Origin of the sequence: Nonomuraea sp. NPDC046570 (assembly GCF_040645915.1) — a bacterium.
Lineage (GTDB): Bacteria > Actinomycetota > Actinomycetes > Streptosporangiales > Streptosporangiaceae > Nonomuraea.
On the sequence record NZ_JBEYZF010000018.1, the window covers coordinates 1 to 111,806 of the forward strand.

Consider the following 111,806-nt stretch of genomic DNA (forward strand, 5'->3'; position numbering starts at 1 on the left):
GAAGCGGCGAGAAGAGGCGAGCACCTGGTGGATGTCTTCGGGGTTGATGTCGGGCAGGCCGAGCCGGTGGCGTGCGGCGGCGGTCAGGCAGAACGTGGCGATCCGCCAGGCCTCGACGAGAGTGGCCTTGCCGGTGTGGTTGATGGACAGCAGCAGGCAGGTCAGCACTGCGGCGATGGGCAGTCCGGGCGGGCCGGGCCTCGGGCCGAGTTCGGCGTTGATCAGCGGCATGATGCCGGAGTCGTCCAGCAGCCGGGCGTAGTGACCGACGACCGCGTCGGGAATCTGTGCCGTCTGCTTGGCGGGTGGCCGGGGTCGGGTGGCTCGGGCTCGGGTGGTGCGCGGCGGCCAAGCGCGTGGCTTCGCCGTACTCAACGGGCCTGTTCGTCGGGCCTGCCGCGCAGCAGCGCGACCGCGGTGGGTTGGTCCAGAGCTGGGACGAAATGTTGGTAGCGGGCCAGCGAGGAGACGCTCATCCCGGCCGCGGCGGCCACCACTCCCAGGTCGATCCGGGCGCTCAGGAGCTCGACGATCCAGGAGGAGCGCAGCCGGCGCACCGACAGGGCGGGCAGGCCGCCGGTCGGCCGGTGGCGGGCCGTCCAGGAGCTGAACAGGTTCTTGGCGTGCCGGGCGGCGCGCCCGGGCCGGAAGACGAAGGCATCGCCGGGCCGGTCGGTGGCGCGGGCCAGGACGTCTTCCCAGGTGGCGCGGCAGACGATCAATCGCTGTGTGTCGGGGACGGTGACCACGATCGCGCCGGAATCCAGGTGGCGCAGATGCATGGCGCGGACGGCGGCGACCTCGCCGGAGGTCAGGCCGCAGCCGAAGGCCAGCGCCATCAACGCCAGCGCGTCGCCTCTGGCCTGGCCGGGCAGACGTTCGGCCCAGCCGCGAAGGCGGTCGAGCTGGGCCGGCGAGTACGGCCGGCTGACACTCTTCGGGGCTTTCATCGGTGGCGGCGTCTGTTCGCCGCGTTCCAGCCAGGCCAGCGTGGCGCGCATGTGCCGCAGCCAGGACCGGTAGGTCTGAGCCGAACTCGGCGCCAGGTCGGTGCAGCCGGTCAGGACGAATGCGTCGATCGTCTCGTGCCGCAGCCATATTTCCGGATCGTCGGGCAGGCCGCGGTGGCGGCACCAGGCGGCGAGCCGGGTGGTGGCGTGCAGCAGCCGTTCCACGTTGTAGGGAGAGCAACCGGCGCTGGCGGCGACCAGCATCCGCACCGTGTCGGCGACCTGCTCCCACTCCGGTGGCGGGACGCGCGGCCGGTAACGGGTGATCTTTGCCGAGGTCTCCGGGTCGAGGGTCACACCCCACTCATAGCGGCAGGACAACCTGCCGTTACGTAGCGCGACGACTTTGACTGATAGGAGAACATTGTCATGGTCGGTGGACGAGCCCGCTCCACCGCGCCCCGGGATCTGGCCGAGGACCCGCAGGCCTGGCCCCACGCGGACCTGGAGGGCCATGTGGCCGCGGCTGTCGTTCAGGCGATCGCCGCCACCCTCGCCGGTGAACTCGCCGCGCGCAAGCTGAGCCGGCGCGTCCTGGCCGCTCTGTCCGGGGTCAACTGGCAATCCATCAACGACCTGCTCGCCGGGACCTCCTGGCCGGACGTGGCCACGATCGCCCTGCTGGAGAGCGCCCTCGGGGGGCCGCTGTGGCCCACCATCCGGTAAGGCAGGTGGTGGCGCGAGTGGTGATCGACCGTCGCGCGGGGGCGGGCCATCGGCAGGGGTGAGACGCATCATCGTCCTCTTTCCGCTCTGCCAGATCTCGGGCAGGGCAGGCGAAATAGGCTCGACGGCCCCCGAGCTCCCGCATCGCGCGTTACGCTCAGAAGCGCGCGAGCCACCGTCAGTTAGACCTGCAGGGCGCTCACGCAACCCGGGTGCCGCCGAGCTGGACTCTCGGCGGCACCCTCTTTGCCGTCGCCCCGGACCACAGGGATGACGGCAAACTCATCAATGGTCAGCGGCGGCCCCGTTCAGCGTGGCGCCGTTGAGGCCCTCGGCGATCGAGAACTGCCCGCGCTGGTGCTCGGCCAGCCACCCTTTGTCGATCAGGCGCTTGAGCCGGGTTCGGACGACTTCCACCCGCTTGTGAACATCCGGCTCGCCCAACGCCAGCGCGACCTCCCTGGCGCGCATCGCCCGACCCGCTGAGGCCAGCATGATGACGACCTGCCGGTTAACGCCGGTCAACGAAGGCCACCCGGAAGCAACGCCGCCGAAAGCCCCTGCGGGCGGCACCGGTTGAAGGTGAGGAGACTCAGCCGGAACTTGACGGTCAGTCTCATCGGTGGCCGGCTCGTGCGAACCCCGGGCGTGGTGATCGAGCACGTCAACCGGATCGCACCCGTCACTCGCCGCGTCCTCCGCCCGGAGATCCTCCACGGGGTTGCGGCCCAACACCTCGTCTTTGGCCTGCAACCTGGCCAAGGTGCGCCGGACCGCCGCCAGTTGCTCCAGCCGCTCCTCGGCCTCGGCGATCTTCTCGCGCCACGCCACGACCTCTTGCCGCGCCTGAGCTTCCTCATCATCCAGCCGCTCGACAAGCTGAGCGACACTCATCTGCTCGAACCGTGATGGCACCATCGCCCCCTCGGGCTCGATGACCCCAGTGTCTTTGCAGTACTCCGGCGTACTCACTCACCGAATAGTTGCAACTCCACACTGTAGGCGCGAAAGCCACGCGAGTGCAGACACATCACAAGATCTTCCTTGCTTTCCAGCCGCAACTTCCGCAACGAAGTCACAGCCATTTGCAAGTTCAGGCCCGAGCCGCCCCATGGCCTTCCGGGCGTGCCGACGGCCGTGGATCAGGTCAGTGACCAGCGTGTGGGACTCGTCCGGAATGCTGTGATCACGGTTAGACCTCCTTCTGCAAAGATCATCGCTTCGGCCCGTGTCGGCGGAAGTATCGGGCCCTTCACCAGGAGAACCCGATGGGGCGATGGACGACGGTCGCGGTCCTCACCCTGGCCGGACCGGCCCTCGTCGGCGCGTCCCCTGCCGACGCGGCCACGGCGCGCGACCCGGCCACGGCGATCCAGCACCAACTTGTCAAAGGGCACGGAGTACGGATCACCCGATAGATGGCGTGCTCCGCGCACGATGGATGCCCTAAACGCCAGCCTTCCTGACTCCCGGCTTCTCCAACGCGGGACATGTTCGCCTACTTGGAATCGGCCACGCTCGCGTTCAGCGGCTTCATCAGATCCAGCGCCTGGCCGTCGCCGATGGCGGCCACCTGGTGAATTACCCGCACAATTAGCTAGGTTGCCCTCACCTCGTCCGATTCTCACAGGGAAAGTGGCAGCCATGCGGCAACAGCACAAGACCTTCCAGGCGATCGAGGTCGGCGACGGCGGCGACGAGCGGTGGGCCGCCCACGCCCGGGCCCTGTGGCAGGACATGGAGGGCCTGCTGACCGAGGAGGGCCGGACTCCGGAGGGCGCGGATCGTGTTCGGGCGCTGTTCCGTGCGCACCTGCCGGAACTGGTCCCGGTTCTGGACCGCCTGGCCGGCCAACTCGACCGGCCCGAGGCGGAAGTCTTCCTCACCCACGCGGCACTGCGGCCGTTCTCCCAGTCCTGCACCCAGATCGGCCAGAACGGCACTCTGCTGCGCAACTATGACCTGCGGCCCGATCAGTGCGAGGGGACCATCGTCTCCTCCTGCTTCCTGCGCCCCGTGATCGGGATGCAGGACATGCTGTGGGGCTTGCTGGACGGGATGAACGACGCCGGTCTCGCGATCTCGCTCACCTGGGGCGGACGTTCTGTCTACGGACGTGGCTTCGCCATTCTCATCCTCGTGCGCTACCTGCTGGAGACGTGCGACACCGTCGATGAGGCGGTCGACAGGCTGCGGTCCCTGCCGGTCGCCGTCCCCCAGAACCTCACCCTTGTCGATCCCAAGAAGGCGATGACGGTGTTCGTGGGACCGGATATGCCGCCGACGGTGGCACCGGACGCCTGCGCCTCCAATCACCAGCACCTGCCGGTGACCGACGATCAGGAGCGGGCCATGCGGACGCAGGAGCGGCTGCGAGCCATCCGCGCCGCGGGCGCGGACGTGGCGGCGATGCTCAAGCCGCCGCTGTATCGATCCGTCGACGAGCAGGGGACGGTAACGCTCTACACCGCCCACTACCGGCCCGCCGAGGGCCTTGTGACGTACTACTGGCCCGGTGAGTCCTGGCAACAGTCCTTCGGCGACTTCACACCCGGAACCCGCACCGTGACCTTGGGCCGGGCCAGCTGAAAAGCTTTCCGGACTCCTGCTCACCCCTGCACGAAGATCTTGCAAGAACATGATTTCACCCACCGCAGACAAGCCCTCCCTCGGCTGGCCCTGCCACGTGGCAATCCCCCTGAACGGTCAGCGCCCGGGCTGCCTACGCGGGAAGCGATCATTCTCTTCTCGGGAAGCGATCTTCTCAACCCCTCTTGAGCCCCAGGCCAGCCCTATTCGTGAACACCCCTCGGCATGCCGTGCCCTGGCCAAAGCTGACACCTTGAACACCCGCCGCAAGTGGAAGGGTCCGCACCGCTCATTCCTACGGGCGCACCTTCGGTATGCACCAATGACAACGGCGCTCACGCGGCCTTGGCCCCCAGCGTGGATCAGTTGGCCCGCTGGACTTCCAGGCCCGGGCCTGGCCCGAGGTCGAGCTGTTTGCTCATGTCGAGCTCGAACCTGCCGTACAGGTTCAGATGGCTCCAGAAGAGGGCCGACAGGCCGCGCCGGTCGGCGTCGGTGAGTTTCTTGCGCCACTGGGGCTCGGCGAGGACGATCTGGATCATCCTGGTGTTGAGGTAGACGATCGCGGCCTGGACCAGGTGCAGGGCCAGGGCGGAGACTTCGACGTGTTCGCGGTCGTCGCCGGTCAGGTCGCCGGCCTTGCCGTAGAAGATGTCCTTGTTGGCGCTGTTCCAGTTCTCCACCACGTTGAGGCCTTCGTGGATTTCCCTGCGAAGTTCTTCATCGGCGAGGTAGTCGCAGATGAAGACGGTACGGATGACACGGCCGAGTTCCTCGATGGCGCGGTAGGTGGGGTGCTTGGGGCCGCCGCGCGTGAAACGGCGCAGCATCTGGTGGGCCTCGGCGGTGCGCAGCCGCAGCGCCGTCGCATATTTGATCATTTGGTCGTACTGGTTGGCGATCAGCTCCCAGTCAATCGTTTTGCCCGACAGCACCTCCTCCAGCCGCGGCCAGGCCTCGCCCTCGGCCAGGCCCGGCCGGTACAGGCGGGCCGAGCCGATGTTCTTGAGCCGGGGCAGCAGCTTGAAGTCCAGCAGATGCGAGAACGCGAACCCGACGATCGAGGCGCCGTGGGTGTCGGTGTACTGGCGGTCGATCTCGGCGGAGGTCAGGTGGCGCAACAGGCCCTCGATCATCGAGGCGACCTCCGAGTCGGTCGTCGATCTCACCTGGGAGTAGATGCAGACGTTCTTGCGCTCCACGTGCCAATACACCATGATCCCGGCGCCGCCGTAGCGCTGGTGCCATTCGGTCATGAAGTTCGCTGACCAGGATCCGAACTTGCGCGAGTCCGACGCGCACGCCGTGCCCGGCCCCCACAGGTCGGTGTCGCGCACCTGGAGTGTCTTGTTGACCACGATGCGGATCGCGGCGCGCAGGTTGTCGCGGTTGACGAACAGCCGGCGGGTCCGGCGCAAAGCGGCCTCGGTGTCGGCCTCCATCCCCGCCGTCGCCGCGGTGCCATCGGCGACCCGTTTGATCCCCATGTTCGTGCCCAGCCCGAACGTGCACAGCAACAGCCTGCGCCGCAGCACCTCAGGGTCGGTGACGGTGCGGGAGGCCACCGAGGTGAACTCGCCGGTGAACGTCGTGGCGTGGTCGACGTTCTTGATCAGGTCCAGCAGGTCGATCACACCCCACCGGCGGGCGATCTCCTCCTTCAGCGCCTCCAGATTCTCCGGCTCGATCTGCTTGGCGACCGGCGGGACGCTGATCCACGGCTCCCCCTTCTTCTTCGTGATCTTCACGCCGCCGGTGGTGTTCTTCTTCACCTCCTTGTTCAGCCGGTCCAGCGCCGCGACGTGCCGCTTTTGCAGGTCGGCGATGAAGTCGGCCGGATCGCGAGGCTTGGACAGCGCCTCGTAGTGCACATCCCGGTTGTCTTCGAAGTCCGCGGGCAGATCCTGGTCCGGATTGCGCCAGGTGTTGCCGCCCTCCACCCAGATCTCGCGGCGCCGGATCGCCTTGCGCAACGACACCAGCACGCACAACTCATACGGGATCCGCTCGACCAGGCCGGTGTCGGGGTCGCAGACCGCCTCTCGCCAGTCCTCGGGCACCACGTGCTCCAACGGCACCACCTCGGCGGACGCGTAGAAGTCGGCCTCAGAATCGGCGTAGCGCTGCAGCAGGGCCAGGGCTTCCATGACCGGCCGAAACACCTCGTTGCTGCACCCGAACGTCACCGCTTTGAGCAGCTTGGGCAGGCCGCGGCGGTAGTGGTGGGAGTAGGAGCCGCGCAACTTGGTCCGCACCCGGGTGTTGAAATCCTTCTCGTTCGCCTTGGCCTCGGCGATGATGTCTTTCAGCGTCCGCTCACCGACCACCGGATACAGGGCTTTGCGGACGATCTCCTCCGGCAGTTCCAGTGCCGCCGTAGCGAGCTTCACCAAGATTCCGTTCTTGCCCTGCACCCGCCGAAACTCGGCGTTGAGTTCCCCTTCGACCTTCTTCTCCGCCCGCACGCTGATCTTGTGCACGAGCTGGATCAGCAACTCCACCAGCCCATCGATCAGCTCCGCCTGCCGAACCTGGCACAACGCGGCCAGCAGCGTGATGCGGATCGGTGCCGGCGCCGCCTCGAAATCGGAGGGATACATCTTCATCGCCCGGGCCCGCCAGCCCGCCACGACCTTCTCCGAGGTCCCCTCGAACAAGGCGGCCGGCAGCCCGATCGCTTTCACCCGCTCCAGTTTCACGATCTCCGCCAGCAGCGTGTCCAGCTGGAAGGACCCCGGATCCTCCTTCAGCTCCTGCAAAAACGCGCGCTTGGCCGAGGCATCGGCCGGAGACTGCCCTTTTGCCCCAGGGGTGGCCTCTGCCTCGACGTCAGGGGCGGCGGCGAGGGCATCGGCGATGACCAGCTCTTCCAGCTTGCCGACCGAATCGGCCGACAAGCGATCTACGGTCGTAGCGGTGAAGTTCCGCTTGAACATCGACTCGGCCGCGCCCAGGACGCGTTCGATCCGGGTCGCCTTCGGCGGCTCGATCCGGTCCTCCCGGCAGCGCGCCAGCAGTGCGCTGCGCAGCCGGTCCCGCGACATCTCCACCGGGCACATTTTGGTGGCCAGCCAGTCCGCGAGTTTGTCCTCATCACCCACCGTCGGCTCACGGAAGTCGTGGAACTTCCTGATCTGCGCCCGGTGGTACTCGATCGTGCGACCCGACCAGTCGTAGGAGGCGAACAACCCCGCCTCGACCTTGACCTGCAACGCCATGAACTCCACCGCGGCCCGCGGCATGTCTTCCCGCCGGGGGAAGCGGGCCTCCAGCTCGAAGAACTTCAGCATCAACGCAAAACCGAGCCGCGTCGCTCCGGACTTGTTCGCCAGCAGGGCGAACTCCTCCTCATCCAGCGTCCAGCACTCGATCAGGTCTTCCAGTTCCCACTCACGCCGCATGCCCGCACCCTTTTCTCCTGATCTCCAACGAAGGTCAGGAGAAACATGGTTTGTAACCACTCGACTACCGATCGGTATGTCAGAGCCGTGATCGCCACGTAGCGAACTTGAAACGCAACCCTCGGTTACTTTGCGGCCAGCTTAAAACGGAGAAGCTGTGGCCACATCACCTAACAGTGGTTACTCAGAGCTACTTTGCGGCTGGTGACACGGACCCGAGTGGGGGGCCTAGGAGTGCCCTCTCTCACGGGTCCGTGCGTGCCGAGGGTGAATCGCACGACTGATGGTCCAAAGACCCGGAGCCAAGAAGGAGTCAGCTACTTCGGCCGATTCCTCCGCCTCCTCTTTACCCGCGACCTGCCGCTCCCAGCGGAGTATCGCCACACAGGGCCGATGACCTTCGCCCCGAGCACGTGTTCGAGCAGCGCAAGCGCTTCGATCTCGGGCGGCGGTCGACCCGCGTCCGCCGGCGGGACCATATCCGAGAGGGGCACCTCTTCTGGCGGCTCGGTGGGCCATGGCACCAGGTCCTGCGCGGCCGGAACATGGTCGGAACGGGCCGTGGCGCCGCCTGAGAGATCATCAGGAGCAGGGGACGACTCCGTGGGCCGGGGACGCCGGTCAGGGTCACGAGACGCGTGCTGGGCGGCGCGGGCGGCCCGGGCGGCGGCGGGCATCTCCCAGGAGGCGAGCACCTCGTGCCAGAGCTTCCGCTCGGCTCGGTGCGCCGCGAGCCGTTCGGCGTGCTCGGCGTCGGCGCCGGTCTCGGCCGCAACGTCGTCCAGGGGGCGGCCGCCGCGTACCCACCCGTCTGGGGTGCGCTCAGCCCGGCCGAGCGCTGCCAGCGTGCGCAGCGCTTCGGTGGTCGCCGAGGAGGACAGCAGGGCCAGGCGGGCGATCTCGGCCGCGCCGGTCGGCGCGCTCGACAGCACCTCGTGCACCAGGGCGACGCAGGCTCCGAGGTGGTGCAGGCCGGGGTGGGTGGCGTCGATCCGGCCGCCACGCCACTGCCTCGCGACCGCCTCGGCGCGGTAGGCGTCGGGCACGATCAGGAGGTAGCGGTCGCCAGCCTTCCCCCGGCCGATGACGATGCGCTCGACCAGCGGGTCGGGCTCCTCCCGCAGCCGCTTGAGGTGCTTGGCGACGGTGGTGTGGTCGAGGCCGGTCATCAGGGCCAGGGCTCGGACGCCGAACGCGGGCGAGGTGCCCTGCAGGAGGCGGGCGGCGACGGCCATGGCGCGCAGCAGGAGCCGTATCCCGGGCGCGGCCCGAGCCGCCGAGCGCGGTGGCCGACCTGATGATCTACATGTACTGGTCGGCGGGTGCCAGGGACGCCCTCGACGGGCGCACGGTCTTCTCCAAGCCGGGCGGCACCGCATCGTCGAGGCCGCTCGCGAGATCTTCGCCACGGCCGGAGTCGACGTGACCATGCGCGAGATCGCCCGCCGCGCCGGCGTCGGGGTCGCCACGCTCTACCGCCGCTTCCCCACGAAGGAATCGCTGATCACCGAGGTGTTCGCCGAGCAGATGGCGATGTGCGCGGCCGCCCTCGACCAGGCTCTCGCCGACCCCGACCCGTGGCATGGGTTCTGCGCGGTCATCGAGAAGGTCTGCGCCATGCAGGCCGTGGACAGGGGATTCACCTCGGCGTTCCTGGCGGCGTTCCCCGGCGCGGTCGCCTTCGGACCCGTACTCGTCCGCAACGAGCGCGGTTTCGCCGAGCTGACGCGGCGCGCCAAGCAGAGCGGGCAGCTACGCGCCGACTTCGTGCCGGACGATCTCAGGCTGCTGATCATGGCCAACGGAGGTATCAGCGCGGAATCCCCCGAGGCGGCCCTGGCCGCGTCCCGCCGTCTGGTGACCCTGCTGCTCCAGTCCCTCCGCGCCCACCCGGCAGACCCCCCCGGCCCCTTGCCGCCGGCCGTCCCCCTCAGACTGCATCATCTGGAGGCGAGCCGAGGACCTGGTGGAATCACGGCATGACTCGCTTCCTTCAAGCAGTGGTGCCGCCCATCCCTGGGACCACAGTCTGCGGAGGTTCGGCAGTGCCTCGGATGTCGGTCGCGGCAGCGGTGACCTGGCCAGGTTATCGGCCGCACGCGGCCAGCAACCGCGGAAGTGGCCCGGCACCAGCGTGCCGACGACGTTGTCCAAGCCACCACTGTGGAAGGAAAACACTCTCGTGAGCCGGAAAGTCATCCTCGACAGCCCGCGGTCTCGCCCGCAGGAGGTGAGCCCGACAGCACGGCCTACGCCTACGACCCCGAACCGACCCGCACCTGTACGGGAAGCAGCGCGAGGCAAGAGGCACCGTGAGCAGCACGATGCCCGGGGGTGCGTACGCGACGAAGTCTCAGGAAGCTATTCGATCCCCCCTAACGACCCGGCATTGACGCTAGCGCGCCTGCGAGGCTGACGGAGGCCCCGGCGGCCATCGACAGCCACACGCCTTCGACCCCGAGCCACGCGCTCAGCAGATACGCGAGGGGCAACTGTACGGCGAAGCCCGCCAGCGTGGCGGCGAGCAGGCGACCGCCCCTCCCGCTCGCCTGGAGCACCCCGCCGACGGCGATCAGGCCGCCGAACGGCACCAGGTAGAGCGTCATCCAGCGCAGGAAGCTCACGGCCGCCGAGCCGCCGGTGAACATCCCGGTGACGGGCACCGCCACTGCGTTCAGCACCAGGGCCACCGCCACGCCCACGCCCAGGCCCAGCCAGAGCGGCGAGCCGGTGGGCTCACCGCGCGCCGTGCGGATCATGGCCGCCTGGCGCAGCGCGTAGAACGCCATCACCCCGGCGAGCATGACCTTCTGCCCGATCCCGTACCCCGCCAGCTCGGCCGTGCCGAACCCGGCCACGAGATCCACCAGGACCAGGCCCACCGCCGAACGGGCCAAGAAGTCTCCGGACATGGGCAGGCCGGTCCTGAGAACGGCCGTGGCCGGGAAGCGAGGGCCCGCGTCACGGATCCGTCCCATGGTCGCGAGGGAGATCGCGAGTGTGACGGCTCGGGCGAGCACGGTGGCCAGCGCGGCGCCGCTGACCCCCAGGCCGAGGCCGTAGATGAGCAGCGGGTCAAGGGCGATCACCAGGGTGTTGCAGATCACCGCGTTGCGCATGGGGGTCCGCGTATTGCCCCTGCCCTTGACGATGCCGTCCACGACGGTCTGGGCGAAGTAGACCGGCAGTCCGGCCAGCGAGATCAGCAGGAAGTCGGCCGTCGGGCCTGGAGACTCGGTGAACAGCGCGGCTATCGGCTCGCGGAGCAGTACGCCGGGCAGCGCGATCGCGACGGAGGACCCCGCCCAGAGCAGCCAGCCGGTCCTGATCACGGGGGAGAGGGGTGCGTGGCCGTCGCGGCGGCCGATCAGCACCGTGAGGCCCGTCGGGACGGCCAGGAACAGGCCGTAGGCGAGGTACTCGACCGTGGTGGCCACGGTGACCGCCGCTACGGCGGGCTCGCCGAGCTCCGAGACCCAGAGCAGGTCGATCACGCCGACCACGACGACGGCGGTGAGCAGTTCCACGTAGATGGGCAGCGCCACCCTGATCATCGATACCTCGTTTCGTTATATATCGATACGAGGTATAGCGTTACGATGCATCCCATGGCAAGTGGCGGCGACCTGACCCTCACCATCCTGGGATTCCTGAACGAGCGGCCGATGCACGGCTACGAGCTCAAGGCCCGGCTCGCCGGGCTCACCGGCCACCTGCGCCCGGTGAGCGACGGCGCGCTCTACCCTGCGATCAGCAGGCTGGAGAAAAGGGGGCTGGTCGAGCGGCATGAGGAGGCGGGCTCGCACGCCGCGCGCAGGCAGGTCCTCACCCTCACCTGGGCAGGCCGCGAGGAACTCCTGAGCCGCCTGCGCGACCCCGCCGACCTGGATATCAGCGACCAGACCAGGTTCTTCGCGCTGCTGACGTTCCTGTCAGCGCTGCCGGACAAGGCGGACCAGGCCCGGGTCCTGCGCCGCCGCCTGGACTTCCTGGAGGCGCCCGCGAGCTTCTTCTACAGGGATGGCAAGCCGGTCAAAGCCCAGGATGAGCCCGACCCCTACCGCCGCGGCATGCTGCTGATCGCCCGAGCATCCGGCAAGGCGGAACGCGACTGGCTCCGCCAACACCTCGACGCCCTTGAGTAGACCCCAGCCAGTACGGCATCGAACGACAAGGGCGACCGGTACGGCCCTCGCGGTGGGCGCGAACCGTCGTACGTCTGTCGCCACGTACATCTGCGTTCACGGAGCCGCCGGTTCCGCCACTCTCCATGTTCCCCTTGTCCGGGTGGCGATCCACCGATCGGTGGGTCGCCACCAGCGCGACGAGCGAGCTGGTCGTACTCCCGCGTACGGACAGTAGCAGTCACCTCACGGCCGCATGCTGTCGGGGAACCCGGTCCAGCGCAGCTCGGGCGGGAGGTGGCTCATGTCGTTGAACATCACGAGCGTGGGTGGCAGGCCGTTGCGGTACTCGATGACCGTCAGTGCGGTGTTGGCGCTGTTCAGTCCGAGCCATCGGGATGGCGGCGCGTCCAGGGCGTGCCGTACCAGCCACGCGATCTGGTAGGCGTGGGTCACCAGGACGTCGTGTGTGTCGGGTGTGGTCGTGTCGGGGGCCTTCGCGAATCGGGCGACCAGGGCCTCGGCGAGCCTCTGCCCCGAGGCTGCCTCGGTGTCGTCGTAGCCGTCGAAGAAGCCGGCCCAGGACGGGGGTGTTTCGGCCGCACTGGGAACGTAGGGCACGTGGTCGACGAGTTCGGCGGCCTCGGTCACGGGGACGTTCGGTAGATGCCGGGCGAGTTCGTGCGCGCTTGCTGCGGCGCGGGGTAACGGAGAGTGCCACACGGCGTCGACCGGTACGCCGGCGAGCCGTTCGCCCAGTAGGGCCGCCTGCCGGCGCCCGATGTCGGTGAGCTCCCCGAACGCGTCGGCCGCGCCGTGGCGTGCTAGGTAGAGGTGTCGCGTAGTCATTGGTAGTAAGGGGCGCGGTGTCCGTGCGGGACCGTTTCCCTTCTCCTTTCGATCGTAGGTGCGGGGTCCGTGCCGCCTGCTGGCACTCTTGCTACGTCGGCGGCGTGCGACGTCTGGGCCAGGGACGGAAGTGATCAGTCACGCGTCTGCCGGCGTGACGGTGCCGGTGGTGCCGTCGATGGTGATGATGGTGTCGTCGTGGAGCCTGCTCGTGGCGTTCGGGATGCCGAGGACGGCGGGGATGGCGTGCTCGCGAGCGACGATCGCGGCATGGGAGAGCACGCCTCCGGTTTCGGTGACGACGCCGGCGGCGATGCGCAGCAGCGGCGTCCAGGCGGGGTCGGTGAAGGGGCAGACGAGGATGTCGCCCGGGTGCACGCGCGCGAAGTCGCCGGGACCGCGGACGATCCTCGCGGTGCCGGTCACGGTCCCGCGGCTGCCTGGTGTTCCGGTGAGTGTGGCGGCTGGGGTGTCCGAGGCGCCGGAAGGCGATGGTGGTGGTGGGGGTGCGGCGGTGACCGGCCGTGCCTGCAGCACCCAGGTACGGCCGTCGACGATCGCCCACTCGATGTCCTGCGGTCCACCGAGTACGGCAGCGATCTCCTTGCCCAGCTTGGCCAGCCGCGTGGCGGTCGCGTCGTCGATCGCCGGTTGGTTTCGGGTACGGGTGGGCACGTCGCGAATGACGAGCTGCGTGCCGCGCCGGTCAAGGCGGGTCCGTTTGTCTGCGACGGTGCGGGTGACCGACCCGCCCTCGGCGACGCGGTAGGCGTCAGGGGTGACCTTGCCCCCGACGATGCTGGGGCCGAGGCCCCAGGACGCCTCGATCTGGGTCGCGTCGTTCGGGTCCGCGGGTGTGAACATGACCCCGGATACCTCGGCATCCAGATGGCGTTGGACGATGACGGCCATCACAAGATCGTCGCGGCCGGACGCACCCCGGTAGTCGATGGCACGTGCGGAGAACAGCGAGGCCCAGCAAGCACGTACGGCATCGGCGACCTCGCTGACTCCGTGCACAGCGAGAAAGCTCTCGTGCTGACCGGCCGCCGACGCCTGACCGGTGTCTTCGTTTGCCGCCGATGATCTCACCGCCACGGGCGGATCGCCGAGCTCGTCGAGTGCGCGTCCCAGCGCATCGATCACGGTGGCGTGGACCGGGCGGGCCTCGATCCGCGTCGCGCCAAGATCGTCCGACTCGAGGTCCAGGTCGCGGACAGCGGCGAGGTAGGCGACGAACGGGACGACGAAGCCGTCAGGAACCGGCAGACCCTCGCGGAGCAACGCGCCGAGTGCGCCTGCCTTGCCCCCGCAGGTATCGGAGACAGCCTCCATGAGGGGTACGAGCATCCACCCCACCCTTCAACGGATTATTGATAATATTTTGTTGATTGTGCATCATGAGTTGCATGCAACGCAAGCAGGACATCGCTCACACCATGCACGCTGACCACGCCCAGGCCCACCGTGAGCAGGACGCGCGTGAGCGTCTTCTCAGCCTGGGCGCAGACATGCTCGACGCCCGCCCGTGGCGACCCTCACCCGCCCCGCCGTCGGCGGTCGACCTCGCGCAGTTCGCCGTCTGGCAGTGCGCAGACCTGGACCCGGAGGACATCCTGAGCGCACTCGCCCTCCTGCCCGCCGCACGCGCCGAAGTCGAAGGACTCGAAGCCGCCCTGCTGTTCACGGCCCGCAGCGCAGGACTGACCTGGGCACAGATGGCGCACGCGATGGGGTTCAACTCCCCGCAGGCGTGCCAGCAGCGGTACACCCGCCTGGCAGCACGACAGGACGCGGATTCATGACGCGGGACTCTCCGCCCGACCTCCTGGTCCTGCACGCCGTGCGCATCACCGGGTTCGCGGACACTCCGGTGATCGCTCATCGGTACGAGCTCGATGCGGCCAAGACGAAAGAGGTGCTGCGCGACGCCGAGGCACGTGGCTGGGTTGGGCACACCGCCTTCGCCGGCACCGGAGGTTGGTCGTTGACCGAACAGGGCCGAGCCGAGAACGAGCGCCAGCTCGCGGCCGAGCTCGCACACGTCGGCGGTGCCGACGAGGTCCGTGACGTCTACCGCGAGTTCCTCCCGCTGAACGCCCTCCTGCTACGAGCCTGCACCGACTGGCAACTCCGGCCCACCGCCGGCGATCGGCTCGCCGCCAACGACCACTCCGATCCCACCTGGGACGCCGGAGTCCTCCACGAACTCGCCGGCATCGACCGCGCGCTCACGCCACTCGCAGACCGGCTCGGGAGCGTCCTCACACGGTTCCGCGGATACGACACACGGTTCACCACAGCCCTGGCGCGCGCCCGAGCCGGGGAGGGCACCTGGGTCGACCGCACCGACGTCGACTCCTGCCATCGTGTCTGGTTCGAGCTCCACGAAGACCTCATCGCCACCCTCGGCCTCGACCGCCACACGGAACCCTGACCTCCACGCTCCGCCGCCCCGCATCCACGACTACGGCACCACGGCGTGTGGGCACGTGACAACGCGCCGGGCGCCTCATGCTCATTGCCTGCGCTCCTGGCTCGCACGTACGACTGAGCATCGCCTCGACTGACGCTCCGCGAGGGGTACGGCGCGGCTGACCGGCCTCGCCGGCCGCGGCCCGGCGTCCTCGACTGGGCGGCGCGGCTGACTGCTGACGAAGCCCCCGTATCTGTCGGGCCACATTTACAGGGCGGCAACGAGCTGCTTTGGCGTGTCTGGGGCCTACAGCTCGTTTCAAATGAGCGGAACCATCGGAGCCAGTGGTGCCCTACCTCCAAGCCCGGTCCTTAAGGCCGGGTCAAGTTGACAACTCCAGTCGGTACATGACGGCCATGCGCCGCATCACGGGAAGCTTCCGGGCTACCCAGACCAGGGCCCGGTAAGCCGCGCGGAGGCGCTCGTAGCCCTGGAGGTCGAAGGCGCTGACGGCGTCGGTGCAGCGCAGGCGGGGATGGATCGAGACCAGCTCGTCCGCGCCGTCGATACCCCAGTACAGGGTCGCCTTGGCGATCTGGACCGGCTTGTTGGCTTTCTGCATCTTGATGCCGCGCTTGCTGAAGGCGTCGAAGACGAACTGACCGGAGGGGAAGTGCTCGACGATGCGCCGCAGCAACTCCCGGCCCTCCTCCTGGCGCAGGTACATGGTCAGCCCCTCGGCCACGACAAGCACCGGCAGGTCGCCGGGCACGTACTCCAGCCAGTCGGGCGGGGTGACCGAGGAGGCGATCAGCTCGTAGCCGTCGCGCTCGGGGAAGAGTTTGCGGCGCAGCTCGACGACATCGGGGTAGTCCACGTCGAACCAGCGCACCGACGGCCCCGGGTCGACCCGGTAGACGCGGGTGTCCATGCCGCAGCCCAGGTGGAGCACGATGGCCTCGCGGTGATCCCGGAGGAACTCCCGCGTCCAGGTGTCGAAGTGCAGGCTGCGGATCGCCACGGTGGCCGCATCGCCGGGCTTGATGCCCACCTTGGTGAAGTCGAAGTCGATCTTGCGGGTCGCGTCCAGGGCCATCGTGTCGTGCAGGACCGAGTCGGGGGACTGGGCGTCGACCGCCTTGCCGTACAGAGTGGCCAGCATGGTGGCGGGCGCGCCGGTGAGATCGATCTTCTCCATGGCTTCACGCTACGCCTGAAGCACGTCAAGACCGCATGAATCGGCGTATGGAATCTGTGCCCGGATAGTCGTGGATGCCTTGGTTGGCGGCTTCATCAACGAGCACTCGGACACCTGCGAGCGAGGCCAGCGGCTTCAGGTCGTGCGCTCTGCGATGAACACGAACTCGCGGCCTGGGCGATCAGGGGCTTGTCGTACGTCCAACACGCGATAGCCGTGGGCGACCAGGCTCGATTCCACCTCGTCGCGGTCGCGGAACCGGAGCGTCGAGTCCGAGGTGACGACGGCGCCGTCCGCCAGGAACCTGTAGGTGTAGCGGAAGGAGACCAACGGCGGGCTCACGTCGGTGACCTCGAAACGCTGCTCCACTGAACCGATCCCTGGGATGTCGAGGGGGACCGGAGCAGTGTCGGCGGCCCATTCTTCCCACGCCCGACGTTCAGGACGCCTGGTCTCGAACACGAGGTGACCACCCGGGCGGAGCGCGGCGTGGATGCCCTGAAGCGTCTGAGTCCAGCCGTCGTCGGTGAGAAAGACCTGCGCCACGTTCCCCGTCATCAGCGCCAGATCGGCACCGAGCGCCGGCACCGTCGTGGCATCGCCGTGAACCCAGGTGATCCTTCCGGTGGGATCCTTCGACTTCGCGACCTCGAGCGATGCCTCGGCCGGGTCCACGCCCACAACCGTACGGCCGCTGTCAGCGAGCAGGATCGCCAGGCATCCTGTCCCGCAACCGACATCGAGCACATGGTCCGCGCCGAACTCGTCGGCGATGCCGAGGTAGGCCGTCAGATCGTCGCGGTCTTGTTGAAAAGCGTCGTAGATGGGTGCGAGGCGAGGGTGGGTGAAGATTGCATCAGGCACCCGACAACCATATTCGCGATCGCATCCCGCCCAACTCGGCGGATCCCCTCGTTCAGCTAGTCGCGCGCCTCCGGGAGCGTGACCTGGAGGGTGTTCGCGACGAAGTCATGGACCAGGTTGGCCATGTGCTCGTAGGACATCCAGTGCCGATGCATGACTGCGGCTTGCCCGAGCCCGTCGACCAGCCCGATGAGCTGCTCGACGATGGTGTTCTTGTCGCGCGTGGGAGCGAACTCTCCCGATCGGATGCCCTCCTCGATCACGTCGAAGAAGTACTGCCGGAACCTGGTGGCCATGGGAAGGTCGGCTCCGGGCAGGCGGCCGCGCATGGCGACCCGGAAGTACTCCAGCCACAGGATGAACTCGTCCCGTTCGGCCCCCTGGGTGGGGATGGCCAGGGCTATCAGGCCGGCGAGTCGCTCTGCGGCGCTCGCCGGTTCCGCCATGATCGCGTCGCGTCGCCGGCAGGCCTCCTCATGGGCCTGTTGCAACGCCTTGAGCAGTATCTGGTCCTTGTTCTCGAAGTAGTAGTGCACGACCCCGGTAGAGACGCCCGCCCGAGACGCCACAGCTCGCACGGTCGTGGCGTCCAGGCCCTCCGCCACGACCACGTCCCGGGCGGCGTCCAGCAGCTGCTGCTCGCGGGTGGGCGCAGGGTCCGCGGCGCCGTACGGCACAGTCTCCGGCGGCGGGTCGCCCGTGTTCCACACCTCGCCCAGCGAGTCCAACTGGTCGCGTTCCTGGCGCACCTTCTTCAGGAGCCGCCAGGCCGTGGCGTACGGCAGGCCGAGGTCACGCGCCAGGTCCGCCGCCCCCAACCGGCCTTGGGTCGTGCGCTCTCTGCGGATCACCGCGCACCAGGTGGTGAGAGGAGTGGAGGAACCGTGGAAGACCGTGCCCGCGGTGGGGCTGACCTGGTATCCACAACTGGCGCAGCTGTAGGTGCGGCGGCCCTGGAGCCGGTGAAACCCTCGGAGGTCGCGGCAGACCGCGCACTCGGCGTGCTTGCCGTCCTGGCTGAAGCGGACACGCCAGAGCCGGTCGAGGATCTCGTCGTGCTCGCTCGCGGACATCGTTCCCCCTGGGGATATGAATGCATCTTGGTTACCCGTTCAGATGGGTGACGTCAAGGCAAGCGCCGGCCGGGCGGTCTCACGTGAGCCGATGACGAACTCCCGGAGTCGTTGAATGAACACCTGAGTGTGTGAATACATATTGCCTGCAGGTCCAGAAAGTAAGGCAGCCGACGCGGATCGTCAACCCCTGGAGCAGCTGAATTTCGCGAATCCTGACCCCATCGACCTGGGGGCGAAACGATCTAGGAGCTCCTTCTTGACAAGCTGAACAGGCAGATTTAAGTTCCTGGACATCTAGCCAAATGAGCTATTCATTCTTCCAGGTAAGACCTGGTGTCACCTGCTTAGGTGAATGATGTGGTCATTCTCCCGCGCTATATCCGCGAATACATGAGCAAGGAAAACGAACTATGGAGAAGGTGAACTGCGCAGTCGTCGGACTGGGCTGGATGGGCAGGATCCGCGTTGCGGCGCTGGGCAACAGCGGCGCGGCACGGCTCGTCGCCGCCTGCGACCTCGACCCCGAGGCCGCGGCGAGCCTGCCGGAGGGCGTCCGCTTCTCGACCGACGCGACGGAGATCGTCACTTCCGGCGATGTGGACGCGGTCTTCGTGAGCACGCCGGACGGCCTGCACAAGGAGCCGGTGATCGCGGCGCTGCGCGCGGGGAAGTACGTGTTCTGCGAGAAACCGGTGGCCACCACGCTCGCCGACGCCGACGAGATGGTGAACGCCGACCCCGGAGGGCGCCTGGTGGTCGGGCATTCCCTGCGGGCTGACAGCCGGTATCTGGCGGTGCACCGCCAGGCGTCCACGGGCGTGCTCGGGCCTGCCGTACACACCATCACCCGGCGGAACTGGCCGGTGTCGGAGGGGCGGCGGCAGCAGCGACAGACGACGCTGGCGCTGTACCTCGCGGTGCACGACTTCGACATGCTGCAGTGGATCGTGGGGTCGCCGATCGTCGAGGTCAGCGGGGTGGCTTCGCGCACTCCTGTCCCCGGCCTGGACGACGGGGCGAACTCCATCGTCGCCACGCTGCGCTTCGCCAACGGCTGCGTCGGAGCCCACGAGACCTCGTGGGCGGTGCCGGATCAGGCCGGCCTGGACCAGGGAGATCACGCCTTCTCCTACGTCGGCGTGAAAGGCAGCGCGTATCTGACCGAGCGCGACCACGGTGTCGTGGTCTACGGGAGCGGTTCCCAGTTCCCTGACGCGTTGAACGGCGAGGTCTTCGGCGTCCAGACCGGGATGTACGTCAACGAGGTCGAGCGTTTCCTGGCCACCGTACGCGAGGGGCTGCCGCCCCTGGTGACCGGCGAGGAGGCGCGCGGCGCGCTGGCAGCGGCGCTCGCCCTGGAGGAATCCATCTGGACGGGCCGTCCGACCGCTGTCGCGGGGGTGCACGCATGAGCGCCGACATCCTGCACTTCATCAACGGGCAGAGCAGGCCCTCGGCCGACGGCTCCACCTTCGGCACTTCCGAGCCGGCCACCGGACGCCCGCTGGCCACAGTCGCGCTCGGCGGCGCGGCCGACGTCGACGCGGCCGTGAGCGCGGCCGCCGCAGCGGGCGAGCGGGACGACTGGCGGCGACTCCCTCCCGCCGAGCGGGCGCGACTGCTGCGCAACCTCGCGGACATCGTCCGAGGCGAGGCGGAGTCCATCGCCGTCACCGAGGCCCGCGACAGCGGTCACCCCATCGAGGACGCGCGCGCGGACGTGGCGATCTGCGCCGAGATCCTCGAGTACTACTCCACCCTGCCGGAGAACATCCGCGGCACCACGTACGCCGAGCAGCCGGGCTTCCTCACCACCTCGCGCCGGGAGCCCTACGGGGTCGTCGCCGCGATCGCGCCGTGGAACTTCCCCTTCTTCTTCGCGGTCACCAAGACCGGACCCGCCCTGGCCACCGGCAACACCGTGGTGCTGAAAATGGCCGAACAGACGCCGCTGACCGCCGTGATGTTCGGCGAGCTGTGCCACCGTGCGGGGTTCCCGCCCGGTGTCGTCAACATCGTCAACGGCGATGCCAAGACCGGCGCCGCGCTGGTCGCCCATCCCGGGATCAGTAAGATCACCTTCACCGGCTCGACCGAGGTCGGCACCGCCATCCAGCGGGCCGGGGTGAACTGCCACCTGGAGCTCGGCGGCAAGACGGCCAACATCGTCACCGCCCACGCCGACCTGGAAACCGCCGCCAGGGCGTCGGTCCACCAGGCGTTCTTCAACGCGGGGCAGGTGTGTACCGCCGGGTCCCGGCTGCTGCTCGCCGAGGAGATCGCCGACGAGTTCCTGGAAATGTTCCTGCGCGCCACGGAGGATGTCGTGGTCGGCGATCCGCTGAACTCCGCCACCCAGATGGGCTCGCTGGTCAGCCACGAGCACCGGGACAGCGTCGAACGGGCGATCGCCACCGCGGTCGCCGAAGGCGCCTCGATCGCCATCGGCGGGCGCCGCCTCGCCCAGCAGCCCGAGGGGGCGTTCCTCGAGCCCACCGTGCTCGACGGGGTGACCCCCGCGATGGCGGCCGCCCAGCAGGAGATCTTCGGACCGGTCGTGTCGGTCCTGAGGTACCGTGACCTGGACGAAGCCGTGCGCATCGCCAACGGCACCGCCTACGGCCTGGCCGCCACCGTGTGGTCGACCCGGCTCGACGAGGCGATCGAGCTCACCGACCGGCTCGAGGCCGGCATCGTGTGGACCAACGCTCCCTTCCGCGACCACGCCCACGTCCCCTACGAGGGGCACAAGGCGTCGGGCCGGGGAGAGGAAGGCGGGCTCGAGACCATCCGCGAGTTCACCAAGCTCAAGGTCAACTACCTGGCCCACCGGGCCCAGCCTTCGCCCTGGGGAACACCATGACGAACGAGCCCTACGTGGAACGGCGCAGCATCGACATCATCCCGCGAGACGAGCGGAGTGGACGCCCGCGCGACCTGTTCAGCATCTGGTTCGCCGCCAACATCGGCCCGCTGACCTTCGTCACCGGTGGCATCGCGCCCCTGGTGTACGGGCTCGACTTCTGGTGGAGCCTGATCGCGCTGCTGGTCGGCTTGCTGCTCGGCGGGCTGGCCATGGCGCTCCACAGCGCCCAGGGGCCGCAACTCGGCGTTCCCCAGATGATCCAGAGTCGCGGGCAGTTCGGGGTCCGCGGATCCCTCCTCGTCCTGGTCATCGTGCTGGTGATGTACGTCGGCATCTACGCGGCCAACATCGTCTCCGGCGCCCAGTCCGTCAGCGCCGTCCTGCCGGCCGTACCCATCTGGCTGCTCTCGATCCTGTTCGCCGTCGTCGGCCTGGTCGTCTGCGTGGTCGGCTATCGGCTGATCCACCTCATCGGGCGCGTCATCACCGCGGTGTCCGTCGCGACCGTGGGCGTCCTGGTCATCGGCATGATCGCGATGGGCAACGTGCCCGCCGAGGTCTTCAGCTTCGGCGAGCCGACCCTGCGCGGCTTCCTCGGAACAACCGCCATCGGCGCGCTGTGGCTGATCGCGTTCGCGCCCTACGTCTCCGACTACTCCCGGTACATGCCCGCGCAGACCGCCAGCCTGCGGTCGACCTTCTGGTGGACCTACGCGGGGTCCGTCCTCGGCGGCATCATCCCGATGGCGGTCGGGATCATCGTGGCCATCGCCGTGCGCGGTGACGTGCTGACCGGAATGCCGCACGTCCTCGGCGGCCCGCTGAGCACCATCGCGCTGCTCAGCTTCGCCGCGGTGATCATGCACTTCAACGCGATGAACCTGTACGGGGCGGTGCTCGCGGTCGTCACCATCGTGCAGACCTTCCGCTCCCGATGGCTGCCGACGACGCGCGAGCGGGTGGCCATCGGCGTGGCGGTGGTCGCCCTGGCCTCCTTCGTCGCCCTGCTGATGTCGGACGACTTCGTCGCCGGCTTCACCAACCTGATCATCCTGCTGCAGTACGTGTTCATCCCGTGGACCGCCGTCAACCTGGTCGACTTCTACTGGGTCCGCAAGGGCCAGTACGCGGTCGAGGACTTCTTCCTCCCCGACGGGGGCCGGTACGGCAGGTACGACAAGCCCGCGCTCATCGCCTACACGGTCGGACTCGTCGTGGAGATCCCGTTCATGAGCACCAGCCTCTACACGGGCCCCGTCGCCGAGGCCCTGTCCGGCGCCGACATCAGCTGGATCGTCAGCCTCGCCGTCACCATCCCGCTCTACATCATGCTCGCCCGCGGCCGCTCGACCGAACTCAGCGGAGGGCAGCCCGTACCCGTGGGGCGATCCACCCCTTAAGCCCCACGATTTCCACCTCTGCCCTTGACGGTGTCGTACGCTCGCGCCATGCGATCGCGCCTTCTCGGACGTCTGCTCCTCCTGGCGGTGCTGCTCGCCGCCGCCGCGCTTCTCGTGGCCAGGCGGCTGCTGGTCGTCGTGCGAGTGCGGGGGAGCAGCATGGTGCCCACGCTCCAGCCGGGTGACCGGGTGCTGTTGCGGCGGGTTCCCGCCGAACGGCTGCGCCGGGGCCAGATCGTCGTCCTCGAGTCGATCGGCCCGGGGCAGCGGTGGGGTACGGGGCCGTTGCCCGACCCGGCGGCGGCCGACTGGCTCGTCAAGCGGATCGCCGCGATGCCGGGTGACCCGGTGCCTGAGGAGGTCGCGGTCCAGCAGGGGCTGCCTGCCGGAACCGTGGTTCCGCCGGGGCAGCTTGTGGTCCTCGGCGACGGCGTCCGCAGCTCTGATTCGAGGGTATGGGGCTATGTCCCTTTCGACAGGGTCTTGGGTGTGATGTTGCGAGCCCTTATCAGGGGGTCCTGACGCGACCATAATCCGAGATGTCGGACAGAGCCTGACAGTGGGGTAGGGCATCTGGAGGTGAGGCGTGCGCCTGGTCTTCACGGCCGCGGGGCTGGCCAGGACCACGTTCACGATCTCTCCGTTGCATCACACGCTGTTCGCCGCGCTCTGTCTGCGTAATCCCGGCTACGCGGCCATCGGGTCATTCTGGCGGGACCTGGCCCAGCGCGTGCCGCCGCGCGCGGCAGCCTTCCTGGAGCGCGTCGACGTTGGAGCCGCGGCCGACACCGGGTTCGTGTGGATGAGCGCGCCCCTGATGGAGAGCTCCCGGCCCACCCTCGGCGACGAGCTGGAAGCCCTGGCGAATCTGGGCGGTGCGGAGCAGCCCACGGAGCCGTACGGCTTCGCCTATCCGGGGCAGCTCGGCGACGCGGGCGGCCTGAGCGAGTCGGCGAAACAGGGCAGGTGCGACGCCTATCTGCGCGGGAACGTGTCCGGACTGCGGGAGGTCGCCGACGCGGTGCGGGCGTTCTATACGAGCTGCATCGCGCCCGAGTGGGCCGGGATCCGGCGGCAGCTCGAGACGCATCTGGCCAGCAGGGCCGAGGCGGTCTGCGTTCACGGGCTCGGGCACACGCTGTCGAAGCTGAGTCCGCGGTTGCGGTGGGAGGACTCGGCCCTGCACATCGACACCTCGGGCGTACCCGCTCCCGAGGTCGTGCTGGGCGCCAGGGGGCTGGCGTTGTCGCCGCTGTTGTCGGCGAACCAGCGGTTCGTGGCGGTCGCCTTCAGTCCTGACGCGCGGCGGCCGGTGCTGGCCTACCCGGTGGCCGATGAGCGGTCGGAGCCCATGGCTCGGGGGACGGCCTCGGTGGACGCGCTGGCCAGGGTGGTGGGTCATGCGCGGGCGCGGGTGCTGCGGTCCATCGGCGCGGGGCGGGCGACGGGGGAGCTTGCCCAGTCGCTGGCGATCAGCGCGTCCACGGTGTCCGAGCACATGACGGCGCTGCGACTGGCCGGGCTGGTAGTCACGTACCGGGAGGGGCGCGCCGTGCGGCACGTGCTCACCGCGCTGGGACACGGGCTACTCGAATCCTCTGTCTGATTTGTCGCAATTCGGTGGGTAGCCGAATAGATTGCGACCCCCTTTGAAGATCGTGATCCTGATCGTGGTACAGCCCACATCTGGGAGGTCGCATGACCCGCTCACTGAAGGCACTCGGAGACAGGATGCTCAACAGCCTGCTCCCCTCCACCACGGCGGACGCCAGCGCGTGCACCGTCTACTGCTGGTGCTACCACTGGCTCGACCACACCGCGTACACCTGCCAGAAGCCCGACTGCTCGACGACGGTCGTCTGCTACGAGTGCTGCTGACGCACTCGTCCGGTAACCCGCCCATGGCCGGATGACACCTCCGGCCATGGGCGGCCATCGGTGAGGAGAAGAGGTGCGCCATGGAGTACGTGGATCTGATCTGCCGGTTCACCACCGGGCTGGTGTTCTTGGCCGCGTTCGTCGGCAAGCTCGCCGGGTGGGCCGACTTCCGTGCCTCGGTGCCCGATCTGGCGCCAGGACTTCCCCCCGCCCCGGTCGCGGTGGCCGTCGTGACCGCGGAGGCGGGCGTCGTCGTGCTGCTGGCCGTACCGACGAGTGTGTCCGCCGGGTACGCGCTCGGGGCCGGGCTGCTCGCCGCCTTCGCCGGGGCCATCTGGCTGGCGCTTCGCCGTGGCACGTCGGGGACGTGCCGGTGCTTCGGAGTCGCGGCCACGCCGCTCGGATTCGCGCAGGTCGTGCGCAACGCCCTCGCGGCCGCCGTCGCGGTGCTCGGCTGGGCCGTGCACGCCGGTGGCGCCGCCCCCGATCTCGCGGGCGTGGTGCTCAGCCTCGCCGCCGCCGCGGCCCTGGCGTCCGTGCTGGTGTTCTTCGACGACCTGGCCGATGTCCTGAAGCCGATGTCATGACCGCCCCACCAGAAAGGCAGGAAACCTGATGCCGTTCCTCATTGCCGCTGTGGTCCTCGTCGGCGTCGTATGCGCTCTCAACCTGGTGCTCACCTTCGCGGTGATCCGCCGCCTGCGTGAACACTCCGCGAAGCTGGCCGACCAGCGGCCTGGCGGCCCCGAACTGCTCGCCAAGGGGTCGAGGATCCCCGAGATCGTGGCGACCGGCCTTGACGGCGAAGACGCCCCCCGGCGTCCGGCGCTGATCGGATTCTTCGACACCGAGTGCAAGGCCTGCCCCGCGCAGGTGCCGCACTTTCTCAGGCTGGTCGAGGACGCCGGTTACGACAGGTCGCAGGTCCTGGCCGTGGTGTCGGGGCCATACGACGACTCCTACGCCCAGGCCATGGGATCCGCCGCGACCGTGGTGGCCGAGCCGTTCAACGGCCCCGTGGTCACAGAGTTCTCCGTCACCGCCTTCCCTTCCTTCTACCTGGTGGGCGAAGACGGCCGGGTCAGGTCCGGCGCGGTGACCGTGCTCGGGCTCGGCGTCCCGGTCATCGCGTGAGTCCCGGCCCAGGGGAGCGGGCGGCGGGCAGCGAGCTGGTACGGCGAGCCGGTGCGGCGTGGCGGCTCGCCTGGGAGACAGGACCGGTCGCGGCGCTCACCTCGGTGGTCGTGGTCATCGGTGCCGGAGTGCTGCCGGTGGTCGTCGCCTGGTTGACCAAGCTGATCCTCGACGCGCTCGCGACGGGCCGCTCAGGGATCGCCGGCGTGCTCGCGCCCGCCGTGGCGCTGGGCGTGGCGGGGCTGGCCGGCGCGCTGCTGCCGCACCTGTCGCAGTACGTGGAGGGCCAGCTCAGGCGCGGGATCGACCTGGCGGCAAGGGACCGGCTGCTCGGGGCGGTCAACAGGTTCGTGGGGCTGGCGCCTTTCGAGGATCCGCACTTCAGGGACCGCCTCCGGCTCGCCGAGCAGGCGGGCGGCGGCGCGTCGAGCCAGATCATCTCGCCGTCGCTGGGCCTGGCGCAGGGCCTCGTCACCGTCTGCGGCTTCGTCGGCACGCTGATCGTGCTGAGTCCGGTGATGACCGGCCTGGTGCTGCTCTCCGTCCTGCCTTCGCTGGCCGTACAGCTGTCGCTCAGCCGTCGCCGCGTGCGGTTCGACTGGAGGGTCAGCCCCGCGATGCGCAGGCAGATCTTCTACGCCGAGCTCCTCACCGAGGTGGCGTCGGCGAAGGAGGTGCGACTGTTCGGGCTCGGGTCGTTCCTGCGGGGACGGTTGCTGACCGAGGTCCGCGCGGTGCACGAGTCGGAGCGGGCCCTTGATCGCAAGGCGCTGACAGGGCACGGCCTGCTCGCCCTGCTCGGCGCGGCGATCGGCTGCGCCGGGCTGGTGTGGGCGGTGGTCGCCGCGGCAGGGGGCCGGCTGACCGTCGGCGACGTGGCGGTGTTCGTCGCCGCTGTGGCCGGGGTGCAGACCTCGCTGTCCGGCGGGGTGGCCCAGTTCTCGCGGCTGCACCAGGCCCTGCTCATCTTCGGCCACTACCTGGACCTGCTGCGGGCGGAGCCCGACCTGCCCGTACGGCCGGCGCCCCTGCCCCTGTCCCCGCTCCGCGCGGGCGTGGAACTGCGCGACGTCTGGTTCCGCTACAGCGACGAGCACCCCTGGGTGTTGCGGGGCGTCGACCTCTTCATTCCGTACGGGACGTCCGTGGCGCTGGTCGGCCTGAACGGTGCGGGCAAGTCCACCCTGGTCAAGCTCCTGTGCCGGTTCTACGACCCGCAGCGCGGCGCGGTGCTCTGGGACGGCGTGGACCTGCGTGACGCCGACCCCGCCGAACTGCGGGTCCGGCTGGCCGCGGTGTTCCAGGACTTCGTCGCCTACGACTTCACCGCAGCCGAGAACATCGCGGTGGGCGACGTCGACACGCTCGGCCAGGACACCCGCATCAAGGCCGCCGCCGCCCGTGCCGGGGTCCACGAGCTGCTCTCGGCGCTGCCGCGAGGCTACGACACCCTGCTCAGCAGGCGTTTCTTCGACAACCTCGACGGCTCGGACAAGGACACCCAAGGGGTGGTGCTGTCGGGCGGACAGTGGCAGCGCCTCGCACTGGCCCGCGCCTTCGTCAGGAACGACCGCGATCTGCTCATCCTCGACGAACCGAGCTCGGGCCTCGACGCCGAGGCCGAACACGCCATCCACCACGACCTCCGCGGGCACCGAGAGGGCAGGACGAGCCTGCTCATCTCCCACCGCCTGAGCGCGGTCAGGGACGCCGACCTCGTCGTGGTCCTGTCCGACGGGAAGATCATCGAGAGCGGGACGCACGAGGCGCTCATGGCGGCGGCGGGGGAGTACGCGAGACTGTTCACCCTGCAGGCCAGCGGTTATCAGGGGGTGTCCTAGAAGAATGCTGGGGGCCGGTTCGCGGGATCAGAACCCCGCCCCGGACATAAACCGTCATCACCCGGCCCGGCCAGTGAGCGAAGGATTCCGGCCCGGCGCATGCCGTTCACATGTCAGGGCTGCCTGCTGGTCGCCGCCCAGTCGAGGAGCGCCTGAGCCGTTTCGAAGCGGCGGCTGGAGCTGGTCTCTCCGAGAATCACGCCGACCAGCCGACGGCCGTCACCATCGGCGGCGAAGGCGAGGGTGTAGCCCGCGGCACGCGTGTAGCCGGTCTTCAGGCCGACGGCGCCCGGGGTGCGGAGAAGGCGATTCGTGTTCCGCCAGGAGTAGGCGCTGTGCTCCGCCGTCGCGGGGACCGAATGGTACTGGGTGGAGCTGACCTTCCTGATCGTCTTGTTGTCCAGCGCAGCCTGGGCGAGCCGCACCTGGTCACGTGCGGTGGAGTAGCCGCCGCCCTTGGCGGGCATCCCGTCGGCGTTGACGTACAGCGTGTCCTTCATGCCGAGCTCGCGGGCGTTGGCGTTCATCTTCGCCGTGAACGCGTCGACGCCGGGGCCGTACGCGCGGGCCAGCGCGTGGGCGGCGTCCGCGCCGGAGGGCAGCAGCAGGGCATGCAGCAGGGTCTCCACAGTCAGCCGGTCGCCGGCGCGCAGGTCCGCCACCGAGGCGCCACCCTTCGAGGCGTAGCGCACATCCGCAGAGGTGACCTCGACCACGTCCGCAGGCTTGGCTTCCTTCAGCACGGTGTAGGCGGTCATCACCTTGGTGATGCTGGCCACGGGGGTGCGGAGGTCGGCCTTCTTGCTGAAGTGGACCTTGCCGGTCTTGGCGTCGATCAGGTGGGCCGCACGGCCGAGCACCGCTGGGGCGTCCGGGGCGACGGCTGGAACGTGGGAACGGGAGTCCGGCGAAACGACGGAGCCTGCTTGGGGGGTGGCCTGTGCGGGAGTGGCGACGGAGGTGACGGCGCCTGCGGTGATGACGACGCCGAGCAGCGCGTGGCTCAGCCGGTTCTTGAGATGCGTGGGCATGAAGGGGTTGCTCCTTGCTTCCATGCCGCCTACCGGGTTAGCTGACGGGTTCGGGCTGGGAAGTGCCCTACGGCGCAGCTGAGCTGCGTCCGATTCACCCCAGGGGAAGTGGGTCCCCGGCTCCGTGGATACGGACTCGGCGGCCGAGTGTCGTCCTGCGGTGGTGGCCTCAGGCGACGCGCGGTCCGGGCAATGAAATGGCAACGAACGTGTCGATGGTTCGCAGCACAATGCCCGAAAAGTACCAAAATGGTATAAATCGTGCAAATGGCGAAGAGTCACTGATGACGGCCTGAGAGCCTGTGAATCAGTCCGAGGGCGCTCCATCCACAGACCATGCTGCCGAGCCGGACTCGCCGGGTTGGAGGACAATCAGATCCGTTCCCGTCGCCAACGCGTTCGGCGGGCAGGTCTGTGGTTCGATCCCGACACCAGTTCGGGTGAGGTGCTTGCTTGGGAGGTCGCCTGAGAACACCTGGATCCAGCGGAATGCTGGGGAGGTGCGGATCGTGAGGGTCAAACCGGCCGGATCGGAGAGTGTGATGTCTCCTGCATCCTCTGTGGGAGCCACCGCGTACGCAACGCTGAACCGATCTGGACCGAGCGCGCGGCCCTCTCGAAAATCGAACCCGGAGTTGTCCACGAGACGCCGCCGGGTGGGGAGAGCCGAGAGCGGGTCGGTCTCGAGGTAGCTTGGCGCGGTGAGCTTCAGGATCCAATCCGTCAGCGGCGACGGTCCCGGTCTGAAGTAGGGGTGGAACCCGATGCCGAACGGAGCGATCTGATCGCCGATGTTGACCCACGCCGCGTCGCAGCGCAAACCCGTGGCCGTGACCGTGTAGGTGACGGTCACGCGCACAAGGAACGGATACCCGTCGACCCCTCCTACGACGCGGCCGAACGAGACGGACGATGCGCTCCGGCGCTCCAGCGCCCACAGCTGGTCGAACGCGAGGCCGTGCAGGGCGTGGCCGTACGCCGGATCGTTGATAGGGAGTTGATAGGCGCGCCCCGCGAACTCGTACCTGCCGTTGGCGAGGCGGTTGGGCCAGGGGGTGAGGACCGCGCCGTGGTGGCCCAATTCCGGCGCGACCCGGCCGGGGCCCGCCAGGATCGACTCGTCGCCGAGCCGGAGCCCGGTGAGGGTGGCGCCGATGGGATCGATGGTGGCGCGAGTGCCGCCCCACGCGATGGTGGCGGGTTCAGTAGCGGTCACCGGCTGTGCTCGCGTGCGCGGATCCCGTATGCCGCGCGTGACATCTTCGCCGCGGTCGCGCGCGCTTCGCGTCCGAGCTCGGTGACGCGGTTCTGCATGCGGTACTTCGGGCCGTAGATGGACACGGCCGCGAGCGGGAGGCCGTTCCGGTCCTGGGCGAGCGCTGCGACGCGTTCTACGTCGTCGGTTCGCGGGATCCAGACGAACCCTCGCGTTCGGGCGAGCTCCAACTCGCGTGCCCAGCTCTCGCGGTCGAGCCGGACTTCGGGATGCTCGACCGGGGCGTCGCGGAGATCGTCGAGGATGCGGTGCTGTTCGACGACCGGAAGGGCGAAGAGGATGGCGCGGCCTGCGGCGGTTGCGTGTAACGGGGCGAGGTTCCCGATGTGCGGGACCATCCGGAACGGTTGCTCCGGATCGATCTGCTCGATGCTGACCGTGTAGTCGCCTTGGCGGATCGTGAGGATCACGGTCTCACCGACCACATCGCAGAGTTCTTGGAGGTACGGCCGGGCGATCTCGCTCAGGTTGTACTGCTTCTGGAACCCTTTCGCGAGGCTCAGAACCCGGCCGGTCAGGACGACGCGCCTGTTGTCGAGGCGGGCGAGGAAGCCCAGGTCGACGAGCGTGGCGACGAGCCGGGAGACGGAGCTCTTGTCCGTTCCTGTGAGCTCGGCAAGTTCGGTCACGGTCAAGCCTCCGCGGCCGTCCGCGACGGCTTCCAGGATCCGCAACCCGCGCGCCAGTGCTCGGTAGCGAGCCTCCTCCGTCACACGATCTCCCTTCGGCGGGTCGAGGATTCGATCTCCTCGCGCATCCCCGACTCCATCGCGCGGTCGGCGACCCCGCCCACCGCGCGGATGGCCTCACGGAACGGGGTCGACAGCTGGAACGAATCGTAGTCGGGCACGTAGCCGAAGTCTTCGCGGGCTTTGTCCATCGGCAGGCGTGTGAAGGTGTTCCCGCTCACCGCGTTGTAGATCTCGAAGCGCAGGGGTTCGGCGTCGATCACGGCGTCGATCAGGCGGTACAGGTCGGTCGGTGCGGTGTAGTCCTGCAGCATCCAACCGGTGCCGGGAGCGTCGATGACCTGCGGATCCTGGAACGCGCCGATGCGGAGCGCGACGAACGACAGTTGTTCGGTGCTGGCGACGAAGCTGCCGAGCGCCTCACCGAAGGCCTTCGTGACACCGTACAGATCCCCTGGGTGGACTGGGTCGTCCTCGGTGACACCCGAGCCCGGCGGGTAGCCGGAGACGGCGTGGACGGAGGATGCGTAGACGACTCTCCGGCAGGCCGATGCCACGGCCGCGGCGATCACGTTGTACGTCCCCATGATGTTCGCCGGCAGCAGGCTGGACCATGTCGCCCAGGGGCGGCGTTCACCGCCGAGATGGAGGACGGTGTCGACGCCGTCGAACGCTTCACGGATCTCGTCCAGTTGCCTGAGGTCGGCTTCGACCAGTCGCCCGAGGTGCGCGTGCCGTTCCTCGAACTGTCCCGGCAGGTCGAGAAGCGTGACCTGATAGCGGTCGCGCGCCCACTCGGCGTAGCCCGAGCCGATGGCGCCGGCCCCGCCCGTGATCAGGAGCTTTCGCATCAGCGGCGCCCCACCCTGAGGACCACGTCGCTCGGATGCACCTGCAGGCCTTCGCCGAGTTCGGCCGGCAGGCTGCCGCGGTTCCAGTAGATGTCGACCTGGTCATCATCGAGCGAGTAGCGCGTGTGCAGGAGCGTACCGTCGTCGATCAGCTCGAACGAACCGTCGTCGAAGATCCGCGCGTGCTCGTGGCGCAGACCGACCAGACGCCTGATCCGGTCCGCGTAGGCGGGCGAGGAGTCGATCGTGCGCCGCGCACGATGGATCGCGACGTCGAAGGCGAGGTTGTACGCGAATGCGTAGTTGAGCTGGTCCTCCCAACCCGGCCGTTCGTCGTGGATGAAGCGGTTCGAGACGACCGGCTCGGGGAAGGCGGCGCGGAACAGGCCAGGGAACGCCTCGTCCTGGTACTGGAACGCGAATCCGCAGCCGTGGTTGAAGTCGAGGAGCGGGATGAGATTGTCGACCATGCCCTCCGAACCGACCTCCGCGCCACCCGCTGCCTCCCGGATCCGTTTGAACGTCTGCGTCCGGTAGGAGGTCTCCAGGTTCGTGCGCTCGCCGTGCTCGTGGCGCTCGTCGTAGCAGGGCCAGGCGGTCAGGTGGAATCCGGTCTGGTCGAAGAACACGGAGCGGGCGCCGAGTGCCGCCTGAGCAGTGGCGACGGATGCCATCTGATCCCGCCACCTCGGCGCGCCGTGGCAGGCGGCGACGAACGACGGCGCCGCGAAGTAGCGCATGGTCAACGACTCACCGGCGAAGTCGTAGCCGGCGACGTAGTCCAGGCCGCGGGAGTCTTTCTTGGTGACCTCGTCGGCGTGGTCTGAGTAGTACTGCGTCGTCCTGTCGATGATGTTGCCGTTGGCGTAGAGCGAGATGAATCCGCCGCGATCGTTGATCGTCTTGATCGCCCGAGCCAGGGCCTCCGCGCCTCCCAGCTCCTCGTCCGCCTCGTAGATCGGGTAGCCGCGATCGAAGCCGGCCTTCCACCACCCGAACAGGAGGATCCCATCCAGTCCGTGTTCGCGGCCGAGCTCGAAGATGGGCACCAGGTCGTCGTAGCGGAACTGCTCGGCGCCGAACTGATGCCGCATGATGATCCGCTGCCACCCCTTGAGCTTGCTCCGCGAAGCCGGCGGGCCGTCGTACCAGCTGTCGGCCCACTCCCGGTATCGCCGTGCTCCCGCACGCCAGCCTCCGGCGAGCAGCGCGACGACGATCTCCCCTGTGTCGATCGAGCTGCGGTCGACCGGGGTCACGACGGACAACCAGAGCTCGCCCTCCGTGCCACGAGTCGGGATCCCGGCGCTGAAGAGGGCCCCACGGAAGTCCGGATCGTGGCGGGCCAGATAGAGGAACTGGTCACCCGACTCCAGTCCCTGCCACGGCATGCTCATCTCGCCGGGGTACGCGGATTGCTCCCAGATGCCGGCCGAGTCGTCGCGCATGTACTCGGAATGCGCACGCGCGAGTCGCGCACGCGGCCTCTCGATCTTCCGGCCGAGTCCCTCTGACCGGTATAGCACCTCGTGCTGCGAGGCGGGGTCGGGTGCGAGCTCGACGATCGGCAGCGACATCTCGCGCAGCGTGATCCCGTTCCCGGCGTGGCCGGTCGCGCGGAACGAGAGCTCGTCCACTCCTGCGGAGACCACGACGGCGAGATCCACGTCGATGGTCACTCCGGCGACCGTGGTCAACGTGTCGTAGGAGATGACGAGCGTGTCGCCGTCCCGGACCACGGTCGAGCGCTGCTGCTCCGAATGCACGGCGACATCGCGTTCGTCGCCGATCATCACGGACAGCGACCAGAACCGCCCACGCGCACCGGTCGTGAAGCGGCCTCCCGCGAGGGAAGCACGAGCGCCGACCGAATCGAGACCGAAGGACAGGGACCCTGCCACGAGTGTGTGTGCTTCTTCGCTGATCATGCCGCGATCATAGGATCGCGGTGCATATGGCTCAATACAGTTGCATATACGGCAACAAAGCCGGGGTGTAGTTGCACCATTGGATCCATCTTTGCCGTATGTGGATTCTCTCCCTAGCGTGGCCCGCACACCTGCCGAAGGGGACATGTGCACGACATCGACCAGCTCAGCGAAGACGCCGCGGACGTCGCCGATCGTCGCCGCATCGCGCCGGCCTATGTGCCGAAGGCCGTGGATCACGCCGTCCCCTGGGTGAACGACGAGGATGCCCGCATCACGTCGGTCGAGGCGATCATCACGGCTCCCGAGGGCGTGAACCTCGTGGTCGTCCGGGTGCGGACGAGTGTCGACGGACTCGAGGGGCTGGGCTGCGCGACGTTCCATCAGCGCGCCGATGCCGTGAAGTGCGCCGTCGACGAGTATCTGGCTCCGCGGCTCGTCGGGCGATCCGCCCAGGAGATCACCGACATCTGGAACAGCAGCCAGGTCGACAGCTACTGGCGGGGCGGGCCGGTGCTGAACAGCGCGCTGGCCGGGGTGGACATGGCTCTGTGGGACATCATGGGCAAGACCGCCGGGCTGCCGGTGTGGCAGCTCCTCGGGGGACGGGTGCGCCGCTCGGTGGCGACGTACGTGCACGCCTCCGGTCGCGATGTCGCGGAGCTCGTCGACGAGGTCGAAGCATGTGCCGCGGCCGGGTATCAGGTCGTTCGCTGTCAGATCACCGTCCCGGGAACCTCGACGTACGGCGCAGCCCAGCAGAGCGACTCGCACATCAGCTGGGATCCGGAGCAGTACGTCCGGTTCATCCCCGGGGTGTTCGAGGAGCTGACCGCACGCTTCGACGGCCGAGTGCGTTTCCTGCACGACATCCACGAGCGCGTCGATCCTGCGGACGCGATCAGACTCCTCCGCGCGCTCGAGCCGTTCGGACTGTTGTTCGCCGAGGATCCCGTCGCGCCCGAGGACCTCGACTGGATGCGCACGATCCGCAAGCAGACGATCACGCCGCTCGCGTTGGGTGAACTCCTGACGGACATGCGCAGCTTCAACGCGCTCGTGACAGAGCGGCTCGTCGATTTCATCCGATGCCACGTCTCAGCGCTCGGCGGCATCACCCCGGCCTGGCGCCTGGCGATGCTCGCGGAGGTCAACGGCGTGCGCACCGCTTGGCACGGCCCTCGCGATGTCTCTCCGATCGGGCACATGGCAAACCTCGCCATGGACCTGGCATCGCCCGCGTTCGGCATCCACGAGCACTTCGAGTTCTCCGACCAGGCCAGATCCGTCTTCCCGGGAACGCCCGTGACCCGGAACGGCGTACTGGAGCCCTCCGGCGCCCCCGGTCTGGGCATCGGTTTCGATGAACGCGAAGCGATGAGGCATCCCCCGGTGTCCCCGATGTCCAACTGGCACTACAGCCGGGTGCGTCGCCCAGACGGCACGATCCAGCGGCCATAGAGCCTCTCAGAACCCCCACAAAGAAGGGAAGTGGCAATGAAGCGCAACGTTGCTCTCGTCGGCGCAATCGTCTTGACTGTCGCGCTCGCCGGCTGCGGAACCGGCGGCAAGTCAGACAAGCCTTCCGAATCTTCGGCGGTGAGCACCGAGCTCACGGACAAGCCGGTCAAGCTCAAGCTGTCCTACGCCAGCGAGCAACCGATCACTCCGCTCGTCGAGGGGTTCACGAAGCTCCACCCGAACATCACCTTCGACCTGATCGAGACACCGTTCGCCGACTACCAGACCAGCCTCAAGCTGGCGATGTCGTCGAACGACTCACCCGACATCGTGCAGTACAGCCCTGCGCCGATGCGCTCCATCGTCCCGGCCGGACTCGTCCTCCCGCTCGACGACTACGCCAAGGCCTACGGCTGGCGCGACCAGGTCTCGCCATCGCTGCTGGGGATCCTCACGTCCAACAAGGACGCGACCCAGTACGGCTCGGGCAGCCTGTACGCGTTGCCCGGTGCGGTGCAGATGGTCGGCGTCTTCTACAACAAGGCCGTCACCAAAGCCGCGGGGATCACCGATGAGCCGAAGACCCTCGCCGAGTTCGAGGACGACCTGGCGACGGTCAAGGCCAAAGGTGTGACTCCGCTCGCGGTGCCCGCCCTGGCCACGGGTGGTTTCCAGCTGTGGGGCGCGCTCTCCAACGTCATGGCCGACCCCAAGGTGTTCAGCTCCTGGGTCTACGGTGAGCCCGGCGCGACGCTCCTGAACGACCCCGGCTTCGAGAAGGCCGCAGCCACCGTCAAGAAGTGGGCCGACTCCGGCTACATGGCCAAGGGTGTCAGCGCTGTCGCGGACCCGGACGCCATCACCGAGCTCACGAGCGGACAGCGCGGCTACTTCCTCTCCGGCAACTGGAACGCCAAGGAGCTCTCCGAGAAGTTGGGCGACGACCTGGGCTTCTTCCCGCTCCCGGGTCAGACTGCCGGCCAGCCCGCCGTGGCGACCGGTTCCGGCTTCCCGTACTCGATCTCGGCGAAGTCCAAGAACAAGGACGTCGCTGCCGCCTTCCTGAACTACATCATCGGCGAGAAGGCCGCGCAGGGGGTGTACGACGGCGGATTCATCCCGATCCAGCCGATCGAGGGCGACCCCGCCAAGGTGAAGGGCGAATTCGTGGGCGCCTACAAGGCGGTGGTCGCCGGCGGCGGTATCAGTCCGTTCGCCAACTGGGCCACCAGCTCGATCATCGACCCGCTCACGGCCGGAATCCAGGGCGTGATCAGCGGCAACAAGACGCCGAGGGCCTTCATCGAGTCGCTGCAGGCCGACTGGGAAAGCAAGCGCTAATGGCTCTGCTCAGTCTCCGAGCGGAAGGGCGTACCACCAAGTGGCGCCCAGCCACCCGATCCCTGTCGCCGCGTCGCTACTTCGGCGCGATCGCGTTCGTCGCACCAGCGCTGCTGATCTATCTGGCCTTCAGCATCTGGCCCGCGTTCAACACGCTGTACTACTCGATGCTCGACTGGGACGGCCTGAACGTCGCCGAATGGGTCGGGTTCGAGAACTACGCGAAGGTGTTCACCGAGCCAGAGCTGTTCAACTCGATCCTGCACAGTCTCGTCCTCGTGTTCTTCTTCGCGGTGCTGCCCATCGCGTTCGGCCTCCTGCTGGCGGGCCTGCTGATGGGATCGGGCACGCGCGGCATGTCCGCGTTCCGCGTGATCTACTTCCTCCCGCAGGTGATCCCGCTCGTCGCGGTCGGCATCGCCTGGCGCTGGCTCTACGCGGAGAACGGCCCCCTGAACGAGTTCCTGGAGACGATCGGCCTGGGTGCTCTCGCAGCCCCCTGGTTGGCAGGCACGGACACCGCCCTGATCGCGCTCGGGCTCGTGGGCACCTGGGGCATGTCCGGTCTGTGCATGATGCTGTTCGTCAGCGGCGCGCAGAAGATCGACTCATCGTTGTACGAGGCCGCGGCGATGGACGGAGCCGGCCCGATCCGCCGATTCGTCAGCGTCACCCTGCCGGGTCTCCGCGGCGAGATCTCGATCGCCGCGGTCATCACGACGATCGCCGCACTGTCCAGCTTCGACCTCGTCTACGTGACCACGAGCGGCGGCCCGGAGAGCGCGACGACCGTTCCAGGCCTGCTCGTCTACCGGCTCGCCTTCACCTACGAGCGGATCGGCCACGCGGCAGCACTCGCGATCGTCCTCACGGTGCTGATCTTGATCTTCGTCTCCGTGATTCGCCGGCTCACCAAGGAGAAGGCATGAAGTCGTCACCAGCGGTGCTCCTGGCCAGGCACATCGTGCTCGTCCTGTTCGCGGTCGCATTCCTGATCCCGTTCGTCGGTATCGTCCTGTCCGCGCTCCGTGGAGATTCGGAGACGGGCGGATTCCAGCTCCCGCACACCTGGACGCTGGAGAACTTCGCGATCGCCTGGGAGCAGGGGAGGTTCTCGGACCTGATGCTCTCGAGCGTCATCGTAGGAGCGATCGTCGTCCCCTCAACCCTCGTCCTGGCGACACTGGCGGGGTACGGCCTGGCCGTGCTTCGGCCCATGGGACACAGCGCGATCATGACAACCTTCGTCATCGGGCTGACCCTGCCGACGGAGCTCGTGATCATCGCCCTGTACTACAACCTCGATTCGGTCGGCTTCACGAACAACTACATGGGCGTCGCCTTGGCGGAGATCGCCCTGTTCCTGCCGTTCAGCGTCTACTGGATGCATACGCACTTCAGCGGGGTGCCGCGGGCGCTGATCGAGTCCGGGAGGATCGATGGTGCCAGCGACTGGCGGATTCTCCGGCAGCTCATGCTGCCGATCTCCAAGCCGGCGTTGACGACGCTGGTCGTCCTGCTGTCCATCTGGGCGTGGAATCAGTTCCTGATCGTTCTGGTCCTGATGCAGAGCCCGACCCGGCGCACTGCTGTGGCCGGCCTGGGGTACTTCGTCGGCGAGTACGGAACCGACATCCCCCTGCTGGCCGCGGCCTCACTCATCGTGGTCGCACCAGTGGTCGTCGTCTACCTGCTCTTCCAGCGCAGCTTCGTCGCCGGAATCACGCAGGGAGCGATCAAGGGCTGACCACCGCTCGAGTCTGCCGTCGAGTGCGCTGCGCCCCTGCTCATGCATGTCCCGTCTCGTTCCACGGCGTCCGCGGGGAGCGCCGTCGATCGAGTGCTCATGAGAGAAGGAAGAGATGAGAAAGCCGGTTTTACGCAAATACGGGCTCGTCCCCGTGCTGTTGGCCTCGATGTTGTTATCGTGCTTCGGCGGCAGCGCCGCGGCATCCGAACGGACGTCGCCGGGCTCGGTCGTCGAGCGACCCGGGACCGTGCGCGGATTCAACACCTACGGCGCGGCCATGACCGAGCAGAACGTCAATGAGCTGCGCAACGAATACGGCGCGAACGTCGTCAGACTGCAGATCCACCCGCAGAACTACGCGCTGCAGCACAACGTCCCCCTCTCCCAGGCGTGGGACGACATGCTGGACGTGACGGAGCAGGGACTGAAGGAGGCGGCGCGGCAAGGGCTCATGACAGTCGTCGACCTCCACTCGCTTCCGATCCCCGGGTCCAAGAACGCGCCGGAGTTCTGGAACGACGACGCCACGCTGGATGTCCTGATCTCGTGCTGGAAGGAGATCGTCCAGCGGCTGGCGCCGTACCGCGACTACATCTGGGGCTACGACCTGCTGAACGAGCCGCACAACACGGCCGAGCTGCCGCTCGGAGCCTCGAAATGGCACGGGTGGGCCCAACAGCTGACGGACACGATTCGGACACTCGATCAGACGACCCCCATCATCTACGAGGCCAGTCCAGGGGCGCTGCCCAGGGGCTTCATCGAGAACGAGTGGATCGACGCCGGCCCCGGATATCCCGTCAAGTACCAGGGCGACTTCCAGCTCCTGGACGACGACAACGTCATCTACAGCGTGCACTGGTACGAGCTCCACAGCTACACGCACCAGGGGATCGGCTACCACAACGGGAGTCCGGTCACCGAGGACTGGCCGGACAAGATGGTCTATCCGGGCACGAACAACGGCGTGTACTGGGACAAGAAGACCTTGCGGAAGCTGATGCGCCCGGTCGTCGAGTTCCAGAAGAAGTACGACGTACCGATCTATGTCGGCGAATTCAGTGCCATCCGGTGGGCACCCGGCGCATCGCAGTACCTCCGCGATTCGATTGAGATGTTCGAGGAATTCGGCTGGAGCTGGACGTATCACTCCTTCCGTGACTGGCACGGCTGGCAGGTCGACTACACGGAGAAGATGACCAGCGACGCGAACAGTGCCTCCGCCATCGCCGCGGAGCCGACTGATCGGGAACTGACGCTGAAGTCGTACTTCAACAGAAACCAGTTCGTGCAGCCGTTGGACAGCCCACGCCCTCCGGCGAACCTGATCAGGAACGGCGACTTCGCGAAGGACGCCGACAGTGACGGCTTGGCGGACAGTTGGCTCAAGGGAGCCAACGCGCAAACCTCCATCATCGAAGCGGAGGGTCGTGCCCAGCAGGTCGCGGTGACGGCGAGCCACCAGCGTGGGATCGACCAGGAGTGGATGACGGTCTCGAGAGAGAACCGCTACCGGTTGCAGGCGAAGATCCGAGTCGACCAGGGACAGGTACGCTTCTGGCACTACGGGGTCACAAGCACCTACGGCTTCGCGGGAAGCGGCATCGTGTCCGATGTCGATCAGACGGACGGCGAGTTCGTCGTGAAGCAGCTGGACTTCGTCCCTGCTCCCGGAACCACCAAGATCAGCGTGCGATTCTGGTCCAACACGCCGGCGCGGTTCGCCGTCGCGGATGTCGAACTGATCGATCTCGGGCCGGAGGTCGTCGTCCTCCCGCCCACCACCTCGGTCACCGTGACGAACGCACCACGCTGCAGGTCAGCTCACCTGGAGTTCGACGCCGTCGCCGACACGGGTAAGTCGATCGACCGGACGGAGTATCGGGTCGTGGGAGCGGCGGAGCAGTGGCAGACCGTCGCACCGGGGGGAGTGACGCTCACGAAGCCGGGCGTCCACCTCATCGGCTATCGCTCGATCGATTCGGCGGGAGTACGGGAGGCGGGCAAGGGGGTCGTCGCGACGGTCCGGCGGGGCCCGCACCGACCTTGCCGGTGACGGTGCGACCTACACAGGCGCGCCGTGACGACCGACTCACGCGTCCCGCACGCCGTGCTCGTCTCGTACGGCTGCAGCGGCTTCTCATCGTGCGCCAGTAAAAAGGGTGATGACCGGGGCGCCGGACCGAAAGGGTCCAGCGCCCCGGTCTCTGCGTAGCTGAAAGCCGATTTACGGAATGACCTCGTCCCCGAGGCGAGATGCGGCTGTGGAGGTGCTTGACCGTCGGACCAGTTCGGGTGCGAGGAGCACCGTCTGAGTGCTCGCTGGATCTGCGGCATCGGCGAGAAGAAGCCTTGCGGCTTCAACCCCGAGCGCGTGGCGAGGCTGTCGCACGGTGGTGAGGGACGCGGCCCCCAGGTCGGCGAGCCTGATGTCGTCGTACCCGACGATCGACAGCTGGTCGGGCAGACGGAGTCCTGCCCCGGTCGCGGCGCGTTGGACGTTCACCGCGATGAGGTCGTTCCCGCAGAACACCGCCGTCGGTCGCTCTTCTGCGGCGATCACCGACGTCGCGGCGCTCCGTCCGTCATCCTCGAAGCACTCGCTCTCGAAGACGCGCAGTCGGGCCTCGACGCCGCGCGACGCGATCTCCGCCTCGGCGCCGGCGAGTCGATCGCGATAGGGCTTGAGCTGCAGCGGACCCGTCACATAGCCGATGTCGCGATGTCCGAGATCGAGCAGGTGACGCATCGCGATGCTCCCGCCGGCGACGTCGTCGCAGGCCGCTGTGGAGATGTCGCGAAGTGCGGAGTCCCGCTCGATCAACACAATCGACATCCCCCGGTCGCGCAACGCACGGATCCGTTCGTGCGACGGATCGAGCACGGGGGCGAGGATCACCCCGCGAAACCGCATCTGCTCGAGCGCATCCAAGTAAGCGCTCTCCTGCACCGGGTTGTTGTCGGCGTTGCAGAGCATGACGAGCAGCCCGTGAAGGGAGAGCTCTTCCTGGATGCCGCGGGCCACGTCGGTGAAGTAGGGGTTGGCGGTGTCGTGGACGACCAGGCCCACCGTTCGACTGTGCCCCGCACGCAGCAGGCGGGCGGACTCGTTGCGGACGTAGCCGAGCTCCTCGATGGCGCGCTGCACCCGTTCGCGGATCTCCGGGGAGACCGACTGCCGCCCTTGGAGGACGTTCGAGACCGTGCTCTTGGACACGCCGGCACGCGCGGCCACATCTATCAGGCTCGGCTTCATCGACCACCTTCCGCGACTTCGACGATTCCCCGGCTCGATCCGAGGGCGTCCGCCGGGGCGGGCCGGCGGCCGGGGCGGAACGCGTGGGGGATCCACTGCGCATCGGGGACGGTCGTCGCGGCGAGCACGATCTCCGCTCGCGACCTCGTCGACGGCGGTCGTTTGATGGCGAGGACGAGGTCGTGCGCACCCTGGCCGATGCCGACGTCGGTGAACTGGCCGGCGGGCGCCATGTGCGGGGCGGGGAAGGCGTACTGCGTGCCTTGGCCGCCGAAGAGGTACTCGCCGTCGAGCCAGACCCTGAAGTGCTCGCTCGAGTGCACCATCAGCTGGATGGTCTCGGCGTCGCCTGCATCGAGCGTGAGCCGGACCAGCAGGATCCGGTCCTCGAACGCGCTGCGCTCCCACGAGAACCACGTGCCAGGAAGGCTGCCGTCCACGAACTCGACAGCGGAGAGGTCGGGGACCGTACCGACCGGTGGCAGCTCCGTCTGGTCGCGGATGTCCCAACGGCCGCTGAGCGTGTTCATCCATCCGATCCGCGCCGGGATGCTGAACGCCGCAGGATCGAACTCGCTCTCCGCGGTCGAGGGCCGCTCGGACGGGAGCCGGTCGCGCAGCGCCAGCACGAGATCGGTGAAGCCCTCGATCGTCGGTGGCGCGTCGACGTCGTAGATGTCGTCGTTGAGGACGAGGTCGTGACCGATCGGCTCGACCCACCTCGCGTCGATCGAGCCGGGGTCGAGGATCCCGAGCAGCGCCCCGAGCGACGCGGTGGAGCTGTCGGTGTCCTCACCGCAGTTGTTGCAGATGAGGATCCGCTCCGAGAAGTCGCGGCCGGCCAGCCAGCCGAGGATGACGAACCCGGTGTTCGGCCGGACATCGGTGAAGTCGGAGCGTCCGTACTTCGCCATGATCCTGCTGCGTACTTCAGTCCAGTGGAGGCCCTCGGCAACCCAGGCGCGGGTGTCCTGAACGACGTCGCGAATGCCGCTGCCGAGGGGAACGCCCTCCAACGCGACGTCCAGCAGTCGGTCGCAGTCGCTCTCGACGAACGCGTACGACTCGAGCCGCGCCAAGAACTGCGCGGCGACGATGCCGTCTCCCGCGTGGTCGAAACAGGCGTCCTCGTAGGCGTACGCCGCGGCTCGGTCCGGATCGCCCGGGGCCAGGCAAGCCCAGAGCTCGCTTCGGATAGCGGCACCCTCACCGCAGGTGAACCAGTTGTCGAACGAGCCCGTGTGCGGCGGATGGATGCCTTCCGCGAGGTTCCTCAGCGCGACTCCGTACTCGTTCCACGGGAAGCCGACATGCTTCCTCCAGGCTTCGGCAAGGAGGTGTCGGTCGACACGCGGCTCATCCATGCCTGACAGGACCGCCGCGAACACGACTTGCAGGTCGAGATCGTCGTTGGGGACCATCTCCGTCGGCACCGGAGTGTAGAAATCGGCCTCGAGCGGACCTTCTAACCCCTCGAACGTCTGACCGAGGGTGCCCCCTACCGCTTTGCCGACCCAGCATCCCAGGACCCGGTCTCGAAGTGTGTACGTCATCGTCGCCCTTTCATTCGTGGAACCTTCCACCGTGGAACCTTCCACAGCATATACCGAGCGGCTGACAGCGTGCTGTGTGCGGTTTGTGAGCGGCGGGTTGGAGGGTGAGGTCGTCCGCATCACCTATTACTTGGAGGAATGGGTCAATGTCCCAACGTGATATTTCGTCGGATCGTACGGTGCGGCCACTTTGGCGGCGCACGGTCACGGTCACGGCTTCGGCGCTGGCCGTGAGTCTGGCCGTGGCCGCGGCGTTCCCGGCTGCCGCCGCGGCCACGCCGTCCGCGGCCTGGAGCGGCAGCGAGGCGCAGCGCGCTCAGCTACAGCAGTTGGCGCGGAAGCTGGTGGAGGCCGGTGCGCCCGGCGTGATCGTGCGGGTCGACGACGGCCGCGGCCGGCCGGTCGAGATCGCCGAGCAGGCTACCTGGACCAGACGGGATCACCTGCTCAAGGCGGGGGACGAGTTCCGGATGGGGTCCAACACCAAGACCATGGTGGCCACGCTGGTGCTGCAACTGGTCGCCGAGGGCAAGCTCGCCCTGACCGACCCGGTGGAGAAATGGCTGCCGGGCAAGGTGCCCAACGGCAAGGCGATCACGTTGCGCATGCTGCTGAACCACACCAGCGGCCTGTTCGACTACACCAAGGACGCCGCGATCCGGCCCTCGATGCTCGGCAAAGACCGGCGGCGTTGGACCCCGGCGAAGCTGCTCGCTGTGGGGGTGAAGCACGATCCACTGTTCGCGCCGGGCACGAAATGGTCGTACAGCAACACCGGCTACGCGGCCATCGGCGCCGTCCTGGAGCGGGTCACCGGGGTGAGCCTGGCCGATCTGGTCCGGGACCGGATCGCCCGACCGCTCAACCTCAAACACACCTACTACGCCACGGACTCCACCTGGCGTGCCTCCCATGCCCACGGCTACGAACTGGATGCCGCCCACATGCCACCGAGTGTGCCGGCCGAGTTCAGGAACTTCGCCGGGCCACGCCACCACGGTCACGTGAACGTCTCCGACCACGACCCCGGGTGGGGCGGGGCGTCCGGGGCGGTGGTGTCCAGCACGCAGGACTGGTCCCGGTTCTACACCGCGTTGCTGTCCGGCAAGCTGCTGCCCGCCGCCCAGATGGCACAGATGCGCACCACGGTGCCGGTGGACTCACGGCAGCCGGACGGGCCCGGCTACGGGCTGGGAATTCAGACCGGTGCCACCCCGTGCGGCACGTTCTGGGGTCACGACGGCGGCATGCCCGGCTACCTGACCACCAACCTTGCCGACCGGACCGGCAGTCGCACGGCGACCGTCCTCATCTCGACGGAGTTCTGGGCCGAGTTCGAGGCCGATCCGAAGATCGCCAAGGCCGCCCACGCGCTCCAGACTGCCGTGACCTGCACGATGTTCGGCAAGCCCGTACCGACCGCGGCTCACGCCGGCTGACCGGTACGGCCGGCCGCGGGTGCGGTGATGATCGCGGACACCAGGGCTTCGGCCTCGGCCCGCGACATCGCCGCACCCGCGGCGTGCGCGGCCGCGAACCCGTCAGCGCCCAGAGCGGCTGTGGCCCGCTGTGTGATCATCCGCACGTCGACGTCGCCGAGATCGTCCCAGCCTCGCAGCAGGGGGACGGTCCCGAGCAGCCGTCCCGCCTGCTCCGGCCGATCGCGGCACAGCTCGATCGCGGCGACCACGGCCGCGATCGAGGCCGCGACCGGCGTATGCCAGGTCAGCGTCAGGTGCACTGCCGGGTGGTCGAGCCGGCGTACCGCCTTGTCCGGGAAACCCTCCGCGACGTCCACTTGGGCGAGCACGCCCAGCAGCAACGCGGCCAGGTGCGGGGTCGACCGGCCGGGTGCCGCCTCGGCCAAGCCGGCCCGCGCATGTTCGCGGGTCGGCCCCAGCCGCCCGGCCCGCCACTCCAGTCGTGCCAAGCCCAGGCGCACCTGAGCTTGCGACTCCGCCGACCCGGTCCGCTCGACCTGGTCCAGCAAGGACTTCAGTTGCCGCCGCCCGCCATCCACGTCGCCGGCTTGGGCCAGATGCAGTGCGGCCGCCACCTCGCTCTCCATCGAGTGCTCGGGCATGCCGAGTTCCTGGAAGTACCGGCTGGCCCGCTCGGCCAGCCCCAGCGCACCGGCCGGGTCGCCGGCCCGCCGCAAGGCCGCATTCAGGGTGCTCAGCGTGGTCCCCAGGCCCCACCGCTCGCCGAGTTCCTCGAAGCCGGTCAGCGCGCGCGACAACAAGTGCGTCGCCTCGGCGGCGTGCCCGGTGTTCATGGCCAGCACGCCTCGAACCAGGAGAGCCAACGATCGGCTCCAGGGATCCGTCTGCTCATCCGGGGTACTGAGCATGTCCGGTGCGGTTCGATCACATCCCGGGCCTACGGCGAGCGCCAACCGGGCCATCTCCAGAATGGGGTGGGTGCCGGGGGCGACGCCCTCCAGCGCCTTCTTGATCCGATCGAAGGCCGCTTCCGACTCGTCCGGTCGGCTGATGGCCTCAGTGGTGGCGAGCGCGTGCGCGGCGACCACCAGCGCGCGTGCCTGCGGCTCGGTCGAGCCGCGAGCCTGGAGCACCCGGCCGAGCAGGTCCAGCGACTCCGGCGGGTGGTCTCGCAGGAACCAGAACCAGCACAGCGCGACACCGAACCGGACCGCCAGGTCGGCGTCGCCTGACTCGACCGCCCAGCGGATCGCGGCCGACAGGTTGTCCCGTTCCGCGGACAGGCGGACCAGCCAGCGCAGCTGGTCGGATGTGCGCAGGTACGGGTCCGCGGTCTCGGCCAGCTGAAGAAAGAACCTGGAGTGCCTCCGGCGTACGACATCGACTTCGTCACGCCGGGCCAGTTGCTCGAGGCCGTACTCCCGGATGGTCTCCAGCATGCGGTAGCGCGGCTCGACCGGGTCGGCGGGCTCCACCGGGTGCAGCAGGGACTTGTCGACCAACGCCGTCAGCAGCTCCCGGACGTCGCCCAACCGGCCGATCGCCTCCGCGGCGTCCTCGGTGAAGGTGCCGGGCACGACCGACAGCCGTTCCAGCAGCGCTCGCTCGTGGGTGTCGAGCAGGTCCCAGCTCCAGGCCAACGCGGCGCTCAAGGTCCGGTGTCGCGGCAATGCGGTGCGGCTGCCCCCGGTGAGCAGCCGGAAGCGGTCGTCCAGCCGTGCCGCGACCACCTCGACCGGCAGGGCGCGCAACCGTGCCGCGGCCAACTCGATCGCCAGCGGCAGGCCGTCCAGGCGGCGACAGATCTCGATCGCCGCCGTCAGCGCGCTGCCTTCCGGCGTGAAGCCCGGCCGCACCGCGGCGGCCCGGTCGTGGAACAGCCGGACCGCTGCGCAGGCGCGGGCCCGCTCGACCGTCGACCCCGGTTCGGGCAGCTCCAGCGGGAGCACCGGGTGCAAGGTCTCGCCGTCGATCCGCAGGGGTTCCCGACTGGTGGCAAGCACCCGCAGCCTCGGGCATCGGCCGAGAAGGGCCCCGGCGAGCGCCGCGGCGGCCTCGATCACGTGCTCGCAGTTGTCCAGCACCAGCACCAGGTCGTCGTCCGCGAGTGTCTCGACCAGGTGGTCCAGGACCTCGTCCGGGGTGACAGGCCGCAGCGGTACGCCCTCTTCGCGCACCCGCAACAGGTCGAGCACCACGCGGGGCACGTCGTCCGCGCTGACCGGGGCCAGCGGGACGAACCACACCCCGCCGGACGGCGTGAGCTGCCGGCCGATGGTGTTGGCCAACCGGGTCTTGCCCGCTCCTCCGGGACCGACCAGGGTGACCAGCCGAACTCGACCGAACAGGTCGACCACACGGCGGACGTCGTCGTCGCGGCCCACGAAGCTGGTGAGCGGGACGTCCAGGTTGCCGTGCGATCGGCGGGACCGGGGGAGTTCGCCGCGCAACACCGCCAGGTGGGCCTCCTGGAGCTGCGGTCCGGGATCGCTGCCGAAACTGTCCGCCAGCAGGCCGCGGATCCGCTGGTAGGCGGCCAGCGCCTCGGCGCCGCGGCCGTTCAGCGCCAGGGCTCGGATCAGCTGGGCGTGCAGCCGTTCGCGCAACGGGTGCGCGGCGGTCAGCGATTCGAGCTCGGCCACCAGGTCGAGGTCGGTACCCAGCGCGAGCTCGGCTTCGACCCGGTCCTCCAGGGCGGCCAACCGGGCCCGCTCGAGCCGTTCGGCCTCGGCGGCGGCGAACGGCGCCTCGCGCACGTCCACCAAGGCGGGGCCGCGCCACAGGCTCAGGGCCTCGCGCAAGGTGGCGGCAGCCTCGGCGGGCCGGGACTGCGCGTACGAGCGCCGGCCCGCGCGGGCCAGCCGTTCGAACCGGACGGCGTCGACCGCGTCCGGCTCGACGGCCAGCCGGTACCCGGCCGGGCCCGAGGTGAGCAGCCCGGGGTCGCCCAGGACGCGCCGCAACCGGGACACCAGCGACTGCAGCGCATGCAGGTGGTCGGCCGGTGCCGCCTCGCCCCACAGCGCCTCGACCAAGGTCGCCGGCCGGACGGCACGCCCGGCGTCCAGCACCAGCCGGGCCAGCAACGCCCGCAGTCGCGCGCCCCCGACCCGCGTCGGGCCGGTAGCGGTGTCCAGCACCAGGGAACCGAGGATGCTGACGCGCACCAGTCCACTGTCGCCGCCTGACTCGACCGCATATGCCATGGCCAGCAGTCTGTCAGTATCTGACAATCAAGGTTCGAGCCCCTCGGGAAACGCCCCGGACTGCTCTCGTGTCATCTGACAACCATGGAGTCGGCCGCCCATGACCACCCGGCACCTGACCCCGATCATCGGACCGACGGGACTACCGACCGCGGCGGCGCGGGCCGACTACCTACGCTGGTTCCAGCAGCAGGAGTGGATCGGTGACGCCGCCGCGGTGCTGTACGGCCTCGGCCGCGAGCACCAGCCCAAGCCAGAGGCCAACCGGGGCCATCGACCGGCTCATCACCGACAAATGACGGCCGCTTGAGGTGGCCCCCCGGCGCGGACGAACTCGCCGCTCGCCTCACCCAAGCCGATCATCGCTGATCAGGCGTATCCGCCCGATACCGATCTGGCGTCGGAGATCGTGATCTGCGGCTGGTGACCTTACTACGCGTAAAAGGGGATGAACCTCTCCAGGTTTCGGTGCAAGGCTGGGCTCGTGAACGACATGCAAACCGTGGTCTTGGTCGAGGGAGTCAGTGATAAGTCGGCCGTCGAAGCGTTGGCCGAGCGCCGTGGCCGGAACCTGGCGGCCGAAGGCATCTCCCTTGTGGCGATGGGCGGTGCCACGAACATCGGGACGTATGTCGGCAGGTTCGGCCCTCCCGGTCACAACCTTCGGCTGGCCGGTCTGTGCGACGTCGGGGAGGAAGGCGACTTTCGGAAGGGGCTCGAGCGCGCCGGCCTTGGGTCCAACCTCAGCCGAAGCGATCTGGAGGCGCTCGGATTCTTCGTGTGCGTCGCTGACCTGGAAGATGAGCTGATCCGCGCCCTCGGCACCGCCACGGTTGAGCGCGTTGTCGACGCCGAGGGCGAGCTCGGCTCATTTCGCACGCTCCAGAAGCAACCCCCATGGCGCGGGAGCACCACTCACGACCAACTGCGCCGGTTCATGGGATCAGGCAGTGGCCGCAAGATCCGCTACTCTGGCCTGCTGGTCGCGGCACTCGATCTCGATCGCGTGCCGCGGCCGTTGGAGATGCTGTTGGCTCACGTATAGGCAGTCGGTCATTTTGTCATCACCGGGTGAGGCGGATTCGTTGGTGAAACCAGCGGCCGCGGGGCCAAGCCCGCCGACCGGATCTGCCTACTGCGACAGGATCTCCGGACCAGCTCACTTTCCGGCTCCGTCCAGGAGACCGAGGTCGAACAGGCACCTCCTGATCTGCCGGAGTTCGGCGCCGGTGGGGACGGGCAGTGGCGAGGCCGGGCGGTGCCCACCTCCGACGAGCATGCCGACTCCGGCCTTGAGCGCCGACAGCCAGAAGCCGTGCTGGGTCACCCGCGCGGCTCCCGCCACCCGTCGCGCCAGAGCGGGCACGTCGGTGTCGGCGCCCGCCGCCAACGCCTCCGCGAGGGCCCGCAGCGCTCCGGGGACGAGGTTCTCCAAGCCGCTGACGTACCCGTCGACGCCCATGCGGAAGTAGCGTTCGGCGTTGCGCTCGTCGGTGCCCTGGAGCACTGAGAAGTCCGTCCCGGACAGCAGGAGGAGTTCCTTGAGGTAGCCGATGTCCCCGCTGCTGTCCTTGATGCCGCGGATGTTGCCGTGCCCGCTGAGTCGCTCGACAGTGCTCAGCGGGATCGGCTGGTGGGTGTTCTGCGGGATGTTGTACAGCACCAGCGGCACCGGTGACGCCTCGGCCAGGGTCTCGAAGTGCCTGATGAGGGCGCTCTCCGGCACCGGGTAGTAGTACGGCGAGCAGGCGGACACGAAGTCGACCCTGCCCGTCGCCCGGCCCAGGTGACGCAGCGCCCGTGCGGTGCCCGTGTCGCCGATGCCGAGCGTGACGGTCAGCGCCGGGTCGGCCCTGTCCAGCACGACCTCGGTCAGCCGGTTCGCCACGCTCTCGCGCAGCAGCGCCAGCTCGCCCGTGGTGCCGAGCACCATCAGGCCGTCCACCCGCCCGGTCACGCGGTCGAGCTGGCGCAGGGCAGCCTCCTCGTCGAGTTCCTCGGCGTCGGTCAATGGGGTGACGAGTGGGCAGATGATGCCGGTCGGACGAGACATCACATCTCGCCCCGAAATCTCACTACACGGTGGAAGGTCGCCGTCGTCGAGCAGGACGCCCGGGCCCTCCCAGGTGGAGCCGCCGTCGATGGAGCGCCTGATGACGACGTGCCCGTATTCGCGGCTGGTCCCCATCAGGTAGAGGGCCCTGCCGTGCGGTAGACGAAGGTCTCGTCATTGGGCCGTTGATGGCGGTGGAGATGGTCGCCGCCATCCAGGGACGGAACGTGCGGAACATGAACGCCGGGAAGAAGGCGTTCTTGCCCGCGGCCGCCGCGGCCAGGAACGGGCGGCCGTACGGGGAGGTCTCGGGGTGCACCCAGTCGGCCGTCCGCCAGGTCGGCAGCTCGAAGTACTGCTCGTAGAGGAACTGCTGGCCCTCCGCGCCGGCCAGCAGTTTGATCACTTCCCAGGCGGCGTCGGGGTTCTTGCACGACTTGGCGATGCCGTACTCGGTGGCGGACACGAACAGGGTGTGGTTGTTCCTGTCGCGCACGCCCTCGGTGACCACGAACCGCTCGGTGAGCTTGTTGTCGATCGCCGGGCGCATCCCCATGGGCGGCAGCGACATGTGGACGGCCACGGTGTTGTCGGCGGTGCCCCAGTTCTCCGCGCCCTGGCCGATCTCGAATCCCGGCGGCGCGTACTTCGCGGTCTGGATCATCAGCTCGATGCCGCGTTTGATCTCGGGAGTGTCGAAGCGGAGCTTGTGGAAGGACATCGCCCCGATCAAACCGTCGGACGGCCTGTTCAGGTTCTCGGTCCTGTAAAACGACAACGACGGCGCGGGCCGCAAGGGCTACCTGCGCTGGGGCCAGGGCATCGGCGACACCAAGAGCCCTCTGTCGTTCCCCTTCTGCCAGTTCATGCCGTAGGCCGAAGGCCTTGCCCGGGCTGGCGAGTAGTCAAGCGATCTTGCTGGCGGCCTCGCCCGGTGGCACAACTGCGAAGCCGCGATCAACAGCATGTCCTCGGTCAGCTGCGCGTAGAGGGAGGTCTGTCCCGCCACGATCGCGTGACTGGCGCATTCGCGATCCTGGCCTCAGCGGCGGGGTGAGCCGGAGTGGTTGCCGATCTGGTCCGGTGGGGGTGTTGCGAGTGTGGGCGTGGTGGCGCCGAGCGCGCGGAGCAGGGTGGTGTGGAGTGCTTGCGCCGCCTCCTTGCGCGACATACGCCCAGTGTCGATCTCTTCGCTTGCGGCGTGGGCGATCTTGATGGTGACGGTGGCCAGCCAGTCAGGCGAAAGCCGGTCATCGAATTCTCCGGTCTGTTGGCCGCGCCGGATCACTCGCTTCAGGCGGTCGGTGACCGGCGTGTGGCGTTCGTGGTCGGCCTGCGGGCTCACGGCCAGCGAGCTGATCTTCTGAAGCAGGACGGGATAGCGTCCCGCTGTGCGGGCGCCGGCGTCGAGCAGTCGCAGCAGCGCCTCGCCGGCCGGGCCCGTGTCAGGGTCGGCGGCGTCCATCGCGGCGACGGCTTCCTCGGTGATCCGGTCGATGACGGCCGCCAGCAAGAGCTCCCGCGAGCGAAAGTGGGCGTAGACGGTCTGGCGGGTCACATCTGCCGCGGTGGCGACGGCTTCCATACTGGCATCGGGATGGGCGTTGAGGAGCGGGAGCGCCGCATCAAGGACGGAGGCCCTGCTGCGTAGGGCGTCGGCGCGGCGGTTGCGGGCCTGAGGCGGAGTCATCTCTTACACCTTGTCAAAGTTCTCGGGAAGTGTATATCTTACGGCTTGTAAGAGATCGTACGTGAGACCTACGGCGCGATGGGAAGACCATGAGCCCACTCAATGACACCGACCCCAAGCAGTTCATCGCCGACTTCTTCACCTCCTTCACCGAGGAACTGCTGCACAGTGACGAGGACCCGGCACTGATCGTCGACCGCTATCACACGCCGGACATCGTCCAGATCGCCGACGGAAACCGGATGGACCGCGACAAGCTCATCGCGCACACCCGCCCCGTGCGCAAGAACCGGCCGACCAGCCGGATGGAGGTACACGAAGCCCTGGCGAACGGGGACCAGCTCGCGGCCCGATACACCTGGTACGTGCAGAACCGAAAAAGAGACCTCGCCCTGGAGGTGTGCTTTTTCGGGCAGTTCGCGCCTGATGGGAGGATGCGGCGGGCACACATGCTCACCCGCGCCCTCCCCACCGACGCCGCCCCGAGACAGCCGCCGCCCGCGACGACCGACCGGCAGGAGACGTCGGCATGACCGAGAACACCTACAGCGTCAGCGGCATGGCCTGCGGGCACTGCGCAGGCTTTGTCACCGAGGAGCTCGAACGCATCCCCGGCGTCGCCACCGTAGCGGTGGACGTCGAGAACGGCATGGTCACGGTGACCAGCGACAGCGATCTCGATATCGCAGACGTCCGCGCCGCGGTCGAGGAAGCAGGCTACGAACTCACCACCACGCCCAGCCCATAGGTGCGTCCCCGTCCCATGCTGAATTCCGCCAGAGGGACTGATCACGCGCCCTGACCAAGGCCAGGGCTGCCGCGAGCATCACGACCGACACATCCGCCAGCTCGCCTCCACCTTCCACCACCCGGGCGGCGAGGCCGTCACCGCCTTCCACCGCCTCATCACCGCCCTGACCGTCGCGGGCGTCCCCGCCGGCACGGCCGACGTCGCCGTGGACACCGTCCTGGCCTACGTCAACTGCTACACGATCGAGGAACAGGCCCGCACAACCGACGCCGACGCCTGGCCCAGACAACGCCGCGACCGCGCCTTCCACGACGGCCTCGAATTGATCATCACCGGCGTCAGCGCTTTCTGCCGCGACGTTCCTGCAGATGGCGACAGCTCCTCCTGGGAGGGGAGTAGAAGAGGTTCTCATGAGGTGTGCCCAAGGCCGACAAGGAGGCAGGCCCGTTGGATAGTCGGCGGGCCTTCCTGAGTCTCGGCTGGTGGCCCGTGCCGGGCCACCAGCCGAGAAAGGTGCCACCACCTGACGTACGCGAGGAAGCCGATCGCCTCTGACACTCTGTCCGGCTATAGCTGTTTGAAAGCGACCTCTAGTCTGATGGGCCCCTGTGGGCATCCATCGTGAATCAGACCTGACGAGGTTCGCATTCTGGCTCTTCCAGGCGGGCGTTGACTACGGCGGCGACCTGCTGGTGGCCAGGCGAGCCATCAACAGCCTGGATCTTCACGCGCCCAGTGATGAGTACGAGGTGCTCCGCCGACAGCTGATCACTGGCACTCTCCCTGCTCGCCCCGCGTCCCGAACTACAGGCCGGGCTTCGTCGAGGTGAACCCCGGCACCGTGCTTCTGTCTCCGTGCGTCGCCTCAGTCGAGATGTCGCCATGGACTTCCGAGCTCGCCAGGTGGGAGCCGGTCACTGTGAACGACGGGATCGCGACGGTCATACCGAAGACCGATCAGGATTGTGCCGGCCTGGCGTGGCGGGTTCGCCCGACCCACGGATCCGCTCGCGTGTTCGCCGGGAATGCGGGCGACGCGAGCCTGCGCGGTGCCCCCCAGATCCTCATCGACTCTGACAGGCTCATCGAGACCGACCTGGCCTCCCCGGCGGACTGGCAGTCGGCTCGTGCGGTGATGTGCAACTACCACGAGCTTTCCGAGCAGGCTCACGACGCGGTGACCATCCGCACGGTCTGGGCGGGCAGGGTCCCCGGTGCCGCACGTCAGGTGGGACTCTACGCGCTGGCTTTCGACAGTGATCGCGCGTTCACCCGGCTGGTGGTGGTCGGCAACAGAACCTCGAACACAACGCAAGACGTCTCGGGGCTGGCTGACGAAGGGGGACACGTGCTGGCCGCCGCCTGGATCAAGGGTGAGCAGGGGCGCTGGCACCTCGTACTGGCGGGCGGCCCCAAGGTCGAAAGCACAGAGCTGGTCGGTGATGTCAGGGACACCGTACGTTCGGGACTGGCGCTGACCGTAGAAGGCGACAAGCTCCCCGCCGTCGTCGCGCTCGCCCGCGCCGCGGACGGCGATTTCCTCACGGTCCATCCGTAGGCGCTGTCGGCTCATTCCGCACGACGGTTCCAAACTCCCGGTGGGTGCCCGATCGACGGCCCACATTCGTCCTGGATCGAATCTCCTGGTGATGGGCCAGGCAGAGGGGCTTCGATGGCCGGATGACGCGAGTGGAGAGCGGTAAGGCTCAAGGGTCGGCCAAGGCGGATTCGCTCGCGATCGCGTATGGCACGGCCTTCCGGCACCTGGCGCCCCTGCTGGTGCCGGGGCTGGTGGTGTTGGTGCCGCTTGGGCTGGTGGCGCTGGTCATCTTTCCGTTCGTCGCGGGTGACACTGTCGCCGTGGTGAACGGCGTGTTGACCTTCATCGGGCCGCCGGGCACACCGTTCCTCGTCTGGGCGACGGCGCTGGTGGTCGCCTCGCTGGCGGGGGCGGTTCTGTCCATGGCGGGGACGGTCACGATGGCGGGAGGGTATCTGCAAGGTCGTCCCTTGAACGTCCGTGAGGCGATGGGCGTGGCCGTCTCGCGGTGGCCTGCCCTGGTGGTCATGCTGGTCGCCTCGGTGGTGGCGCCGATCGCCGTCGCGGCCGTGTGGGTTGTCGTGGCGGGTCTCACGGACAGCCGTTTCCTGGCCTTCGCGGTGGCGGCGTTGGTCGGGTTTCTGGCGTTGCCGTGCCTTCTCTGGCTGCCCGCCGTGGTCCTGGAGGGGCATTCGGCGGCGGGCGGACTGGTTCGCGCGTACAGCGTGTTCCGCGGGCCCGCCTTTCCCGTGCTGTCGCGGCTGGCCGTGGCCGCGCTGGTCGTGCCCGGCGGACTGTACTACAGCGTCAGGTGGGCCGTTGCCCGCCTCGACCTGCCGCTCGCCGACGCGGTGACGGGCGGGCTCGGCCTGCTGGTCATGCCGTTCACGGCCGCCGTAGTCGCGACGCTGTCGCGCTGGGAATGGCCAACCGGCCGATGGGACGTGGAGGCAGGAAGGCGGGGGTGGCCGGAGAGCGAGTCGGAGAGGCTCGGACGGTCGGACACCAAGCCGGGGAGCCGTGCGCGGGTGGGGGCGGTTGCTGTGGCATTGGTGCTGCCGGGGCTTTTGTGCGGTCTCGCTCTGCAGGCCAATCCGCTGGGGTGGCGGGAGCTGTCCGACCGGGTTGTTCCGCAGTCTGACGCGGAGGGGCCGAGGGTTTCCGTGGACTCCCTGATGGCGGTGCTTCCGGGGCAAGGAGGTCGCGTGGTGATGCACTCCGACAGGCGCCAGGACGCCTCTCTACTTGTCTGCGCCGATGTCCGCTGCCAGGACTACGACTTCGAGTACGTGAACGGGCGGCAGGGATTCCGCTCGGTGGCGGGGAGCGCCGCGTTGCCGGACGGACGGGTCGCCGTCGTCGGGTGGACGTGGCGCGACTCCGACGGGCCGGGAGTCGCCGAGCTGCGAGTGCTGATCTGCGACGGGGAGCGGTGCGCGCCCCCACCGGGCTCGGCCGTACTGGCCGAGGTGCCGGGCAGGTCGAGGGAGTCGAGGGGGTCGCGGGTGGCGCTGGCGGCGACGCCCGGCGGCGGGCTTGTCGCGGCCCATCTGGTGACGGAGCGGGTCAAGGGGGAGGACGTCGAGAAAGAGGACGTGCTGCGCTTCACCTTCTGCCATGACCTGACCTGCGCGAACCCGAGGACGGTTACCGGCGCCCGGCTGGAGCATCTGTTCAGCCTCGAGTACGAGGGGCATCCGCTCGGTGTGGCCGTCTCACCGGACGGGCGGGCCACGGCCGTACGGGTGGATCGGCGGAGCGGGGCTGTCATCGTGGTCGGCTGCGACACCCCCGCCTGCGGCGAGCCTCGCGTCTCCCGGCCCGCCGGCCCCGTGGCCTACGACCCTGCGGAGGAACCCGTGCTGACCGGGGCCGCGGTGGCCGTGCGGCCTGACGGGCGGCCCGTCGTCGCCTACCGGCACCCGGCCACGGGCGCGGCGACGCTGCTGGACTGCGCGACATGGGCGTGCGAGCGGGCCGCGAGCCTGACGCTGACCGGGTCGGCCGCCGCGAGCCCGGCGCCCGCGCTGGCCGTGGACCGTGCGGGACGGATCCTGGTGGCGGCCCACGACCTGACCCGCGGCCGCCTGGTGCTCGCCACCTGCCACGGTGTGCGCTGCGCGACGATCGACGTCGCCGAGACACGGTACGGCCCCGGCAGCCTCGCCATGACGCTCGACGGCGCCGACCGGCCGGTGATCGCCTGGACCGACGCGGCCTTACGCGGCACTCCGCTGGACCTGCGCATCACGGTCCCGCTCAACATCCCGTGATCCGCCCTGAACTGTGCTGTCTACCGCGGCACATGTGCACGCGCGGCGGGCCGTGTTTCGGCGTGGATCGAATCTGCTGTTCGTCCTATCCGGGTGTGCTGTCTGCTCGTCGGATGAACCAGCAACTCCAAGACCAGAACGAGCGCAAGATCTGGGCCGAGCGCGTCAAGAGCCGGTGCGGCGGCGGTCCGCTCGGGATCGGGTACCTGACGGCGTTGCGCCACCTGCCCAAGCTCCTGGTACCCGGCATCCTGTTGATGGTGCCGCTGTGGCTGGTCGAGATATACGTCTTCGCCGTCCCATCGGAAGGGGCCGCGGCGTTCGTCAATGGCGAGTTCGAGGGCCAGGCGTTTCCGGGCACCATCTGGATGGCCGTGCTGCTGGCGGCGGCGAGGCTGATCGCATGGACGCTCGCGACCGCAGCGGCGATCGTCCTCGTCGCAGGGCGGGTGCTGGAGCGGCCCGTGGCCGTACACGCCGCCCTGTTCGCGGTGGTGCGGCGGCTGCCCGATCTGCTGGGCCTGATCTTGATCGCGGTGGCGATGGTGGTCGTCATCAAGATGGTCTGGGCCTTAGGTGGGTTTGTCCTCGCCCAGCCCTGGATGGTCATCGTGGCGGTGATCGCCGGCATGGTGGTCGCGATACCGGCGATGCTCTCTCTGCCCGCGGTGACGCTGGAAGGACTCTCTCCGCTGAGCGCGGTGGCCCGCGGCTACGAGTTGGCCCGCGACAGGCCCGTCGCCACCGTGTTCGCGCTGGTGGTCGGCGTGTTCGTCGTCCCCTTCGTCGTCCCCGAGGTCATCACCCGCACGATGATCTTGGCTGGCACGATGATGCCCGAGTCGCTGATCATCCCCGTGAGCATCGCCGGCAACGTTCTGGTGATGCCGCTGGAAGCCGCCGCGTTCGCCGCGATCTTCCTCGGCCGGCTCACCCGTGCATATCTGGACTCCCTGCCAGCCCTGGAGCACATCACCGGACGGCTGCCCGGAGCGTCGCGGTGACCGCGCCGGTGTGCCGCTGCGAGCAGGTCTGAGAGCGTGGAAACGAGATTCGGCCTCACCCGAATCTCATGGCGGCCGAACAGGCGCACACGATCTGATGGCCGGATGCCCCAGGACGTCCTCCGCCCTCCGACGCCTCAGGGGATGTATCCACTTCTCACCGCCTACCTCACGGCCTTCCGCAACCTGCCGACACTGCTGGTGCCGTGGCTGCTGGCGACGGTGCCGCTCGTGCTGGCGGCGCTTCTCACTCTCCCTATCGTCGCGAGCGAGTCGATCTCGATCGTGAACGGCAGGCTCACGCTCATCGGGCCGCTGGGCACGCCGCTCCTCACCTGGGCGGCGGTGCTCCTGGCCCTCTGGCTGGTGGCGATGACGCTCGCCTCGGCGGCGGCGGTGACGCTCGCGGCCGGATACCTGACGAGCAGCCCGGTGAGTTTGGGCTAAGGGGGTTTCTCTGAGGGAAACGCAATGTTGGAGGACAGGAGTTTGTCTATGCGAAATGCCTATCTACGCAGACTGCGGCCCCATTATCGGCTGAAACGGGCGACACCGCCCTGCCGGAACGATCCCAGTGCATTTTCGATCCCACCATAAGATAAACCTCCAACATGCCGAATCCTCATTCCTCTTAACTCAATGGGGTGGCCGAGCTAGTTTCTGCATGAGAATTGGCGGATAGTTTCCCGTTATGAGCGACGATTTCTCCCGGATCCGGCGGCTGAGCGAGATGAGCCAGTTCAGCTGGGCGCATGTGAAGGCGGATCAGCTGATCCTCGCTCGGCCTGGAGATCCCGCACCGGTGCTCATGAAGGCACTGGTGCTCGCGCAGGAAGGCAGGCTCGACGACGGACGCCTGGTGCTGGCCAGGGCGGACCAACTCGGCCTGCCACCTGGAGAACTGCGCGATGAGGTGGTGACCCTGCTGGGTGACGGGAACGGCGGCCCGCCTCATCCGCTCAACGTGCCGTATGACCTGATGGTGGCACTGACCGGTGCACCATCACCGCCACAGCTCCCACCGCGCTCGGCGCCACGCTCGGCGGCACTCGTGCTGGGCGCCGTCGTCCTGGCACTGCTGGCCACACTGATGAGCGCGGGTGGAGCCCTGACGTTGGCCTGGGGGCTGGTCGCCTTCAACACGTCGGGAGCGGGAGCCGGTGTTCACATGCTTGGGATTGGCCTTGCCGCGTTCGCCGGCGGAGCGGGACTTCTCGCATTCGCAATTCGGCTATTCACGAAAACGGATCGCCATTGACCGGCGCGGCCCGGGTGAACGCGCGAACGCCACTTATGCAAGGCCGTCGCGGTTCTTCGGAGCAGCCAGGTCGCGCGCGAATGAAAAGGGTTCACCAGCATTGTAGTTCAAAGATACTTTTCTTATGTGGACGATCAAGATCGACAAAATTGGCTATGAAAGCCTGGAACCTAATAAGTCGCCCTCGACGGCACGTACAGGCTCATCCCAGCGGTGAGGCAGGCGCTACGCGACCTCTCTGGGGAGGGATGACCGACGCCGAAGCCCCAGAGCTTTTTGGCCAGAACCCCCTGCCTCGGGGAGTGCTGTGTCTGGGGGAGGGATCTTCGGCTCGGTGGCGCCGGTCTTGGTGAATGCCCAGAGGGCGAGTGCGAGGCCGCTGAACCCGGCGCCCAGCACGCACACCGCGCCCCACCCCGCCACGGCGTACAACGCGGTTGCGGCGATGGCCCCGGCGGCGCTGCCGATCGAGTAGAAGACCATGTAGCCGCCGATCAGCCGGCTGCCCGCGTCGGGGCGCAGTGCGTGGATCAGGCTCTGGTTGGTGACGTGTACAGCTTGTACGGCGAGGTCGAGCAGGATGACTCCGGCCGCGAGGGCCCACAGCGATTGCTGGGTGAAGGAGAGGGGCAGCCACGAGAGGGTGAGGATGGCCAGGCCGAAGCCGGTCGTCCGACGCGCGTGGCCGCGGTCGTTGAGGCGGCCCGCGGCGGTCGCGGCGAGCGCCCCGATGGCGCCGAGCAGCCCGAATGCGCCGATCGCGGTCGGTGACAGGGACATGGGGGGATCGCTGAGGGCCAGGGCGACGCTGCTCCACAGGGTGCTGAACGCGGCGAAGATGAGGAGTGCGAACAGGGCGCGCAGGCGCAGCAGGCGTTCACGGGCGAACATCTGGATGGTGGAGGTGAGCAGCCGCCTGTACGTCAGTGTGGGCGCGGGGGTGTCACGCGGGGGTATGACGCGGCGGAGTGCGAGGGCCACCGCGCAGGTCAAGACTGCTGATGCGAGGTAGACCGAGCGCCAGCCCCCGAGGTCGGAGAGTAGTCCGGAGACGGTACGGGCGAGCAGGATGCCGGTGACGACGCCGCCGGTGACGGCGCCGACGACGCGCCCGCGGTGAGCGGTCTCCGCGAGGGATGCGGCGCACGCGACGAGGGACTGTGTCACCACCGCGAGCAGTCCCACAGCGGCCATTCCCGCGAGGAGGACCGCTGCGGTCGTCGCGGTCGCGACGAGGAGCAGGCCGACGGCCAGCAGGAGCAGTTGCGCCGTGATCAGGCGTCGGCGGTCGAGCAGGTCGCCGAGCGGGACGATGAAGAAGAGGCCGAGGCCGTACCCGATCTGCGTGAGCGTGACGACGGCGCCGAGGGCCGCCGGGGAGATGTCGAACTCGTGGCCGAGGGCCACCAGAAGCGGCTGCGCGAAATAGACGTTGGCGACCGCGATCCCGCAGGCGACCGCGAACAGTGCGATGGTACTGCGGGGCATCGCGGTGGCGGGGGCCTCGCGCATGGTGGACTCTCCGGCAGGTTGGTTGCATGTTGCTACCGGCAGACGATAGCTGTAGCTGGTAGCATGATGCAACCGGCATGGGATGGCCGGTGAGCGATGGAGGTCGCGGTGGTGAGACGGACCCGGTTTGACGACAGCGAATGCCCGGTCGCGCGATCGGTCGACGCGATCGGCGACTGGTGGTCGCTGCTGATCGTGCGCGATGCTTTCGACGGCAGTCGGCGCTTCGGCGAGTTCCAGCGCGGTCTCGGGGTGGCCAAGAACATCCTGAGCGCCCGGCTGCGCGCGCTGGTCGCGGGCGGAATCCTGGACTCCGTGCCGGCGTCCGATGGCGGCGCCCACCATGAGTACGTGCTGACGGACAAAGGCCGGGACCTCTTCCCTGTCATCGTCGCGCTGCGCCAGTGGGGGGAGGCGCGCTTCTTCGAGCCCGGCGAACCGCACTCAGAACTCACCGACCGCCGCCACGGCCTCCCTCTGCGCACCCTGGAGGTCCGGGCGCACGACGGCCGGCCTCTGACGCCGGACGAGACGGTCGTTACCAAACTGGCCGACGACACAGCGTCCCACCGCCCGCGAACCGGGTAAGCGCACCACCCCTGGTCTCTTCGTTGCCCCGCAGCAGTGACTCGGAGATGGCTGTGGCTGAGCCGCATCTTCCCCGCGAGATAGATCTTGATCTGGCGTGGATGGCGTACCTGCGTACACCTCTCGCTCGCCTGAGCTGGCGCTGGTCCGCCCTGGGCTGTTGGTGCCTGCGGAGAAATCTTGTCGGTGTACGGGGTTCCGCGGTCGGCCGCTATGCCGGAAGTCGCCTGCTCTCCGGCATAGCGGCCGATGTCGTGAAGGGAGTCAGCCTGTCTTGCGGATCCGAGGGAGTCAGCTTGTCTTGCTGATCCGGTCGTAGAGCAGGCAGATCGCGCCGGATTCGGTGGTCGACAGGTCGGTGAGTGACCAGGATGTGGTGGGCAGGCCGTCGTGGAAGAGCCGGGTGCCGCCGCCGGCCAGTTCCGGGCAGAGCGTGATGCTGAGCCGGTCCAGTTCGTCCGCGGTCAGCAGGGCCTTGATGAGGCTGCTGCTGGCCAGGACGATGATGTCGCCGCCGGGCTGCCGGCGGAGCCGCTTGACCATCTCGGCAGGGTGGGCGTCGGCGAGGCGGGAGTTCTCCCACGGCGCCTTCGTGAGGGTCGAGGAAAAGACGATCTTCTCGGACTCGTTGAGCCATTGGGAGAAGGCCCGGTCCCGGGGATCGGCGTTGTCGTCCTTGGCGACCGGAGGCCAGTAGGAGCCGAACCCCTCGTAGTTTCGTCCGGCCGAGCGCTGGCGGCGCCCGTCACCCGCATCGCGGCAACCCGTCGTTGCCATGCAGCGATCCTGTCGTCGTGGCAGACAACGAACATCTGCCACCTGGCAGAGATGACCGTGAACCGGTGGCTGATCTGCTGGCCCCCTCCAGGGGTGCCTGCTGACCCTCACCTTCCGCCTGAGCTGTCATCGTTCGTGGGGCGCGCCACGGAGCTGGCGGCGATCGGCGATGCGGTCGTGGCCAGGCAGGTCCTGACCCTGGTCGGCCCGGGCGGGTGCGGAAAGACCCGGCTGGCGAGGGGCTGAGGCCGCCTCGCGCGTACCTGGGGCCGACGCGGCCAAACCTCGGTGGTGCACATCCGCGGCGTTGGCGCCGGGCACGCTTCCGTCGCCGCCACGGTCTGTTACAAAACGGGCAGCGTTCCCGGCTGCACACCTGCCGTGGCCGCTAGGGCGAGTCCAAGAGCTTCGCCTGGACCAACTACCGCGACCTGCAATGAAAGGTCAGTGCTCTTCGCCCGTCTTTCACGGATCGGGATGCTGTCTATGCGGTGGGTGCGCGGGAAGCGGTCGTACCCTGACGGGCCAGCAGGACGAGGCCGACAGCCTGCAGTATCGCGGCAACGAACAGAATGAGCACTCCGAGAGGAAGCCAGCCGGCGAACCGATGGGGGACACCGGTGGCGCCGCCGTCACCGACCATGAACGACCCCCACATGCCGAACGTGGACACCGCGGTGAGCGGATACATCACCCACAAAACGCCCGACAGAACCAGCACCCCGGACTTGATCCGCCCCCGTGACCAGGGCAGCAGAAGAGCGATGAAACCCAGGCAGACAGTGGCAGCACCTACCGGAAACGCCCGCTTCCACACCTCTTCTCGCATCCCGGCCAGATCCTCTGCCAGGCCCCCTGAATCCATGGTGATGTCGGCGCCATGCCTGATGTTCATCTCCATGTTGTGCTGGCTCGTCGCATCGACGGCGTACCGAATCGCCGCGTAGAGGCCGAGCGTGTAAACCGCTGAGAGCACAAGCCCCGACACCATCAGAACCGGTCCACGCCGGACAGCCGAGATCATGTTGCGTGGCCGCAAGCGATCACCACACAGCTAGCCGCCTGGGACGCGATCGAGAAGCCGCAAAACTCGCTGGGCTCACCCACGGAACAACAGCCCCCCTTCAAGGGTGCAGTGATCATAGCGAGCGGCCGCGGGCATTGATCCCGGCGGGCACGCTGCCCTTCAGGTCCGGGAACATGTGATATAGCGGTGATGCAGGGGTCGGCGTGGGAAACTGAGATCGTTTCCGCTACGTTCTGTTCCGGTTTGTCCGACAGCATCCACTTCTTCGGGGCGATTCACGTCGAGGCGGAGTTGGCCAAGCTGAGTAACGGCTGGCAGCCGCTGCGCCCCGCTCAACTGCGAGAGCTAGAGGCGGAGGGAGATCAAGGTGTGACCCGTGGCGGGTTCCGGGTGGCGGGACTGCTCGGTGAAGCCCATCGCCGCGTAGAAGCCGCGTGCCGTCTCGTTCAGTTCGTACACGTCGAGGGTGACGGCGTCGTGCAGGGACAAGGCGTGCTCGACCAGGGCGCGGCCGATCCCGAAGCCCTGGGCTGACGGGCGGACGAACAGGCCGCCGATCTCCGAGCCGAGTAGGCCGAGCAGGCCGACGACCTGGCCGTCGGGCGTCTCGGCAACCCAGTTCTCCGCCTGGACGAGGTACACCTCGCGCATCTGCAGTTCGCGCTCACCGGTGCCCTCACCTTCGACAAAGGGGTGCGCCACGCGGGCAGCGAGGGCCCATACCTCGACAACGGCGTCCTCGTCGGCGGGACGGTAGCGGCGGATCGCGGTCTCCATGACGACGAGGATAGCGATACGGGACAAGCCGGGCCGGGCACAAGACATGGGGGGTAACTGAGAGTAGCGGGTATTGCGAGAGTGGCCGTGCGGGGGCTGTGAGACATGAGAGCAGAGCGGCCGCGGTGGGCGGTTGGGTTTGCGCGGTGCGGTTGGCAGGTGTGGCGGCACGCGCTGTTCGGGGCGGTGCTGGTGGCGGCGATCGTGCTGCGGACCGTCGCCGCCGCCGGGTATCCGTCGATGTTGTGGACCGGCGACTCGGCCGTCTACGTGCGGGGGGCGTTGACGCTGAGGCCGGGAGCGCACCACCCTGGCGGGTTCTCGATCTTGTTGTGGCTGTTGCGGCCGTTCCACAGTTTCACCGCGGTGGTGGCCGCCCAGGCTGTGCTGGGCGTGCTCACCGGGGTGATGGTGTACGCGCTGGTGTGGCGGGCTGCCCGTACGCGGTGGCCACACCGGCTGTGGCTCCCTCAGGCGGTCGGCTGCGCGGCTGCGGCACCGGCGCTCTTCGACGGCGACCGCCTCCAGTTGGAGCATCTGGTGGTGTCCGATGTGCTGTTCGGCTTCCTGGTGATGGCGGCGGTGACCACCCTGCTGTGGCGACGGCCCGTGACCTGCCTGTCGGCCGGACTGGCCGGGCTTCTGACCGGGTTCGCCGGGGTGACCAGGACCGCGGGCCTCGCGCTGATCCTTGTCGTCGTGACGGTGATCATCGTGATGGGGAGCACCGGGGCCTCGCGTCAGTCACGGGGCAGGCTGGCGACCGCTGTCGCCACGGCGGTTGGGGCGTTCTTGGTACCGGTCATCGCGCATATGGCGTGGTTCCACAGTCACTACGGCGAGTTCGGCTTCAACCGGCACGGCGCAGTCTGGCTGTACGGCCGGACCGCCGCCTTCGCCGATTGCGCGCGCATCAAACCCGCCCCCGACCTGGCCGTACTGTGCCCCAGATGGCCGCCGGGCGACCGGCGGATCGCCTCGCCGGTATATGCGGCCATGTTCTCCAAGGAATCTCCGTTCCGCCGCGTCGGCGGCATCTACGGGCCGCGCTCGAACGACCTGGCCCGCCGGTTCGCCTCATCCGCGCTCAAGACCCAGCCGGCCGACTATCTACGGGTGGTCGTCCGCGACACCCTTCGCGCCTTCGAACCTGGCCATCCGCCGTACCCCACCACCTGGACCGAAGCCAAGTACCACTTCCCCAAACGCGCCCCCTCGGCGCTCAACAGCGCTGCCGCGGTGCGTCATACCCGGCTCGCCGCCGCCTACGGCGACACCACCGGCGACACCCGGATCGTGGAACCCCACGCCCGCCGGATCCGCGGCTATCAGGCCCGCTTCTACCTACCCGGCCCAGCACTGGCCGGGCTCATGCTCATCGGACTGGTCGGCATCGCGGCCGGGTGCCTGGCTCGGATCCGACAGCGGCGGCGGCCGAGCGATCACGAAGGAGGCGACGCGGTGCTGCCGTGGCTGATGGCGAGCGCTTTGCTGGTGATCCCGGCCGCGACCGCCGACTACGACCACCGCTACGTGCTGCCCGTGATACCGCTGGCCTGCCTGGCCGCCGCCCTCACGCTCATCCCTCGCACTCCCCACCCGAACCAGCTCCTACGGGCCCTCCGGATGCGCTGAGCCGCAGGGAAAAGCGGCGACCTGCCGAGGGAGTATGTGCTTTCTTCCTACTCAGGGTAATACTATGTTGGTACACTCTAAGTATGGCTAAAGAGAAGACCTCGCTTAGCATCTCCCCGTGGGTCCTTGACTTGGTCCGCAAGCACGCCGAGGCGAACGGGCTCAGCGTCTCCGCCGTTCTGGAGCGCGGCGCGCTCCGCGAGATCGCCGCCACCCACACCTCCGCTGCGCGCGCCGCGGTGTACGGCGCCGGCGCGGTCGCCCCCCAGGAGGCCGACGAGCAGATCGTCAGCGACGACATCACGCGGGCGACCGACGAGCGTCGTCGCTCGGGTGAGGCCGCGTGAGCCACCGCTTCGGGGAGCTCTGGACGGTTCAGCTCGGCGACCGCGAGGAAGTCCGGCTCATCGTGACCGGCGACTTCTACCACACGCTCTACAACGACAACGTGCTGACCGCGCACGTCGAGGCCGCTGACCTGGCGCACACCCTGACCGCGTTCGTGGTCGACGTCGGCGAAGGCCAGGCCGCCATGATCGACCGAATCAGCACGGTGGCCGCCGTCCGCCTGAAGGGCAAGGTCGGCGACCTGCCCGAAGCCCAGCTTGCCGCTGTACGCGGCATGATCGCCACCATCTTCGGCACCACGGGTTAGGACGCGCGCGGGGCGCGGCGGTCCTTGCGCTGGGCGAGCTCTTCCTCCTCCACCAGGGTGAGCATCGGCTTACCGGGCTCGCACAGCATGGTGACGGTGAACCGGACCGGGATGTCGTCGCGGTTGTTGCCGTCCTGGTAGTGGATGACGTCGCCGCCGGGCTCCCAGAACACTTCCCCGGCGCGTACGACCCGCTCCGGCTCGCCTTCCAGCTCCAGCAGCATCTCGCCCTCCAGCACGAAGCCGAACGCGGGCCCGGAGTGCCGGTGCGGCGGCGTGCCCGGGTCGCCGGGCGGGTACTCGATCACCACGGTCATGGCGTGCGCACCCTGCGGGATGAACGGCGGTTCGGCCTCCTGCAGCACGGTCAGCGCCGTCTGCCACGCGGTCGATCTCGGCTTGGGGTCGGTCATGGGAATTGCCTTTCGTGAGCTACGGGTGCCAGGGCTACTTTCCGGTCGCGTTCTGGCCGGCCCAGTCGCGGTAGTGAATCTTGCCGAGGGTGGCGCCGTCATCCGGAACCAGCGTCCGCTCGCCCGGCGTGCTTCCGAAGTAGAGCGCGTGCGGGTCGGTGACCACCTCGCGCGGATCGCCCCAGCCGGCCAGCGCGTCGCGGAAGAACTCGTCCATCCGGAACTGGTCGGGCCCGGCCACCTCGACCCTGCCGTTCAGCGGCGTCCCCACCGCGACCCTGCCGACCGCCTGCGCGACCTCGTCGCCCGCGATGGGCTGGAAACGCACGGGCGCGATCCGTACCTTGTTGCCGTCCGTGGCCCCATCGGCGATGCTCCGGACGAACTCGAAGAACTGGGTCGCGTGCACAAGCGAGAACGGGATTCCCGACGTCCCGATCAGCTGCTCCTGGGCGATCTTCGCCCGGAAGTAGCCGTTCTCAGGCATCCGTTCCGTTCCCACGACCGATATCGCGACGTGGTGACCGACGCCGGCCGCCGCCTCGGCGGCGAGCAGATTTCGGGTGGAGGTCTCGAAGAACTCCAGTACGGCGGCGGGCTCGAAGGACGGTGAGTTCGACACGTCGATCACCACCTGCGCGCCCGCCAGCACCTCAGCCAGCCCTTCGCCGGTGAGGGTGTTGACGCCGGTGCTCGGCGCCGCCGCCACGGCTTCATGACCGTGCTCACCCAGCTGCGTCACGAGCTTCGAGCCGATCAGGCCGGTTCCGCCGATGACGACGATCTTCATGGCAATCCCTTTCTGTTCGTCCGGGGCAGCTGCGCCAACCGGTCGTCAGCTGTGACAGGGCAGTGTCCGGGCTTGTGACAGCTGCCGCGAGATTCTTTTGCAGGCCGCGGAGAAAACTATCGTCAACGATCAGGATTCTGCTGCGGACGCGCCCAATGACCTGCGCCGATGCGCTTGGATCCGCAGCGCGACACCGACTGGTTCCGCGAGGCGTGGGCGGTCTTGGAGCGGCTGCGGGAAGGCACCGCCGCGCGGGCGAGGTGCTCCACACGATAGGTCTCCGTGGAGAACCCCGCTGATTCGCTGGGTGCGCGGGCGATTGAGGGGTTCTGAGAAGCCGTCTGCCGCGGATGCGGTATCGGGCATACCGCGTGAGGGGGACGACCGGGCGCGGGGATCGGGTTACCGTTCCTGGATGAGCAGGGTCGCGCTGGTCGCGGGGATGGCGGCGGTGATCGTCTTCAGCACCACCATGGCGTACGGCAACCAGCCCGGCGCCAGGCCGCTGGATCTGCTGGGGTACGCGCTGCTGGGCATGTGCGCGCTCGGCCTGGCCTGGCCCCGCTCGCGGCCCGAAGGCGCCGTCGTGGTGTGCTCGCTGGCCGCCGCGGCCTGTTTCCTTCTCGGCTACGCCTACGCGTTCTGGCCGGTTCCCGCGCTCGTCGCCGTCTTCCTGACGATCTCCTCCGGGCGCCGGGCCTGGGGGTGGGCGGGGGTGGCGTTCCTCGTGGCGGTGCCCGGCGTCGGGGTGCTCCTGTCCCTGGAAACGGGGCACCTGGTCGCCCTGCTGGTCTGGGGGCTGCTCGCCGGGCTGGTCGCCCAGCTCGCCGAGGTGTCCAGGGCCAGGCGCGCGTACACCGCCGAGGTGGAGCACCGGATGGTCGAGGCCGAGCGCACCCGCGAGGAGGAGGCGCGCAGAAGGGCCCAGGACGAGCGCCTGAAGATCGCCAGGGAGCTGCACGACGTCACCTCGCACACCATCGCGCTCATCGCCCTGCACGCCTCGGTGGCCGCCGAGGCGGTCGACCGCGCCGGCGGCCCCGAGGCCGCGCGCGACGCCATCAAGATCATCCGTAAGGCCAGCCGCGAGGCGCTGGCCGAGATGAAGGGCGTCCTCGGCGTCCTGCGCGCCGACGGCCCCGAACCCCGGGCACCGGCGCCGGGCGGCGGCCAGCTCGCCGAACTGGCCGCGACCGCCGGACTGCCGGTCCACCTGGAGGTCACAGGGGAGAGCCGGCCTCTGCCGCCCTCCGTGGACCTGACCCTCTACCGTGTCGTCCAGGAGGCGCTCACCAACACGATGCGCCACGCCGGGGCGACCAGCGCCACGGTGGGTGTGCGGTACGAGACCGGGGGAGTGGTCGTGCAGGTCGACGACGACGGGACGGTGAACAGGGTGCCGGAACACGGGGCCGGGTCAGCGAAGGGCCACGGGCTGGCCGGTATGGCGGAACGGGTCGAGGCGGTCGGCGGGAGGCTCACCGTGGGGCGGCGGCCGGAAGGCGGGTTCCAGGTGGTGGCGTGGCTGCCCGCGTGATCACCGTGCTGCTGGCCGACGACCAGCCCCTCGTCCGCGCGGGCCTGCGGGCGCTCCTCGACACCGAGGACGACCTGTCCGTGGTCGGCGAGGCCGCCGACGGCCGCGAAGCCGTACGGCAGGCCGCGGAGCTGGAGCCCGACGTGGTGCTGATGGACATCCGGATGCCCGAGGTCGACGGTCTGGAGGCCACCCGGCGCATCGTCGCCGCCGGGCGCTCCCGGGTGGTCGTGGTCACCACTTTCGACCTCGACGAGTACGTCTACGCGGCGTTGCGCTCGGGCGCGAGCGGCTTCCTGGTCAAGGACGCCGAGCCGGGCGAGCTGCGGCATGCCGTACGCGTGGCCGCCCGGGGGGACGCGCTGCTGTCGCCGGGCGTGACGAGGCGGCTCATAGAGGAGTTCACCGCCAGACCCGGCGCCGTCCAGGACACCGGCCGGCTGGCGCCGCTCACCGGGCGCGAGCGCGAGGTCCTCGCCAGGGTGGCGTCCGGACTCGGCAACGCCGAGATAGCCGAACGCCTCCACATGAGCCCCGCCACCGTCAAGACCCACATCAACCGCATGATGGCCAAGCTCGCCGTCCACGACAGGGCCCAACTGGTCGTCCTCGGCTACGAGACCGGCCTGGTGCGCCCCGGCCTGCCTCCGGGGTCGTAAGCCGTCTACCGCCGATGAAGTACCGCGTCGCCCGCGACGGGTGGACGACCCCGAGCGCCGCCCGTTCCTAGCGTCCGGGGCATGACCTCAGTGACCCGATGGTGCGTCAGGCACGCCTGGCCGGCGGTTCTGGCCTGGCTGCTCCTGACCGCCGCCCTCATCGCCGGCGCGGCCACCGCGCCCGGCCCCACCTCCGACGGCTACACCCTCCCAGGCTGGGAGAGCGCGCGAGCCGCCGAGCTGATGGGCGACCGGCTCCCCGAACCCCCGGGCGCGCTGGTCGTCTCCACCTCCGTACCCGCCTCCAGGCAGGCCGTCGCCCCGCTGCTCGAACGCATGAACACGATCCCCGGCGTCACGACCGGAACCCTGGCCGAGGCGCGCCTCTCCCCGGACGGCACGCTCGCCGTCATCCCGATCGACTACGAGGGCAGCCAGGCCGCCAGAGCGCTGACGGACCTGCGCGACGGCTTCCACGCCGCCGGGGTCGTCGTCGAACTGTCCGCCGACGACTTCGCCGACTTCAGCCCGGGCGGCGTCAGCGAAGGGGTCGGCCTGCTGGCCGCCGCGATCATCCTGCTGGTCGCGTTCCGGTCGCTGATCGCGATGGCGCTGCCGCTGCTGGTCGGCGTCATCGGGGTGGCCTGCGGGATCTGCCTGCTCATCCTGCTGCGCCACCTGGTGCCCGCCCCCGGCCACGGCGTCGCGATGGCCGCGATGCTCGGCCTCGGCGTGGGCGTCGACTACGCCCTCCTCATCGTCACCCGCTTCAGGACCGGCCTGGACGACGGCCTGCCCGTCGAGGACGCCGTCACCAGGGCGATGGCCACCGCGGGCAGGTCCGTGCTGTTCGCCGGCCTCACCGTGATCATCACCGGCGCGGGGATCCTGTTCCTCGGCCCGGCCATCGGCGGCGGCATGGCCCTGTCGGCCGCCTGCGGCGTACTGACGGTGATGCTGGCCGCCCTCACGCTGCTGCCCGCCCTGCTGCGCCTGATCGGCATCCGGATCGACAAGCGCACCCTGCCGCGGCGGCACGGCGGCGGCGCGCCGCTTTCCCGCCGCTGGAGCGAGCTGGTACGGCGCAGGCCCCGCCTGACCGGCCTCCTCGCGCTCGGCCTGATGGTGCTTCTCGCCCTGCCCGCCGTGAACCTGCGCTTCGGCTGGTCCGACGCGAGCAACCGGCCGGTCACCGACACCACCCGCCGCGCGCACGACCTGCTCGCCGACGCCTTCGGCCCCGGCATGGCCGGGCCCCTCGTCCTGGTCTCCGCGCAGCCCCTCGGCGGCGCCCTGGACCAGGCCGCCCGCACCCCCGGCGTCGCCGCGGTCACCCCGCTCGACGCCACCACCGCCCTGGTGGTGCCCGCCACCGGCCCGCAGGAGGAGGCGACCACCGCGCTGGTGCACGCCCTGCGCGACCGCCTGCCCGGCCCGGTCCTGGTCACCGGCGTGACCGCCGGGGGCGTCGACTTCGCCGAGCACTCCTTCGAGCGGCTGCCGTGGACGGCGGGCGCGGTGCTGCTCGCCGCGTTCGCGATGCTCGTGGCGGTGTTCCGGAGCCTGGTCGTGCCGCTCAAGGCGCTCGCGGTCAACGTGCTGTCCATCGGCGCCGCCTACGGTGTGGTCGTCGCCGTGTTCCAGTGGGACGTGCTCGGCCTGGGCACCGGCGGCCCCGTCGACGCGTGGGTGCCGATGATGCTGTTCGTGGTGACCTTCGGCCTGTCCATGGACTACGAGGTGTTCCTGCTGTCCAGGATCCAGGAGGAGTACCGCCGCACCGGCGACAACTCCCGGGCCGTGGCCGACGGCCTGGCCAAGACCGCCAGGGTCATCACCGCCGCCGCCGCGATCATGTTCTGCGTGTTCGCCGCCTTCGGCTCCTTCGACGACCGCGCCCTGCGCATCATGGGCGTGGGACTGGCCGCCGCCGTCCTGGTCGACGCCACCGTGGTCCGCCTGGTCCTGGTGCCCGCGGCGATGGAACTCCTCGGCGACCGCAACTGGTGGTGGCCCTTCGGCCCGAAGGCACGACAGGCCCGCCGCACACCGGTTAGCGTCGACAGATAGCCGAAATCGACTTATTCTTCGGGACATCGCGACCGTTGGGAGCGTGGGAGTGCCGGTACAGAGCGCGGGCGTCGTCGTCGATCCGGATGTGCCTCAGGAGATCGCCGGCGCGTTCCGCGCGAACGGGCTGCTGCTGTCGCGCGTCAGGGCCGGCTGGCGGCCCGCCGCCCGCGTCCGGCAGTCCCGCTCGAACGGCTCGGGGGTGTCCCTCGGTCTCGTCCTGCCCGTGGCCGGCGCCTTCTCTCTGGTCTTCCTGATCGCCGGCGCCCGGATCATGGGCCTGGTCATCCTCGGCCTGATGCTCCTGCTGCTCGTGCTCAAACTCGGCTGGGCCAACTCCGACACCGAGGACGACCTCCGCACCCCCGAGCAGGAGTTCTACGACCACGCCCGGCGCTTCGAGGGCCGCTTCTACCTTCCCGAGGACTTCGACCGCACCTCCCTGGGCCTGCTGGCCAGGGCCCAGGGCGCGATCGCCACGGTCCTGCACTCGCACGTCAACGCCGAGGGGCTGCTGGACGACGTGCGCAACGCGGTGATGCTGCCGCAGCAGGAGTGGGAGATCGCCCGCCTGCTGGCCAAGCTGTCCGCGCTGCGCACCGAGCACCGGCAACTCGTCGCGGGCGGGATGCTGCCGGAGGTCGCGCGGGTGGTGGAGCCGCTGGAGCGGGCGCTGCAGAGCAGCGAGGAGGCTGTCGTGACCAGAATCGAGGCGCTGGAACGTTACGCCAGGCACGTGAGCGAGGCCGAGCGGGCCTTCCACGCGCACCGCCAGATCGACGAGCTGCGGGCCCGGTTGCCCAGGTACGAGGAGCTGCTGGCCGAGTCCGGGGCGGACGGCTCCGCCGTACCGGAGATCGCCGGGTTGGCCGATGACGCCGGGGATCTGGAGCAGGCGCTGCGCAAGAGCATCGGATCCGCTCATGATGCCTTTCGGCACTTGGAGGGCTGACATTTCGGCGGACTCGCCCTTATGATCCGGACACGCGGTGAAGGTTTGGGGGCGTGCCTGTGACGGGTCAGCGAGCCGGCGTCGTCGTGGATCCACGGATCCCCGAGGACGACGCCGAGCTGCTGCGGGAGAACCGGAAGGTCCTGGCCAAGATCCGGGCCGGGTGGGTGCCCGAGCCCCGGCGGCGGGTGTCCAGCGCCCCGGTGAAGCGCGCCGTGCTCCGGATGAGCGTGTTCTTCGTCGTCACCGCGTTGCTCCTCGGCGCCTTCCGGCTGAGCGGCGGGCTGCTCGGCTTCCTGTTCTTCGCGATCATCATCCTCATCGTGCTCTCCACCGCGTCCAAGACCGGCAACCTGGACACCGATGACGACACCAGCGCGCGCGGCGAGCACGAGCGCGAGGTCTACGAGGTCGCCCGTTGGCATGAGGGCCGCTACCTGCTCATGGAGGAGCTCGACGAGTCCGCGCGCAGGTTGCTGGAGCGTGCCCAGACGGCCATCGACGCGGTGACCGACTCCGTGGTCAACGCCGAGGGGCTGCTCGACGACGTGCGCAACGCGGTGATGCTGCCGCAGCAGGAGTGGGAGATCGCCCGCCTGCTGGCCAAGCTGTCCGCGCTGCGCACCCAGCACCGGCAGACCGTGAGCCGGGGGCTGACCCCGGAGGTGGCCGCCGTCGCCGAGCCGCTGGCGCGGGCGCTCGACAGCAGCGAGGCGGCCGTGGTGGCCAGGGTCGAGGCGCTGGAACGTTACGCCGGGCATGTGGCCGACGCCGAGCGGGCCTACCACGCCCACACCCAGATCGAGGAGCTGCGCGGGCGGCTGCACCAGTACGAGGAACTGGTCGCCGAGTCGGGGGCGGACCGCTTCGCCGTACCGGAGATCGCCAGGCTCGCCGGTGACGCCGGTGAGCTGGAGCGCGCCCTGCGGCGGAGCGTGAGCTCCGCCCACGAGGCCTTCCGCCACCTCGACGGCTAGCGGGCCACCTCCAGCAGCACGTCGCACAGGGCCTCGGCGGCGTCGACCCGGCCCAGCTTGCGCGCGGACTCGGCCATCGAGGCGCGCAGCGCCGGATCGGCCAGCAGCGGCATCAGCTCGGCCAGCAGCATCCCGGCCGACGGCTTCGGCTCCAGCAGCGCGCGCGCCGCGCCCGCGGAGGCCAGGTAGGCGGCGTTCTTGCGCTGCTCGTCGCCGCCCGTCGGGATCAGCGGGATCAGCACCGACGGCTTGCCCACCGCGGTCAGCTCCGACAGCGTGCCCGCGCCGCTGCGGGAGATCACCACGTCGGCGGCGGCCAGCAGGTCGGGCAGCTCGGCGCCGACGTACGGCACCGGGTGGTAACGCTCGGCCAGCGCGGGCGGCAGGGCCAGCGCGCGCATCTCGTCGATCATGGAGGGACCGCACTGGTGGATGACCTGGGCGTGCGGGAGCAGGCCCGGAAGGATCTCGGCGATCAGCGTGTTGATCTGCCTGCTGCCCTGCGCGCCGCCGGTCACGTAGATCAGCGGCACCTCGAAGGTCAGCCCGAACATGTCGTAGGCGGCGGCGCTGTCACCGTGCAGCAGCTCCGGCCGCACCGGGTTGCCGGTGACGACCACCCGCGAGCGCACCGACTCCGGCAGGTACTCGATCGAGGAGACATGGGTCAGCGCGATGCGGGTGGCCATCCTGGCCAGGATGCGGTTGGCCAGGCCGACCACCGTGGTCTGCTCGTGCATCACCAGCGGCCGGCGCAGCAGCTTGGCCGCGACCCCGATGGGCACGGCCACGTAGCCGCCGGTCGACAGCACCACGTCGGGCTTGTACCGGGCCGCGTGCCCGATCGCCTGCGCGACGCCGATCGGGATCCTGAAGACGTCGGCGACGTTGGTGCGCAGCTCGCGGAGGTTCGGCCGTCGGCGCAGCTTGCCCGTGGTGATCGCCTTGAACGGGATGCCGTGCTCGGCGGTGATCCGGGCCTCCAGGCCGCCGGTGGTGCCGACCCAGAGCACGTCATGGGGCACGCGCCGCCGCTGGATGGCGGTCAGGGTGGTCAAAGCCGGATATGTGTGGCCGCCGGTGCCTCCACCGGTGACCAGTAGTCGCAGGGTTCGTGTCACGGGCTCAGAGTATTGCCGCACAGCGAAACCCGGTGTGTCCGGTCGCCGAGTCCGGGGTGTTCATCGTCCGCGCGGCGACCCGGTAGCGGTTGCAGTAGGAGTCGTGGCACAGGTACGAGCCGCCGCGCAGCACCTTGCCGGGCCCCTCGGCGGGCCCCACGGGGTCGGTGGCCGATTCCGGCCAGTCGGGTCGGCAGCCGCTTGCCCGCCCACGCCGCGTAGGTGTTCGCGTCGTTCCACGACACCGGACGCGCACCATCCCGCGCGGCTCCTTCACCCTGCCCGGCGACGTCACCACCTGCGGTTGCGGGTCGGCGGTACCTCTGCTCGGACCGCAGCACGTCTCCACGGGCCTCCTTCTCCAATAACGACCACCACGTAGGTGGTTATCCGCCCGTTTCGCCGTGCCGGACAGTGACCTGTAGCGTCGTGCGCATGCGACTCGGCGTTCTGGACATCGGCTCCAACACGGTGCACCTCCTGGTGGTGGACGCGCACCGGGGCGCCAGGCCCATCCCCGCCTACTCCCACAAGGAGGAAATGCGCCTGGCCGAGCATCTGGGTCAGGACAACCGGCTCTCCGAGCGGGGCGTGGACCGGCTGGCGGCGTTCGTCGGCGAGGCCATGCAGATCGCCGAGGACAAGGGCGTGGAGGACTTCATGGCCTTCGCCACCTCCGCCGTGCGCGAGGCCGCCAACGGCGAGGAGGTGCTGGCCGGGATCAACGAGCGCTGCGGGCTGAACATCCAGGTCCTGTCGGGCCGGGACGAGGCTAGGCTGACCTTCCTGGCGGTGCGGCGCTGGTTCGGCTGGTCGTCGGGCCGGCTGCTGGCCTTCGACATCGGGGGCGGCTCGCTGGAGATCGCCTCCGGCTTCGACGAGGAGCCCGACGTCGCCGCCTCGCTGCCGCTCGGCGCGGGCCGCCTGACCCGCGACCGCTTCCACAGCGACCCGCCCTCGCCCGAGGAGGTCCGCAACCTGCGCCGGTACGTCAGGGCCGAGATCGCCCGCAAGGTCGGCGACATCGTCAGGTACGGCGAGCGCCACCGCGCCGTGGCCACCTCCAAGACCTTCCGGCAGCTGGCCAGGATCGCCGGAGCGCCCCCCTCCAGCGACGGTCCCTACGTCTCGCGCTCGCTCAGCAGGGAGAGCGTGGCCGAGTGGGCGGCGAAGCTGACCACGATGGGCGCGGCCGAGCGCGCGGCGCTGCCAGGCGTGTCGGAGGGCCGGGCGGCCCAGCTCGCGGCCGGGGCGGTGGTGGCCGACGCGGCGATGGACCTGTTCGAGGTGGACCGGCTGGAGGTGTGCCCGTGGGCGCTGCGCGAGGGCGTGATACTGCGCCGGCTCGACATGCTGCCGGGACGCCTCGAGGAGATCGTCTCCTGATCCGGTCGCTCTCGGCCGACCTGACCGCGGCGTGGCCGGGTTCCTCGCAAGAACGGTCCATCCGGTAAGGGGGCATGCCGCTAATTTTGCGTATGATCGGTTTACTTCGGGGCATGTCCCTCTGTCTGAGGACCGGCGGGGGGACAGCGATGTGGACGTTGCTCGGCGTGGTCGCGACGATGGGGATCGTGCTGGTGCTGGTCTCGCTGGCCCTGATCGCCGTCTCGGTCGTCGCGCTGGTCGTGCTGCTCGTCATGGCGGCCACGACGAGCAGGGAACCGGCCGGTGATCAGGTGGCCATGAGGTGACGTCCGGGGGCGCCCGCGACGAACCGCAGCTTCTTCTCCAGGCAGACGACCACGCCGTGCTCGCGGCGGTTGGTGAAGTGCACGTCGTCGGCCAGGGCACGCATGATCTGCAGGCCCCGCCCGCCCTCCGCGGTGGGACCGGGCTCGCCCACCGCCTGCGGGTCGAAGCCCGCGCCGGTGTCGACGACCTTGATCACGCAGCGGTCGTCGTACACGCCGGCGGTCACGGTGTACTCCTCACTCCGCCCGGCGTGCCTGATCACGTTCGAGCAGGCCTCGCTCAGCATGAGCTCGATGTCGTCGCGGATCGGGGCCACCACGCCGAGCGAGCGCAGCGTGCCGTCGAACATCTGCCTGATCATCGGGACGCTGGCCGCGTCTCGGGGGAGTCGCAAGGAGATCGTGGCTTCCATACTCCTTCTCCTGATCGCCGGACCCTTCCTCTTCCCCCGATGCCCGGCCTCAACCCGCCCGGCTCACCCGGCGGCGCCGAACCGTTCCATCGCGGCCTTGACGGTCACCTCATCGCTCTCCTGCCCGTCGAGGATCTCCAGGGCGACTTGCAGGGTCGCGCCGCGCTTCTCCTCCCGAGTGCCCGCGTCGCGCTCGCTCAGCCACATCCCGGCGTGCAGAGAGAAGAGGGCCATCGCCCGGCGCAGCCGCAGGGGCAGCGGGTCGCCGGGCTCGTTGATCTCCTCCACGAGCTCCAGCATGAGCTCACGGGTGCGCACCATCGTGGGATGGTCGCGCAGCGCGGTCTGGTTGCGCTCCAGGAAGCGCATGATCTCCTGGTGCCTCGACGACTCGAGCTGGACGGCGTAGCGGACGAGGAACTCGCGGCGGACCTCGGGTGACCTGGGCTGCAGCCTGAGCCAGTCGAGCAGCTCGTGGATCTCGTTGACGCGCATCTCGGCCAGGCTCGCTACTATGTCTTCCTTTGTCTTGAAGTGGTAGTAGAGCGCCGCCTTGGTGACGCCGAGTTCCTCGGCGATCTCGCGCAGGGAGGTCGCTTCGTAGCCCTGCTCGATGAAGAGCTTGAGCGCGATCTCCTGAATCCGCGAGCGAGTGTCTTCGCGCATGAATATCCCAGAATCTAACTTGACGGCCGGCAAGTAAGAATCTAGCTTATCTCAGGCTAGCCGGTCGGCAAGTAAGCAAGATCAAAATCTTCCTTGGGGGTGGTGTCGTGGCCGAAACCGGAACACGACGACGCGAGGTCATGGTCGTCCTACCAGGTCTGCTCCTCGCCATGATCCTGGCCATGCTCGACAACATGATCGTCGGTACGGCGATGCCCCGCATCGTCGGCGAACTCGGCGGGCTCTCCCACCTGTCCTGGGTCGTCACCGCCTACGTGCTGGGCACCACCGTCTCCACCCCCATCTGGGGCAAGATCGGCGACCTGTACGGCCGCAAGAACATCTTCCTCGCCTCGATCGTCATCTTCATGATCGGATCCGCGCTCTGCGGCATGGCCGGCTCCGACATCCTCGGCGGCCCCTCCGACGGCATGGCCGAGCTCATCGCCTTCCGCGCCCTGCAGGGCCTCGGCGCCGGCGGCCTGATGGTCAACGCCATGGCCATCATCGGCGACCTGGTGCCGCCCCGCGAGCGCGGGCAGTACCAGGGCATGATGGCCGGCGCCATGTCGCTGGCCATGATCGCCGGCCCGCTCGTCGGCGGCTTCATCACTGACAACCTCGACTGGCGCTGGGCCTTCTACATCAACCTGCCGATCGGCGTGGTCGCCCTGATCCTGCTGGCGCTCAAGCTCAAGCTGCCCAAGCTGCGCACCGAGCACCGCATTGACTGGCTCGGCGCCGCCCTGCTGTCGGTCGGCATCACCGCGCTCGTCCTCATCACCACCTGGGGCGGCAACGAGTACGGCTGGGGCTCGCCGCAGATCCTCGGCCTGGCCGCGCTCGCCGTCGTCACCCTCGGCGTCTTCGTGCCGGTCCAGCTCCGCGTGGCCGAGCCGATCATGCCGCTGCACGTCTTCAAGGACCGCAACTTCACGCTCATCTCGCTGATCGGCTTCCTGCTGGGCTTCGCCATGTTCGGCGCGATCAACTTCCTGCCGCTGTTCCAGCAGACCGTCCAGGGTGCCTCGGCCACCAACTCCGGCCTGCTGCTGCTCCCGATGATGGCGGCGGCCATGGTGGTCTCCATCTTCGTCGGCAAGATGATCACCAAGACGGGCCGGTACAAGGTCTACCCGCTCGTTGGCGGCATCGGCATGGCGCTCGGCATGTTCCTGCTGTCCCTGCAGGACGTCAACACCCCCACCTGGCAGACCGGCGTCTTCATCGCCGTGCTCGGCCTCGGCATGGGCTTCCTCATGCAGACCACCATGCTGATCGCGCAGAACAGCGTCGAGCAGAAGGACCTGGGCGTGGCCAGCAGCGCCTCGACGTTCTTCCGCTCCATCGGCGGCTCGTTCGGCGTGTCGCTGTTCGGCGCCATCTTCAACAACCAGCTCAGCGCCCAGCTCACCGAGCGGCTCGGCCCCGGGGCCGCGCAGATCGCCAAGGGCGGCCGGATGGACCCCGCGGCCCTGGCCAAGCTCGACGCGCCCGTGCGCACCGGCTTCCTGGAGTCGCTGGCCGTCTCGATCTCCGGCATCTTCTGGTGGGCGATCCTGTTCGCGGTGATCGTGCCGATCCTGGCCGCGTTCATCAAGGAGATCCCGCTGCGCGGCGGCGAGCCGGCCACCGAAAAGGGCGAGAAGGTCACTCCCGTGGCACGTTGAACAACTGGTCGAGCGCCGTCATGCGGAGCAGGTTGCGCAGGTAGGGCGTCAGCGCGGTCACCCGGAACGACGCCTTCTCCGCGTTGGCCACGTTGGCCAGCCTGATCAGCGCGGCCAGCCCGGAGGAGTCGATGAACAGCAGCCCCGACAGGTCCATGTCGAGGCTGCGATAGCCGGGGGCCAGCGTGAGCGCGGACAGCTGGGCCACGGTGACGTAGTCCAGGTCGCCGCTCAGCGCGACCTGGACGGTCGTCGCGTCAGCTGTGAGCACCTCGATGCGCAGCGGGGTCCTGTCAAGCACGCCCCCAGAGTACCGAGGTAAAAAACCAGAGGCGCACGAGCATCCGGAAATGCACAATCAGCGTCATGGATCATCACCAGCCGCGCCGGCCCCGGACCGAGGACGCCGCCGCCATCCACGAACTGATCTCGGCCCGCGACATCGCGGCCGTGGGCCACCCCGACATGACGCTCAACGACGTCACCGACGAGCTGGCCGAGCCCGGCTTCGACCTCGACCGCGACGGCTGGCTCTGGCAGGACGAGGACGGCCGGCTCGTCGCCTGGGCGTGGGCCTCCCGCAAGGGCGACAGCGACTTGGTCGACATCGAGGTGATCGAGCGGCCCGGCACCCAGGGCGAGCGCACCGCCACGCTGTGGTCGACGGTCTTGGAACGTGCCCGCGAGCTCGCCGAGGAGGCCGGTCACCAGGGCGCCACCGTCGACATCGGCGTCTACCGTACCGACGAGCCCCAGCGTGCGCTGGCCCAGGCGCACGGCTTCGAGCCGAGCACCAGCTTCCACCGGCTGCGCGTCGACCACGACGGGCCGGTCGAGGCGCCCCAGCCTCCCGAGGGCCTCACCCTGCACGTGGGCGTCACCGACGAGGTGCGCCGCGAGGCCCACGCCATCCACCAGAAGGGTTTCGCCGACCACTTCGGCTTCGTCCCCCTCACCTACGACGAGTGGTACACCCGCAAGCAGACGCAGAGCACCACCGACTGGTCGCAGCTCACCGTCGCCAGGATCGACGGCGAACCGGCCGCCATGCTCGTCGGCGCCAACCACTTCGTCCCCGACGAGAACTGCGGCTACGTCGCCACCCTCGCCACCCTGCCCGAACACCGCGGCCGCGGCCTGGGCAGATTCCTGCTGCGTACGGCTTTCGCCGCCGACGCCGCCCGCGGCAGGAAGGGCACCGTCCTGCACGTCGACGCCAACAACACCACCCCCGCCCTCGACCTCTACCAGTCGGTGGGCATGCGCCCGGTCCTGGTGATCGACGTCTGGCGCAGGCGCGTCTAGACCCTCAGCGGGGCTCGCGGGCGGCTACCCGGTGCGCCGCCAGGTGTTCGAGCATCGACTGGTTGGCCTCCCAGCCGTCCGGGAACTTCACCGGCACGCCGAGCTGCACCGGCTCCGCCGAGGGGTGGGCGTCGAGCAGTTCGGCGATCCCGGCCCTGGCCACCACCACACAGGCGTGCCGGTGCCGGGAGGCCAGCACGCACAGCCGCCCCGACTCCAGGTGGAAGGCCGTCGCGTCCCTGCGCCCCGACAGCGGGTGCAGCACCACGGTCACGTCGTACTCGCGCCCCTGCAGCCGGTTGGCGGTGTCCACGGTGATCTCCGGCGGCACGCCCGCGTTCCTGATCGCCGCCACCTGGTCCCGGTGCGCCGCGCCGACCGCGATGCGGTCGGCGGTGACCGGCGCCTGGCCGCGCTCGGAGGCGGCCACGCCGCCGCGCTGCAGCAGCCGGGTGGCCAGCAGCGCCACCGCCTGCACGGCCTCGGCGTCGGTGCGCACCGTGTGCCTGCTCGGCAGCTCCAGCAACGCCCACCCCGACCGCGCGGCCTCCTCCAGCGCCAGGTCGTGCGGCGTGCCCATGCCGCGCGTGGTGAACTCCAGTGCCCGGTCGCCGTCGGAGGTGCCCGACCGGAACCCGGTGAACGGGTAGAAGGACCGCGAGACCACCGGCGCCGCCGAGGCGGGCAGCCGCCAGGAGACCGGCAGCCGGTGCACTGGCAGGTCGGGGTTGTGGCGCAGCAGCACCGACACCGCGCTCTGCACCGGATCCCAGGACAGGCCCGCCCACCGGTCGCCGTCCACGATCGAGAACGGGTCGAGCTGGCCCGGGTCGCCCACGAACAGCGCCCGCTCGAACAGCGCGGCGATGCGCAGCAGCTTGTCCGAGCGCATCTGGTAGGCCTCGTCCACGATCGCCCACGGCCACACCCGGTCGCCGATCCACGCCCACTTGTCCGCCGTGGCGATCACGATGGCCGGATCGTTGAGATCCTCGATCTTGGTGCCCACCGTGACGCCGGGCAGCTCCAGCAGCCTGCGCGGGGGCACGTACCCCGCCGCCGACAGCCGTCCGACGCTCAGGTCGGGGTGCTTGTCGGCGATCCGCTCCACCAGGTCGTCGACCTGCTCGTTGGTCTGCGCCACGATCATGAGCGGCTCGCCGGTCGCGGCGATGTGCGCCGCTGCCCGCACCACCAGGGTGGACTTGCCCGCGCCCGGCGGGGAGTCGACGACCACCCCGCGATGCCTCGGCAGATCGGCGAGAACCCGCCGGATGACCTCCTCGGGGTCGCTCACTCCCACTCCTCCCGGGCGTCGTCGTCGTTGGGGACGTAGTCCTGCGGCGGCCCGCCGTGCGTCCACGGTGTGCGCTCGCGCTCCGGCAGGGTCGGCGAGCCCTGGAAGTCGTCGGTCAGCGAGGTGTAGCAGACCCGCTCGCCGGGCTCGGGGACCGTGCCGGGCGCGGGCGTCCTGCCCCGCCCCATGCCCTTGGTGATCTTCAGGATGACGAGGCCGTCGCCGGCTGAGACGAGCTGGGCGCCCTGGCTTCGGCGGCCGGGAGTGCCCAGCGCGGTGCCGGGCGGCAGCCGTACCGGGTCGTCGGTCTTGATGTGGACGAGGGGGCGCAGTTTGCGGGAGCGGCCCTCGCCCTCGACGTTGTCGGGGTCGGTCTCGACCACCTCGCCGGCGAAGGCCTCGCCGGACAGCCGGTACTCGGCCATCACCAGCGGGTCGTCGTAGGCGCGCTGGACGTCGTAGGCGGCCTGGGCGCGTTCCATCCTGGCCAGCCTGGAGGCGGCGCCGACCGCGCCGTCGCGGCGGGCCTGCGGCGGCGAGCCCTCAGCGATCTGCTGCGCCATCGCGCTGAACGAGCCCCGGTCGAACTCCCAGCGCGCCGTCGCGCTCGGCCCCTCGGGCAGCGCGCCGAGCAGCCCGACCGCCTGCCACATCAGCCGCCAGGTCGGCTCCAGTTGGGTGCGCAGCGCCTCGGTGATCCGCTCGGTGGAGCCCTCCTCGATGGCGGGCGCGAGCACCTCGGCGTCGAACCCGGGGTCGGTCACCGGACCGGCCGGCGGCCACAGCAGCGGATCCTCGGCGTCCTCGGCCGCCTGCGCGCCCGTCCGGCCCTCGGGTGGCGCGATCCAGCCGAGCAGCGCCGCCAGGTTGGCGTCCTCCAGGCCGCTCTGGCCGCTCGCCCAGTGCCGGGCCAGCTCCTCGCTCGCGGCCATCATGAGCGACGACCCCGGGTAGGCGGCCCGCTCGCCGAAGTAGGTCAGCCACCGCCCCAGCAGCGGCACCTCCGCCGGCACCGGGTAGGGGCCCTCGGAGCGCCGGAACCTGGTCGAGCGGCCCAGCAGCCCGGTGAACGCCACCCCCGCCCGGTTCGGCACCAGCAACTGCGGCGCGTCCAGCACCCGCTCGTACGGGTCGGCGTTCTTCTTCTCGACCGTCTCGGTCCGCTCCAGAAAACCCTCGACGTACGGCAGCAGCACCCCCGCGAGCTCGGCGGCGAAGGCGAACCGCAGGTCCCGGTTGCGCGGCTGGGGCACCACGAGCAGGCGGGGCGCGGCCGGATCTGTGCCGAGCATCGCGGCCAGCGGGGCGGCGGCCTCGCCGGACAGCTTCAGCGGGATGAACACCATCGGCCGCGCCGACAGGTGGCAGTGCCGTACCGTCGCGATCGGCTGCGCCACGCCCTCCTTGAGGGCCCTGAGCCTGGCCAGCGACGTCAGGATGCTCATCGGCCCGTCCTTGCGGCAGGTGGCGCGGTCATGTCAGGCACTCCCGGCGCAGCCGCTCCGCCTCGCGGAGCAGACGGGCGATCTCCTCCTGGCCGGGCCGCGGGTCCCGGGTGCCCTCGGCCAGGCCCAGCGCCTCCTCCACCGAGGCCACCCCGCCCAGCGCGTCGCGCACCTGGCGGCCCAGCAGGTCGGAGCTGCCGTCCCGGCGCGCCTCGTCGCGGCAGAAGAAGCACATGTCGCAGGTGGACAGGCAGTCGGGCGCGTACCGGGCGCTCACCGTCGCCACCGCCCGCGCCAGGTCGGCGGCCGGGCGGGTGGGCAACCCGTCGTCGCCGGGCAGCAGGTCGAAGGTCAGCTCCTCGGGCAGGTCGGCCAGCAGGCCGTCGATGCCGGTCATCCTGGTGAGCTGGCGCCGCAGCACCGCGAGCTGCCTGCGCACGTCCACCAGGGTGGCGACGGGCTTGTTGGCGAAGTTCTCCGGGCAGACCAGCACCACGTCGTGGGAGACGCGCAGCGGGTCGTGGCCCAGCTCCTCCAGCAGGTCGCGCAGCGCCAGGACGTACACCGCCGCCTGCCGGGCCGCGGCCGCCACGCCCGCCGGGTCGGCCTGGCCGTCGATCACCGCGAACGACTTGATCTCCACGATGTGGAAGCGCCCGCCGAGCTGGAAGGCGACCACGTCGGGCTCGAGGTAGGCGGTGTGCCCGGCGATCTCCAGGCTGAGCAGCGGGTGGTCGAACAGCGTGCCGGAGTCCCGCTCGTCGCGCGCGGCCCGGTCGACCAGCGTGCGGGTGTGCGCGTGGCGCAGGTGCGCGCCGACGTTGTCGACGTCGTGGTAGGCGACCAGCGGGATCGGCAGGTCCAGCAGCTCGCGCAGCATCCGCAGCAGCTCGGCGCAGCCGTCGGCCTTCACCAGCCCCTCGAACACGTTGCCCCGGGTGATCGCGAACGGCGACTGCCCGAACGGCGCGGGGAAGCCCAGGTGCCGGGCGGCGGCGTCCTTGTCGACGCCCGCGCCGTCCATCAGCGCCCGCCGCGCGCAGCCGGGGTTGGCGGCCAGTGCGGCGATGGCCCTGGCGTCGTGCGGCTTCGGCGGCGTGGTCCCGCGCAGCGCGTCAAGCCTGCTTCTCAAGCGGACGCTCCCTTTCTCGCGACGCTGCTCAGCGTAGTGGCACCGAACAGTCGCGCAACGTCACCGAGCTGCGACACGGCGCGCGCCGCCAGCTCCTCGCGCTGCCGCGCGTCGGTCTCCTGGTGTACGGCCAGCTCCTCCAGCGCGGCCCGCGCCACCCTGTCCGGCTCCGGCTCGGCGAAGCCGTCCATGGCGCCGGGGATGTTGCGCGCCATCCTGGCCAGCAGCCGCACCGCCTGGGGTGGCGGCTCGGCCAGCCCGCCCACCCGCCCGGCCACCCGCTCGGCCGAGGTCAGGAAGTGCACGCGCGGGCTCAGCGGCCCGACCATCCGGCTCGCCATCGGCCACGTGCTCACCGCGAGCAGGCCGCGGGCCGGGGAGAGGCGGTCGGTCAGGGCCGCGGACAGGTAGTACGGGCGGGCGTGGGGGGAGCTTCTGAACGAGCGTTCCTCGTCCCGTCTGAGGCTGGTGAGCTGCGGGCTCCTGAGGGAGCCGCCGAAGAACGCGTCCTGCACGCTCACCACCAGCCTGGGGGCGGCGGGCACGCCGAGCAGGGTGAGCGCCTGGTGCACCTGTTCGCGCACCGGCACCAGGGGCGGCAGCAGGGGGCCGTCGTCGGGGGCGGGCCCGGCCACCAGGTGATCCCAGGCCCGTTCGGCTCTGCGCAGGTCCGCTCTCAGGTGCCTGGCGTGGCCGCTGTCCTTGGCTTTGACGGCCCTGCGCACCCGCGTGCGGAGCTCGGCGATCTGCCGTTCGAGATCGTCAAGCTCGTCACTCATGGCGCGAATCGTAGCAAGAGTTCCAGTATTTCCCAGTATTTTCGGGCGAACCGTTAGTGGCCGGTGGCCATGAGCACCACACCGGCCACAATCATCGCGGCGAACAGCGCCGACAGGATGGCATAACGCCCGCCCCCGCCGGACCGCACGGTCGGCATGCCCGTCACGGCCCCGCCGGTGGGCGCCCCGGCCCAGGCGACGGGCTGAGAAACCAGCCCGGGCTGATAGGCGGGCTGGTACGGCCCGCCCGGTTGTTGGTATCCGCCGGGCGCGACGGGATGCTGCCCGACCGGCCTGAGCCACTCCTCCGACACGTCCGGCTCCACCGGATAGGGGACCCTGGGCATGGGGGAGTCCTGGGAAGGCCCGGTGTGGGCCGGGTTGGTGAACACGGTTCCGGGAAGGGCGGCCAGGGCGTCGCGGAGGGCGGCGGCGGCCGGGGTGCGCTGGGCGGGGTCGCAGGCGAGGGCCTGGCGCAGTACCTCGGTCAGCGGGGCGGGAACGCCGGGGATCTCGGGAATCGGCTGGCGGTGTAAGGCCATGATCACGGCCAGGTTGGCGATCCCGGTCTCGGGGAAGCGCGGCGGCCTGCCAGACAGCAGGGCGTAGAGGGTCGCCGCCAGGGAGTAGACGTCACCGGCCGCGCTGGGCTCGGTCAGCTCGAACGCCTCGGGCGGCGCGTAGGCAGGAGTGAGGGACTCCCGCGTCACCGACACCTCGGCCCCTGGCTCGGGCATCGTGGCCAGCCCGAAGTCCGACAGCACCACGTTGCCGTACCGGTTGATCAGGATGTTGGCGGGCTTGACGTCCCGGTGCAGCACCCCGGCCGCGTGCGCGGCGGCCAGCGCGTCGGCGATGCGCACCCCGATGTCCCGCACCTCGGCGGGCCCGAGGACGCCCGCCCGCATCCGGTCCGACAGCGACCCGCCCGGACACAGCTCCAGCACCATGTACGGCCGGCCGTCATACAGCACGCCCGCGTCGTAGACGTGCGCCACGTGCGGGTGGCCCGACAGCGCACCCGCCGAGGTGACCTCGCGCATGAACCTGCGCCGGTCCCGCTCGGACACCAGCACCCGATTGTCCACCTTGAGCGCGACCTCGCGCCCCACCGCGAGCTGCCTGGCCCGGTACACGACGCCGAAGCCGCCCTGCCCGAGCAGCCCGAGCACCTCATAGCCCGCCACTTCGGGCGCCACCGCTCACCTCCGCACATCCCTGAACCGGCACCCTACCGGCGCCCCGCCCCCACGCACCGCCCACCCGCACAGGAGCACACGGCCATGATCCCGTACGGCTATCGCCGCTCGAACGTGAAGTGTTCCACCACCACGACGGACTCGTCCGTGAGCGCCTCGTCCAGGTAGGGACTCCAGAAGCCCTCGTGCGCGGCCCGCCAGGCGGCGGCGTCCGCGAAGCCCTCTCCTTCGGCGTGCGCGACGTCGTCGCCCACCTCGCCCAGCGGCACCAGCTCCACCCGGGTGACCTCCACGACGCCCCGCACCCCGCCGCTGTCCGCCAGCAGGAAACGCCGCCCCGCGACAGGCAGGGGCTCGTCGCCGTAGAAGAGCGCCAGACTGGAGGTGGCCCGCTTGTCGCCCCGCATCACGGCGGCCACCAGGCGATCACGCATCGGCCCCGGCAGGCCCAGGTCGTACACCTCAAGATCTGTCGTCATCCGCCCATCTTGCCCGAGACGCCCGGCCTGCCCGCCCCCGGCTCCAGGCGAACGCCAGTTGAAAGATCGAAGGGGACAGGCCAGCCTTTACGGGACGGAATCGATCGAAAGAATGGCGGAAGCATGTCCAACGGGGTGCGACATCTGGTCGGGGCGGTGATCGGCCTGATCGCGGGGGCCGTCGTCATGGCGTTGCTGATCTGGGGCCTGGAAGAGGTCGCGGACGTGATGCGCACGTTCAGGCCCGGCTACGCCGGCTACGCGCTGCTCGTCGTCGCCGCGCTGCTGATCGGCGTGCTGGTCGGCTGGCGGTGGCTCTCCCCGCTCGCCGGGCTCCTCGCCGCCCTGCCCCTGCTGGCGGCGGGGCTGCTGTGGCTGGTCCAGATCGGGACGGGGCTGATCAGGAACAGGTTCCTGCCCGACTTCCTGACCGGCTACGGTTCCTCGACGGCGGGCATGAGCGGCCTGTACCTCATCCTGGCCGTGGTGCTGATCGTCCCCGCCGCTTTCCCCGACCGCTGGCGCTCCGCGAAGAAGCCGATCACCCAGGGGTACGGCCAGCCGGGCGGGTACCCGCGTCCGCCGCAGCCGTACCAGCAGCAGCATCCGCAGCAGCCGTATCACCAGCCCGAAGGCCCGCCGTACCTCCGGCAGAGCCCCTGATCAGCCGGTTGGAACCGCCCGCACCCAGGTGCGCCGCTCGTCGAGGAAGCGGTCGAGCGCCAGCCCTACCCGCTCCAGCTCGGCGGCCAGTTCCTCGTCGGTCAGCCGCCGCGAGGTGAACGACTGGGTCCACACCCGCTCGCCGGCCGTGTACCGCATGGTGCTGCTGAACAGCTCCGGTGTGATCCGTTCCACCCTCGCCATCTCGATCCTGATGCCGTTCTCCTCCCGCCCGTTCCCCGCCTGCCAGGCGTCGTGCGCCTCCGCGGGCTGCCACTGCAGCAGCACGCATCCGGTGGGCGCGATGTGCCGGGCGCAGACGGCGAGGAACACCTGCCGGAGCTCGTCGTCGGCGGTGTTGACGAGCTGCGAGCCGAGCGTCACCGCGTCGAAGCGGCGGCCGAGGTCGAGCCCCTCGATCCCGGAGTGCACGATCTCCGCGCCCTTGACGTGGGCGAGCATGTCGGCCGACTCGTCGACGGCGGTCACCCGGTGGCCGCGCTCGAGCAGGGCGTGGGTGACCCTGCCGACGCCCGCGCCCAGCTCCAGGATGGTGCCGCCGGGCGTGACGGCGCCGCTGATGATCTCGGGGTCGTCACCCGGGGAGAGCAGCGTGTAGAAGTCCACGGGGGAGCCGTCGGGGGTGATCGAGCCGGGTCCTGTTCCGCCCTTAGGGGTGATCGTCATGATTTCGACGCTAATGTTCCACGGCCTGCCGGGGTAGCACGTGTTCGTCCGGAGATCGTGACATGGCCGCTTCGGATGGGGAAGATGGGAACGCTGAGCTAGGAGAGGCGGGGCAGGGTGCCGGACGCGGTACGTCATCTGATCGGCGCGGTCGCCGGTGGAACAGCGCTGCCGCTGGTCTACTACCTCACCGAGGCGGGCGCGAAGGCCCTGCGCGAGGCGTACGCGCTGCTCGTCCCAGACCTCGCCGGACTCGGCTACCTAGCCGCCGTGGTCCTCGTCACCGGCCTGCTGGCCTGCTGGCCGTGGTTGTCGCCGCTGGCGGCGCTGGTGTGCGGGCTGCCGCTGGCCGCGCTCGGCGCGGCGTTCGCCAGCAGCCCCGACGTGGCCTTCCTGGTGATCGGCCTGCTGCCGCCGATCGAGCCGCTCACCGGCACCGACGAGGCGCCGGGCCTGCTCGCGGGCGTCACCGGCCTCTACCTGGTCGTCGGCGCGATCCTGGTGGTCTCGGCCGCCTTCCCCGGGCGCTGGCGCGCTCGCGAACTGCCGCTCTGAGATCCGTCCCCGCCCGCTCCTCCTGAGCGGAGAGGGGGCCGGTCGGCGGCCGGCCCCGCTGCCCTCAGGTGGAGCCGGTCACCTCCAGGTCCTTTACGCGGGGGTCGCCCTCGTCGGCGAAGTAGTGGTCGGGCTGGGTGCCGTCGACCCCGTCGGGGGTCTTCAGGGCGCGGGCGATCCAGGTGCCGAGGACCGCGACGACCAGGTTGAGGAGCAGCGCCAGGAACCCGGCGTAGATCGTCATCTTGGTGTCCAGGCCCAGCTTGGAGAGCTGGAAGGCCGAGCCGCCGAAGTGGGCGTGCTTGATGGCCGGGTTCTCGATGTTGTAGAGCAGCAGCATGCCGCCGCCCATGCCCGCGATCCACCCGGCGATCAGCCCCGCCTTGTGGAACCAGCGGGTGTAGAGCCCGATGGCCACCGACGGCAGCGTCTGCAGGATGATCACGCCGCCGATGAGCTGCAGGTCGATGGAGAACTGCGGGTCGATGAGCAGGATGAACAGCACCGCGCCCACCTTGACCACCAGCGAGGTGATCTTGCTGACGCTCGCCTCCTGGGCGTCGGTCGCGTCCGGCCGGAAGTACTCGCGGTAGATGTTGCGGGTGAACAGGTTGGCCGCCGCGATCGACATGATGGCGGCGGGCACCAGCGCGCCGATGCCCACGGCCGCGAAGGCGACGCCCGCGAACCAGTCGGGGAACATCTGGTCGAACAGGTTGGGCACGACCGTGTTGTTGTCGGTGCCGATCGGCTTGGTCCCGGCCGCGATCGCCATGTAGCCGAGCAGCGCGATGAGGCCCAGCAGCAGGCTGTAGGCGGGCAGCGCGGACATGTTCCGCTTGATCACGCCGCGGTTCCTGGAGGCCAGCACGCCGGTGATGCTGTGCGGGTAGAGGAACAGCGCCAGCGCCGAGCCCAGCGCCAGCGTGATGTACTGCAGCTGGTTGTTGGCGTTGAGGATGGTGCCGTCGGTCAGCGGCACGGTCTTGTCGAACTTCTCCTGCGCCTTGCCGAAGATCACCTCCCAGCCGCCGAGCTTGGCCGGGATGTAGATGATCGCCACCAGGATCACGATGTAGATGAGGATGTCCTTGACGAAGGCGATCAGCGCCGGCGCCCGCAGCCCCGACTGGTAGGTGTAGGCGGCCAGGATCACGAACGCGATGATCAGCGGCAGGTCGCTGAGGAAGCCGCTCCCGGCGATGCCCATCGTCTTCAGCACCGCCTCGATGCCGACGAGCTGCAGCGCGATGTAGGGCATGGTGGCCACGATGCCGGTGATCGCCACCAGCAGCGCCAGCGTCGGCGAGCCGAAGCGCACCCGCACGAAGTCGGCCGGCGTCACCAGGTTGTGCACGTGCGAGACCGACCACAGCCTGATCAGCACCAGGAAGACCAGCGGGTAGACCACCACGGTGTACGGCACCGCGAAGAACCCCGTGGCCCCCGCGCCGAACAGCAGGGCGGGCACCGCGACGAAGGTGTAGGCGGTGTAGAGGTCCCCGCCGATCAGGAACCAGGTCACCCAGGAGCCGAAGTTGCGCCCGCCCAGCCCCCATTCGTTGAGGCTGGCCAGATTGTCGGGCCTGCGCCAGCGGGACGCGACGAACCCCATGCCGCTCACCACGAGGAACAGCACGGTGAAGATGACGATCTCGGTCAGGTGCTCGCTCACCGCCCCTCCCTCCGCTTGGTCATCTGGTAGACGACCGTCGTCGAGGTGACACCGAGGATGATGAAGGCGAGCTGCAGCCAGTAGAACAGCGGAAACCCGAGCAGGCGGGGCTCGAAGGCGTTGAACAGGAAGGGCATCAGGGGGATGGCGATCGGCACGAGGAGCAGCCAGTTCCAGGGGCTGCGGTCGGTCCGCGGCGGCGACTTGTCTAACAACGTTTTCTCCCGGGATGGAGGAGAGTCAGGTCTGCCCGCACTGTAATGACGCGTGAGTTTCGGCCAGGTCACCGATCGCCGAACGGTCTGGTTGTCGCGACGAACGGCGGTGATCTTCTCCCCGGACCCGGTCTCAGCCGGTCCGCTCGAACCAGAAGAAGGCCAGCGCGTTGCCGCCGCCGCAGTCGAAGAAGAAAAACATGACATGAGACGTCCTGTATCGCGGGAAGGATCGGCGCATGGATCTCAACGGAAAGATCGCCCTGGTGGCCGGGGCGACCAGGGGAACGGGGCGGGGCATCGCCGTCGAGCTCGGCGCGGCGGGGGCCACGGTGTACTGCACCGGCCGGACCACCAGGACCAGGCGGTCGGAGATGAACCGGCCCGAGACGATCGAGGAGACCGCCGAACGGGTGACCGCGGCGGGCGGCACCGGCATCGCCGTACAGGTCGACCACCTCGACTCCGCCCAGGTCGCCGCGCTGGTGGAGCGGATCGGCCGCGAGCAGGGCCGTCTCGACGTGCTGGTCAACGACATCTGGGGCGGCGACCCGCTGGCCGCCTGGGACACCCCGGTCTGGAAGCACGACCTGGACGACGGCCTGCGCCTGCTGCGTCTGGCCGTCGACACCCACCTCATCACCAGCCACCACGCGCTGCCGCTGCTGATCAAGAACCCGGGCGGCCTGGTCGTGGAGGTCACCGACGGCATCAAGGAGTACAACGACGCCCACTACCGGGTGAACATCTTCTACGACCTGGCCAAGATCGCGGTCACCAGGCTGGCCTACGCCCAGGCGCACGAACTGCGCGAGCACGGCGCCACCGCCGTCGCGCTGACGCCCGGCTGGCTGCGCTCGGAGATGATGCTGGAGCTGTTCGGCGTCACCGAGGCCAACTGGCGCGACGCCCTCGACAAGCAGCCGCACTTCGTCGTGTCGGAGACGCCCGCCTTCACCGGCCGGGCCGTCGCCGCGCTGGCCGCCGACCCCGACCGGGCCAGGTGGTCGGGCCAGTCGCTGTCCAGCGGGGAGCTCGCCCAGGTGTACGGCTTCACCGACGTCGACGGCAGCAGGCCCGACGCCTGGCGCTACCTGGTGGAGGTGCAGGACGCCGGCAGACCGGCCGACGCCACCGGCTACCGCTGACCGGAGTAGAGCGCGGCCAGCGCGGCCGCCGCCGCCGTGATCCGCTCGCGTAACTCGGGCGGATCCAGCACCTCGGCCTCCGGGCCGAACCGCAGCACCTGGTGGTAGGCCACCTCCAGCGACTCGACGGGCAGGGCGACCACGATCCTGCCCTCCCCGTCGGGCTCGCCCGCCGAGGCCAGCGTGTCCGCCAGCGCGACCGGGTCGGCGATGTACCGCATCCCCGCCAGCCCCGCCGGGGTGACCCGCAGCGTCACCGTGGTCCTGAGCAGCGACCTGGTGAACTGCCACGACCGCTCCTGCCAGAAGGCGGCCAGGTCGAAGCCGGGATCGCGGTCGAAACGCCGCTCGGCGAGCACCTCCACCGCGTCGAACCGGTCCACCCGGTAGGTCAGCAGCCGCCCGCCCGAACGCCCGGCCAGATACCAGACTCCGGCCTTCAGCACCAGCCCGTACGGCTCGACCGCCCGTTCGGTGCCCCGGTAGCGGGCGGTCACCGGATGGTCCCCCCACACCGCCCTGGCCAGCGGCGCCAGCGCCCCCGGTGGCGGGTTGTCGCCCGCGAACCAGCCGGGCGCGTCCAGGTGGAAGCGCTGAGCCGCCGTCGCGGGCGCGTCCCGCAACCCGGGCGACAGCGCCGCGGCCGCCTTCAGCCGGGCCGTCGAGGCCACCTCGCGCAACCCCATGTCGCGCAGCGCCTCCGGCACCCCCGACAGGAACAGCGCCTCGGCCTCGGCCCGGTCCAGCCCGGTCAGCCGGGTCCGGTAACCGGCCAGCAGCCGGTAGCCGCCCGCCCTGCCCCGGTCGGCGTAGACCGGCACCCCCGCCTCCGACAGCGCCCGCACGTCGCGGTGCACCGTACGCTCCGACACCTCCAGCTCCCTGGCCAATTGCGGAGCCGTCATCCCGCCGCGCGCCTGCAGCAGCAGGAGCAGCGACATCAGCCGGGCGGCACGCATCAGCCGAGCGGAACCAGCGGCAGCGTCAGCGCCGACGGCCGGTCGGGATCGTGGAACACCTCGACGTCGGCGGCCACGGCGGCGCCGCCCGAGCCGAGCGGGTCGCCGGTGCCGAGGTTGCGGGCGATCGTCGGATAGGCGCCGCTCGCCACGTGCACCCTGATCCGGTGCCCGCGACTGAACCGGTGGCCGAGCGGCCACAACTCCACCCGCACCCGCCGCACCCCGTCGGCGTCCGGCGGACCGTCGGCGGGCGTCAGCCGCCGCACGCCCTCACACAGGTTCGCCGACCGGCCGCCGGGCCGCACATCGCACAGCCGCACCACCACGTCGACGTACGGCGTGCTGGAGCGCACGAACAGCTCCGCGCTCACCGGGCCGATCAGCTCGACGTCGGCGGGCAGCTCCTCGGAGGAGTACACCAGCACGTCCCGCCTGGACTCCAGCCTGCGCTGGTCGCGCGGCCGGGAGTCGCTGAGCAGCACCGGCCCGCCGATCACCGGCGTCGGGTGCGACGGGTGGTAGCGGTAGCGGTCCGGCTCGGAAGGCGGCGCGGGCACGGGCGCCAGCCCGAAGTCCGGCTGCAGGTGCCACAGCGCCGGGCGCATGCCGGGCACCGGCCAGTCGGGGTAGTCGCGCCACTGCCCCGCCCCCGTGACGTACAGCCGCACCGGGGACTCGCGCAGCCCCGAGGTGTCGCCGAGCAGGTGGGCGCGGAACCAGGCCAGCGTCTCGGCCTGCGCCACCGGCCCGTGCCGCACGTCCACGTGGTACCAAGGCCCGATCGTCAGGTACGGCCGCCGCCCCGCCGCCCGCAATGTCAGGTAGTCCTTGAGCTGCCACGGCAGGAACACGTCGTACCAGCCGCCCAGCATCGTCACCTCGGCCGCCACCTGCCCGACCGCGGGGGAGAAGTCCCTCCTGTCCCAGTACGGCACGGCCGGATCCGCGTGATGTGCCACCAGGTCCTGGTAGAAGCGCAGCGGATGCCCCGCCGACACCAGATCCATCTCGCTCACCGGCCGCCTCGACAGCACCGCCCTGCGGGTCAGCCGCGGCGCCCTGAACATCGCCGCGCCGCCGAAGCGCCGCGACATCACGTCCGTCAGCGTGGTCCAGCTCAGCGTCGACTCCAGCGCGAACGCCCCGCCCACATAGGCGGCGTCCCTGAACTGCGAGGCGCTGATCTGCACCGCCATCGCCTTGAGCTCCGGCCCGGCATAGGGGGCGATCGACCACTGCGTGTAGCCGAGGTAGGAGGGGCCGTGCATGGCGAACGCCCCCGGATACCAGGGCTGCTCGCGCAGCCAGGCCACCGTGGCCAGGCCGTCGTCGTGCTCGTCGCCGAGCGGGTCGAGCAGGCCGCCGGAGCCGTAGCCGCCCCGGCAGCTCTGCATCACCACCTGGAAGCCCTTGCGGGCCAGTCCCCTGCCGTACATGAGGCCGAACAGGCCCCGCCTGCCGTACGGCGAGCGGATCAGGATCACCGGCGCCCGCTCGGCTCCCACGGGCGCGTACCTGTCGGCGAGCAGGGTCACCCCGTCGGGCATCGGGACGGGGAGATCTCTGTGCACCTTGACCCTCATGCGGCCTCACCCCCGGATCAAGCAGTAACAGAGACGCGCGCCCCAGAACAAGGCGGGGGTGTTCATCTCCGCCATCGACGGTTACTGTGAGTTAAGCAATGACTACGTTTCGCACCTGAAGGGGCTGTGTCATGAGTGAAGACTTCGCAAGCCTGCCGCCGTCGTCGTCGGTCCGGCTCATCGACTTCGAGAACGCGGAACTCGTGCCGGGGATCGTCCCCGAGACGTTCATCCTGGTCGTCAGCGGCACCAAGCCGTATGTGAACATGACGGTCCAGTTGTCCCCGCTGGTGTACATCAGGCAGCCGGAGTACTGGGGCATCGAGGTGATCGGCATGCTGCCCGGCATCGGCCTGCCCGCCACCACGCCGTACACGGTGTCCCTGCCGACGGACGGCATCCTCGGCACCAAGGGCGTCGAGGTGATCGGGGCGACCACGCGGAAGAAGCTGGACCGGTTCTAGGAGCGGGAGTGCGCGTGAGGGCCGGGCGGCGGCGTTGCATGATCTCCAGTGCGGCGGCTACGCTTGGCCCATGCGAACCCGCTTGCAACTTCAGTGGTGGCGCCGCTTCTAGGCGGCGCGCGATTCGCATTCCTCAACCAGGACGGCCGCCCCGGAAGGCGGCCATTGTCATGTCCGCCCCGGGGCTCATCAGTTGACAAGGGGCATCAGTGGAGACGAGCGGATATACCACCGCCGGGGGCGTCGGCGTCGAGCGTGAGGTTCGCGAGGTGCCCGAAGAGGCCCTCGAGGAGATCGTGACCGCGCTCGGGGAGCGCCGCGGTGGGGCGTTCTCCTCGGGCATGGACTACCCGGGCCGCTACAGCCGATGGGCCTTCGGCTACGTCGACCCGTGCGTGGAGCTCGTCGCCAGGGGGCGTGTGATCTCCGCCAGGGCGCTCAACGAGCGCGGCCGTGTGGTGCTGCCCGCGGTCTCCTCGTGCCTGCTCGCGGCCGGCAAGCCGGTCGAGGAGCCCACCGCCGACTTCGTGCAGGTCCACGTCGCGGAGTCGGAGGACCTGCTGCCCGAGGAGATGCGCAGCCGCCGCCCGACCGTGTTCACCGCGATCCGCGAGGTCATCGCCGCCTTCAAGGGTGACGACCAGCACCTGGGCCTGTACGGCTCCTTCGGCTACGACCTGGCCTTCCAGTTCGAGCCGATCAGGCAGGAGCTGGTGCGCCCCGACGACCAGCGCGACCTGGTGCTGCACCTGCCCGACCGGCTCGTGGTCATCGACCGGGTGCGCGAGACCAGCGTCGAGGTGCGCTACGAGTTCACCGTCGACGGCGCCACCACCCGCGGCCTGGAGCGCACCGGCGAGACGATCCCCCAGGTCACCCCCACCGAGATCCCGAAAAATCCGGAACGGGGGGCTTACGCGGAGGTTGTCGCGGCGGCCAAGGAGCGGTTCAAGCGCGGCGACCTGTTCGAGGTCGTGCCCGGCCAGGTCTTCCACGCCCCCTGCACCGACCCGTCGGCGTTCTACCGCAGCCTGCGCCACAGCAACCCGGCCCCCTACGAGTTCATCATCAACCTCGGCGAGGGCGAGCACCTGGTCGGCGCCTCGCCCGAGATGTACGTCCGGGTCACCGGCGACCGCGTGGAGACCTGCCCCATCTCCGGAACCATCGCCCGCGGCAGCAACCCCGTCGAGGACGCCGAGGCCATCCGCACCCTGCTCTCCTCCGTCAAGGAGGAGTCCGAGCTGACCATGTGCACCGACGTCGACCGTAACGACAAGTCGCGCATCTGCGTCCCCGGCTCCGTCCAGGTCATCGGCCGCCGCCAGATCGAGCTGTACTCCCGCCTGATCCACACCGTCGACCACATCGAGGGCCGCCTGCGCCCCGAGTTCGACGCCCTCGACGCCTTCCTCACCCACATGTGGGCGGTCACCGTCACCGGCGCCCCCAAGACGTGGGCGATGCAGTTCATCGAGGACCACGAGGCCACCACCAGACGCTGGTACGGCGGAGCCATCGGCTTCATCGGTTTCGACGGCTCCATGAACACCGGCCTCACCCTGCGCACCGCCCAGGTCAAGAACGGCGTCGCCACCGTCCGGGCCGGCGCCACCCTGCTGTTCGACTCCGACCCCGAGTCCGAAGAGCGCGAGACGGAGCTGAAGGCCAGCGCCCTGCTCGGCGCCCTGGCCGCCGTCAACCAGCCCGAGCTAGCCAAGGAGCCCGAGCCGGTCGAGCAGCCGGGCGAAGGCATGAAGGTGCTGCTCGTCGACCACGAGGACTCCTTCGTCAACACCCTGGCCGACTACTTCCGGCAGCAGGGCGCACAGGTCGTCACGCTGCGCCACGGCTTCCCGGCCGCGACCGTCGACGAGATCGCGCCCGACCTGGTGGTGCTCTCGCCCGGCCCCGGCTGGCCGTCCGACTTCGGCATGTCGGCGCTCATCGACGTGCTCTACGCCCGCGACCTGCCGGTCTTCGGCGTCTGTCTCGGCCTGCAGGCCATGGTCGAGCACGCGGGCGGCACGCTGGAACTGCTCGACTATCCCGAGCACGGCAAGCGCGGCCAGGTGTCGCGGTTGGGCGACAGCGCGCTGCTGGACGGGCTGCCCGAGCGGTTCACCGCGGCCCGCTACCACTCGCTGCACGCCAAGAAGGCGGGGGTGGTGGGCTTCACCGCGACGGCGCTCACGCCCGACGGGAACGTGATGGCGATCGAGGACGTGGAGAGGCGGCGCTTCGCCGTACAGTTCCACCCCGAGTCGATCCTCACCGCCGAAGGCGGTGCGGGCGCCAAGGTGATCGCGAACGTGCTGCGGCTGACCCGCCGCTGACCACCGGATCGACCGGCCGCCGCGAGGGCGGCCGGTCGATCGGCATGGCTCGGCAAAAGCCGGGCGGGCCGGGGGAGTAGCGCCTAGAGTCTCCGCATGTTCCCGGTAGATCTGCCCGACGCGCTACGTGCGGCCCTGCTCGCCCCGCTCGTCGACCACCACTGTCACGGGGTGCGCCGCGACGATCTCCGCCGGGCCCAGTTCGAGCTGCTCATCACCGAGGCGGGCACCCCGGCGCCGCCGGGCACCACCCACTTCGACACCCCGATCGGCGCGGCCATCCGCCGCTGGTGCGCGCCGGTGCTCGACCTGGAGCCGCACGCCGCCCCGGCCGTCTACCTGGCCAGGCGGCACGAGCTGGGCGCGGGCGAGGTCAACCGGCGGCTGCTGCGGGCCGCGGGCGTCGTCGCCTTCCTCGTCGACACCGGGCTGGAGGGCCCCGAGCTGCTGACCGCCGCCGAGCTGGGCCGCTACGGCGGGGCGGCGGCCGACGAGATCGTCCGGCTGGAGCAGATCGAGCAGGACGTCGCCGAGGCGTCCACGGCGGCCGTCGACTACATGGACAGCCTCGTCGAGGAGCTGGCCGCGCGGGCCGCCAGGGCGGTCGGGCTGAAGTCGATCATCGCCTACCGGCACGGCCTCGACTTCGACCCGTCCAGGCCGACCAGGGGTTCGGTGATCGCGGCGGCCAACCGGCGGCTGTCGGCGCCCAAGGAGCGGCTGACCGACCCGATCCTGCTGCGCCACCTGCTGTGGGCCGGTGTCGACGCGGCCCGCGACCGCGGCCTGCCGCTGCAGTTCCACACCGGCTTCGGCGATCCCGACCTCGACCTGCACCGCGCGGACCCGGCCCGGATGACCGGGTTCATCCGGGCGCTGCAGCCGATGAGCGTGCCGGTCGTGCTGCTGCACTGCTACCCCTTCCACCGCCAGGCCGCCTACCTGGCCGGCGTCTTCCCGCACGTGTACGTGGACGTGGGACTGGCGCTCACGCACACCGCCGCCGGGTCGGCCGCGGTGATGGACGAGCTGCTGGAGCTGGCGCCCTTCCACAAGCAGCTGTTCAGCTCCGACTGCTACGGCGTGGCCGAGACCTGCCTGCTCGGCGCGCTCTACTTCCGGCACGGCCTGGCCCGGTCGCTCGGCACGCGCATCGCCTCGGGGGAGTGGAGCGTCTCCGACGCCGTCCGGATCGCCCACATGATCGGCTCGGGCAACGCCCGCCGGGTGTACCGCCTCTGACCGCCAGGCTCGGCCTGAGTAGAGGCTACTCATGCGCGCACTCCGTCACGGGATGGAAGATCCGGTGCAGACGTGGAGGAGGAGCCCATGAAGGTAGCCGAAACCGTCGCCGGCTGGATGGATGACGCGGACCGCGGGGACCCCGGCCGGATCGCCCGCTGGTTCGCCGACGACGCGACCTACCAGTGCCGCAGGCTCGACATCGACGTGCGCGGCAGGGCCTCCGTACGGGCGGCGGGCGAGATGCTGCTGGCCGTGGCCCCCGGCAGGCGGATGCGGGTGCGCTCCATCGTCGCAGACGAGAGCAGCGGCAGGGCGGCCGTGGAGTACACCCTCACCGGCCTGGTCGCCTCCGACGGCATGCCCTCCCTCGGCCCGCGGGGGACCCGTTTCGAGCGGGAGGTGTGCGAGGTCGTCCAGGTGCACGACGGGCTGATCTGGTCGGCGCGCTACTACGACGACACCCCCGCCGACGCCGTCCCGACCCCGCCCGCCGCCCACCGGCCCGCCCCCTGCGACCGCGAGGGTGCCGGGAAGCTGATCACCACGTTCGTGGAGGCGTTCAACGCGGGTGAGGTGGAGCGGGCGCTCGGCTTCTTCACCGCCGACCGCCGTTACGTCATGGCGGGGCAGGGGATCAGGGCGGCGAGCCGGGTCGAGCACGGCCAGGTGTTCGCCGCCTACCTCACGGCCGTGCCGGACCGGACGATCACCGTGTCGGCGCTGTCGCAGGACGGTCTCGGGCGGGCGGTGCTGGAGTACGACTGGGCGGGCACGGTGGCGCGGCGGCTGTCACCCGCCCTGCCCGAGCCCGGCAGGCCCGTCCTGCTGCAGGGCTGCGACATCATCCACCTGCGCGACGGCCTCATTTGTTACGAGCGCACCTATCTCGACTGATAGTTCGTGCAAGCAGGGTGCAAGGCGTTCGCCGTACCAATGACGCACAGGCCACCTGAAGACCGTGGAGGCTCACCATGACCCCGAAGCACGCCTTCCTCCCCCTCCTCGCCCTGACCGGCGTGCTGCTGGCCGGGTGCGGATCCTCCGCCGGACCCACTGAGGGTGGCCGGGCCGCGGCCGCTCCCGCCGCCGCCGCGGACGGCTGCCCGATCGCCGTGGCCGACCTGTCCGCCGCCACCTCGCTCACCTGGCAGCTGCGGGAGAAGCGCGAGGACCACCCGCTGGAGACCGCCGAGTCGATCAAGGCGACCGTGTGCCTGTACACCGCGGCGGACGCCCCGCAGGACGGCGACCCGCTGGTGCTGCGCGCCGACGTGGTCACCGGCGCGGACGCCGCCACCGTCAAGGACAACTTCGCCAAGACCTGCGCGGACAACGGCGGCCAGGTCGCGAAAAGCGGCACCTGCGAGCGCTCCGGCGCCGTCGTGGAGGGCCTGGCCGGCGGCGGCGACCGCGCGGTCGAGGTCTACCTGGTCAACGCCGACAAGGCGACGGCCGCCAAGCTCACCCCGTCCTTCCCGGCGATCCTCGCCGCAGTCCGTTAGGGAGAACAGATGCTGCGTACGGTGACGACCGCGCTCGCCGCGCTGACCATGGCGGCGCAGGGAACCGCTGTGGCGGAGACCGTCGCGCCCGGCTGGAAGGTCGTGAACGGCGTCACGATCGGGTCCCCGGCCACGGCCCTGCTCGACGTCTCGGCCACCGGGCCCGGCCAGGCGTGGGCGGCCGGGTACGCCTGCAGCGCCGAGGACCGGGAAGGCTGCGGCGCGATCATCCGCTGGAACGGCTCCGCCTGGAAGCAGGTGAAGTTGCCCGCCTCCTTCGACGTCGAGCACGTCGAAGGCATCAGCGCCGGGCCCGCCGTGTGGGCCGTGGGCAACGGCACCCGCCCGTGGGCCGGGCACTGGAACGGCTCCCGCTGGCGCGGCTACACGCCGCTGAGCACCGCCGCCGAGGACCGGCTCTACGACGTGGCGGTCTCGGCGGGACGGCCCTGGGCGGTCGGCACCCGGACCGGCGGCAAGGGGGTCGTGCTGGGCTGGACGGCGGCGCGCGGTTTCTACCAGGCGCACGCCACGCCGGGGTCGCTGGCGGCGGTCACCGCCGGCAAGGGCGGCATCTGGGCGGTCGGCTCGACCGGCGACCAGCCGCTGATCCTGCGCGGCGGCGCCTCGGGTACGGGGTGGAAGGTCTCGCCGGTGCCGTCCATCCCGGGCGGCAAACTGACCAGGGTGTGGCAGGGGGCGGGCGCTGAGGCGTGGGCCGTCGGGTACACCGGGGCGGCGCTGGAGACCTCCAAGCCGATCGCGCTCCGCTTCGACGGCACGGCCTGGAGGCAGGTGCCCGTCCCGGTCGCCAAGGGCAGGCTCTCCGGGCTGACGGCCGACTCCTCCGGGACCGTGTGGGCCAGCGGGGTGGACCTGTCACGCGGCAAGCAGGTGCTGTTCCTGCGGTACTCGGGCGGCGCGCTGCGCGCCTCCTACAGTCCCGTGGTCCTCACCAGGGAGCAGCGCGACTACGACCACCAGACGGTGACCCGGACCTCGATCACCGCCATCCCCGGCACCGGCGGCCTGTGGGCGGTCGCCGCCGCCGGTGGTGGCGACCGCGAGATGCACGCCGTCCTCCGGTACGGCTGACCCGCGACGGGCGGATCTCAGGCGGGGGCCTGCACGGTGCCGATGCCCAGCGTGCTCGTGCGCGGCAGCAGGCCCGACCCGAAGACAGCGCCGAGGAGGGGCAGGTTCAGCTCCGCCAGCCGCTGGGCCCGTTCGGCGCCGAGCGCCCGCCACGGCGCGCCCGCCAGCTCGTCGGTCATCCGCTCCACCTGGTCCCGCAGCGCCCGCCCGGCCTCGGTCGCGGCCCCTTCGGCGTCCACGAGCCCGCGTACGGCCAGCCGCTCGCGGGCCTCGGCCCACTCCTGCTCGCTCCAGCCGCGCCCGGCGAAGTTGGCCACGGGAGCGGCGCCGACGGCGGCGAAGGACACCAGCGCCTCGCACGGGTCGAGCCCCGCGGCGAGCAGCGCGGCCAGGTGGCCGTCACCCCGGTGCTCGCGCAGCACCGTGTAGGCGTGCCCCGTGGGCAGGTGGGTGGAGACAGCGGTCCACCTGGTGAACGCCCTGGCCGTACCCCTGGCCCTCGGCAGGACCACCCCGCCGCCCTCCGAACGCCTCGCCGCCATCACCGGCCCCCTGCCGCCCGCGGACGCGGACGCCCTGGCGGACATCGCGAGGACGCTGAGGCCCCTGTTCGCCGCCGGCGACGACCTCGACGAGGCCACGGAAGCCCTGAACGCCCTGCTGGTACGGCACGCCGCCGTCCCCAGCGTGCACCGCCACCCCGACCGCCCGCACACCCTGGCCTTCCACCGGCAGGGCGCCCGCCTGGTGGACGCGTGGGCCGCCGACATGGGCACCGCCCTGGCGATGGTCATCGGCGTCGGCCAGGCGGCCAGGCTCGGCGCCTGCCAGGCGTCCGGCTGCGGCCTGGTCTTCTTCGACACCACCCGCAACGCCTCCCGCAGATTCTGCGGGCTCCCCTGCCAGAACCGCACCAAGGCCACCGCCTACCGCGCCCGCCGAGCCGCCTCGACCAAGCAGTGACAGTCCGCCGGATCGCCGCCCTGGGTAGTCCACAAGATGATGATCTGTGGCCGTGGCCGACCGGGGTATGACGGCTGGTTCCTTCAGCGGGGGGAATGGCGGGGGCAAGATCACTGGAAGGCTCTTCTGGAGACGTGAAACGCCCATCAGGAGATGATCCATGTCGACTTCCGTGCGAGCCGTACCCGCCAGGAGAGCGTTCGCTGGGCTGGCGGTGGTGGCCGCCGCTGTGGGACTGGCGGAGGCGCCGGTCCTGGCCGAGGCTTCGGACAAGGCCGCCATTCTGACCTTACTGGGCCGCGACCAAGACGCACGCGAGGGTGGGCGCCCCGGTGAGCCGGAGCGGGGGAGGGCTGCCCGTGGTGTTGTTCTCGCCCGGGTTCAGCTCGCCGCGCTCGGTCGGGACGGCGGTGGTCGAGGACCTGGCCAGCCAGGGTTATGTCGTGGTCAGTATCGATCACACCTACGAGGCGGCGCAGGTCGAGTTCCCCGGGGGCAGGGTCGAGCGGAGCAAGTTCCCGCCCAAGCCCACGCAGGACGCCATGAACAAGGCGGTGGAGGTGCGGGTAGCCGACTCGCGGTTCGTGCTCGACCAGCTCGCCCGTCTTGACCGGGGGCACAACCCCGACGCCGGACGGCGCCCGCTCCCCGCCGGGCTGCGCGGAGGGCTGGACCTGTCCCGGGTCGGGATGCTCGGCCACTCCATGGGCGGCGCCGCGGCGGCCCAGGTCGTCCTTGACGATCAGCGTGTCGACGCGGGAGTCAACCTCGACGGGGGACATCGCGGGGCGGTCGCCCAGACCGGGCTGGCCAAGCCGTTCCTGCAGGTGGCGGCCGAGCAGCACACCCGCGCCAGTGATCCCACGTGGCAGTCGCTCTGGGACAGGTCGAAGGGGTGGAAGCGGGAACTGCGGTTCACCGGAGCCCAGCACTACTCGTTCACCGACGCCGAGGCGCTCGCGCCCCAGCTCACCGGGCTGCCGGAGGAGGCGATGCGCGCCCTCATCGGGACGATCGACCCCGGCCGGGCCGTCGCGGCCCAGCGCGCCTACGCCGCCGCCTTCTTCAACCCGCTCCTGAAGGGGCGCGGCACGCCGCTGTTCGACGGCCCCAGCTCGCGGTACCCCGAGGTCAAGCTCATCCCGTAGGCATCCACGAGCAGATCTACTTTGTAAAGGCGCTGGCCGGGTTCACTAGCGCCTGTCAAGCAGATAATCCTTCGCCGACTGAGGAGCCTTGGCGTAGGAGCCCGCGTCGAACGGCGGCTGCGGGTCGTACTCGATGGCGAGCTGGAACGCCTCGGCCGCCGTGCGCCCGGCGATCTGCCCGGCCAGCAGCAGGGCCATGTCGATGCCGGAGGAGACCCCGGCTGCGGTCACGATCTTGCCCTGTGACACGACCCGTTCGTCGGCGTACTCGGCCCCGTAGGACCGTAGCTGGTCGGCCGCGCTCCAGTGGGTGGTGGCCCGCAGCCCGTGGAGCAGCCCGGCGGCACCGAGCAGGAGCGCTCCCGTGCACACCGAGGTGGTCCAGGTGGTGGTCGCGTGGATGCGGCGGATCCAGCCGAGCAGGTTCTCGTCGGTCACGCTCCGCCGCGCCCCGGTGCCACCGGGCACCAGCAGCAGGTCGGCGGAGTCGACGTCGTCGAAAGCCGCGCCCGCCGTCAGGGTCAGCAGCCCCGCGCCGTCGATGAGCGGCCCCGGCACGGCGGCCGCGAACACCACCTCGGCCTTCGGCAGCATGTGGAGAACCTCGTACGGCCCGACGGCGTCGAGCGCGGTGAAGCCGTTGAACAGCGGAATCACGATGCGCATGGCCAAAGCCCTTCGGAGTGTGCGGAGAACGATCCCGGTACCCGCCCGGCGTGACCCGGACGAGGCATGGCCGCACTGACACCCTACGACTATCCCGGTCAAGGCCGGATCAGGGTGTCGTGGGGCGCAGGGAGACGGCGGAGGCGGACATGAACAGGCACAGCAGGACCGGGATGCCGAGCGCGGCGGGCAGGCCGACGCGCGCTCGACCTCGACGGCGTGGGTGTTCATGGACACGTCGAGACTGGCGTTCAGCAGGCCCCGCAGGAACTGGGTGGCGAAGCGGCCATGGCGGCCGTGCTCAGCCGGTCGGTGGCCTCGTGGGGTGTCAGGTCGGCGCCCCGTTGGTAGGCGGTGTCGTAGTCGGTACGGCCGAGCTGTTCCGCGAGCACCTCCGTAAGGGAGCGTAGTTCGGTGTCGCCGTGGTCGAAGGTGCCGCGGATGGCCTGGCTCAGGCCGAGCGCGGTGGCGGCGCCGGCCGGGTCGCCTTGCAGAAGCAGCAGCCTGGCCAGGAGGTGAGCGGCCGAGGGGGCGTCCATGTTCGCCTGCGCTGCTTGGACGGCGCGGGGCAGCAGTTCGCGGGCGCGTACGGCGTCCCCGGCGGTGAGCAGGTTGGATACCCGAGCGGGGAGCAGCCGATTGTCGGTGGTCTCTGCCCACAGGGGCAGCTTGCGGGCGAGTGTCTCCATGCGGTCGAGTTCTTGATCGGCGCGTTCGATCTCACCGGAGCGGCGGTACAGCTCGGCCAGGCAGCCGAGAACGTCGATCTCCAGCACCGGCTGGCCACGCTGCCAGGCCGCTCGTTCGGCGGTGTCGATGTCGTGCCGGGCGCCGGTCAGGTCGCCGGCGCGCATGCGTTCGGTGGCGAGCCCGAGCCGGGTTGAGACCTCGTCCTGCGAGCCGAGGTCGGTGGCGATCGCGATGCTGTGCTCGTAGGCGGCGATCGCCTGGTCGTGGTCACCGGCGATGGCGTGGATCTGCGCCAGGCCGTACAGCGTCTTGGCCGTCCACCATCGGTCGCCCGCTTCCTCGAACGCACGCAGCGCCGCTGCCATCGCGGTCGCGGAGCTCTCCCGGTCGGCCCGTTCGCGATACCGCATGGCTTCGATCATGAAGGTGCAGGCGATCGCCCAGCGGTCTGAGCCGCTGCGCACCCGGGTGATCTCTCGATCGAACAGTTCATCCAGCCCGAGTATCGCCGCCATCACCAGCGCTATCGTCAGCAGCATCGGATAGCGCCGTAGCGCGCCCGTGTGCGCGCAGTCGTCGATGAGCGCGCGCAGCCGCTCGGGGTCGGTGACCGGCCCGCCCTCGCCGGCTACCAGGTGGATCGCGGTGAACGCGGCCCGGGCGTCCGCGGGTAGCGCGTCGCCGAACTCGGCGACCTTGGCGACGTAGGCGCCGGCCCGAGCGTCGTAGCGGAGCATGACCCAGTACCAGTACAGCGGCCCGAGAATCCGGGCCGCGGTCTCGGCGTCGCCGCCGTCGATGGCCGTGTGCAGGGCGTACACCAGGTTGTCGTACTCGGCCTGGAACAGCCGCAGCGACTCCGTCTGCCTGTCCGAGCGCAGCAGCGGCTCGTGTTCCTCGGCCAGGTCGGCGAAGTGCCGCACGAGCCTGCGCAGGACGGCTTCGGCTTCCCCCGCGAGGCGAAGCTTGTCCGCCGAATGGGCTCGGATGGTCTCCAGCATCCGGTAGCCGTCGCCGGCCCGCTCCACGATGGACTTGTCGACCAGGGAGTCCAGCAGATAGATGACCTCGCCCGCGGGAAGCGTCTCGTCCGAACAGACCGCCTCGATCGCTGCGATCCCGGTTCTCGCCGGAAAGATCGAGATTCGGCGGGCCAGCGTCCGTTCTTGATCGGTGAGGAGGTCCCAGCTCCATTCGATGACCGCATGGAGGGTCTGCTGGCGGGGCTGGGCGGCCCGGTTGCCGGTGCTGAGCAGCCGGAAGCGGTCATCCAGCCGCCGGGCGATCTGGTCGGCGCTCATGGTCCGCAGTCGCGCCGCGGCCAGCTCCAGGGCCAGCGGCAGTCCGTCCAGCCGGCGCACGATGTCCACGACCGGCCCTGCCGTCGGCGCGTCCAGTGCGAAGCCGGGCTGTACGGCTGCCGCGCGATCGAGGAACAGCCGCACCGCATCCGATTCGCCGGCCCGAGCGGAATCCGCGTGCGCCGGGGGCAGGTCGAGCGGGCCCAGACGGCACAGCGTCTCACCCATGACTTCCAGCGGTTCCCGGCTCGTGGCCAGGATGGTCAGGTACGGCTGGCGCTCCAGCAACTGCCCGGCGAACTCCGCGACGGGTCCGGAGATCTGTTCGCAGTTGTCCAGAACCAGCACACCTTCACCACCGGCGAGCAGATTGACCACTCGATCCAGCGGCGTGCCAGACAACTGGGCATCGGCGACGCTGAGCGTGCCCAGCACCGCCTCGGGCAGCCCGTCGTCCGTGTTCACCCCGGCCAGGGAAACGAGCCAGACCCGGCCACGCTGATGGGCCCGATGCCGGCTCGCCGCCTCCACGGTCAGCCGGGTCTTGCCCACTCCTCCGGGCCCCACGACGGTGACCAGCCGGGAGGTCTCCAGCGACCCGGCCAGCAGTCTCAGCTCCTCCTCCCGGCCGACGAAGCTGGTCAGCGGGGCCGGCAGACGGCCCGGCACCGCCTCCGGCCCAGTCGGCGCGGCCTCGGGAACCTCCAGCTCACCTCGTAACACGGCGAGGTGCGTCTTCCGCAGTTCCTCCGATGGGTCGACGCCCAACTCCTCAGCGAGCGTGCGGCGGACCTCTTCGAACACGGCCAGCGCATCGGACTGGCGGCCCGCCGCATGCAAGGCCCGCATCCGCAGCCCGGCCAGCCGTTCGCGCAGCGGGTGGGCCACGGCCGCCGCCTCCACATCGGCCAGGATCTCGCCATGGTGCCCAAGCCGCAGCTCCGCCTCGAAGCGGTCTTCGGCGGCCCCGACGCGCAGTTCGTCCAGGCGCGCGCCGGCCGTACCGGCGAAAGGGATATCGCGCACATCGGCCAGCGCGTCTCCCCGCCACAGCGCCAGCGCATCGCGCAGCGTCGAGGCCGCCCGCCCCGCCGCGCCCGCGGTCAGTTCGCGACCGCCCCGCTTCGCCAGCTCCTCGAACCGGACCGCGTCGACGTGCTCGCCGCGTACGTGCAGGCGGTACCCACCGGCCACCGTCTCCACGACCCCCGCCCCGCCCAGAGCCCTGCGCAGCCGATGCACCAGCGCATGCAACGCGTTGACGCTGTCCCCGGACGGGCGATCCCCCCACAGGGCGTCGAGCAGCGAATCGACCGACACCACTTCGCCCCCGGCCAGTGCCAGCCTGGCCAGCAGCGCGCGAACCCTGATGCCGCCGACATCGATCGGCGCGCCGTCGTCGGCATACGCCCGGACCGGCCCCAGCACCTCAATCCGCATGCTCAACAGGCTAACGGGCAAGGAAACCGATCAAGCACCGGTGAGTTACGGCTGGTCCGAGCCGTGCCCGCCATCCTGACGCCGCCCTTACAGCAGCCGGTGCCGGCTGGAAGAGCGTTGTAAGACGCCTGTCAGAGCCGCCGGAGATCGTGGAGGACGTACGGAAGAATCGTCCGAAAGGCAGTGCAATGGCAGCGCACGAGAAAGTGCAGCAGGTGCTCGACTGGGCGGTGGCCGAGGTCAGCATCCCCGGTATCGTCGCCGACGTCAAGGACGGGGACCGGACCTGGTTCGGCACCGCCGGCGTGGCCAACCTCGAGACCGGCTCCCCGCGCCGGCCGGGGGAGTACTTCCACGCCGGTAGCAGCGGCAAGGCCTTCACTGCCGCGACCATCCTGGTCCTGGAGGCCGAGGGCGCCCTCAGCCTCGACGACACGGTCAACGCCCACCTGCCCGGCGTGCTGGACGTCAACGGCTACGACGGCGACAAGATCACCATCAGGCACCTGCTCAGCAACACCAGCGGCCTGTTCGCCACCGGCCTGGCTCCGGAGGTCAGCTACCGCTACGCCACCCGCTCCGGGTTCGACCAGCATCGCTTCGACACCTTCAGCACCGAGGAACTGCTGAGGGTGGCGGTGTCCCAGCCGCCGGTCGGCGCGCCCGGCGAACGCTTCGAGTACGCCAACGGCGGCTTCCACCTCGCCGGGGCGATCATCGAGAAGGTCACCGGCAGCAGCTACGCCGACGAGGTCGACCGCCGGGTCATCCAGCCGCTCGGCCTGACCCACACCCGCGTGCGCCCCACCACCGACACCGGATACCCCGAGCCGCACCCGCGAGGCTACTCCCACCTGTTCCTCAAGGACGGCGCCGACCCGGCGACAGTCACCCCGGAGAACTGGCAATCGCTGATGGAGGAGCCCGGCCTGCCGCCCCTGGACGTCACCGTGCTCAACTCCTCCCTGGGCTACGCGGCCGGCAACGTGGTCTCCACCACCGGCGACATGATCCGCTTCTTCAGCGCGATGACCACGGGCAGCCTGCTGCCGCCCGCCCAGCACCGGCAGATGTGGACCACCGTCTCCACCGAGGGCAGCTACTGGATGCCGCACACCCGCTATGGCCTGGGCCTGTTCGAGTTCGACAAGCAGGCGACCGGCGGCCGGACGCTGCGCGGCGTCGGCGGCAGCCTCTGGGGATCCTGGTTCTTCGCGATCGGCACCCCCGACGGCCAACACACCGTCGCCGTCCACACCAACACCGAATGGAAGACCTGGGACCCCATGTTCAAGATCATCGAAGCGGAGTTCGGCGTCTCCATCGGTGCGTAAGCACGCTGCCCGCCACCGGCTCGCGATGTCCATCGGGGGCCGGCACGAGCCGGTGGCCACTCACCCCCTGAAAGAGGTACATCAATGAGCTCGCCGTCGGCACCGGAACGATCGTTGGTGGGGCCGGCCTCGCCGGCAGGCGGACTTAGTGGACGGAGAAGCCGCCGTCCACGTACAGCATCTGGCCGGTGACGAAGGAGGAGGCGGGGCCGGCGAGGAAGACGGCGGCGGTGGCGAAGTCCTCTGGGACGCCGTTGCGGCCGACCATGTGTCGGACGGCAAGGGCCTCCACGCGTCCGGGGATGGCCTGGGCGGGTGCGGTGAGGGGGGTGAGCACGAAGCCGGGGATGATCGTGTTGACCGTGACGCCGCGCGGTGACCAGGCTTCGGCCTGCGAGCGGGTGAGTCCGGCGAGGGCGGCTTTGGCGGCGCCGTACACGCCGCTGTCGCCGAAGGCGCTGATGGTCTGCTGGGAGCCGACGTTGATGATCCGGCCCCAGCCGCGCTCGGCCATGGGCGGCGCGAAGCGCTGGCCGAGGCGGTAGGGGGCGGTGAGGTTGACGGCGATGGTCTGCTCGTAGTCGTCGTCGGTGAGCTCGGCCATGGGCTTGCGGATGTTGTTGGCGGCGTCGTTGACGAGGATGTCGATGTGTCCGGCCTCCGCGCAGACGCGGTCGACGTCGGCCCGCTCGCCGAGGTCGGCGCTGATCCAGCGGGCGTTGACGCCGTGCCCGGCGAGGCGTTCGGCGGCGGCCTCCAGTTCGGGGCGGCGGCGGGCGACGAGCACGAGGTCGGCGCCCGCCCGGCCGAGCGCCTCGGCCATGGCGTAGCCGATCCCGGAGCTGCCGCCGGTCACCAGGGCGGTACGGCCGTCGAGGGAGAACAGCGTGCGAAGGTAGTCGGACACGGCGGCAAACTACCAGGTCGCGTCAGGCTCCCCCTGCCGGGGTCAGCTCGAAGTCGATCTCGAAGGTGCGCCGCCACGGCAGGGACACCTCGCCGAGCCGCCACGATTCCCCGCCCGGCAGGCGGCGCAGCGCCGCGCTGAGCTCGCCGTGCACGGTGTCGGTGTACCCGGTGGGCACGCCCGGGGCTCCGGCGAGCCTGGTCCTGGCCACCGCCTGGTAGGCGTGGTCCTCGACCAGCCGGTGCAGCAGCAGCCGCTGGGCGGCGCCCGCGTCGAGGGTGCCGTCGCGGGTGCCGACGACGGTGGCGACGGCGGCGGCCACCACCGAGCCGATGGTGTTGCCCGCGGTGTTCCAGCCGCCGTAGGCCACCAGTCCGCCGAGCAGGCCCTCACCCAGCAGTGCCTCGACGAGGTCGGGGTCGCCGCCGTTGGTGTGCCGGACGTCGGCGAGGGCCACAGGCGCGCCGGAGTCGAACGCCTCGCGGACGGCCTTGACGGTCGCGGCCACGGCGGCGGCGTCGGGGGCGGGCGGGTTGCCGAGCCAGTCGGTGCGCGCCGGGTCGGGGGTGTGCAGGACGAGCACCACGTCGGCGTCCTGGCCGTCCGCGGCGATGTGGGCGCCGGCGGCGTGCACCTGCCTGCGGGCCCCGGCCCCGGCGGGCAGGTTCTCGTAGGGGGCGACGAGGTCGAGGCCGGCGGGGTCGCCGGCGGTGACGCGGATCCGGATGGGCCGTCCGTGGCCTGCCGCGAGGGAGCGGGCGACCAGCACGGCGCCGACCTCGTCGGCGCCCGGGTACATCAGCAGCGTGCCGTCCGGTTGCAGGGCCCGCGACCAGTGGCGCAGCCAGCTCTGTTCCACCGAGCCGGCGGAGTGGACGGCGGTGTCGTCGGCGGTGATGAGCAGCGGGTCGACGACTCCTTCGGCCAGCAGTCGCAGGGCTTCGAGGTTGACGACGTGGTTGCGCAGGCGGCGCAGCTCGAAGTCCGAGCGGATGTCGGCGGGTACGGCGGGCGGGGTCTCGGCGCCGGGGTCGCCGCCGGTCAGGTCGCCGTGGTGGGCGCGGTGCAGCACTCCGCCGAGGGCGTGCAGTTCGCGGCCGTACTGCGGCCAGTAGGGCGGTTCCTCGTCGCCGTGGTAGCTGTCGCTGGCCCGGGTGACGAGGGAGACGGCGGAGACGGGCAGGTGGGGGCGGGCGGCGCGCAGCTCGCGCAGGGCTCCGAGGCGGCGCAGGACGGTAAGGGTGTCGTCGGCGGTGGTCCTGGCGGGGATGAGGCCGCCGTGGACGAGCATCTCGACGCAGACCACGGCGGCGTCGACGTCCCGGCCGCAGGTGTCGAGCAGCCACTGGCCGAGCAGGTCGGCGTTGCCGGGGGTGCGCATGGCGGGCAGCAGCGCGGGGTCGGGCAGGACGGTGCGGGCTCCGGCGATGGCGGCGACGTCGGCGGGCAGGCGGGTGTTGACGGGGCGCTCGTCGAGGGGGAGTAGCGCGATGTGCATGCGGGTGGCTCCTGCTCAGGCGGTGGGGGTGTCGCGGTAGATGGTGAGCTGGTAGGAGTAGCGGTCGCCCCGGTAGAGGGAGTCGGCGCGTTCGATGGCTCGGCCGCGCGCGTCGTAGCCGGTGCGCTGGACGAGGAAGGCGGGGGAGAACGGCGGGGCCTGCAGCGCCTTGGCGTCGGCGGGGTCGAGGACGGTGGCCTTGATGGTCTGCTCGGCCCGGTGCAGGGTCAGGCCGTACCTGGTGGAGAGCACCTCGTAGAGGGAGCCGTGCAGGTCGGCGCCGAGGTCGTCGGGGACCAGGTGGGCGGGCACGTAGCTGTGCTCCAGGCACATGGGCTCGTCGTCGGCGGTGCGGACCCGGCGGATGTGCAGCACCTCGGCGGATGGGCTGATCTGCAGGGCGTAGCCGATCTCGGCGCCCGCGGGCACGCGTTCGCTGCTGACGTGCAGGGAGCCGGGCCGCAGGCCGCGTGAGCGCATGTCCTCGCTGAAGGAGGTGAGCTCGACGGACTTGGCGATGCGCGGCTCGCTGGCGAAGGTGCCCGAGCCTTGGACGCGGTAGACGCGGCCTTCGCCTTCGAGCTGGTCGATGACGCGCCTGACGGTCAGGCGGCTGACGGCGAACTCCTCGGCCAGGTGCCGCTCGGTGGGCAGGCGGTCGTGCGGGGCCAGCTCGGCGCCGAGCAGGGCGACGAGGTGCCGGCGGAGCCGCTCGGACTTGGCCGGGGGGCGCTCCGGTGCGCCGGTGGTCGTCATGAGGCCTCCGGGTCGGTGGTGATCAAGGGGCAGTCTAACCGCGAACCAGGCAATTGGTGTACCCCACCCCTTGACCCATGATGGCGGATTGGTTATACCAATCACTACAAATCCCCCATTTTCCGAGGAAGCTCGCATGAAGATCGTTAAATTGGGCATGCCCTTACTGATGGTGGCGGCGATGGCGGGTTGCTCGGGTGGCGGCGAACCCGCGGGCAAGACGACGATCACGTTCTCCTACCTGTGGTCGGGAACGGAGGCCGAGGCGCTCGAGAAGATCATCAGCGAGTTCAACGCCGGCCAGGACAAGATCGTGGTCAAGGGCGTGTCGAGCCCCGACAGCCAGAAGCAGCTCGCCTCGATGTCCAGCGCCTCGGGCACCTTCGACATCTCCGACAACTTCGGCAACGCCGTCGGCTCCTGGGCGGCCAAAGGCATCCTGGCCCCGCTGGACGACCTGCTGAAGGACGTCGACACCGGCGCATTCGCACCCGCCGCGATGAACCAGATGCGCTACCGGGGCAAGACCTACGCGCTGCCGATCTCGGTGCACACCTTCCAGCTCCTCTACAACAAGAAGCTGCTGGACGAGGCCGGCGTGAAACCGCCGACGACCACCGAGGAACTGGCCGCGGCGATCGGCAAGCTCACCAAGACCGACGACAAGGGCGCCATCACTCAGCTCGGCCTCGGCAACCCCAGCCTGCCCAACTCGCTGACCACGCTCGGCTACGCCTTCGGCGGCACCTGGGACGGCACCGACCCGGCCGCCCCCGCCCCGACCCCCGCCGACCCCGGCAACCTGGCGGCGCTGACGTTCTGGCAGGACACCATCACCAAGAAGTACGGCGCCGACAAGGTCGCCGCCTTCACCGCCGGCTGGGGCCAGTACATGTCGGCGCAGGACCCCTTCTACGCCGGCAAGGTCGCCATGGTGATCGACGGCGAGTGGCAGGCGGTGTCCATCCCGAAGAACGCGCCGGAGCTGGAGTGGGGCGTCACCGCCATCCCGGTGGCCCGCCCCGACCTGGCGGGCGCCACCCAGCTCACCGCCAGCACGCTGTTCATCCCGGCCAACTCCAAGCACAAGCAGGAGGCGGCGGTCTTCCTCAAGCACCTGGTCGGCGAGAAGGCGATGCGCGACTTCAACCTCGCGCTCGGCAACCTGCCGGCCCGCACCGCGATGGCCGACGACCCGGCCTTCGCCCGCATCCCCAACTTCACCGCCTGGATGGAGGCGATGAAGTCGCCCAAGGTCCGCTCGCTGGCCAGCGCCCCGTACGCCGCCGAGTACGCCACCGACCTGGGCAGCGCCTTCGACTCGGTCGCAAGAGGCGGCGCCACGCCGCAAGAGGCGATGGCCAAGGTCGCCGACCGGGGCAAGAACTATGCGCGCGACTGAGCGCGCGGGACGGCGGCGCGAGCTCCTGAGGGGGCTCGCGTTCGCCGCGCCCTTCCTGATCGGGTTCGCGGTCTTCATCGCCTACCCGATCCTGGCCTCCTTCCGCTACAGCTTCACCGACTTCAACCTCTTCCAGGAGCCGCAGAGCGTCGGCTTGGACAACTACGCGAGGATGCTGTCGGACGAGCGGATGTGGCAGAGCCTGGGCAACACGCTCTACCTGACCGCCCTCGGCGTCCCGCTGACCATCGTGATCGCGCTCGCCGGGGCGCACGTGCTGAACATGCCGGTGCGCGGGCAGCCGCTGTTCCGCGCGCTGGTGTACCTGCCGACGATC

The 111,806-nt window shown here is 69.7% G+C and carries 109 protein-coding genes, 1 pseudogene and 1 riboswitch (1 of these 111 running past the window's edge); of the genes and pseudogenes, 58 read left to right on the forward strand and 52 right to left on the reverse strand.

Annotated elements, in window-relative coordinates; all coding sequences use genetic code 11:
- Both ABZ911_RS25900 and ABZ911_RS25905 read right to left on the reverse strand, forming a co-directional pair.
- Positions 1–375 (reverse strand): hypothetical protein (locus ABZ911_RS25900; protein WP_358060876.1); only part of this gene is annotated, 375 nt, incomplete at its 3' end.
- Positions 372–1,307, reverse strand: a complete 936-nt coding sequence (locus ABZ911_RS25905) for a hypothetical protein (protein WP_358060879.1) — start codon at positions 1,305–1,307, stop codon at positions 372–374. The genes ABZ911_RS25905 and ABZ911_RS25900, both read right to left, overlap by 4 nt.
- Before the next feature lie 72 nt (positions 1,308–1,379).
- Here ABZ911_RS25905 and ABZ911_RS25910 point away from each other — a divergent pair, with 72 nt between their 5' ends.
- The gene (locus tag ABZ911_RS25910) at positions 1,380–1,676 is read left to right on the forward strand and encodes a helix-turn-helix transcriptional regulator (protein ID WP_358060882.1); all 297 of its coding nucleotides are present in this window, start codon (positions 1,380–1,382) and stop codon (positions 1,674–1,676) included.
- Between the two features lie 285 nt (positions 1,677–1,961).
- Here the strand turns inward: ABZ911_RS25910 and ABZ911_RS25915 are convergent, their stop codons facing one another.
- Entirely contained in the window at positions 1,962–2,648 is a 687-nt protein-coding gene (locus tag ABZ911_RS25915; RefSeq protein ID WP_358060885.1) for a hypothetical protein, read from the reverse strand.
- 296 nt (positions 2,649–2,944) lie between these two features.
- On the opposite strand from ABZ911_RS25915, the gene ABZ911_RS25920 reads away from it, so the two are divergent.
- A complete protein-coding gene (locus ABZ911_RS25920) occupies positions 2,945–3,094 on the forward strand; it encodes a hypothetical protein (RefSeq protein ID WP_358060888.1) in 150 nt (49 codons plus the stop codon).
- Positions 3,095–3,320: 226 nt separating this feature from the next.
- Complete coding sequence (locus ABZ911_RS25925) at positions 3,321–4,265, forward strand: C45 family peptidase (protein WP_358060891.1); 945 nt, start codon at positions 3,321–3,323, stop codon at positions 4,263–4,265.
- A gap of 362 nt (positions 4,266–4,627) precedes the next feature.
- On the opposite strand, the gene ABZ911_RS25930 is transcribed toward ABZ911_RS25925, so the two are convergent.
- Complete coding sequence (locus ABZ911_RS25930; RefSeq protein WP_358060894.1) at positions 4,628–7,666, reverse strand: Tn3 family transposase; 3,039 nt, start codon at positions 7,664–7,666, stop codon at positions 4,628–4,630.
- A gap of 317 nt (positions 7,667–7,983) precedes the next feature.
- The gene (locus ABZ911_RS25935) at positions 7,984–8,901 is read right to left on the reverse strand and encodes a hypothetical protein (protein WP_358060897.1); all 918 of its coding nucleotides are present in this window, start codon (positions 8,899–8,901) and stop codon (positions 7,984–7,986) included.
- 142 nt (positions 8,902–9,043) lie between these two features.
- Here ABZ911_RS25935 and ABZ911_RS25940 point away from each other — a divergent pair, with 142 nt between their 5' ends.
- Positions 9,044–9,649, forward strand: a complete 606-nt coding sequence (locus tag ABZ911_RS25940; protein WP_358061319.1) for a helix-turn-helix domain-containing protein — start codon at positions 9,044–9,046, stop codon at positions 9,647–9,649.
- Positions 9,650–10,041: 392 nt separating this feature from the next.
- On the opposite strand, the gene ABZ911_RS25945 is transcribed toward ABZ911_RS25940, so the two are convergent.
- Entirely contained in the window at positions 10,042–11,220 is a 1,179-nt protein-coding gene (locus tag ABZ911_RS25945) for an MATE family efflux transporter (protein WP_358060900.1), read from the reverse strand.
- A gap of 54 nt (positions 11,221–11,274) precedes the next feature.
- Between ABZ911_RS25945 and ABZ911_RS25950 the strand changes: the two genes are divergently transcribed.
- Positions 11,275–11,811, forward strand: a complete 537-nt coding sequence (locus tag ABZ911_RS25950) for a PadR family transcriptional regulator (RefSeq protein ID WP_358060903.1) — start codon at positions 11,275–11,277, stop codon at positions 11,809–11,811.
- Positions 11,812–12,036: 225 nt separating this feature from the next.
- Here ABZ911_RS25950 and ABZ911_RS25955 read toward each other — a convergent pair whose 3' ends face one another.
- Together ABZ911_RS25955 and ABZ911_RS25960 are read right to left on the reverse strand one after the other, a co-directional pair.
- Positions 12,037–12,639: a histidine phosphatase family protein gene (locus tag ABZ911_RS25955; protein WP_358060906.1), complete on the reverse strand. Its 603-nt coding sequence runs from the start codon at positions 12,637–12,639 to the stop codon at positions 12,037–12,039.
- A 138-nt stretch (positions 12,640–12,777) separates the two neighbouring features.
- Positions 12,778–13,989, reverse strand: coding sequence for a PEP/pyruvate-binding domain-containing protein (locus ABZ911_RS25960; protein WP_358060909.1), 1,212 nt, complete (start codon positions 13,987–13,989; stop codon positions 12,778–12,780).
- 59 nt (positions 13,990–14,048) lie between these two features.
- Between ABZ911_RS25960 and ABZ911_RS25965 the strand changes: the two genes are divergently transcribed.
- Together ABZ911_RS25965 and ABZ911_RS25970 are read left to right on the forward strand one after the other, a co-directional pair.
- Entirely contained in the window at positions 14,049–14,444 is a 396-nt protein-coding gene (locus ABZ911_RS25965) for a DNA-binding protein (RefSeq protein WP_358060912.1), read from the forward strand.
- Entirely contained in the window at positions 14,441–15,076 is a 636-nt protein-coding gene (locus ABZ911_RS25970; RefSeq protein ID WP_358060915.1) for a transcriptional regulator, read from the forward strand. Before ABZ911_RS25965 ends, ABZ911_RS25970 begins: the two co-directional genes overlap by 4 nt.
- Before the next feature lie 361 nt (positions 15,077–15,437).
- Here ABZ911_RS25970 and ABZ911_RS25975 read toward each other — a convergent pair whose 3' ends face one another.
- From ABZ911_RS25975 to ABZ911_RS25985, 3 genes are all read right to left on the reverse strand, one after another.
- Positions 15,438–16,253: a class I SAM-dependent methyltransferase gene (locus ABZ911_RS25975; protein ID WP_358060918.1), complete on the reverse strand. Its 816-nt coding sequence runs from the start codon at positions 16,251–16,253 to the stop codon at positions 15,438–15,440.
- A gap of 135 nt (positions 16,254–16,388) precedes the next feature.
- On the reverse strand, positions 16,389–17,117 hold the full coding sequence (locus ABZ911_RS25980) for a class I SAM-dependent methyltransferase (RefSeq protein WP_358060920.1): 729 nt from the start codon (positions 17,115–17,117) through the stop codon (positions 16,389–16,391).
- Positions 17,118–17,173: 56 nt separating this feature from the next.
- Entirely contained in the window at positions 17,174–18,190 is a 1,017-nt protein-coding gene (locus tag ABZ911_RS25985) for a TetR family transcriptional regulator (protein WP_358060923.1), read from the reverse strand.
- A 413-nt stretch (positions 18,191–18,603) separates the two neighbouring features.
- On the opposite strand from ABZ911_RS25985, the gene ABZ911_RS25990 reads away from it, so the two are divergent.
- The 9 genes from ABZ911_RS25990 (at position 18,604) to ABZ911_RS26030 (ending at position 27,312) form a co-directional block, all read left to right on the forward strand.
- Positions 18,604–19,605, forward strand: a complete 1,002-nt coding sequence (locus tag ABZ911_RS25990; protein WP_358060926.1) for a Gfo/Idh/MocA family oxidoreductase — start codon at positions 18,604–18,606, stop codon at positions 19,603–19,605.
- Positions 19,602–21,056, forward strand: a complete 1,455-nt coding sequence (locus ABZ911_RS25995) for an aldehyde dehydrogenase family protein (RefSeq protein ID WP_358060929.1) — start codon at positions 19,602–19,604, stop codon at positions 21,054–21,056. Before ABZ911_RS25990 ends, ABZ911_RS25995 begins: the two co-directional genes overlap by 4 nt.
- Positions 21,053–22,459, forward strand: coding sequence for a cytosine permease (locus tag ABZ911_RS26000; protein WP_358060932.1), 1,407 nt, complete (start codon positions 21,053–21,055; stop codon positions 22,457–22,459). Before ABZ911_RS25995 ends, ABZ911_RS26000 begins: the two co-directional genes overlap by 4 nt.
- A 48-nt stretch (positions 22,460–22,507) precedes the next feature.
- Complete coding sequence (locus ABZ911_RS26005) at positions 22,508–22,981, forward strand: S26 family signal peptidase (protein WP_358060935.1); 474 nt, start codon at positions 22,508–22,510, stop codon at positions 22,979–22,981.
- Between the two features lie 64 nt (positions 22,982–23,045).
- On the forward strand, positions 23,046–24,065 hold the full coding sequence (locus ABZ911_RS26010; protein ID WP_358060938.1) for a helix-turn-helix domain-containing protein: 1,020 nt from the start codon (positions 23,046–23,048) through the stop codon (positions 24,063–24,065).
- Positions 24,066–24,157: 92 nt separating this feature from the next.
- Positions 24,158–24,337: a hypothetical protein gene (locus ABZ911_RS26015; RefSeq protein WP_358060941.1), complete on the forward strand. Its 180-nt coding sequence runs from the start codon at positions 24,158–24,160 to the stop codon at positions 24,335–24,337.
- Positions 24,338–24,417: 80 nt separating this feature from the next.
- Positions 24,418–24,924, forward strand: coding sequence for a MauE/DoxX family redox-associated membrane protein (locus tag ABZ911_RS26020; RefSeq protein WP_358060944.1), 507 nt, complete (start codon positions 24,418–24,420; stop codon positions 24,922–24,924).
- Between the two features lie 28 nt (positions 24,925–24,952).
- Entirely contained in the window at positions 24,953–25,471 is a 519-nt protein-coding gene (locus ABZ911_RS26025) for a hypothetical protein (RefSeq protein WP_358060947.1), read from the forward strand.
- Positions 25,468–27,312 (forward strand): ABC transporter ATP-binding protein, encoded by a 1,845-nt coding sequence (locus ABZ911_RS26030; RefSeq protein WP_358060949.1) that lies wholly within the window; start codon positions 25,468–25,470, stop codon positions 27,310–27,312. Before ABZ911_RS26025 ends, ABZ911_RS26030 begins: the two co-directional genes overlap by 4 nt.
- Before the next feature lie 113 nt (positions 27,313–27,425).
- Here ABZ911_RS26030 and ABZ911_RS26035 read toward each other — a convergent pair whose 3' ends face one another.
- The 5 genes from ABZ911_RS26035 to ABZ911_RS26055 all read right to left on the reverse strand — a co-directional run bounded on the left by ABZ911_RS26035 (position 27,426) and on the right by ABZ911_RS26055 (position 33,087).
- Complete coding sequence (locus ABZ911_RS26035; protein ID WP_358060952.1) at positions 27,426–28,343, reverse strand: serine hydrolase; 918 nt, start codon at positions 28,341–28,343, stop codon at positions 27,426–27,428.
- An 11-nt stretch (positions 28,344–28,354) separates the two neighbouring features.
- Positions 28,355–28,495: riboswitch (cyclic di-AMP (ydaO/yuaA leader) on the reverse strand.
- 155 nt (positions 28,496–28,650) lie between these two features.
- On the reverse strand, positions 28,651–29,559 hold the full coding sequence (locus ABZ911_RS26040) for a hypothetical protein (protein ID WP_358060955.1): 909 nt from the start codon (positions 29,557–29,559) through the stop codon (positions 28,651–28,653).
- Complete coding sequence (locus ABZ911_RS26045) at positions 29,556–30,332, reverse strand: IclR family transcriptional regulator (protein WP_358060957.1); 777 nt, start codon at positions 30,330–30,332, stop codon at positions 29,556–29,558. The genes ABZ911_RS26040 and ABZ911_RS26045 overlap by 4 nt, the downstream gene beginning before the upstream one ends.
- Positions 30,329–31,159, reverse strand: coding sequence for an NAD(P)-dependent oxidoreductase (locus tag ABZ911_RS26050; RefSeq protein ID WP_358060960.1), 831 nt, complete (start codon positions 31,157–31,159; stop codon positions 30,329–30,331). The genes ABZ911_RS26045 and ABZ911_RS26050 overlap by 4 nt, the downstream gene beginning before the upstream one ends.
- Positions 31,159–33,087 carry a DUF6259 domain-containing protein gene (locus tag ABZ911_RS26055; RefSeq protein ID WP_358060963.1) on the reverse strand — a complete coding sequence of 643 codons (1,929 nt, stop codon included), beginning with the start codon at positions 33,085–33,087 and terminating at the stop codon, positions 31,159–31,161. Before ABZ911_RS26055 ends, ABZ911_RS26050 begins: the two co-directional genes overlap by 1 nt.
- A 147-nt stretch (positions 33,088–33,234) precedes the next feature.
- On the opposite strand from ABZ911_RS26055, the gene ABZ911_RS26060 reads away from it, so the two are divergent.
- From ABZ911_RS26060 to ABZ911_RS26080, 5 genes are all read left to right on the forward strand, one after another.
- The gene (locus ABZ911_RS26060) at positions 33,235–34,548 is read left to right on the forward strand and encodes an enolase C-terminal domain-like protein (protein ID WP_358060965.1); all 1,314 of its coding nucleotides are present in this window, start codon (positions 33,235–33,237) and stop codon (positions 34,546–34,548) included.
- Between the two features lie 138 nt (positions 34,549–34,686).
- Positions 34,687–35,889 carry an extracellular solute-binding protein gene (locus ABZ911_RS26065; RefSeq protein WP_358060968.1) on the forward strand — a complete coding sequence of 401 codons (1,203 nt, stop codon included), beginning with the start codon at positions 34,687–34,689 and terminating at the stop codon, positions 35,887–35,889.
- Positions 35,889–36,818 (forward strand): sugar ABC transporter permease, encoded by a 930-nt coding sequence (locus tag ABZ911_RS26070; RefSeq protein WP_358060971.1) that lies wholly within the window; start codon positions 35,889–35,891, stop codon positions 36,816–36,818. The genes ABZ911_RS26065 and ABZ911_RS26070 overlap by 1 nt, the downstream gene beginning before the upstream one ends.
- Positions 36,815–37,636, forward strand: a complete 822-nt coding sequence (locus tag ABZ911_RS26075; RefSeq protein WP_358060974.1) for a carbohydrate ABC transporter permease — start codon at positions 36,815–36,817, stop codon at positions 37,634–37,636. Before ABZ911_RS26070 ends, ABZ911_RS26075 begins: the two co-directional genes overlap by 4 nt.
- Positions 37,637–37,751: 115 nt before the next feature.
- On the forward strand, positions 37,752–39,695 hold the full coding sequence (locus ABZ911_RS26080) for a cellulase family glycosylhydrolase (RefSeq protein ID WP_358060977.1): 1,944 nt from the start codon (positions 37,752–37,754) through the stop codon (positions 39,693–39,695).
- 171 nt (positions 39,696–39,866) lie between these two features.
- On the opposite strand, the gene ABZ911_RS26085 is transcribed toward ABZ911_RS26080, so the two are convergent.
- On the reverse strand, positions 39,867–40,895 hold the full coding sequence (locus ABZ911_RS26085) for a LacI family DNA-binding transcriptional regulator (RefSeq protein ID WP_358060980.1): 1,029 nt from the start codon (positions 40,893–40,895) through the stop codon (positions 39,867–39,869).
- A complete protein-coding gene (locus tag ABZ911_RS26090; protein ID WP_358060983.1) occupies positions 40,892–42,493 on the reverse strand; it encodes an ADP-ribosylglycohydrolase family protein in 1,602 nt (533 codons plus the stop codon). Before ABZ911_RS26090 ends, ABZ911_RS26085 begins: the two co-directional genes overlap by 4 nt.
- A 134-nt stretch (positions 42,494–42,627) precedes the next feature.
- On the opposite strand from ABZ911_RS26090, the gene ABZ911_RS26095 reads away from it, so the two are divergent.
- Complete coding sequence (locus tag ABZ911_RS26095; RefSeq protein WP_358060986.1) at positions 42,628–43,887, forward strand: serine hydrolase domain-containing protein; 1,260 nt, start codon at positions 42,628–42,630, stop codon at positions 43,885–43,887.
- On the opposite strand, the gene ABZ911_RS26100 is transcribed toward ABZ911_RS26095, so the two are convergent.
- On the reverse strand, positions 43,875–47,096 hold the full coding sequence (locus ABZ911_RS26100; RefSeq protein WP_358060989.1) for a BTAD domain-containing putative transcriptional regulator: 3,222 nt from the start codon (positions 47,094–47,096) through the stop codon (positions 43,875–43,877). The genes ABZ911_RS26095 and ABZ911_RS26100 overlap by 13 nt on opposite strands.
- Before the next feature lie 100 nt (positions 47,097–47,196).
- Between ABZ911_RS26100 and ABZ911_RS26105 the strand changes: the two genes are divergently transcribed.
- The gene (locus tag ABZ911_RS26105) at positions 47,197–47,406 is read left to right on the forward strand and encodes a hypothetical protein (protein WP_358060992.1); all 210 of its coding nucleotides are present in this window, start codon (positions 47,197–47,199) and stop codon (positions 47,404–47,406) included.
- A gap of 183 nt (positions 47,407–47,589) precedes the next feature.
- On the forward strand, positions 47,590–48,141 hold the full coding sequence (locus ABZ911_RS26110; protein WP_358061322.1) for a TOPRIM nucleotidyl transferase/hydrolase domain-containing protein: 552 nt from the start codon (positions 47,590–47,592) through the stop codon (positions 48,139–48,141).
- Between the two features lie 114 nt (positions 48,142–48,255).
- Here the strand turns inward: ABZ911_RS26110 and ABZ911_RS26115 are convergent, their stop codons facing one another.
- The 3 genes from ABZ911_RS26115 to ABZ911_RS26125 form a co-directional block, all read right to left on the reverse strand.
- Positions 48,256–49,149: a dihydrodipicolinate synthase family protein gene (locus tag ABZ911_RS26115; protein WP_358060995.1), complete on the reverse strand. Its 894-nt coding sequence runs from the start codon at positions 49,147–49,149 to the stop codon at positions 48,256–48,258.
- A gap of 22 nt (positions 49,150–49,171) precedes the next feature.
- Positions 49,172–49,870 carry a hypothetical protein gene (locus ABZ911_RS26120; RefSeq protein WP_358060998.1) on the reverse strand — a complete coding sequence of 233 codons (699 nt, stop codon included), beginning with the start codon at positions 49,868–49,870 and terminating at the stop codon, positions 49,172–49,174.
- 321 nt (positions 49,871–50,191) lie between these two features.
- Entirely contained in the window at positions 50,192–50,839 is a 648-nt protein-coding gene (locus ABZ911_RS26125; protein ID WP_358061001.1) for a TetR/AcrR family transcriptional regulator, read from the reverse strand.
- 89 nt (positions 50,840–50,928) lie between these two features.
- Between ABZ911_RS26125 and ABZ911_RS26130 the strand changes: the two genes are divergently transcribed.
- Positions 50,929–51,372 carry a nuclear transport factor 2 family protein gene (locus tag ABZ911_RS26130; protein ID WP_358061003.1) on the forward strand — a complete coding sequence of 148 codons (444 nt, stop codon included), beginning with the start codon at positions 50,929–50,931 and terminating at the stop codon, positions 51,370–51,372.
- Entirely contained in the window at positions 51,369–51,587 is a 219-nt protein-coding gene (locus tag ABZ911_RS26135) for a heavy-metal-associated domain-containing protein (RefSeq protein WP_358061006.1), read from the forward strand. The genes ABZ911_RS26130 and ABZ911_RS26135 overlap by 4 nt, the downstream gene beginning before the upstream one ends.
- Here ABZ911_RS26135 and ABZ911_RS26140 read toward each other — a convergent pair.
- Positions 51,565–52,002, reverse strand: coding sequence for a hypothetical protein (locus tag ABZ911_RS26140; RefSeq protein WP_358061009.1), 438 nt, complete (start codon positions 52,000–52,002; stop codon positions 51,565–51,567). The two genes, ABZ911_RS26135 and ABZ911_RS26140, sit on opposite strands and share 23 nt — an antisense overlap.
- A gap of 507 nt (positions 52,003–52,509) precedes the next feature.
- Between ABZ911_RS26140 and ABZ911_RS26145 the strand changes: the two genes are divergently transcribed.
- From ABZ911_RS26145 to ABZ911_RS26165, 5 genes are all read left to right on the forward strand, one after another.
- Positions 52,510–53,148, forward strand: a complete 639-nt coding sequence (locus ABZ911_RS26145) for a hypothetical protein (protein WP_358061012.1) — start codon at positions 52,510–52,512, stop codon at positions 53,146–53,148.
- A gap of 122 nt (positions 53,149–53,270) precedes the next feature.
- On the forward strand, positions 53,271–55,403 hold the full coding sequence (locus ABZ911_RS26150) for a hypothetical protein (RefSeq protein ID WP_358061015.1): 2,133 nt from the start codon (positions 53,271–53,273) through the stop codon (positions 55,401–55,403).
- Between the two features lie 113 nt (positions 55,404–55,516).
- Positions 55,517–56,407, forward strand: coding sequence for a hypothetical protein (locus ABZ911_RS26155; protein WP_358061018.1), 891 nt, complete (start codon positions 55,517–55,519; stop codon positions 56,405–56,407).
- 144 nt (positions 56,408–56,551) lie between these two features.
- Positions 56,552–56,854 (forward strand): hypothetical protein, encoded by a 303-nt coding sequence (locus ABZ911_RS26160; RefSeq protein ID WP_358061021.1) that lies wholly within the window; start codon positions 56,552–56,554, stop codon positions 56,852–56,854.
- Between the two features lie 244 nt (positions 56,855–57,098).
- A complete protein-coding gene (locus ABZ911_RS26165; protein WP_358061023.1) occupies positions 57,099–57,665 on the forward strand; it encodes a hypothetical protein in 567 nt (188 codons plus the stop codon).
- A gap of 225 nt (positions 57,666–57,890) precedes the next feature.
- Here ABZ911_RS26165 and ABZ911_RS26170 read toward each other — a convergent pair whose 3' ends face one another.
- Entirely contained in the window at positions 57,891–59,177 is a 1,287-nt protein-coding gene (locus ABZ911_RS26170) for an MFS transporter (protein WP_358061026.1), read from the reverse strand.
- A 96-nt stretch (positions 59,178–59,273) separates the two neighbouring features.
- Between ABZ911_RS26170 and ABZ911_RS26175 the strand changes: the two genes are divergently transcribed.
- A complete protein-coding gene (locus tag ABZ911_RS26175; RefSeq protein ID WP_358061029.1) occupies positions 59,274–59,765 on the forward strand; it encodes a helix-turn-helix domain-containing protein in 492 nt (163 codons plus the stop codon).
- Positions 59,766–60,056: 291 nt separating this feature from the next.
- Here the strand turns inward: ABZ911_RS26175 and ABZ911_RS26180 are convergent, their stop codons facing one another.
- The 3 genes from ABZ911_RS26180 to ABZ911_RS26190 form a co-directional block, all read right to left on the reverse strand.
- Positions 60,057–60,542 (reverse strand): dihydrofolate reductase family protein, encoded by a 486-nt coding sequence (locus ABZ911_RS26180; protein ID WP_358061032.1) that lies wholly within the window; start codon positions 60,540–60,542, stop codon positions 60,057–60,059.
- Positions 60,543–61,026: 484 nt separating this feature from the next.
- Positions 61,027–61,581 (reverse strand): hypothetical protein, encoded by a 555-nt coding sequence (locus ABZ911_RS26185; protein ID WP_358061035.1) that lies wholly within the window; start codon positions 61,579–61,581, stop codon positions 61,027–61,029.
- Between the two features lie 333 nt (positions 61,582–61,914).
- Positions 61,915–62,346 (reverse strand): GNAT family N-acetyltransferase, encoded by a 432-nt coding sequence (locus ABZ911_RS26190; protein ID WP_358061038.1) that lies wholly within the window; start codon positions 62,344–62,346, stop codon positions 61,915–61,917.
- A 159-nt stretch (positions 62,347–62,505) separates the two neighbouring features.
- On the opposite strand from ABZ911_RS26190, the gene ABZ911_RS26195 reads away from it, so the two are divergent.
- The 3 genes from ABZ911_RS26195 to ABZ911_RS26205 all read left to right on the forward strand — a co-directional run bounded on the left by ABZ911_RS26195 (position 62,506) and on the right by ABZ911_RS26205 (position 64,636).
- Positions 62,506–63,981 (forward strand): hypothetical protein, encoded by a 1,476-nt coding sequence (locus ABZ911_RS26195; RefSeq protein ID WP_358061041.1) that lies wholly within the window; start codon positions 62,506–62,508, stop codon positions 63,979–63,981.
- 83 nt (positions 63,982–64,064) lie between these two features.
- Positions 64,065–64,328, forward strand: a complete 264-nt coding sequence (locus tag ABZ911_RS26200) for a hypothetical protein (protein WP_358061044.1) — start codon at positions 64,065–64,067, stop codon at positions 64,326–64,328.
- Positions 64,325–64,636 (forward strand): hypothetical protein, encoded by a 312-nt coding sequence (locus tag ABZ911_RS26205; RefSeq protein ID WP_358061047.1) that lies wholly within the window; start codon positions 64,325–64,327, stop codon positions 64,634–64,636. The genes ABZ911_RS26200 and ABZ911_RS26205 overlap by 4 nt, the downstream gene beginning before the upstream one ends.
- Here ABZ911_RS26205 and ABZ911_RS26210 read toward each other — a convergent pair.
- Positions 64,633–65,049 (reverse strand): cupin domain-containing protein, encoded by a 417-nt coding sequence (locus ABZ911_RS26210; protein WP_358061050.1) that lies wholly within the window; start codon positions 65,047–65,049, stop codon positions 64,633–64,635. The genes ABZ911_RS26205 and ABZ911_RS26210 overlap by 4 nt on opposite strands.
- Positions 65,050–65,083: 34 nt before the next feature.
- Positions 65,084–65,839, reverse strand: coding sequence for an SDR family oxidoreductase (locus tag ABZ911_RS26215; RefSeq protein ID WP_358061053.1), 756 nt, complete (start codon positions 65,837–65,839; stop codon positions 65,084–65,086).
- A gap of 415 nt (positions 65,840–66,254) precedes the next feature.
- On the opposite strand from ABZ911_RS26215, the gene ABZ911_RS26220 reads away from it, so the two are divergent.
- The 5 genes from ABZ911_RS26220 to ABZ911_RS26240 all read left to right on the forward strand — a co-directional run bounded on the left by ABZ911_RS26220 (position 66,255) and on the right by ABZ911_RS26240 (position 72,034).
- Positions 66,255–67,376, forward strand: a complete 1,122-nt coding sequence (locus ABZ911_RS26220) for a sensor histidine kinase (RefSeq protein WP_358061056.1) — start codon at positions 66,255–66,257, stop codon at positions 67,374–67,376.
- Entirely contained in the window at positions 67,373–68,035 is a 663-nt protein-coding gene (locus ABZ911_RS26225; protein WP_358061325.1) for a response regulator transcription factor, read from the forward strand. The genes ABZ911_RS26220 and ABZ911_RS26225 overlap by 4 nt, the downstream gene beginning before the upstream one ends.
- An 81-nt stretch (positions 68,036–68,116) precedes the next feature.
- Positions 68,117–70,105: an MMPL family transporter gene (locus ABZ911_RS26230; RefSeq protein ID WP_358061059.1), complete on the forward strand. Its 1,989-nt coding sequence runs from the start codon at positions 68,117–68,119 to the stop codon at positions 70,103–70,105.
- 43 nt (positions 70,106–70,148) lie between these two features.
- Positions 70,149–71,057 (forward strand): hypothetical protein, encoded by a 909-nt coding sequence (locus ABZ911_RS26235; protein WP_358061061.1) that lies wholly within the window; start codon positions 70,149–70,151, stop codon positions 71,055–71,057.
- Between the two features lie 53 nt (positions 71,058–71,110).
- On the forward strand, positions 71,111–72,034 hold the full coding sequence (locus ABZ911_RS26240; protein ID WP_358061064.1) for a hypothetical protein: 924 nt from the start codon (positions 71,111–71,113) through the stop codon (positions 72,032–72,034).
- Here the strand turns inward: ABZ911_RS26240 and ABZ911_RS26245 are convergent.
- From ABZ911_RS26245 to ABZ911_RS26255, 3 genes and pseudogenes are all read right to left on the reverse strand, one after another.
- On the reverse strand, positions 72,031–73,155 hold the full coding sequence (locus tag ABZ911_RS26245; protein WP_358061067.1) for a UDP-N-acetylglucosamine--N-acetylmuramyl-(pentapeptide) pyrophosphoryl-undecaprenol N-acetylglucosamine transferase: 1,125 nt from the start codon (positions 73,153–73,155) through the stop codon (positions 72,031–72,033). The genes ABZ911_RS26240 and ABZ911_RS26245 overlap by 4 nt on opposite strands.
- A gap of 4 nt (positions 73,156–73,159) precedes the next feature.
- On the reverse strand, positions 73,160–73,315 hold the full coding sequence (locus ABZ911_RS26250) for an SUMF1/EgtB/PvdO family nonheme iron enzyme (RefSeq protein ID WP_358061070.1): 156 nt from the start codon (positions 73,313–73,315) through the stop codon (positions 73,160–73,162).
- A gap of 52 nt (positions 73,316–73,367) precedes the next feature.
- Positions 73,368–73,496 (reverse strand): annotated as a pseudogene (locus ABZ911_RS26255) (hypothetical protein); the annotation flags it as partial.
- 94 nt (positions 73,497–73,590) lie between these two features.
- On the opposite strand from ABZ911_RS26255, the gene ABZ911_RS26260 reads away from it, so the two are divergent.
- Positions 73,591–74,541, forward strand: coding sequence for a Ppx/GppA phosphatase family protein (locus tag ABZ911_RS26260; RefSeq protein ID WP_358061073.1), 951 nt, complete (start codon positions 73,591–73,593; stop codon positions 74,539–74,541).
- 113 nt (positions 74,542–74,654) lie between these two features.
- A complete protein-coding gene (locus ABZ911_RS26265) occupies positions 74,655–74,849 on the forward strand; it encodes a hypothetical protein (RefSeq protein WP_358061076.1) in 195 nt (64 codons plus the stop codon).
- Here the strand turns inward: ABZ911_RS26265 and ABZ911_RS26270 are convergent.
- A complete protein-coding gene (locus ABZ911_RS26270) occupies positions 74,831–75,262 on the reverse strand; it encodes an ATP-binding protein (protein ID WP_358061079.1) in 432 nt (143 codons plus the stop codon). The genes ABZ911_RS26265 and ABZ911_RS26270 overlap by 19 nt on opposite strands.
- 63 nt (positions 75,263–75,325) lie before the next feature.
- Positions 75,326–75,928 (reverse strand): helix-turn-helix domain-containing protein, encoded by a 603-nt coding sequence (locus ABZ911_RS26275; protein WP_358061082.1) that lies wholly within the window; start codon positions 75,926–75,928, stop codon positions 75,326–75,328.
- Between the two features lie 107 nt (positions 75,929–76,035).
- Here ABZ911_RS26275 and ABZ911_RS26280 point away from each other — a divergent pair, with 107 nt between their 5' ends.
- Positions 76,036–77,598: an MDR family MFS transporter gene (locus tag ABZ911_RS26280; protein WP_358061085.1), complete on the forward strand. Its 1,563-nt coding sequence runs from the start codon at positions 76,036–76,038 to the stop codon at positions 77,596–77,598.
- Here the strand turns inward: ABZ911_RS26280 and ABZ911_RS26285 are convergent.
- Positions 77,579–77,899: an STAS domain-containing protein gene (locus ABZ911_RS26285; protein ID WP_358061087.1), complete on the reverse strand. Its 321-nt coding sequence runs from the start codon at positions 77,897–77,899 to the stop codon at positions 77,579–77,581. The genes ABZ911_RS26280 and ABZ911_RS26285 overlap by 20 nt on opposite strands.
- Before the next feature lie 65 nt (positions 77,900–77,964).
- Between ABZ911_RS26285 and ABZ911_RS26290 the strand changes: the two genes are divergently transcribed.
- Complete coding sequence (locus ABZ911_RS26290) at positions 77,965–78,903, forward strand: GNAT family N-acetyltransferase (RefSeq protein ID WP_358061090.1); 939 nt, start codon at positions 77,965–77,967, stop codon at positions 78,901–78,903.
- A gap of 4 nt (positions 78,904–78,907) precedes the next feature.
- Here ABZ911_RS26290 and ABZ911_RS26295 read toward each other — a convergent pair whose 3' ends face one another.
- The 6 genes from ABZ911_RS26295 to ABZ911_RS26320 all read right to left on the reverse strand — a co-directional run bounded on the left by ABZ911_RS26295 (position 78,908) and on the right by ABZ911_RS26320 (position 85,234).
- A complete protein-coding gene (locus ABZ911_RS26295) occupies positions 78,908–80,200 on the reverse strand; it encodes an AAA family ATPase (RefSeq protein WP_358061093.1) in 1,293 nt (430 codons plus the stop codon).
- Complete coding sequence (locus ABZ911_RS26300) at positions 80,197–81,645, reverse strand: hypothetical protein (RefSeq protein WP_358061097.1); 1,449 nt, start codon at positions 81,643–81,645, stop codon at positions 80,197–80,199. Before ABZ911_RS26300 ends, ABZ911_RS26295 begins: the two co-directional genes overlap by 4 nt.
- A 28-nt stretch (positions 81,646–81,673) precedes the next feature.
- A complete protein-coding gene (locus ABZ911_RS26305) occupies positions 81,674–82,777 on the reverse strand; it encodes a hypothetical protein (protein ID WP_358061100.1) in 1,104 nt (367 codons plus the stop codon).
- Complete coding sequence (locus ABZ911_RS26310) at positions 82,774–83,556, reverse strand: hypothetical protein (RefSeq protein WP_358061103.1); 783 nt, start codon at positions 83,554–83,556, stop codon at positions 82,774–82,776. The genes ABZ911_RS26305 and ABZ911_RS26310 overlap by 4 nt, the downstream gene beginning before the upstream one ends.
- Positions 83,557–83,609: 53 nt before the next feature.
- A complete protein-coding gene (locus ABZ911_RS26315) occupies positions 83,610–84,755 on the reverse strand; it encodes a serine/threonine-protein kinase (RefSeq protein WP_358061106.1) in 1,146 nt (381 codons plus the stop codon).
- A 98-nt stretch (positions 84,756–84,853) separates the two neighbouring features.
- On the reverse strand, positions 84,854–85,234 hold the full coding sequence (locus ABZ911_RS26320; RefSeq protein ID WP_358061108.1) for an ASCH domain-containing protein: 381 nt from the start codon (positions 85,232–85,234) through the stop codon (positions 84,854–84,856).
- 123 nt (positions 85,235–85,357) lie between these two features.
- On the opposite strand from ABZ911_RS26320, the gene ABZ911_RS26325 reads away from it, so the two are divergent.
- Positions 85,358–85,897 carry a hypothetical protein gene (locus ABZ911_RS26325; protein WP_358061111.1) on the forward strand — a complete coding sequence of 180 codons (540 nt, stop codon included), beginning with the start codon at positions 85,358–85,360 and terminating at the stop codon, positions 85,895–85,897.
- Here the strand turns inward: ABZ911_RS26325 and ABZ911_RS26330 are convergent, their stop codons facing one another.
- On the reverse strand, positions 85,898–86,584 hold the full coding sequence (locus tag ABZ911_RS26330) for a class I SAM-dependent methyltransferase (RefSeq protein ID WP_358061114.1): 687 nt from the start codon (positions 86,582–86,584) through the stop codon (positions 85,898–85,900).
- Between the two features lie 117 nt (positions 86,585–86,701).
- On the opposite strand from ABZ911_RS26330, the gene ABZ911_RS26335 reads away from it, so the two are divergent.
- Entirely contained in the window at positions 86,702–87,139 is a 438-nt protein-coding gene (locus ABZ911_RS26335) for a hypothetical protein (RefSeq protein WP_358061117.1), read from the forward strand.
- 64 nt (positions 87,140–87,203) lie between these two features.
- Here the strand turns inward: ABZ911_RS26335 and mctP are convergent, their stop codons facing one another.
- A complete protein-coding gene (gene mctP, locus ABZ911_RS26340; RefSeq protein ID WP_358061120.1) occupies positions 87,204–88,814 on the reverse strand; it encodes a monocarboxylate uptake permease MctP in 1,611 nt (536 codons plus the stop codon).
- Positions 88,811–89,029 (reverse strand): DUF3311 domain-containing protein, encoded by a 219-nt coding sequence (locus tag ABZ911_RS26345; RefSeq protein ID WP_358061123.1) that lies wholly within the window; start codon positions 89,027–89,029, stop codon positions 88,811–88,813. The genes mctP and ABZ911_RS26345 overlap by 4 nt, the downstream gene beginning before the upstream one ends.
- Positions 89,030–89,268: 239 nt before the next feature.
- Between ABZ911_RS26345 and ABZ911_RS26350 the strand changes: the two genes are divergently transcribed.
- The gene (locus ABZ911_RS26350; RefSeq protein WP_358061126.1) at positions 89,269–90,177 is read left to right on the forward strand and encodes an SDR family oxidoreductase; all 909 of its coding nucleotides are present in this window, start codon (positions 89,269–89,271) and stop codon (positions 90,175–90,177) included.
- On the opposite strand, the gene ABZ911_RS26355 is transcribed toward ABZ911_RS26350, so the two are convergent.
- Together ABZ911_RS26355 and ABZ911_RS26360 are read right to left on the reverse strand one after the other, a co-directional pair.
- Positions 90,168–91,136 carry a WYL domain-containing protein gene (locus tag ABZ911_RS26355; protein WP_358061129.1) on the reverse strand — a complete coding sequence of 323 codons (969 nt, stop codon included), beginning with the start codon at positions 91,134–91,136 and terminating at the stop codon, positions 90,168–90,170. The two genes, ABZ911_RS26350 and ABZ911_RS26355, sit on opposite strands and share 10 nt — an antisense overlap.
- A complete protein-coding gene (locus ABZ911_RS26360) occupies positions 91,136–92,722 on the reverse strand; it encodes a CocE/NonD family hydrolase (RefSeq protein WP_358061132.1) in 1,587 nt (528 codons plus the stop codon). The genes ABZ911_RS26355 and ABZ911_RS26360 overlap by 1 nt, the downstream gene beginning before the upstream one ends.
- A 131-nt stretch (positions 92,723–92,853) precedes the next feature.
- Here ABZ911_RS26360 and ABZ911_RS26365 point away from each other — a divergent pair, with 131 nt between their 5' ends.
- The 6 genes from ABZ911_RS26365 to ABZ911_RS26390 all read left to right on the forward strand — a co-directional run bounded on the left by ABZ911_RS26365 (position 92,854) and on the right by ABZ911_RS26390 (position 99,364).
- Positions 92,854–93,186, forward strand: a complete 333-nt coding sequence (locus tag ABZ911_RS26365; RefSeq protein ID WP_358061135.1) for a hypothetical protein — start codon at positions 92,854–92,856, stop codon at positions 93,184–93,186.
- A gap of 209 nt (positions 93,187–93,395) precedes the next feature.
- Positions 93,396–95,522: an anthranilate synthase component I gene (locus ABZ911_RS26370; protein WP_358061138.1), complete on the forward strand. Its 2,127-nt coding sequence runs from the start codon at positions 93,396–93,398 to the stop codon at positions 95,520–95,522.
- Between the two features lie 96 nt (positions 95,523–95,618).
- Positions 95,619–96,764, forward strand: coding sequence for an amidohydrolase family protein (locus ABZ911_RS26375; protein ID WP_358061141.1), 1,146 nt, complete (start codon positions 95,619–95,621; stop codon positions 96,762–96,764).
- 87 nt (positions 96,765–96,851) lie between these two features.
- On the forward strand, positions 96,852–97,661 hold the full coding sequence (locus ABZ911_RS26380; protein ID WP_358061144.1) for a nuclear transport factor 2 family protein: 810 nt from the start codon (positions 96,852–96,854) through the stop codon (positions 97,659–97,661).
- Between the two features lie 77 nt (positions 97,662–97,738).
- Positions 97,739–98,269, forward strand: a complete 531-nt coding sequence (locus ABZ911_RS26385; RefSeq protein WP_358061146.1) for a hypothetical protein — start codon at positions 97,739–97,741, stop codon at positions 98,267–98,269.
- Positions 98,270–98,278: 9 nt separating this feature from the next.
- The gene (locus ABZ911_RS26390) at positions 98,279–99,364 is read left to right on the forward strand and encodes a hypothetical protein (protein ID WP_358061148.1); all 1,086 of its coding nucleotides are present in this window, start codon (positions 98,279–98,281) and stop codon (positions 99,362–99,364) included.
- 17 nt (positions 99,365–99,381) lie between these two features.
- On the opposite strand, the gene ABZ911_RS26395 is transcribed toward ABZ911_RS26390, so the two are convergent.
- Positions 99,382–99,876, reverse strand: coding sequence for a hypothetical protein (locus ABZ911_RS26395; protein WP_358061151.1), 495 nt, complete (start codon positions 99,874–99,876; stop codon positions 99,382–99,384).
- On the opposite strand from ABZ911_RS26395, the gene ABZ911_RS26400 reads away from it, so the two are divergent.
- Both ABZ911_RS26400 and ABZ911_RS26405 read left to right on the forward strand, forming a co-directional pair.
- Complete coding sequence (locus tag ABZ911_RS26400; protein WP_358061154.1) at positions 99,836–100,327, forward strand: CGNR zinc finger domain-containing protein; 492 nt, start codon at positions 99,836–99,838, stop codon at positions 100,325–100,327. The two genes, ABZ911_RS26395 and ABZ911_RS26400, sit on opposite strands and share 41 nt — an antisense overlap.
- A 332-nt stretch (positions 100,328–100,659) precedes the next feature.
- Positions 100,660–101,475, forward strand: a complete 816-nt coding sequence (locus ABZ911_RS26405; protein ID WP_358061157.1) for a hypothetical protein — start codon at positions 100,660–100,662, stop codon at positions 101,473–101,475.
- A gap of 45 nt (positions 101,476–101,520) precedes the next feature.
- On the opposite strand, the gene ABZ911_RS26410 is transcribed toward ABZ911_RS26405, so the two are convergent.
- Both ABZ911_RS26410 and ABZ911_RS26415 read right to left on the reverse strand, forming a co-directional pair.
- Positions 101,521–102,141 carry a DJ-1/PfpI family protein gene (locus ABZ911_RS26410; protein WP_358061160.1) on the reverse strand — a complete coding sequence of 207 codons (621 nt, stop codon included), beginning with the start codon at positions 102,139–102,141 and terminating at the stop codon, positions 101,521–101,523.
- Positions 102,142–102,392: 251 nt separating this feature from the next.
- Complete coding sequence (locus ABZ911_RS26415) at positions 102,393–105,572, reverse strand: BTAD domain-containing putative transcriptional regulator (protein WP_358061163.1); 3,180 nt, start codon at positions 105,570–105,572, stop codon at positions 102,393–102,395.
- Between the two features lie 188 nt (positions 105,573–105,760).
- Here ABZ911_RS26415 and ABZ911_RS26420 point away from each other — a divergent pair, with 188 nt between their 5' ends.
- Positions 105,761–106,906, forward strand: coding sequence for a serine hydrolase domain-containing protein (locus tag ABZ911_RS26420; protein WP_358061166.1), 1,146 nt, complete (start codon positions 105,761–105,763; stop codon positions 106,904–106,906).
- A gap of 145 nt (positions 106,907–107,051) precedes the next feature.
- On the opposite strand, the gene ABZ911_RS26425 is transcribed toward ABZ911_RS26420, so the two are convergent.
- From ABZ911_RS26425 to ABZ911_RS26435, 3 genes are read right to left on the reverse strand one after another with little or no spacing between them, the layout of a single operon-like run.
- Positions 107,052–107,813 (reverse strand): SDR family oxidoreductase, encoded by a 762-nt coding sequence (locus ABZ911_RS26425; protein ID WP_358061169.1) that lies wholly within the window; start codon positions 107,811–107,813, stop codon positions 107,052–107,054.
- 22 nt (positions 107,814–107,835) lie between these two features.
- Positions 107,836–109,311: a DUF4127 family protein gene (locus ABZ911_RS26430; protein ID WP_358061172.1), complete on the reverse strand. Its 1,476-nt coding sequence runs from the start codon at positions 109,309–109,311 to the stop codon at positions 107,836–107,838.
- A 15-nt stretch (positions 109,312–109,326) separates the two neighbouring features.
- A complete protein-coding gene (locus tag ABZ911_RS26435) occupies positions 109,327–110,067 on the reverse strand; it encodes a GntR family transcriptional regulator (RefSeq protein WP_358061175.1) in 741 nt (246 codons plus the stop codon).
- 136 nt (positions 110,068–110,203) lie between these two features.
- Here ABZ911_RS26435 and ABZ911_RS26440 point away from each other — a divergent pair, with 136 nt between their 5' ends.
- Together ABZ911_RS26440 and ABZ911_RS26445 are read left to right on the forward strand one after the other, a co-directional pair.
- Complete coding sequence (locus tag ABZ911_RS26440; RefSeq protein WP_358061178.1) at positions 110,204–111,469, forward strand: ABC transporter substrate-binding protein; 1,266 nt, start codon at positions 110,204–110,206, stop codon at positions 111,467–111,469.
- Positions 111,456–111,806, forward strand: partial view of a sugar ABC transporter permease gene (locus ABZ911_RS26445; RefSeq protein WP_358061181.1) — the start only. The gene runs 564 nt beyond the window's last position; 351 of the gene's 915 nt are visible here — the first part of the coding sequence; the start codon lies at positions 111,456–111,458; its stop codon lies off the right edge, out of view. The genes ABZ911_RS26440 and ABZ911_RS26445 overlap by 14 nt, the downstream gene beginning before the upstream one ends.

Excerpts from the sequence above, each read along its gene's own strand:
- ABZ911_RS25910 (WP_358060882.1), top strand. The coding sequence starts at position 1,380 with ATGGTCGGTGGACGAGCCCGCTCCACCGCGCCCCGGGATCTGGCCGAG.
- ABZ911_RS25920 (WP_358060888.1), top strand. The coding sequence starts at position 2,945 with ATGGGGCGATGGACGACGGTCGCGGTCCTCACCCTGGCCGGACCGGCC.
- ABZ911_RS25925 (WP_358060891.1), top strand. The coding sequence starts at position 3,321 with ATGCGGCAACAGCACAAGACCTTCCAGGCGATCGAGGTCGGCGACGGC.
- ABZ911_RS25930 (WP_358060894.1), bottom strand. The coding sequence starts at position 7,666 with ATGCGGCGTGAGTGGGAACTGGAAGACCTGATCGAGTGCTGGACGCTG.
- ABZ911_RS25935 (WP_358060897.1), bottom strand. The coding sequence starts at position 8,901 with ATGGCCGTCGCCGCCCGCCTCCTGCAGGGCACCTCGCCCGCGTTCGGC.
- ABZ911_RS25945 (WP_358060900.1), bottom strand. The coding sequence starts at position 11,220 with ATGATCAGGGTGGCGCTGCCCATCTACGTGGAACTGCTCACCGCCGTC.
- ABZ911_RS25950 (WP_358060903.1), top strand. The coding sequence starts at position 11,275 with ATGGCAAGTGGCGGCGACCTGACCCTCACCATCCTGGGATTCCTGAAC.
- ABZ911_RS25955 (WP_358060906.1), bottom strand. The coding sequence starts at position 12,639 with ATGACTACGCGACACCTCTACCTAGCACGCCACGGCGCGGCCGACGCG.
- ABZ911_RS25960 (WP_358060909.1), bottom strand. The coding sequence starts at position 13,989 with ATGCTCGTACCCCTCATGGAGGCTGTCTCCGATACCTGCGGGGGCAAG.
- ABZ911_RS25965 (WP_358060912.1), top strand. The coding sequence starts at position 14,049 with ATGCAACGCAAGCAGGACATCGCTCACACCATGCACGCTGACCACGCC.
- ABZ911_RS25970 (WP_358060915.1), top strand. The coding sequence starts at position 14,441 with ATGACGCGGGACTCTCCGCCCGACCTCCTGGTCCTGCACGCCGTGCGC.
- ABZ911_RS25975 (WP_358060918.1), bottom strand. The coding sequence starts at position 16,253 with ATGGAGAAGATCGATCTCACCGGCGCGCCCGCCACCATGCTGGCCACT.
- ABZ911_RS25985 (WP_358060923.1), bottom strand. The coding sequence starts at position 18,190 with ATGTCCGCGAGCGAGCACGACGAGATCCTCGACCGGCTCTGGCGTGTC.
- ABZ911_RS25990 (WP_358060926.1), top strand. The coding sequence starts at position 18,604 with ATGGAGAAGGTGAACTGCGCAGTCGTCGGACTGGGCTGGATGGGCAGG.
- ABZ911_RS25995 (WP_358060929.1), top strand. The coding sequence starts at position 19,602 with ATGAGCGCCGACATCCTGCACTTCATCAACGGGCAGAGCAGGCCCTCG.
- ABZ911_RS26000 (WP_358060932.1), top strand. The coding sequence starts at position 21,053 with ATGACGAACGAGCCCTACGTGGAACGGCGCAGCATCGACATCATCCCG.
- ABZ911_RS26005 (WP_358060935.1), top strand. The coding sequence starts at position 22,508 with ATGCGATCGCGCCTTCTCGGACGTCTGCTCCTCCTGGCGGTGCTGCTC.
- ABZ911_RS26015 (WP_358060941.1), top strand. The coding sequence starts at position 24,158 with ATGACCCGCTCACTGAAGGCACTCGGAGACAGGATGCTCAACAGCCTG.
- ABZ911_RS26020 (WP_358060944.1), top strand. The coding sequence starts at position 24,418 with ATGGAGTACGTGGATCTGATCTGCCGGTTCACCACCGGGCTGGTGTTC.
- ABZ911_RS26025 (WP_358060947.1), top strand. The coding sequence starts at position 24,953 with ATGCCGTTCCTCATTGCCGCTGTGGTCCTCGTCGGCGTCGTATGCGCT.
- ABZ911_RS26035 (WP_358060952.1), bottom strand. The coding sequence starts at position 28,343 with ATGCCCACGCATCTCAAGAACCGGCTGAGCCACGCGCTGCTCGGCGTC.
- ABZ911_RS26050 (WP_358060960.1), bottom strand. The coding sequence starts at position 31,159 with ATGCGAAAGCTCCTGATCACGGGCGGGGCCGGCGCCATCGGCTCGGGC.
- ABZ911_RS26055 (WP_358060963.1), bottom strand. The coding sequence starts at position 33,087 with ATGATCAGCGAAGAAGCACACACACTCGTGGCAGGGTCCCTGTCCTTC.
- ABZ911_RS26070 (WP_358060971.1), top strand. The coding sequence starts at position 35,889 with ATGGCTCTGCTCAGTCTCCGAGCGGAAGGGCGTACCACCAAGTGGCGC.
- ABZ911_RS26075 (WP_358060974.1), top strand. The coding sequence starts at position 36,815 with ATGAAGTCGTCACCAGCGGTGCTCCTGGCCAGGCACATCGTGCTCGTC.
- ABZ911_RS26080 (WP_358060977.1), top strand. The coding sequence starts at position 37,752 with ATGAGAAAGCCGGTTTTACGCAAATACGGGCTCGTCCCCGTGCTGTTG.
- ABZ911_RS26085 (WP_358060980.1), bottom strand. The coding sequence starts at position 40,895 with ATGAAGCCGAGCCTGATAGATGTGGCCGCGCGTGCCGGCGTGTCCAAG.
- ABZ911_RS26100 (WP_358060989.1), bottom strand. The coding sequence starts at position 47,096 with ATGGCATATGCGGTCGAGTCAGGCGGCGACAGTGGACTGGTGCGCGTC.
- ABZ911_RS26105 (WP_358060992.1), top strand. The coding sequence starts at position 47,197 with ATGACCACCCGGCACCTGACCCCGATCATCGGACCGACGGGACTACCG.
- ABZ911_RS26110 (WP_358061322.1), top strand. The coding sequence starts at position 47,590 with ATGCAAACCGTGGTCTTGGTCGAGGGAGTCAGTGATAAGTCGGCCGTC.
- ABZ911_RS26115 (WP_358060995.1), bottom strand. The coding sequence starts at position 49,149 with ATGTCTCGTCCGACCGGCATCATCTGCCCACTCGTCACCCCATTGACC.
- ABZ911_RS26120 (WP_358060998.1), bottom strand. The coding sequence starts at position 49,870 with ATGTCCTTCCACAAGCTCCGCTTCGACACTCCCGAGATCAAACGCGGC.
- ABZ911_RS26125 (WP_358061001.1), bottom strand. The coding sequence starts at position 50,839 with ATGACTCCGCCTCAGGCCCGCAACCGCCGCGCCGACGCCCTACGCAGC.
- ABZ911_RS26130 (WP_358061003.1), top strand. The coding sequence starts at position 50,929 with ATGAGCCCACTCAATGACACCGACCCCAAGCAGTTCATCGCCGACTTC.
- ABZ911_RS26135 (WP_358061006.1), top strand. The coding sequence starts at position 51,369 with ATGACCGAGAACACCTACAGCGTCAGCGGCATGGCCTGCGGGCACTGC.
- ABZ911_RS26140 (WP_358061009.1), bottom strand. The coding sequence starts at position 52,002 with ATGAGAACCTCTTCTACTCCCCTCCCAGGAGGAGCTGTCGCCATCTGC.
- ABZ911_RS26150 (WP_358061015.1), top strand. The coding sequence starts at position 53,271 with ATGACGCGAGTGGAGAGCGGTAAGGCTCAAGGGTCGGCCAAGGCGGAT.
- ABZ911_RS26155 (WP_358061018.1), top strand. The coding sequence starts at position 55,517 with ATGAACCAGCAACTCCAAGACCAGAACGAGCGCAAGATCTGGGCCGAG.
- ABZ911_RS26160 (WP_358061021.1), top strand. The coding sequence starts at position 56,552 with ATGTATCCACTTCTCACCGCCTACCTCACGGCCTTCCGCAACCTGCCG.
- ABZ911_RS26165 (WP_358061023.1), top strand. The coding sequence starts at position 57,099 with ATGAGCGACGATTTCTCCCGGATCCGGCGGCTGAGCGAGATGAGCCAG.
- ABZ911_RS26170 (WP_358061026.1), bottom strand. The coding sequence starts at position 59,177 with ATGCGCGAGGCCCCCGCCACCGCGATGCCCCGCAGTACCATCGCACTG.
- ABZ911_RS26175 (WP_358061029.1), top strand. The coding sequence starts at position 59,274 with ATGGAGGTCGCGGTGGTGAGACGGACCCGGTTTGACGACAGCGAATGC.
- ABZ911_RS26180 (WP_358061032.1), bottom strand. The coding sequence starts at position 60,542 with ATGGCAACGACGGGTTGCCGCGATGCGGGTGACGGGCGCCGCCAGCGC.
- ABZ911_RS26190 (WP_358061038.1), bottom strand. The coding sequence starts at position 62,346 with ATGGAGACCGCGATCCGCCGCTACCGTCCCGCCGACGAGGACGCCGTT.
- ABZ911_RS26200 (WP_358061044.1), top strand. The coding sequence starts at position 64,065 with ATGGCTAAAGAGAAGACCTCGCTTAGCATCTCCCCGTGGGTCCTTGAC.
- ABZ911_RS26210 (WP_358061050.1), bottom strand. The coding sequence starts at position 65,049 with ATGACCGACCCCAAGCCGAGATCGACCGCGTGGCAGACGGCGCTGACC.
- ABZ911_RS26215 (WP_358061053.1), bottom strand. The coding sequence starts at position 65,839 with ATGAAGATCGTCGTCATCGGCGGAACCGGCCTGATCGGCTCGAAGCTC.
- ABZ911_RS26220 (WP_358061056.1), top strand. The coding sequence starts at position 66,255 with ATGAGCAGGGTCGCGCTGGTCGCGGGGATGGCGGCGGTGATCGTCTTC.
- ABZ911_RS26230 (WP_358061059.1), top strand. The coding sequence starts at position 68,117 with ATGACCTCAGTGACCCGATGGTGCGTCAGGCACGCCTGGCCGGCGGTT.
- ABZ911_RS26260 (WP_358061073.1), top strand. The coding sequence starts at position 73,591 with ATGCGACTCGGCGTTCTGGACATCGGCTCCAACACGGTGCACCTCCTG.
- ABZ911_RS26265 (WP_358061076.1), top strand. The coding sequence starts at position 74,655 with ATGTCCCTCTGTCTGAGGACCGGCGGGGGGACAGCGATGTGGACGTTG.
- ABZ911_RS26270 (WP_358061079.1), bottom strand. The coding sequence starts at position 75,262 with ATGGAAGCCACGATCTCCTTGCGACTCCCCCGAGACGCGGCCAGCGTC.
- ABZ911_RS26275 (WP_358061082.1), bottom strand. The coding sequence starts at position 75,928 with ATGCGCGAAGACACTCGCTCGCGGATTCAGGAGATCGCGCTCAAGCTC.
- ABZ911_RS26290 (WP_358061090.1), top strand. The coding sequence starts at position 77,965 with ATGGATCATCACCAGCCGCGCCGGCCCCGGACCGAGGACGCCGCCGCC.
- ABZ911_RS26300 (WP_358061097.1), bottom strand. The coding sequence starts at position 81,645 with ATGAGCATCCTGACGTCGCTGGCCAGGCTCAGGGCCCTCAAGGAGGGC.
- ABZ911_RS26310 (WP_358061103.1), bottom strand. The coding sequence starts at position 83,556 with ATGAGTGACGAGCTTGACGATCTCGAACGGCAGATCGCCGAGCTCCGC.
- ABZ911_RS26320 (WP_358061108.1), bottom strand. The coding sequence starts at position 85,234 with ATGACGACAGATCTTGAGGTGTACGACCTGGGCCTGCCGGGGCCGATG.
- ABZ911_RS26325 (WP_358061111.1), top strand. The coding sequence starts at position 85,358 with ATGTCCAACGGGGTGCGACATCTGGTCGGGGCGGTGATCGGCCTGATC.
- ABZ911_RS26330 (WP_358061114.1), bottom strand. The coding sequence starts at position 86,584 with ATGACGATCACCCCTAAGGGCGGAACAGGACCCGGCTCGATCACCCCC.
- ABZ911_RS26350 (WP_358061126.1), top strand. The coding sequence starts at position 89,269 with ATGGATCTCAACGGAAAGATCGCCCTGGTGGCCGGGGCGACCAGGGGA.
- ABZ911_RS26355 (WP_358061129.1), bottom strand. The coding sequence starts at position 91,136 with ATGCGTGCCGCCCGGCTGATGTCGCTGCTCCTGCTGCTGCAGGCGCGC.
- ABZ911_RS26360 (WP_358061132.1), bottom strand. The coding sequence starts at position 92,722 with ATGAGGGTCAAGGTGCACAGAGATCTCCCCGTCCCGATGCCCGACGGG.
- ABZ911_RS26365 (WP_358061135.1), top strand. The coding sequence starts at position 92,854 with ATGAGTGAAGACTTCGCAAGCCTGCCGCCGTCGTCGTCGGTCCGGCTC.
- ABZ911_RS26375 (WP_358061141.1), top strand. The coding sequence starts at position 95,619 with ATGTTCCCGGTAGATCTGCCCGACGCGCTACGTGCGGCCCTGCTCGCC.
- ABZ911_RS26380 (WP_358061144.1), top strand. The coding sequence starts at position 96,852 with ATGAAGGTAGCCGAAACCGTCGCCGGCTGGATGGATGACGCGGACCGC.
- ABZ911_RS26385 (WP_358061146.1), top strand. The coding sequence starts at position 97,739 with ATGACCCCGAAGCACGCCTTCCTCCCCCTCCTCGCCCTGACCGGCGTG.
- ABZ911_RS26390 (WP_358061148.1), top strand. The coding sequence starts at position 98,279 with ATGCTGCGTACGGTGACGACCGCGCTCGCCGCGCTGACCATGGCGGCG.
- ABZ911_RS26410 (WP_358061160.1), bottom strand. The coding sequence starts at position 102,141 with ATGCGCATCGTGATTCCGCTGTTCAACGGCTTCACCGCGCTCGACGCC.
- ABZ911_RS26415 (WP_358061163.1), bottom strand. The coding sequence starts at position 105,572 with ATGCGGATTGAGGTGCTGGGGCCGGTCCGGGCGTATGCCGACGACGGC.
- ABZ911_RS26420 (WP_358061166.1), top strand. The coding sequence starts at position 105,761 with ATGGCAGCGCACGAGAAAGTGCAGCAGGTGCTCGACTGGGCGGTGGCC.
- ABZ911_RS26430 (WP_358061172.1), bottom strand. The coding sequence starts at position 109,311 with ATGCACATCGCGCTACTCCCCCTCGACGAGCGCCCCGTCAACACCCGC.
- ABZ911_RS26435 (WP_358061175.1), bottom strand. The coding sequence starts at position 110,067 with ATGACGACCACCGGCGCACCGGAGCGCCCCCCGGCCAAGTCCGAGCGG.
- ABZ911_RS26440 (WP_358061178.1), top strand. The coding sequence starts at position 110,204 with ATGAAGATCGTTAAATTGGGCATGCCCTTACTGATGGTGGCGGCGATG.